We start from the raw sequence: 115,343 nt of genomic DNA, 5'->3' as shown, positions 1-115,343 counted from the left end.
TTGTTTTTTGTTCAAATTCAAACACTACCCAAAGTACTTGTAAATTTGATGCAAATTATGATTTTATGTACAAGCTGAACATTGATAATTTTCAAAATATAAAAGTTTATAAAAAAAACAAAAAGAAAAACAGCTGGATAAAAATTGATGGATAAATCAAACAGAGGTATTTCAATAATAGAATCTATGGTTTGTATGGTGGTAATTGGGATTGGGTTTATTGCCATAATGCAGCTTTCAGCCTTTTCAATTAATTCTATGGATCGAGCAACTGAAAAAAATAAACTTAATTATTTATCTGAAATGGTGATGGAGGATATGATCGGTGATCCTGATAATGTTACTAGTTATGGAGGTTTTATAAAGACGTGTTCTCATAGTCTTAATAATGGTTCAAACCTTTATCAAAAAATGCAAGACAAATGGAGAAATAGACTTGAAGAAAAAAATCAAATTAGAATAAATAATAAAGATAAAAAGATGCCATGTGATAATTTGGATACCAAAAAGATATTTGTTGATCCTGGAGCCAATACATCAGGAAAAGTTAATTTTTTTACTAGAAAAGGTAAACAAAAAAAATATTTAGGAGTTGTAGTTAAATGAGAAGTAAAAACTCTGGATTTACTTTAGCGGAACTTTTGGTGTCAATTGTAATTGGTGCTATCAGTATTGCTGCAGCATTTGCATCTTATAATTATTTTAATAAATCATATAAATCAGTTTCTCAAAAAGCTGCAATTAATAGTGCAGCAAGAGATGCCCTTACAGTTATAGCAAGAGATTTGAGAAATGCAGGTTACATAGACATAAATTTTACAAGAGATTCACGTCCTGAAACAAAATTGATTAATCTTAAACAAAAATCTTTAGATAATTTAGATGAATTAGCAGTTTGGTATACAACAGCACCAAATGATCGAATGAGTGTTTATTATACTCCAATGAAATATCAAAATAGCAATAAAATGTATCTTGCAAGAGAAGTTGTAATGAACCCAGTGACAGTTGGAACAGTTATATATGATAACATAGAGTTTGTTCCTAATATCGTAGATTTTCAAGTTGTCTTCAAAGATAAGGAAGGAAATGAACTTTATCCCGTCTGTGATGATTGTGGCCCAATAGAAAATTCACAAGGTTCAAATCAAACGGTTGGTGCTTATACCAAAGGACAAGCTAATATGAAAAAGGTTCATAAAGCTGAAATATATTTAACAATTGAATCGGCTAAAGAAGTTTTTAATACCAAACAAGAAACGATAATTAGAAATCATGAAATGCCTTATGGAAACGACTTAACATTTAATGATAAATATTATCGTGAAACTTTTTTTGTAAGCGTGCATACAAGAAATTTAGCAAAACACATTGCTATATCAGAACAAACAGGAACTAGTATTGGAGTATCATCAACTTATAACTAATGAGAAATAGATTTAAACATAGTGAAAAAGGATTTGCTCTTCCATTAGCATTGTTATTATTGGTTGTTATGACAATAATGGGAGCTACCTTAGTTACAATTTCATCTAATGAGCATAATGCTAATAACGATAAAGATAGCAACCAACAGGCATTTTATGCTGCTGAAAGTGGAATTTCTGTTGCTAAGAATTGGATGGTAGGAAATGTTAATAAATTCTCTTCTACACCACCAAACAATTTAGATAGTAAACTTAGGTTTTGTAAAGCATCTTTTTTTCCTAATTTAATAAGTTCGAATAATGGATTTCACACCGAAAGAAAATCATTGAATGAACCCGATGTAATCACCGCGTCAGGTGATGAAGCAACAAGATTAAGCAAATATAGTTTTGAATATTTTATAGCTTATACTCCTGGTGGTAATGGGAACAATTCAGCATTTATAAAAAAAACAGGTACAAATAACACTCTGTACACGATTTATTCATGTGGCTGTAATGAATCTAAAGATAAATGTAACGCCCAAAGTAATATTATAATTCCCTTAGAGGCCGTGGTAACCTTAGTTAATTAATGAATAAATTTATAGTTTATATATTTGGATTTTTTTTCTTAGCGCAAGCAAATGCATTAGCTTGTAATTTTAAAATAACAAATTTTGGAAGTCCTAAAGAAAGTATAAAAATTGAAGAACTTGTACCTGTAGTAATGCCTGATCGTTTTGGAGGAGAACAATTAATTATTCCAATGCAGGAGCTTTGTAAGAACGATAAAAGTTTATATGGAACAAGTGTTATTCATTTATATATAGAAAACAAACTTAATAGAATTCAACTTTATAGGCCTAACATGGATGATAGTAAGTTGATGGATTATGCTATGGGTAAATATGGTAGTTTCAATCTTCCTGAAGGGGTTCCAAAATCAAGATGGCGAGGCAGTTATGTTTGGGAGTCTGGAAATGATAGTATTGAATACATTAAAACAGATATTCATGATGGTCATGCAGAAATTATAAATATAGTAAGTAAACTTTACTCTGTTGGTATGGCAGATTATGATTCAAAGGTGGGGGAATGGCTAGACTCTCAACAGTAATCATCTTTTTATTCTTATTTTTATTTAGCTTTCAAGCACAAGCTAAGAGCCCTCCGCCAGGGACTGGAACCACAGATATTCCAGCAAACATTTTAATTATGTTGGATAAGTCTGGAAGTATGAGGGATGCATTAGCCAGTAACACAGTAACACAATATCCGATAGACGTTGCAGCAGATAGTTCAGGAAATGTTTATGTTTTGGAGTATGCAAATAATAGAATTAAGGTTTTTGATAGCGCAGGAACATTTCTTAGAAGTTTTGGAGGTTATGGATCTGGTTGTAATCAATGGAAATATGCAAGGCAATTTACAATTTTTAATGATCAAGTTTATTTAGCAGACCTGCAAGGCAATAGAGTTTTAAAGCTTAGTTTAACTGGTCAATGTATTGGTAGTGGTTTCACTTATTTCACTAGACCATTTGGAATTGCTGTTAATAGTAATTATGTTTTTGTCGGAAATTATGGCAATACAATTGAAACACTTGCGACAGGTAACTTAGCTCGAACTGGCTATCAAAATGTTGCTGGTGGTGTCAATTTATCCATCGGTATGTCTTTAAATAGTGCTGGAAATAAACTGATAGTAGCATCTTTTTTTAACCATAAAGTTTTTGAATTTACAGTATCTGGAAATAATCTTACCTATGTTAACGCAGCTGGCACTTCACAATCTTCAGCGAATGGATCTTTCAATAGACCCGTAGACGCAGCTTATGATAGTAGTGGAAATATATATGTTGTAGAACGAGATAATGACAGAATACAAAAATTTAATTCGTCTTTAGTTTACCAAGCAAAACAAGGATCATTTTCTAGAACGTCGGCATTTTATAATCCTTATGGAATGTTTATAGATAGTAGTGATAATATCTATGTTGCAGATTTTACTAATCAGACTACTAGAAAATTTAACACTAGTTTAAGTCAAACAGCAACATTTGGAGGAAAATCAGGAACAAAATTGTCTAGTGCTAAGAAAGTAATCAAGCAAATAGTTTCTGATACCAATCTAACAGCTGGAGCAAATTTTGGTTTAATGGAATGGAGTTCTAGTGCCAATATAAGAGTTGGAATTACAAATAATGGAGCTCGATTCATTTATTCAAATGTAGATGGTATTAGTGCAAATGGTGGAACCAACCTTGCTAGAGCTATGAGGACTGCAAGAGATTATTTTAGAAGTGGCGTGGTTGATAATTGGGATTTAACCTGTTCTTTAAATTTTCTAATAGTAATAAGTGATGGATATTGGCAATCAAACAACGAAGTAGTTACTGTTGCTAATCAAATCAGAAATGTAGATAACATTCAAACTTTTGCTGTAGGTTATGCTTTAGGTGGATCTAATAGTAATTATTCTGCATTAGCAACTGCTGGAGGAACTACAAACCCTCTTTATGCAGAAAATGAAACAGAACTGCTTGCAAAAATAACAGATGCAATTAAACAAGCTATCTCAGGTCGACTAACCTTTACTACTCCTGCAGTAATGTCCGATGTAAGTAGGAATAATTTTATCTATCAATCGACATTTGAATATGCATCAGACAAACAATGGGAAGGAAGTTTGAAAAAGTATCAATTAAATACTGATGGTACTTTTGGTTCAGCTTTGTGGGATGCAGCAGATAAATTAAATTCTAAAACCTCATCTACAAGAAATATATGGACTCCAGTAATTGGTACTGGCTTAAATAATTTTACAACAGCTAACAGAGATCTTTTAAAATCAAAAATGTTTCCTAATATAACACCAACAGATACCGAAGTTGATAATTTAATAAACTTTATTAGAGGTATAGATACTTATGATCAAGATGCAGATAATAATAAAACAGAGTCTATACATAAGCTTGCAGATATTTATCATTCTGATTTAATTGTAGTTGCAAATCCAGAAGCATCAGCAGTTGAAGATAATACTGCTAATTTTCAGAAAAAAGACTCATATTATAGATTACAGAATAATTATAATAATTTTAAAAGTGGAGCAACTTGTGGCGGGCCATGCGCTAATAGAGCAGAAATTGTTTATGCTGGAGCCAATAATGGTATCCTTCATGCATTTAAAGCATCAGATGGCGAAGAGTTGTGGGGATATATTCCACCAAATGTTTTAGGTGTCCTCGAAAAGATCCCATCTAGCAAGGCTAATTCGACAAATGCTATTTATGGTATAGATGGTTCTCCAGTCGCTAAAGATATTTATTTTGATGATACTCCAAATGATGGCAAAGATAATCCAAGATGGCGAACAATTCTTTTAAGTGGGCTTGGTGCAGGTGGAAAAGGTATGTTTGCACTTGATGTTACAGATCCAAATAGTCCTACTCATTTATTTGCTTTTAACAATGATGAAACTAATAAATTTGTTCAACATTGGGATGCTAATGCGACTAAATTTGAATTTGCTTATGTAGGTGGAAATATTTCTCCAGAATATGATTATAGTAAGTTAGGAGAAACCTGGTCAACTCCACGAATTATTAGAATTAAAGTTGATGGTAAGGATAGATGGGTTGCAGTGTTTGGTGGAGGATACAATGGTGGTGTCAATCCTAATATTGGTTCTGCTGTATTTGTAATAGATTTAGAAAATGAAGGAAAAGTATTAAAAGTAATTGATATAGAGGATAAAGCTGCACAAGCATATAGCTGGTCAAATCCTAGCGTTTTTAAAAGAACTAGTCGTTTAACTGATAATAATACTAAGTGGAAAGAATACGGTTATAATGGTGGTTATGGAGTATGTTTTGACCCTTCAAAAGGTGAAACTATGACACTTGAGCTTACACCTTCAGTTGGTTACACAATAACTTACTCTAACAACAACACTGGATCAACAGCTATCACAAATGGTGTAGGAACAGATAATGACTGTGTAGAATATATAACTTTTGACGAGCCTTGGCCAAATACTAGAGATGGAGGTCCTCCTAAACCTGATTATGGATCACTCTTATTTAAAAGACATTTAAACGATGTAGTTAATTCATTGCCTGCAGATTTAAGTGTCATTACCGCAGATGGTACTAATAAAGCAAATTATAATGGAGCATTAATTTATGCAACAGACTTAGAGGGTAAAATAACCAAAATTGATTTAACAGAGAACTTTGTTATGGATACTGATCAAAATAGCTCTACCTATAATTCAATTATACGTTCAGATGTATCAGATAAAGAAATACATCAAACTACTTTGTTTACAGCTGAAGCCACTTCTGCAAATGGAAGGAATATTTTTACAAGACCAGAGGTTACAATTAACAGTGATAACAATTTATGGTTATATTTTGGAACTGGAAACACTCAAAAGCTTCAAGCACAATCAAGTCAGATACAAAATAGAATTTATGGCATAAAAGATGTGAACTTTCCAAATTTTGTGGAAGTTAATCCAACCGGTAATGTTTCAATGTGCAAAACAGCACCTACATGTCCATCTGGTACTGATTTAGGCTGGTATGTTAACCTTGATAATGCAAAAAAATTAACTGCTGAACCAACAGTTGATAGAGATAGGGTATATTTCCCGTTATACGAGCCAAGCTCTATAAATAACAAGTGTAGTATAGGCAGCGCTTATTTTACAGCATATGACACAAATTGTGGCAATTCATTACTTAATGTTAATATGGGTAAAGGAGTACTCTCAAAAGTTGTAAAACAGGGTGACAACCTATATATTGGTCTATCCGGGGAAGCTAAAAATAATATTGATGGATTTACAGCAAAAGACAACCTAATTACTGGTAAATCTAAAGCACAAGAAATTTCAGGCGCAGTTCAGCTTGAAAGCTGGAAAGAAAATTATTAAAATCAAAAAAGTCTAACACAAATACTATTTACTCTAACACAAATTATGTAAATTACTAAAAGTGTTGATTTATAAAGTATTTTTTATATTTTTTAAATATATTATAAAATAAGCTAACTCTAACACAATTTTAATATTTATTTTGTGTTAGAATAAATAAAATTTACTAAAATAATTTAAAGAAATTACTTTTTATTTATTTTATATAAAAAACATTGATTCTATTGATTATTTTTACTCTTTTTTAATAAATAGCCTACTTTGAGCACTAAATTTTGATTAAGTTGTATACAATATTCTAGTTTGTGTTAGAGATGTATAAGATATGTGTTAGAGATTCTTTTTTTTGTGATAGAGAAATAATATAATTTTTAAAATTATGATAGATGAAAAAGATAATAATAATTTAGACAGTCAGTTGCAAGAAAATATTGAAAAGGAAAGCACTATTGAAGAAAATCAACTTCAAGGTGAAAATAGTCCTGGTAATGCACAAATAAATGACAATAAAGAGGAAATACAATCTAAAATTGATAAAAAGAGTGAGCATGAGGTAATTCACAAGAAAGATGGCCGTTTACATATATATATAAGACAAGACAAGTATAAGGGTGAGTTAAAATCAAAAAATTGGGTCGGAAGACTATATATTGAGGGCAAACAAAAGATCTCTTCATCAGGAACCCCTAATCTTGAAGAAGCAATTCCAATATTGGAGAAGTGGTTTGATGACCTCCAACTTGAGAAAAGTGAGAATATTTTAGCCAAAGAGCAAGTTATTGAACAAATTCAAGAAAAAAATCTTAAAATTGATGAAGTTACTCCTACCCCAACAATTACTAAAGAAAATAACGAAGTTGTTAGCCCAGTTGCTGGGTCAGGGGTGTCCAATGAGACTATGCAGGAACCTGCAAAAGGCGTAACAATAAGTATGTTGGATAAATTAAAAAATTTTAAATTCTCCAAAGCCAAAAGTAATAACTCAACCAGTGAAGGGGCAGCTGGAGATAACAAAAATCTAAAAACTAAAGCAAATAATATAAAAAAAGTTTTTCAAAACTTCTTTCAATCTAAAGTTAGTAAATTAAGTGTTGCAGGTGAAGAAATAGCAGGTTTGGATATGACAAGAGAAGCTATTAGAGTTGCTCAAGTCTCTCAAGACAAAGATGAAAAGTGGATATTAGATAAATTTTCTTATCGTATATTGGATCAAGAAAAAGTTAGTGAAAATATTTTAGAACACAAAGATTATTTAGCTGAAGAAATTGAATTAGCTATGGCTAATGCAAAAATTACTTCAAAGAATATTGCATTATCCATTCCGGTTACAAGTGCAATTATTAGAGTAGTTACCAGCCCACTAATGACAGATGAAGAATTCCAAAAAGCAATTGAAACAGATTCACTTTGGGAAAACCTTGTTCAGCTTACAGATAACTTAAATGATTATTCAATTTTTCATCAAATTATAAATAGAAATTCTAAAACTAATACAATGGAAATTTTATTTGTTGCTTCAAAACTGGCCGACGTAAATGCTTATTCATCTATTGCTAAAAAAGCTGGACTTAATCCAGTTATTATGGATGTTCGTTGTTTTACCTTAAAGAATGCACATGATAATACAAAATTTAAATCTATTACAGATAAAGGAAATTCAGCTATTTTAGAATTAGGAATTGATGAAAATTATATAATGATTATTCATAATAATATTCCTGTAATTACTGATATATTTTTAAGACCTCAAGAAAAAGAACATATTAAAGATATAAAAAGTGAACAACTTTCAACTGAGGCAGACGCAGTTATTAGAAGATATGCGATGCAAGTTAAACAAGCGATAACTGACTATGAAAGTAAATATGAAAATAAAATTACATCTATTCAAGTAGTCTCCAGCTTAAAAAATATTTCATTTATACTTCCAGCATTTAAAAAGAATTTACCAACAACAGGCTTTATTAATTTTGATCCCCTGCAAAGTATAAGCATACCCTCATATAATAGTGAAAAAATAGCTGGTGATAACAATTCACCATTATCTTCAGTACTTGGTTTAGCTTACAGAAAATTGGATGTATTTGGTTATTACAAATTTGTAACTGCTGTTAAGAATATTAACTTATTACCTAATAGAGATGCTGTCCGTCAGCAAAATAAACTAAAATTCTTATCAGGTTTTGCTTTTAAGGGTGCCGTAGGTGCAATTGCAGGTATTTACTTGATATTAACGGTCTTTTCATTCTTTCAAATTAGTAACAATAAAGACAAATTATTAGAATTTGATCAAGTGCAATTAGAATTTGATAAAAATAATATTCAATTTTCAAAATTAGCAAAAAAAAGAAAAGAAATGCAGCGAGCATTAGATCTTGGAAAATTAGTTAATTCAAATCAGGCAAGATCTTACAGATCATTAGCACAAGTTACGAGAAGTGTTCCTCAAAGAGTACAATTTACGAAAATGACTTTCGATGGAAAAGATAGTTTGATTATAGAAGGGGTTGCTTTTTCAGATCAAGATATTTTGAATTTTATTTCAAATTTAAATGCAAAATCATTAATTGAACAGGCATCTTTAGCTGCAATGAAAAATAAAACTGGGGACCAAGCATCAGGAAATAATAATAAAAAGGGATTTACAATTAATTGTAAATTGAAATTGATATAATGGATTTAGCAAGTTTAAAAGATTTAGATCTAAATGATATAATTACAAAGCTTAAAAGTGGTGCTTTGGCTGATAAAAAAACACTAATTAAATTTGGTGTTAGTTTTGTTGCTATATTAATTTTCTTAATAGGTTATTATGCTTTTGTGTCTCCAATAGTAAATCAACAAAAAGAGCAGATTAGCTTGATGAACGAAAATAAAATTAAGATTGAAGAATTTAAAAATAATATTGGTACTTTAACAGCAGCTGTTAAAGCATTAGAGCCTGACTATGCTAAAAATAGTAAACTTTTTCACAGCAAAAAAGAAGTTGAAGACCTTTACCAAAACATAAGTAAATTTGCATTGATTAATGGTTTATCAATAACTAATCTTAAAAAAGGGAACCCCAAGGGTGTTGCTGGAGTACAGGGTCAAAGCACAGAACAAACAACAGAAAATCAAGATGGCCAAAATGTAATGTATTATACAATTCCTGTTGAGTACGAAATTCAAGGAAATTTTTTAAGTTATCTTAAGTTTAGAAGGGCATTATCAAAATCTCAAAAAGTTATTAATTTTGATAAGGAGGAAATTACAACGATAGCTGAAATTCAAGGACAAATTTTATCAAAAGGCACTATTTCAATTGTGGGGTTACCAAATGAATATAAATAATAAAAAAATATTAATCTTTTTAATGACAATTATGCTTTGTCAATTTCAAATGATAAGTTTAAAAGCAGATGAACATTCTTCTATAGATGATGAGGAGTTGCCAGCAATTGATCCTTTTGCAGGAGGAGTTGGCTCCACAAACCAGGTAAGTGAAACAGATACTCAGTTAAGCTCAAATAATGGGCTTTTAAATAATATGAGATTGGTCGGAACAATTATTGGTGCAAACAATAAAATAGCAGTTTTTTCAGCTGCTGATGGAGGGGCTTATAAGTATGAGGAAAATCAAGCCATCACAGATACCACAACAATTAGAGATATTTATACAGACGTAGTAATTGTTGAAGATGGAGAAAACAATTTTTTTGAAGTTTATATGGACAATATAATTAAACCGAGTGAAGGGTAACAAGTGAATAGATATTTTAAAATTTTAATAACACTATCATTTATTGTTTTGTTACAGTCCTGTGCAACAACAGGCAAAAATCCTAAATCAGTTCACGGTGATAAACCCTTAATCGATACAGCTAAAATTATTGTTGAAGGTCGTGAGGACATGGACAAAAAAATTATTGATGGTCCTAAGCCTTATGACACAAGCATACCAAGAGAAGATAAACGTAAAACAATAACAACTGAAAATGTTAAAAATTACGTTTATATTTCAGATGAATACACCAATCTTAAACAAATGATTGATATCAATTTTCAAGGGCTAGATTTTAAATATGTGATGTCATTGATGGCGGATATAGCGGATATAAATATTTTAGTAGGAGATGAAGTAAGTGGTACAGTAAATGCTAAAATTGATAATGTGGGTTGGGATGTTGCATTTCAAACTTTGTTAGATATGAAAACATTAGTAGCTGATGTTGATACTAACAATGGAATTATAAGAGTTCATACTCCTGAAAAATTAACCGCACAAGAAACTGCAAAATCTGCAAGGGCGGAAGTGTTAAAGAAAAAAATTCAATTAGAAGAGTCTGTTGAGCCGATCTTAGCTGAAATATTTAGATTGTATTATATTAGTCCCACACAGGCTAAAACCACGTTGGAGGCTTTATTTGCAACACAAGGTGCAGAGGGCACTAACACTATGTCTAATCTTTCAATTACAGTAGAGAATACTACTAGATCAATAATTGTTAGAGGCCACGAACCAGACCTTGATACTATCGATGCAGTAATAAGAGAGATAGATGTAAAAACTAAACAAGTTTTAATTGAAGCATTTATAATTGATGCAACTTCTACTTTTGCAAAGGCATTAGGAGCTAGAGTTGGAGCGATGAGTGTAAGTGAAAGAGGTGTTAAGGGAACAACTACTATTTCAGGAATGACATCTGGAGGAAATGCAGCAACAACCGCAGGAGATATAGCTTTAGGGTCTGCGGCAGGAACCATTTCAAATCAAGGAATTTCTGGGACAAGTGGAATAGGAATACTTAAACAAATTGGAGCGCGTGCTCTTAAGGTTGAAATTGAAGCTTTAGAATCTTTAGGTTTAAGTAAAACACTATCTCAACCAAGTGTGTTTACGTTAAATAATCAGGAAGCAACAATTACCCAAGGAACACAGATTGCTTACCAAACAACAGCAGATGGAACAACAACTACTGAATTCAAAGAAGCTGCATTATCATTAACAGTTACTCCTAGTATTATAGGGGATGGAAATGTATTATTAGATATTCAAGTAAATAATGATTCTCCGGTAACAGTTGCTGGATCTGACGAACCAGGAATTAAAACTAATTCAATTGTCACAAAACTTTTAGTTAGTGATGGTGATATAGTTGTAATTGGGGGCATTAAAAAAAACACCACAAATAATACGAATAGCAAAACTCCCGGGGTAAGCAAAGTACCTGTTATTGGCAATCTGTTTAAAAGTAAAAATAATAGTGATGAATTAGTGGAGTTATTAATTTTTATTGCACCTAGAGTGATTGAGTAAGATGAGCAAAACTAAATTAGATGCCACTAGTGAACAAAACATTTTAAATATGTTAATGGAGAGCTCATCCATTTCAACTGAGCAAATGTCTAAGATTAATGCCACCAGCCAAGAAATAGGTAAAACAAAATTAGAAACTGCTTTTGAATTAAATTTTACTGATGAAGACAAGATAGTAAAAATTTTATCAACAAGTTATTCTATGGATATTATAGATTTAAAAAAAACTGTAATTGATCCAAAAATTAAAAAAATTATTGATATGAGATATATTCAAGATAATTCACTTGTTCCATTTCAAATGGGTGGTGGAGTTTTAAAAATTGCAATAGCAGATGCATCAAAATTAAGTTTGATGAAAAATTTAAAAACAATGACAAAGATGGAGCCAGAATTATATGCTGCATCCATAAGTAATTTAAATTCTTTTATTGAAAGATTTACGAAAAGTGAAACACAAAAAATATCTGATGCAAATGTAAAAGTTGAAAAGCTTGAAAAAACTGATGATGAATTAGTTGAGGTTGGTTCAGAAGTAATTGTTTTTGGAAATAAACTAATTACTGAAGCGATCAATTTGGGAGCAAGTGATATTCATATAGAATCTTTTAGAGATAGTGCACAAACAAGATTTAGAGTAGATGGCATTTTAAAAGTGATGGATAAATATTCAAAGTTTTTACATGAAAACTATGATGCGGTTATTGCAAGAATTAAAATAATTAGTAAATTAGATATAGCAGAACGAAGAGTTCCTCAAGATGGTGCCTCAACATTTAAATCCGATACAAAAGAAATTGATTTAAGGGTTTCGGTTTTACCAACAAAAAATAAAGAACGTGTTGTAATGCGTATATTAAATAAAGATGCAGGAGACAAAGCTTTAGCTGACCTTGGATTTGAAGCTAAAGATTTAGAAAAATTAACTAAAGCTATTTCATCACCTCAAGGGATGGTATTAGTGACCGGTCCAACAGGTAGTGGTAAAACAACAACTCTTTATAGTGTTTTAAAACATATTAATAAGCCAGGTATGAACATTTTAACAGCAGAGGATCCTGTTGAATATGAAATGGAAGGAATTGGCCAGGTACAAGTTAAGGAGGCAATTGGTTACACTTTTGAAGAAGCCTTAAGATCTTTCTTGCGTCAAGACCCAGAGGTGATTTTGGTTGGAGAGATCAGGGACAAAGCTACAGTAGATATTGCATTGAAAGCTGCTTTAACTGGCCACTTAGTATTTAGCACACTTCACACTAATGATGCTCCAAGTTCTATAACTCGTTTATTAAATATGGGAACTCCAAACTATTTAATATCTGCAGCTTTAACGCTTATTATGGCACAACGTTTAGCCCGAAAAACCTGCTTAGATTGCCGTATAATTGACGAAAATATTACTCCAAAACTATTAAATTCAATTGGATTTTTACCCGAACAATCTGCAAGAGCTAAAATTTATAAAGGTGGTGGCTGTGCTGAATGTAGTGGCTCAGGGTACAAGGGAAGAATGGGAATTTATGAAATTCTTGAAATTGAAAATGAATTAAAAGCAGGGATTTTATCAAACCTTCAACAAAATGAATTAAATGCGATAGCCAAAAAAAATGGCTTTAGGACCATGCAAGATATGGGGCAAGAAATGTTATTAAGTGGTGATCTTTCATTTGCAGAATATGAAAGAGTATTACAATCTAACTAATGTTAAATTTTGAATATAAAGGAATAGCTCTCGGCAAATATGTAGAGGGAGAAATTGAAGCCCTAAATAATGCAGAGGCTGCTCATAAACTTAAAGACAAAAAAGTTATTATCACAAAATTAAAAGAAACTAAAAAGAAAAAAGAAGTTAGCAAAAAAGAAAAAACATCTTTTAGTTTTGGCACTGGAATAAAACCACAAGAGATTTTAATTTTTTGTAAGCAGTTTGCAACTATGCTTAGAGCTGGACTGCCTGTTTTAAATACTCTTGAAATGCTAGAAGGTCAAACATCAAGACCTCCTATGAAAAAAGTTATTGCAACTATTAAAAAAGATTTAGAATCTGGAAATGCACTTTCAAAATGTTTCGAAAAACATACAAAAATTTTCGATACTGTTGTTGTTAATTTGATTAAAGCAGGGGAGGCCAGTGGTAAGCTTGATACATTTTTACAAAAAATTGTAATTAATTTAGAGAAAAGAGAGAAGATTAAATCACAAATAAAAAGTGCTTTATTTTATCCAGGTGTTTTATTTTCAGTTGCAATATTAGTTACAGTTTTTATGCTAATGAATGTTGTACCAACTTTTGTAAATATGTATGAAGGCATGGGTATGGCAGATGACCTACCAACACCTACAGCGGTGATCATGTCTATGAGTGAATTTGTTCGTTCATCAGGTGGATTTTTTTTACTTATTTTTATTCTATCTTTTGTATTTGGTTTTAAATTTTTAATTAAAAAAAATTATGAAGTGAGAAAAAATTGGCATCGTATTATGATGAAGCTTCCAATTTTCGGAAATTTAATTCAAAAATCTATTTTAGCAAAAGTATCTTTAGTTTTAGGAAACCTTAACCAAGCAGGGGTTGATTTAATTGAAAGTATAGATATTGCAAAATCAGTAACTGATAATGTAATTGTTGTTGAAGCTTTAGAAAGAATTAAGAAGGGAGTTTTTTCAGGAGAAAGTTTAACGGACTTGTTTAATAAAGAAAAAATATTTCCTCCAACTTTTAGTCAATTAATATCAGTTGGTGAACAAACAGGTAGTTTGGATGAAATGTTTGGTTCAGTTGCGCTTTATTATGAAGAAGAGTTTGATGTAGCAGTTGCTAACCTTGCAAGCTTAATTGAGCCCATAATGATCGTATTTATGGGAATTACTATTGGGGGTTTAATGTTGGCTATGTATGCGCCTATATTCAATGTTGGAGCAATAATTGGGTGATTATTAGTAATCTGACAAGGATAAAATCAATTGACCTTTTTAAATATAACCTTCATAATAAATCTAAATATTAAACACTAAAGAGGATTTAATGAAAAAAATTAAAAATAAAGGTTTTACACTAATTGAATTATTAGTGGTTGTAGCAATTATAGGAATTTTAGCAGCAGTAGGTGTTGTTGCTTATAACGGTTACACAGGAGCTGCAAAAGTTGCTTCGACAAAAACAATTCACGCACAAACAGTTAAATATATGGCAGCAGAGTCTCAAAAATGTAGCTTAGGTGAAACGGCATATGCTGGTACTCAGACGTGTCCTGTAACAGCAGCTAAAATTGTAGCTGGAGCGATTGCAGTGCTAACGGATAAAAATCCACATAATACTACAGTAGAATCGGTTAAAGGTGGAACTACCTTTGAGTTAGGTTATGTTAATATTGCTGCTACAACTACAAAAACTGTTACAGTAAAAACTTGTATAAAAGATACTTGTACAACTACCGCCAATCAAATGACAACAGTTGTAGCAACTGAATAAATAATATTTTAAAATTAGGTACTACAGCCAAGGGTTTACTTTAAAAAAACTCTTGGTTGTGGTTGCTAGTTAATGCCCACTATGAGCGTATTATCATAATAATTAAAAGTAGTTTATAGTATAATAATTCAATTATGGAAATCGTTACTGCTTTACTATTATTTTTAAACGGAAGTATGATCGAGCATGTTTATAAGGCTGATCTAAAATCGTGTAATGAGTCAAAAATAATGGCAGAAAGTGTAGTTAACTCTAACAGTGTTGTTTTTGTATGTAAAAAAGTTAAAGCAAAAGTGACTATTGACGAAGGAACTAATACGAAAAAAATCGTTAAAGTTTTAGATGATAAAATTTTTACTGGATCAGGTACGGCTTTTTTTATATCTGATAAAGGTCATATGATTACTAACCATCATGTGGTTAATTATTGTAACATTACCAAAGTCAGTTATTTTGGTAAGACAGGAACTGCTAAAATATTAGCTTACGATAGAGTAAATGATCTTGCACTTCTTGAAACAGATATAATACCAAAAGACAAATTTGATATTTCAAACAGAGATCCAAAATTATTAGATGATATTTATGTTGCAGGCTATCCTTTTGGCAAAGCAGTAAGCTCTTCTGTTAAGGTTACCAAAGGAGTTGTTAGTGCACTTGCTGGTTCACAAGATAATTATGCATTAGTTCAAATTGATGCAGCAATTCAGCCAGGTAATAGTGGAGGCCCAATTGTTAACACTAGTGGTGATGTAGTTGGAGTTGCAGTAGCCAAACTAGATTTTAAAGATGCAATGGAGTCTTATGGAGTTATTCCAGAAAATACAAATTTTGGGATAAAATCATCTATTCTTAAAAATTTTACTTCAGCTAATAGTATAAAAAATTCTGAAGAAGAGCCAAAGGAAATTTCGACAGAGGTACTTGGAGAAAAAATACAAAATGCAACTGCTTATGTGGGTTGCTGGACAGCTGAAACAAAAATAGCAGCTATGAAAACAGTAAAAACTGTTTTTGGTCAACCCCGTTTAGCATTCGATTTCGCGTGTTATAATAGTTGTAAAGAACGAAACCCAGATGGTATCTGTCAACAGCAATGTGCATTAAATTAATCAAAACTCAAATACTTTTTAGTAACAAAAAAAATTCAAAAGGTTTTACACTAATTGAGCTCCTAGTAGTTGTGGCTATTATTGGAATTCTTTCTGCAGTAGGAGTTGTGTCCTATAGTGGATACAAAACTTCAGCAGAAAAAAAACAAGCTGAAATTACACTAAACTCTATTTATTTAGCCGAGCAAGAATATAAATCTAATAACGGAGAATATTATATTAGTACATCGCAATCAAATATAGTTACGAACTTATTTGATGGTGTAGATGATTTAGATGGACAAGCATACACCTTTAAAACAACAGCTACAGACACGCTTACTATTATTGCAACTAAAATTAGTGACACAAGCTGTACAATAAAAATAACTCAAACAAAAAAAAAACCAGTTGCCAGTAGTAGTTGCTAGTTATCGACTATAAAAGTAATTTAAATTTATTTGAATTCTGATTATATTTTGACTTGTTTGAAGTCAATTTAGTGACATTAAAAAAATATTATTTTTGATTAAAATTATTTTTTCTTAAAATAAAAACAAAAATTAAAGAAGTTGTCATCATAATTAAAGCATAAGCTGCGGATGGCACCATATAAACAACATTATCAAATAATTGAGTTCCAACAAAAACTGCCAAGGTTCCATTTTGCAAACCACACTCTAGAGAGATAGCTCTTTGCTGAGCTTCACCTGATGCAAAAAATTTAGCAACATAAAATCCTATAACCATCATAATTACATTTAATATTAAGGCTATTAAACCTGCTCGTGCTAAAAAGCTCACGATATTGTCCCATTCTTCAATATATATTGCAGCAAAAACAGTTAAAAATAATATTATGGAAATTCTTTGAAGTATTTTTAAATTTCTTATTACTAAATCTCCAGTAAAATGTCTGATAATCATTCCAATTATTACTGGAACCGTAACCACAAAAAACATTTTTAAAGATATTCCTACCATTGATATTTCTTTAGCAACGTAAGAGATTTCAAATAAGCTGATAGTAGTGAAAATTATAAATGGAACAGAAATTATACTTAATAAACTCATAAATGCTGTTAGTGATATTGATAATGCTACATCACCATTTGCAAATTTTGTAAGGACATTTGAGGTTACACCTCCAGGAGCTGCTGCAATTAACATCACTCCTAAAGCCATTTCAGTTGGAACTTTTAAAATAATAATAAGTAGATAAGCAACAATTGGTAAAACAAATAACTGACAAACAAAACCTGTAAAAAAATCTTTAGGATTTTTGATTATTCTTGAAAAATCACTTAATGTTAAAGAGGCTCCTAAGCATAGCATAATAATAGCTAAAGCAATTGGGGCTATTGATGTTACAATTCCCATATTAATTTATTTTTTTGATTAGCTTTAATTTGATTAGAGACTCTGTATAATAAATTACTTAAAGAAAGCATATTTTTATCTTGTAAGTTAGAAATCACTTTGTATTGCTTACTTTGTGGACTTAAACCAAAAGTATAAAGCTTTTTTTCATCAATCATCAAAAAATTATTTTTAACTAAAAATTTTAATTTTCTAACAACCGTTGCTCTTGGAATTCCTGATATATCAGCAATAGAAAATGCATTAATACCCATATGGTCAGATTTTTTTAATTCCTTAAGATATTTTTCTCTATTTAAATTTTTATTTTTAAAAGTTTTATTTTGAACAGTATTAATTAGTACAATAAATGCTACACATACTGTTTCTAAGTCTTTAGTTTTGGTATATGCTTTCCAACTATTAGTAAAAGTGAATAAAAACTTATAAAATTGATACCAACAAAAAGAAAAGCTTTCTTTAATTGATTTTGAAATTTCACCTACACCAAAAGTTTCATCAGTTTTATTTTTATTGTTTAATATTTCACTAAAATTAAAAATTAAAATACTAAGATTTTTTAGAGTTTTATCAGCTTTAGCTGTTATAAATGCTGATCTATCTACAAAGATTTTTTTTCCATTTTTTTTTATTACACCCTGTTTTTTTAATAATTCTATCTTTCTTCTTACACTTTCTCTAGGAATTCGAAGATCTTTTGAAATATCAATGATGTTAATATTTGGAATTTCTAATGATTTATCTTTATAAAATGTATCATAATCAACCGTTAGTCCATTTTTTCTATAGAAAATAAAGTCTTTATTAATTAGATAAATTAAAATTATAAACTTATCGATTCCGTTATAAACTTTGTAAGCATCAATAAGCCAAGTAGTAATTAGCGTATAATATGCCGGTGCTAATGCACTAAAATTTTTATTAATAATTTCAAAAAGTTTTTCTTTATCTAGTTGATTGGAAACACTCGGAATTTTTTTTATAGTTTGAAGCATAAATAATGAATAAAGCTTATTTTCACCCATTTTGGACAGTTGTCAACGTGACAAGCTTAAATGCTTTAAATTGCAAGTTATAGCTAACAAATTTAATGCAATTTGAGCACCAATACGGTTGAATTTATCTCTTATTCATTAGTCTGCAGAGGTGAAAAAAATTCTCAAGACATCATTTTTTGTATTTAGCTTTTTAGCTTTATTTTATTCTAATGCTTTTGCTATTATAGAATTTAAGCAATCAAAAGTAATTACCGCAGATACTAATGGTGTTAGAGGAATAAACTTTAATCCAGATGGAAGCATAATGTATATAACTAGACGTATTGCTAATGAAAATGCTTTCATAACTCAGTACTCACTCAGTACACCGTTTGATATAAGCACAGCAACAAAATCATCTTCAACTCAATTAGTAGGTGATGGTGGTTCTGTTCCACGAATGAGATTACCTCATGCAATTGAATTTAAATCTGATGGAACAAAAATTTTTGTAACCACTAACAAAGATCCAACTTCTGTCTACCAATACAAATTAACTACTCCTTGGGATACATCTACATTAGAATATGAAATAAGATTTCAGGTGGATTTAGATGGCTCAGGTAATGAAGATCAAGTAAGAGCTCTAACATTTAAACCTGATGGAACACGTATGTTTATAGGTGGAAGAGATCTACATAAAATAAGAGAGTATATATTGTCAACTCCTTTTGATCTTACATCTGGAGTTTCAGTAGGCTCTTTATCAGCCTCATTAGAAGACGCTGATAATAACATGAGAAATATTCAATTCAATTCAGATGGGACCATTCTGTATATTGGTGGTAATGAAAATAACAATATGAACAAATATAGTCTAAGCACACCTTGGGATATCACAACTCTTTCTTCTACTCCTACTCTTTACGGTTTAGGCAGTAGATTTTCAAACATGAGAGGTTTTATATTTGCAGCAAACTTTACAAAGTTATTTGTTACTAATGATAATGATACTACGGGGGTAAATACAATTTTTGAATATAGTCCAGCTTGTGCAGGTACAATAACTTGTAGTGATGCATCAAAAAATGCTGATGTTAAAGCAATCATTGAAGCAAATGTAGAACTATCAAAACGTATAATTAAAAATAATACTCTTCCAATCTTTCATCGAATTGAATGGTTAAGAAGACATAAGAATAAAGATAATTTATCAAATCTTAATGCTGAAATTAATTTTAATACCACTACTCGACTTGATAACCCATTGTTAAATTACTGGATTACAAAACTTCCAGATAAAATAGTTTCAATTAATGAAGAAGTGAAAAATGGTCAGTATATAACTGTAGGTCAAGAAGATATAAATAATAACAACTTAAATAATTTTACGACTGTAATTAAATCAGATAACCCACTCTTAATTTCTTGGTTGAGCAAAGTTCAAAAAAAAATAACTACACTTCAAGCATCCGTTGAACAAAAGACAGAAGATGGAAGTTATGATAGTGATGATTGGTTTAAGTGGAGTGAGGGTAGAGTTAGTTTAGGTAAAAATAAATCTTCAGCTTCATCATCAAGAGATTTTCACAGTTATGGTATTTCAATTGGTGCAGATAGAATTAAAGAAAATGATAGAGACACTATGTATGGATACGTTTTTCAGTATGGCAATGATAATGTTGATATTGGATATAAAGGAACAAAATTAGACACAGATGCCTATAGTTTTGCATTATATGGCACCAAACTTAGAGATGATCACGTTTTTACGGATGCATTAATTGGAGTTAGTTTACTAGATATAGACCAAAAAAGAGTTACTTATGGCAACACTTTAGAGGGAAACCGAGAAGGCCAACAGATCTATGGATCATTTAATGTTGGAAAAAGAATAGTTGATGAAGATCTAAATCTTAATCCAGGTATTAAATTAGATTTAGGGTACACAAATCTAAAAGCATTTAGAGAAAAGTCAAATATAGCAAATAGTTTGACTGATGCATTACTTTATAAAGAGCAAAATATTAAATCATCATTAGTAACACTCGGTGTCCTTTTAGATAAAACAGATACTGATAGGCAAGAGGATAAAATTGTTAATCACCATGGTCGACTAGAGTATATTGCCGATCTAAGTCCTTCATCAGATGCAGAATTTTATTATTTAAATAGTCAAAGTACAGTTTACAATTATAATGTAGAAAATAAATCAAAGCATAATTTTAGAATTGGTTATGGTTTTGATGTCACTTCAATATCAGGTTGGTCATTAGTTGGAAATTTTGAGAGATTTCAATCTAACGGCAAAGGCTACAGTAATGATATCTATCTATCGGTAGGGTATGTGCCAATCGATGAAATGAAATTTGTATTTGATGTGAATAATTTTGAGAATACTAGTTTATCTTTAACCAACAACTTAAATGGATTTGATTTAAAAATGAGTTCTAACTATAATCTTTTAAGTGATGTGCCTGACTATGGTGCAAATCTAGAAATTTCAAATAAATTTTAATGAGTAAAGTAAAAATATTTTTCTATTTAGTCTTAGCTTTTATTTTTTATAAAGGCTTTGTTGCATTTCAAAATTTTGAAATTGGTGTTGATGACAGAGTAGCAGAAATAGAAGAAAAAGCAGATTTTGAAAAAGAAGGTGAAGTAATTGGTCTCATGATGTATTTGGGTGACCCACCAAAATTATATGAGCATTTATTAACTAAGAATAAATCTAGGTGTTTGGAAATGAAACAAACAGCTGAAGAGAGCTCCTTTGCATACTATGAATGTGCAAGAGTGAATGCTGTCCTTAAGGGTAGAAAAATTGTAAGCATCATAAATAAAATTGAAGTTATAGAATAATTATTAAATTAAAATAAATTTTTTTATAAATTTCATAAGATTAAAATGTTCATAAATTCAATACCTGCACCACAGTCTTAAAATTGTTTATTTGCAGTAAATTGTATGGTTCTATCTATAAGGCCCTCTTGATCCTCATATCTTAAATCTAACTCAAAGTTTAAATTTTGGGTTTTTTTTCCAATAGAAAGACCGGCATGATAACCAGACCATTCTTGATTTCCTTCATTGCTTACATCTGAATTAAAACCTCTAGCACTAACTTCAATTTTATCATTATAGTTTTTAAAAGCACTCCCACCTACATAAAGTTTTGAAAGAAAATTTTCTTCAGGTATTTTAGTGGTATGTGAAATCTCAAGAGTATTAGATAATAATTTATCTACACTCTCTTTTATCTTCAAAGTTCCATCAGTAAATTGAGAGCTATATTCAGGATACCTTTGGGCGCTAAAAGAACTTTCAAGGCTGATTAAGATAGATCTGTTATTGTCTCTTTCAAAAGTATTTAAAATTTTACCATTTAACCCTGCAAATTCACTTAAGAAATTTTTTGTTCTAAGCTCTGTTTTATCAGTATCATAATCAGTCTGTTTTTGCAGACTAATACCAATAAGAGGTGTTAATGAAGCTTCAAATCCAGAGTTCTGATACGAGCTTTTTAATCCTAAAGTGAAATTATCATTATATGAACCCGATTGATCATCGAAATTATTATTTTGTTGAGAGTATCCAAAAAAAGCATTGCTTACTAAATTATCAGTAAGAATCATCGGCGAATACATACCCACGCCTCCATAATTATAAGCTTTATAAACATTCTCTCTTCTTTGAGAACTATTAAATATTTTTACGAATCCTGTGTTACAATCCTTAAACTCTTCTTCATTCCTATTTTCTTCTAATGTTGTGCATCTTTGCTCATTGAATCCCATTCCATCAACAGCATTATAAAAATTTCTAAATTTACTTAAAGTATTCTGAGCCCGGTATTTAAGACTATTTAGATTTACTTCTAACCTTTCACCTTTAATAATTAAAATTCCATCTATACCTGCGTTATAATACTCTGCTGCTTCCAATAAAGCTTCATCTCCTTTTCCTGCGTGGTTCTTCGTTCTAACCCCTGCATTTTCAGCCTTTCTTGAAGGTGTTATGTTTCCCCAAACGTTATTGTCACCATTTGAGAAAGTTAAAACCTTTTCAGTCAGAGTAACTTCGTGTCCAGAGTTATTTGTAATCGTTAAATTATCAGCATGTTCTTGGATATAATCAAATATTCTTATTTCGAGATCTCTATTAATTTCGGCTCCAATAACAATTTCACCTTTGGTTCCATTAAAATCTATACCGTTTCTAAATTGTGCACCTTTTTCAATATTTATTGTCGTTTTACCACTTCCTGAAGCTCCACATGAGTCGAAATGAGCTGTGTCATCACATTTAATAACCATGATATCCATACCAATTCTTCTTGAACTGCCAGACAATCCTACATTAAATGCTTCCTCTGGTCCTCCAAAGATTGTTCCTGAAGTAGTTATTGTATTGTTTACTTTGTTATTAAATCTAAGTGCAAATACTCCCCTACGTTCCTGCTCCATTCTTCCTGTATTTATAACTGTATAGCTTCCAGTACCCTCAGCATCTTCATCACAATGTTCCTCGTGACTATCAGATGAGCAGTGTCCAAGATTAATTAATCCAAGCCAAGAAGGATTGTGAGTTGTCTGACCAGAGTTTATTCCTTGTGCCGTGATAAGCCCACTATTATTTAAAGTAATATTTCCAGATACCACACTTTCATAACTACTAATCGCAGCGTGTTGTTCTGAGGAAATTGTACCAGTATTTGTTATACTAAAATCTCCTCTGGTACCATTAATTATAATAACTTGAGTTAATCCATTAATCGTTCCATTATTTTCAATTGTAGAGTTAGCTGTATCTGCAAAATAAAGCATATTATGAGTGGTACTATCTATTGTTCCATTGTTAATTAATGTAAAACCGTCATCATCCTCTACATCAATCATTCTTTCAACTGTGCCGTTCCAACTTATACCTTCATTAACCGTCATAGTTTGGTCATCTGCACAATCTAATGAACCTTGCGTAGTATCCTCAGAAATAGTTACGTTACAATTCGCCTCAGCATTGTTATTAAAAAGAATAAACATAATTCCAATTAAGAAAAAATATCTAATTATAGTTTGTATTTTTAATTGAGTGAACATTGCTACTGACAAATACTATCACTATTTCTTTGCTTACAATCATTGTAACAAACAAAATCGAATGCTAGTTTAGTCTTAAGTATATTTTTTATAATTAATTTTTTAGTTTTGTTTATAATATTAAGCATCATTTTAATGAGGATTTTCTAGCTCTCAATAAAAATGGCTTTTATATCAGGGATTGTGCCCGTTTTGAGCACTTATAACAACTAAAAAGCCATTAAATTCGATTTTATATAGTATTTTTTTTTATGGTATTTTTCTTAAGAAAATTAGCTATTGGTTTACTTGTGTCATTATCTTTTATTTTGATGCAAGCACAAGCTGGAATAGTTGAACTGGTAAATAAACAATTTAAAGACTTGAGTATTAAATCGTTAGCAACATTTTAATTTTATGAAATTTATAAAAAACTTTATTTTAATTTTATTATTTATATTGCCAATCTCTAATTCATTTGGAGCTATGGTAACTCACAATCAAACAGAAACAGTTAATCAGTCAAGTGGTAGTCTAGTAGCTGGTATCGAGTTTAACAATGATGGAACTAAAATGTTTACATCTTATGGTCAAATGAATGGGTCAGCTTTTTATATACAAGAATATAATTTATCTACACCTTATGATATTTCCACAAGAGTTGATGCAGGAAATAGTGAACGATGTGAATTAACTGGCACTGTGGCAGAAAATGCTAATACAATTTATGACTTAGAATTCAGTAGTGATGGAATGAAGTTTTTTACAGTACAAAGAAAGAATGATACAAATTCTATAGATGACAGTGTTTATGGATTTGATTTAACCTCACCTTATGATGTTTCAACTTGTGCATTAGCTACAAAAAAACTAGATCTAGATACTACAGCTTTGACGACTGGAAGTCAGGCTGGAGATTTTGATCACGCCGGAGGTCAAAATAACAAACATAAGGTTCAAGGTATAGAAATTAATGATGATGGTACAAAGTTATTTTTAAATTTTATGGACAACGCTAATTCTGATAATGTAGGAGCTAGATTGTATGAATATAACCTTTCAACTCCTTATGATGTATCAACATTATCAATAGTAACTACTGCAGGTATTGAAATACCTACGTCAACATCAAATGGTGTAGAAAACCCGAATGGAATGAGATTTAGTGCAAATGGAAAAAGAATCTTTATAATTAGTCATGCAGAGAATGCTGGTACGAGATCAAGTATAACTCAAATTTCACTTAGTAAGGCTTATGACACATCATCTTTTACCCTTGATGGTAGACTAAATATTAGGGACCTAAGTCCCTCTAATAATGAGCCTCGAGGAGTTGCATTTAGTGCAAATGGTTTAAAACTTTATATAGGAAGTGATGCAAATCAAGGCGGCAAAGATGAAATAATGGAGTATGATTTGGTGTGTCCTTTCAATATTATTGCAGGAAAATGTCCTTCGATTACAGAAAATAATGAAAGAACAGGAATAGCCATTGCACAAATAGAAGTTGCAACAAGAACTATAGAACACTCAACGGACACTGCTTTAAATAGATTAAAGTGGATTAGAAGAAATAAAGATAATCAAAACCTTACTAATCTTAATTTAGATCTTAATTTTACCAATCCAATGCTTGCCTCTCTTACTAAAGTTGTAAAAACCTCAGCTACTACAAAGAAAAAAGAGGAAAAAAAACAAGACGTATTTTATTGGAGCGAAGGAAGTATTGCTGTTGGTAGAGTTGGAGAGACAAATGTTTCTTCATTTAAAAAGATTAAAACTAATGCAATTACAGTTGGAGCAGATAAATTTACTAAAAATAATGGCATAAGGGGGCTTGCTTTTAGATTTGGTAAAAATGATGTTAAAGTTGGCTCAGCTGGAAGCAATTTAGATACGAATACTTATAATTTAACCCATTATTCCTCATCTCCAATTGAAGATGATACAAAATTTATAGATACAGTTATTGGAGCGGGTATCCTCAGCTCTGATATTTTGTCAGTACTTGATGGTCAACGTGTAACTGCTGATAGAAAAGGTAGACAAATATATGGAACAATTAAATTAAAAGATGAGATTAAGAAAAATAATTTAATTCTAATTCCCTCTGGACAAATAGATCTTGGTTATACCCGATTAGATGGTTATCAAGAAAGTGGTAACACTGCTATGAAATTTAAAAAGCAAAATGTTCAATCAAGAAATGCAAGGCTTTCAATTGCTGCAGTTGATGAATTAGAAAATAATAAATATAAAATTCGAAAGCATGGAAAATTAGAATACAAAGCAAATTTAAATCGTTCTTCTAAAATTAAGTATTCTTACGTCTCTGATGCTTCAAGTGGTGTATTTGATACTAAACTAAACTCAGGTGCTTTACATAATTTAAATGGTGAATTGGGTATAGATATAATTTTACCTGATAGTTTTAGCATCTTCTTAATCTATGAGAGAAATCAAGCTTTAGGAACGGGTCATACTGATAAAATACATTTAGCAATAGGATATTTACCTAATAGAAAAACTAATTATGCTTTTAAATTAGAAGGCTCAGAACATTTAGGATCTGTTTATAAGATAAGTAAAAATATCAATGATTTTGAAATTGATTTTAACTTAAATAATCAAGATGTATTGAAACCAAATATTATTGATGAAGCAACGATTAATTTAAAGAAAATCTTTTAATAATCCTGAGATATTTTATTTTAGTCATATTTGGTAATAGTGTTATACTTTTGCGATGAAACAAAAAGGTTTCACCCTAATAGAACTCTTAGTCGTTGTAGCAATCATCGGTATTCTAGCAGCTGTTGGAGTGGTTGCTTATAATGGGTATACGGGTGCAGCTAAAATCAATGCAGTAAAAACTAATTTTAAGATGGCAGAAAAAAAATTAACAGAAGCTTTTACGATGTGTAAATCTGGTTTGGATTTTTTTTGGTCCGATGGGCGAAATTGCCAAAATGGACCTATCAATGGAGATACCTTGGCTTGGGGAGTATATGGTGATTTTTCAAAAAGCATTAAAGTCAATCCTTATGACTCAAACACTAAAGCAATTGAGTGGAGCCAACTAAGTGATGGCTTTGCAAATTGCCCACCAAAAAAACCTGCAAAAGGTCAAATCAAATTTAGTTATGCAAATAGTAAAAATAATTTTTGTAGCATGGGTGGTGGCAACACATCTTGTGTTTATGCTAATGTAGGAAAAAAAGATGGTTCCGATGATTATTTATATGCAGAATTTAATCTCTGTGAATTTTAAATATGATTAACAAAAAAGGTTTCACCCTAATAGAACTCTTAGTCGTTGTAGCCATCATTGGTATTCTCGCTGCAGTAGGAGTAGTTGCTTATAATGGGTATACTCAGAGTGCAAAAAGAAATGCCACACTTCAACAACATGCACAAGCAGTTAAGTTTATAAATAATACTCTCAAATTATGTGACGTTCAGGGTTCAGCGACAATTAATATAAGCAGTTCTAGGACAATAAATTGTAATATAACAAATAATGCAAGTGGTATAAATTCTCTTAATGCAGTTTTTATAGGATATCTTTTAGATCAAGGCTATAAAAATCCTTATGGAGGAACTGACCCGGTTGTATATATTGGTAGAAATAGTTCGCAAGATAGTGATGGAAGAATGAGATTTGACGAAACTGAATGTGCAAGTGGATCATCAAAAAAAAAAATTTCTTTATGGGTTAAAACTCATAAGGAGTATACCAATAAAACTATTGCAAAAGATGGTTGGTGTAATTAATCAAAAAAATTGAGATATTAAATTGATAATAACTGTAGAAAATAAGAATGTTTATGCTTCTGATTCTGGACAAGGCATTGAAAGTTCTAAGGACACAATAGTATTTTTACATGGAAGTGGTTTATCGCACATTGTTTGGTCTCTAACCGAACAATTTTTTTCAAATAAAAATTTTAATGTTTTATCAATTGATTTACCAGGGCATGGGAATTCTGACGGTCCATCTATTGATACTATTGAAAAACTTGCTGAGTGGCTGGAAAAAGTATTTATAGAATTAAAATTGGATAATATAATTCTTGTTGGTCATTCTCAAGGTTGTCTAGAAGCTTTAGAATATTCATTTAAATACAAAGATAGATTAAAAAAGATAGTTTTTGTTGGGGGCTCTTATCGAATGCCTGTTCATAAAGATCTCATTGATCTAGCAACAAACGGAGACTCTAATGCTGTAAAATTAATGATGAAGTGGGGATATGAAGGTTCAAAAAAATTTATTGGTGGAAATCCAGTTGAAAGAATAATCCAATCACCCAGAGATATCAGAGAAATTTTAGCAGTTGATCTTATTGCCTGTAATAATTATCAAAATGGCTCTGATGCTGCTAAAGCTATAAATTGTCCAGCTATGTTTATATTGGGAGAACTAGACAAGATGGCTAATTTAGAAAGTGGAAAAAAATTTGCAAATTTAGTCAAAAATTCAACTACCCATATAATTAAAGGATCAGGACATATGATTATGATTGAAAAAGCTTTTGAAATGCGAGAAAAGATTTTGGAATTTTTAAATAAATGAAAAATTATTCAATAGCAAAATCTAGAAGATTAAGAAGCACCCCTTATACCTCAAGAATAGAAAAACAAGGTGTAACAGCTTATACAGTCTATAATCACATGTTGTTACCGGCGGCCTTTGGTTCAATTGAAGATGGATATCACCATTTAAAAAAATATGTTCAAGTATGGGATGTTGCTGCCGAAAGACAGGTTGAAATATCTGGAAAAGATTCAGCAAAATTAGTTCAGTTAATGACATGTAGAGATTTATCAAAATCAAAAATAGGAAGATGTTATTACTGCCCGATAGTAGATGATTTAGGAAACTTAGTTAATGATCCTGTAATTTTAAAAATAGCAGACGATAAATGGTGGATATCAATTGCAGATTCTGACGTATTATTTTATGCAAAAGGATTAGCATCTGGATATAAATTTGAAGTTAACATCATAGAGCCAACTGTAGATATAATTGCAATACAAGGGCCAAAATCTTTTGCGCTAATGGAAGAAATTTTTGGAAAAAAAATTACTGAACTAAAGTTTTTTGGTTTTGATTATTTTGACTATGAAGGTGAACAACATTTAATAGCAAGATCTGGCTGGTCAAAACAAGGGGGATTTGAAGCTTACATTCAGAATCCTGAGATAGGAAAAAAGCTATATGATAAATTATTTGAAGTTGGAAATCAGTATAATGTAAAGCCTGGGTGTCCAAATTTAATAGAAAGAATTGAAAGCGCACTACTATCTTATGGGAACGATTTTGACAATAATGACAATCCTTTTGAATGTGGTTTTGACCAATATGTTTCTTTAGATAGTGAGGTTGAATTTCTAGGTAAAGAAAATTTAAAAAAGATAAAATCTGAAGGAGCTCTAAAAAAGTTAAAAGGGGTAAAGATTGATTTACAAGAAATAAGTCTTACATCTTCAAAAAATATTTATGATGTTAACAATGTTATTATTGGTGAATTAAGGTCAGCAACTTATTCTCCTCTATTTAAGCAAGTAATTGGAATAGCCATGATTAAAAAACCTTTTTGGAAAAACACTCAGGCTTTTAAAATTGATATAAATGGTAAAACTTTTGATGGAAAAGTTTGCGATTTACCCTTCATCTAGTATAAAATCTTGTAGTATCATGAATATAGCAATTGTAGGTGCCACAGGCAATGTAGGAAGAAAAATTCTCGAAGTATTAGAGAGGAAAAAATTAAAAATAAATGAATTATTTTTGGTAGCCTCATCTAAAAGTGCTGGTCAAAAAATAGTTTTTAATGGTAAGGATCATGAAGTTTTTAATCTTGAAACTTTTGATTTTTCAAAAACTAAAATTACCTTTTTTGCTGCTGGAGGAAAAATTTCTGAGAAGTATGCACCATTAGCAGCAAAACATTCAGTTGTTATTGATAACTCTAGTTTTTATAGAATGGATCAAGATGTGCCTTTAATTGTTCCTCAGGTGAACGCAGATGCTATTAAAAATATGAAAAAAAATATTATAGCCAATCCAAATTGTTCTACTGCACAATTAGTCATTGTATTAAAACCTTTACATGATTTATTTAAGATTCAAAGAATAGTTGTTTCAACTTATCAGTCTGTTTCAGGAGGTGGCAAAGGTCCAATGGATGAATTAATTGAACAAACTAAACTATCGTTAAACAATAAAAAAATTATATCTAAAAATTTTACTAAACAAATAGCCTTTAATGCAATTCCTCATATCGATCTTTTTTCAGATGATGGCTACACTAAAGAAGAGATAAAAATGACAAATGAAACAAAAAAAATACTTGATGAGCAAATTGAACTAACAGCAACTTGTGTAAGGATTCCAGTTATGGTTTCACATTCAGAGTCAGTGAATATTCAATTTGAAAAACCATTTTCTTTAGGAGAAGTTCAAGATGCCTTAACTAAAGCTAAGGGATGTAAAGTACATGATTTAAGAGAAGATGGGGGCTACATTACTCCTTTAGAAGCTGAAGGTAGTGATGAAACTTATATATCTAGAATAAGAGAAGATAAAACAAATAAAAACTCCCTAAACTTATGGATTGTTTCTGATAATTTACTTAGAGGAGCTGCATTAAATGCAGTTGAAATTGCTGAAACTTTAATTAAAAAAAATATTGATGGAAAATAACAATCCTTTATCCCCTCATATACAAGTTTATAGATGGCATATTTCATCTTTAGTTTCGATTTCTCATAGAATTACTGGAATAATAAATATAGTTGCAATCACAGTTATATGTGTTTGGGTTGCCTCTTTATTATTAGGAGAGACTAGTTATGAATTTACAAAAGTTTTTTTACAATCCATGTTTGGAAAATTTATAATTTTAGGATTAACATGGTCATTTAGTTTTCAAATCCTCAGCGAAATAAGACATTTAATAATGGATATGGGATACGGTTTTGAATTAAAAACTACTAAAATTACAGGTTTAGTTGTGATTATCGGCTCATTTTTATTAACAATTTTAATTTATCTTTTAGGAAAATAATTTTTATGAATAATGTAACTAAAAAATGGGTACTTTTAAAAGTAAGCTCAGCTATTTTAGTTCCTTTAATGTGCTGGTTTATAATAAATTTTGTAGGTATTTTTGATAAAGATTATACCGATGTGCTAGGTTTTTTTTCTACAAAATCATCAAAAATATTATTTTCATTATTTTTGATACTTGCATTTTTTTTCTCTAATTTAAGTATTAGTGAGGTATTTGAAGATTATATTAATGATGAAAAAAACAAAAATGCCGCAAACAAAGCATTACAAATTTTTGCTATAGTAGTTCCACTAATTACGATTATTATAGTATTTAATTTAAATATATGAGTGCTTACAAAATTATAGATCACGAATATGATGTTATTGTGCTTGGCGCTGGTGGCTCAGGTTTAAGAGCAGCAGTTGGTTTGAGTGAAGCAGGATTAAAAACCGCTTGTATATCAAAAGTATTTCCAACAAGAAGTCATACATCTGCTGCACAAGGTGGAATCTCTGCTGCCCTTGGAAACATGGGAGAAGATGATTGGAGATGGCACATGTATGATACGGTTAAAGGTGCAGATTGGTTGGGTGATCAGGATAGTATTGAGTATCTTTGTAAGGAAGCACCAAAGGCAGTAATAGAATTAGAAAAGTATGGAGTTCCATTTAGTAGAACAGATGATGGAAAAATTTATCAAAGACCATTTGGTGGAATGACTAAAAATTATGGTAATGGTATTGTTCAAAGAACATGCGCGGCTGCCGATAGAACAGGGCACGCAATACTTCATACCCTTTATGGACAAGCATTAAAGCACAACACTGAATTTTTTATTGAATACTTTGCGTTGGATTTAATAATGAAAGATGGTGAATGCAAAGGTCTTATAGCTTGGAATTTAAATGACGGAACTATCCATAGATTTAGAGCCCATATAACAATAATAGCAACGGGTGGTTATGGTAAAGTTTATTATTCTGCAACATCAGCTCACACATGTACAGGTGATGGTAATGCAATGGTACTTAGAGCAGGTCTTCCTTTACAAGATATGGAATTTGTTCAATTTCATCCAACAGGAATTTATGGTCATGGAACTTTAATTTCAGAGGGTGTTAGAGGAGAAGGTGGATATTTGGTTAACTCAAAGGGCGAGCGGTTTATGGAGAGATACGCGCCAAATGCAAAGGATTTAGCATCTAGAGATGTAGTGAGTAGATCAATGTCAATTGAGATCAATGAAGGAAGAGGTGTTGGTAAAGAAAAAGACCATGTCCATTTACACTTAAGTCATTTAGATAAAAATATTATAGAAAGTAGACTTCCAGGAATTACGGAGGCAGCAAGATTATTTGCTAACGTTGATGTAACAAAAGAACCAATACCTGTTGTGCCTACTGTGCATTATAATATGGGAGGTATTCCTACTAATTATAAAGCAGAAGTTTTAACCGTTAATGGTTCTGAAAAAACGGTTCCAGGTCTTATGGCAATCGGAGAGGCTGCATGTGTTTCTGTTCATGGAGCAAATAGATTGGGTTCAAATTCATTGATTGATTTAGTTGTGTTTGGAAGGGCTGCAGCAATGAGAGCTGCAGAATTAGTAAAGCCTGGCACACCTCATGAAGAAGTAAGTGAAACTGAGACTGAAAAATGTTTAGCGAGATTTGATAAACTTAGAAATGCTAATGGAGAAACTAGTACCGCAGAACTTAGACTTTCAATGCAAAAGATCATGCAATCAAAATGTGCAGTTTTTAGAACAGATAAGACTTTAAAAGAAGGAGTTGATGAAATAAGAAAAGTTTATGATGGGATGGATTCAATCTCAGTCAAAGATAAATCTTTAGTTTTTAATACAGATTTAGTTGAAACATTGGAATTTGATAATTTGATTAGACAAGCAATTACCACAGTTGATTCCGCTTATAATAGAAAAGAGAGTAGAGGTGCTCATGCTAGAGAAGATTTTCCTAAGAGAGATGATGAAAAATTTATGCAACATACTATTGCTTGGTGTAACGGAAAAGATACTAAAATTGACTATAGACCAGTTCATAAAACAACATTAACAAACGAGGTCCAATATTTTCCACCACAAGAGAGAGTTTATTAATGGTTCAAATTAATTTACCTGAAAATTCTAAAGTTCAAAAAGGTAAATATTACAAAGATACAACTGGATCGAAAAATATCAGAAAAGTTAATATTTATAGATGGGATCCATCAACTGGAGAAAATCCAAGAGTAGACACATATGAGGTTGATATGGATAACTGTCCTTCAAAAGTTCTAGATTTATTAAATAAAATTAAAAGTGAAATAGACCCATCACTAGCGTATCGAAGATCTTGCGCTCATGGTGTTTGTGGTTCTTGTGCTATGAATATGGATGGTAAGAATGGTCTTGCATGTACAACACCTCACTCTGAAATTGAAGGTGATATAAATATTTATCCTCTTCCACATTTAAAAGTTAAAAGAGATTTGATTGGGGATTTAAATGGACTTTATAAACAGTACCAGTCAATAGAGCCCTGGTTAAAAACTAATACTAAAGTTGAAACAACTGAAATTATTCAATCTAAAAAAGATAGAGAAAAATTAGATGGAGCGTACGAGTGCATTATGTGTGCATGCTGCTCAACATCCTGCCCAAGTTATTGGTGGAATGGTGACAAATATTTAGGGCCTGCTGTATTACTACAAGCGTACAGATGGATAGTTGATAGTAGAGATGACGAAAGAAAAGAGAGATTAAAAAAAGTAGCTGATGAGCTTAAGCTTTATAGGTGTCATACTATTATGAATTGTACTAATGCCTGCCCAAAGGGATTAAATCCAGCAAAAGCTATAGCAGAACTAAAAAAAATGTTAGTTACAGCTAATCTTTAAACAAAGCACTCTTCAAATTATTTGCTGCAGAAAGCATTGAAGGTAAGATTTTTTTTAAACCATCGATGTTTTTTCTACTCTTTGCTGTGTGAGTAGAAAGACAAAAACACAGTTCATTTTTATAATTTGTAATTGGCAAAGAAACACCTACCATTCCATTAAACCATTCTTCATCATCAAATGCATAACCTTGCTTATTAATTTTATTTAACTCTTTTTTAAACTGAGAAATATCAGTAATTGTATTTTTTGCTGATTTTGGTGTTTTAATATTATTAAAGATTTTTAATGCGTCCTCTTTTTTTATTGAAGAAAGATAAAGTTTTCCAGATGCAGAAGCATGCAATGGCAAATGATCACCAGCTTCCAGATTTAACTGCATTGGCCAATGAAATTCAATTCTGTCAAAATACACTAGTTTTGTTCCAATAGGTACTGACAAACTAACTGTTTCTTTAATTTCAGTTGTAAGTTTTCTCAAATAAGATCTCCTAAGAGTAAAGTTTGGTTCATAAGGCAAACTATGTAAGATTATATTTCTAATCTTTGGTCCTGGAATATATTTCTTATTACTGCTAGCAATTAAAAATTTCTCATCACACAAAGTTTCTATGTGTCGGTAAACAGTGGGTAATGGAATCTCTAATTTGTGAGATATTTTTTTTGCAGTAAAATTGTCTGGATCTAATAGAACTTCTTCAAGGATGTTTAAAATTCTTTTGGGTGAAGTTCTACTATTTGTATCACTCATAACTTTTAAGTTTTTTAACTAAAAAAATTAAGAAAGAACTGGAATTGTAAACTCTGGACCACTATTATCTTCCGACCATGTTACTGTTGCAGTTTTCAATTTAGTATAGAATCTTACTCCTTCAGGACCATGCATAGAATGATCCCCAAATAATGATCTCTTCCAACCACCAAAGCTATGGTACGCAACAGGTACAGGAATGGGAACATTTACTCCTATCATCCCAATTTTTGCATTTTCAGTAAAATGTTTTGCTATCATACCACTTTTTGTAAATACAGCAGCTCCATTTCCTAATTCATGATCATTGACTAATTTTAAAGCTTCTTCATAAGTATCTGTTGTCATCATGCTGAGCACTGGACCAAAAATTTCTTCTTTATAAATTTTCATATCAGGTTTTACATCTTCAAAAATGGTAGGACCTACAAAATATCCATTCTCATACCCTTGTAGTTTCATATTTCTTCCATCTGCAAGAAGCTTAGCTCCTTCTTTTTCACCCGTATCTATGTATCCCAAAACTTTTTCATAGTGAGCTTTGTTATTAAGTGGGCCAAAATCACTTTTTTCGTCTGTGTATGGTCCAACATTTAGTTTTAGTGTTTCTTCTAATAATTTAGTTTTTAAATTTTCAGCAGTCTTTTTTCCTACACAAACAGCAACAGAAATAGCCATACATCTCTCACCAGCAGACCCAAAAGCAGAACCTATAATAGCGTCTGTTGTTTTATTAACATCTGCGTCAGGCATTACAACCATATGGTTTTTAGCTCCACCAAGAGCTTGAACTCTTTTATTGTTTTTTGTTCCTGTGTGATAAACATATTCCGCAATTGGAGTCGAACCTACAAAACTAATCGCTTGAACATCTTTACTCTCTAGTAGAGTATCAACAGATTCTTTATCACCGTTTACAACATTTAAAACACCCGGTGGCATACCAGCTTCAATAGCTAATTCTCCAAGTCTAATTGGACAACTCGGATCTTTTTCTGATGGTTTAAGTACAAAAGTATTTCCACATGCAATAGCAACTGGGTACATCCACATAGGTACCATTGCTGGAAAATTAAATGGAGTAATTCCAGCACAAACACCCAAGGGCTGTCTCATTGAATAAGAGTCAACATTAGTTCCCACACTTGCAGAGTGATCTCCTTTTAAAGAATCGGTGATACCAGTTGCATACTCAACAACTTCAATTCCTCTTTGAATAGAACCTTTTGCATCTGGAATAGTTTTTCCATGTTGTTCGGAAACCATTACAGCCATATCTTCCATATTTTTTATTAATAAATCTTTATATTTTGCTAAAATTCTTGCTCTGTTTATAGGTGTGGTTTTAGACCATTTTAAAAAAGCTTTCTTAGAGCTCTCTATAGCCATTTCAACAGTAGCTTTACTTGCTAATTCAACTTCTGCTATTTGTTCTCCAATAGCGGGGTTAAAAATTGGACCGGTTCTAGAATCTTTTACAGTAAAAACTTTTCCATCAATGAAATGACTAACTTTTTTCATACTTCTCCTTTTATATATAATTTAAAGTTATACTAGCTCAATTTTCTTTGCAATATATTATTCCTTAAATGAGAAAAATATTATCAATTAAAAGCTTTCAGTTGTTGACTCCTAAAATTACTTAAGTTTAGATTAAGCATTAACAAATTAGATGAAAAGAGAGAGAGGACCGTTTGATTAAAAGAGAAAATGTTCGTATTTGTGTTCCTAGATACTTGCAAATTGGCAAGGGTAGCTTGAATGAACTCCCTGATATAATAAAAATTTTAGGATCTATAAAATCATTACTAATTGTAACTGATAAACAAATGGTATCATTTGGTTATGTAAAAAAACTACAAGATGTTTTAACTAAAGCAGGGTTAAATTCTGATGTTTTTGATGACACTGTTCCTGATCCAACGGATTCAGTAGTTTTAAATGGAATTAAATTTTTAGAAAAATGTAAAAATGATGCTGTAATTGGTTTTGGTGGAGGAAGTCCAATAGATACTGCAAAGGCAATAGCCGCAATGGCTAAATTTAGTAAAAATATTCAAGATTATAAGCCACCATCAATGTTTGATAAAAAAGGTTTTCCAATAATTGCAATCCCTACTACAGCCGGTACAGGCTCGGAAGTAACACATCACGCAGTAGTTATAGACTCAAATAATAATGAAAAAATTTCTTGTAGAGGAGAAGGATTTGTCCCTATAGTTGCAATTGTTGATTATGATTTAACTTTATCGAAACCCAGAAGATTAACTATTGATAGCGCAATTGACACTCTAACTCATGGAATAGAAGCATACGTAAGCAAAAAAGCCACACTCTTTTCTGATCGAATGGCTTTAGACACAATAAGACTTGTTACCCAAAATATATATGCAGTTGATAAAAATCCAAAAGATTTAAAAGCAAGAGAAGGCTTAATGTTAGCCGCTACATTAGGAGGCTTAGCATTTTCCAATGCTTCAATATGTTTGGTGCATGGAATGAGTAGGCCGCTAGGTAGTAATTTCAAAGTTCCTCATGGACTTAGTAATGCAATGTTACTACCAACTATAACTAAATTTTCGATAGATCATGCAAAAAGTAGATATGCAGATTGTAGTCGTGCTGGAGATTTTGCACTACCTGGTGACAATGATGATGTGGCCTGTGATAAATTGATTAAAGGTCTGTACAAAATTAATAATGATTTTGAAGTTCCATCAATGCAAAATTTTGGAATTAATCAAAAAAATTTTGAGGAAGAGTTAAAAAATATGGCAACTGATGCAGAAAATTCAGGGGCGCCAAACCTCAATCCAAGAGTGCCTTCTGTAAATGAGATGGTAGAACTTTACAGACAAGCATGGAGAGCATTTTAAAATGAGTTGGAAATGCACTTCTTTTAGACGAACAACTCGAAACAAAAGAGAGGGGAAAAATATGATAGATAAATCAAAATCACTAATGAAATTGTTCGTTAGTATTTTTGCTGTATTTGCTTTAATGATAACTTTTTCATTTCAGCAGGTAAATGCAGCTGAAAAAATCAGATGGAAAGTACAATCTACTTTCAATACTGGTTGGCCAGCGCTGGGTGACCCAGTTGCTCGTTTAGCAGACACTTTAGATAAAGCTACAGATGGAAGAATAAAATTAAAGGTTTATGAGCCTGGAAAAATTCTTCCTCCATTAGAGATCTCACCATCAATTAGTAAAGGTGATTTGCCTGCAGCTTATAACTATATGGCTTATGACCAAGGTAGAATTCCAGCGGCCGTTTTATTTGCGGCAGTACCGTTCGGAATGGAACCATGGGAGTATGCTGCATGGTGGTTTGAAGGAGAAGGTTCAAAGTTAGCAAATGAAATTTACAACAAGCAAAATATTAAAGTTTTGTTATGTAGTACAATTGGACCTGAAACTGCTGGTTGGTATAGAAATCCAATTACAAGTTTAGATGATCTTAAAGGTTTAAAAATTCGTTTCTCAGGATTAGGAGGAATGGTTTTAAATGAAATAGGAGCATCTGCAACTTTAATGGCCGGTGGTGAAATTTTTGCTGCTTTAGAAAAAGGAACTCTAGATGCAACAGAATATTCGATGCCAGCAATTGATGAAGTTCTTGGTTTTCACAAAATTACTAAGTTCAACTTGTTTCCAGGTTGGCACCAAGTATCAACATCTACTCACTTCATGGTCAACTTAGACTTATGGAAAAAAATGGGTGCAGCTGACCAAGCTTTATTCGAAATGGCTTGTACAGCAGCAGCTATGAGAGCAATTACAACTGGTGAATTTTTACAAGGAAAACAAATTGCAAGTTTCCCTTCTAAAGGTGTAACAGCTGCTAGATTGCCTGATAGTGTATTGAGAGAACTTCAAAAAGTTAGTGCAAAAGTTATGGCAGAACAGTCTGCTAAAGATGCTGACTTTAAAAAAGTTTGGAATTCTCAACAAGCATTCATGAAAGAATATGATGTTTGGCAAAAATGGGGTTATTTACCTAGAAACTTTTAGTATTTAATACTTTTAAAGTTTATAATAAAGTTAAAAAGCAGTCGGTTTTGCCGGCTGCTTTTGTTTTTAAAAGAAATTTTTTTATGGCGAATGATTTTACAAAATTAGAAAATAGTTTAGATAAAAAACTACAGCTCAAACACTTGCCAATCACAAAAAAAATAGATGGGTTTGTGACTAGTGTTGGTGAAGTATTTAATTGGATATGGGTTGTTTTAGTTGCTGTAATTATTCTTAATGTCATTCTTAGATATGTATTTAAGAGTGGTATGATTGAATTGGAAGAATTACAATGGCATCTATATGCTGTAGGGTGGTTAGTTGGCTTGTCATCTACTTACGTAGTAGATCAACACGTTAGGGTAGATGTTTTGACTGACAGCATGGCTTACAGAAGAAGACTGTGGTTTGAGTTTTTTGGAATTCTTTTATTGTTTTTACCATTCATTATTTTAGTACTTATTTACTCAGTTCCATTTTTTGAACTATCATGGGAAACAAGTGAAAGATCTACTTCTGCAAATGGACTTCCTGCACGATGGCTTGTAAAAGGCTTTCTAGTATTTAGTTTCTTTTTATTATTATTAGCTGGCTTATCAAGATTAATTAGGGTTCTAACAACTATTCGACTAGGGTTTGAAAAAATAAAATAGATGGAATTAATTTCAGAATACTACATGTCAATATTGCTCTTTTTGAGCTTTATAACTTTAATTTTTATTGGTTTCCCTGTTGCGTGGACAATGGGAGGTTTAGCGGTATTATTTACTCTCATTACAATGTTGTCTGATAGCTATTTAGACACTTTCTTTGGAGTTGATTGGAAATTTTCTTCGATGGTAGTTTATAGGCTGTATGGAGTTATGGCAAACTGGGTCCTTGTTGCTCTTCCAATGTTTATTTTTATGGGAATAATGATGGATAAATCTGGAATTGCAGAAGATTTAATGACAGATCTTTCAAAATTGTTTGGTCGTATGAGAGGAGGTTTGGCAATAGCAGTTGTCTTTATTGGGGTGCTATTAGCAGCCTCAACAGGCATCATAGGGGCGTCTGTTGTTTTATTAACAATTCTGGGTGTTCCTTTAATGTTAAAAAATAATTACAGTCCAGACCTTGCATGTGGAGTTGTTTGTGCAACTGGCACACTTGGAATTTTAATACCTCCTAGTATTATGCTTGTAATTATGGGTGACCAAGTAAGAATTTCGGTAGGTGACCTATTTATGGGGGCAGTATTTCCTGGCTTGATGCTTGGTTTATTATATACAATTTTTATTATTACTTATGCTTACTTAAAGCCAAAAGTTGCACCAGCTCCTAAAAGTGCAGAGCCTGTTTCTTTAGATATAATTTTAAGAGTATTTAAATCAATTATACCACCAGCTTTATTAATAATAGCAGTCTTAGGAAGTATTTTTATGGGTATAGCAACTCCTACAGAGGCATCAGGAGTAGGTGCGCTAGGGGCATCTATTTTAGCTCTTATAAGAGGAAGGCTTTCTTTCAAGGATTTAAAAAGTGTAATTAGAAAAACTACACATACAACAGCGTATATATTTGCACTGTTTGTAGGAGCAACGATGTTTGCTTTAGTTTTAAGAGGATTAGGTGGAGACGAATTAATTGAAGGTGCACTCAAAGGATTATCTTTTGGACCCAATGGAGTTGTTATAGTTGTTCTGTGTATTGCTTTTATATTAGGTTTCTTTTTAGATTGGATAGAAATTACATTAATTTTATTGCCTTTTTTAGCACCAGTGATGGTTGATCTTGGTGTTGATATGGTATGGTTTATAGTTATGTTTGCAGTTGTTCTACAAACTTCTTTTATAACTCCACCAGTTGGTTTCGCCTTATTTTATATGAAAGGTGTAGCCCCTCAAGGAATAACAATACAAAATATTTATAGAGGAATAATTCCTTTTGTAATTTTACAAGCAATAGCAGTTGCAATTGTTTTTAATTTTCCAAAAATTGTTACATGGCTACCAAAAGTAGCTTATGGTCCATAAAAACTTACAATACATTTAATGAAAAAAATTATTTTTTTATTTATATCTTTATTCATTATAAGTTTTGCTAAAGCAGATACCAATACTTCTTTAAAAGATTATTTAGAAAAGAAAGATATTGAAGATGGCAAAACACAAATCTATTTATTAAATAGATGTAGTGCAGTTTATGCTTATGCATCAGGCATAATTTTAAAAACAGATGCTGTAAGTTCTAAAAATTTTATTGAGATTTCAAATAATCTTTTATTTAAGTCTGTAGAATTAATGGTAATTGAAGAAGAAAAAAAATTAGAAGAAGCTCAAAAAAAAGCTGAAGAAAATAGAAAACAGCTATTCAATAATTACATAACTGATGGTAAAAAAAATTGGGAGGAGAACAAGTCACATTTTAAAGGATCATACATTTCTGGAGATATGGCAATCTGCTCAAAACTTATTGAAGATAAGTAGATAAAATCTAAAATTCAGTTGAATTATTGTCAATTATCAATAAAAGATAAGCTCATTCATGAAAAAAAAAATTTCTTTAATAGGAGCAGGACAGATTGGTGGTACTTTAGCACACTTAATTGGAACTAAAGAAGTAGCCAATGAGGTTGTCCTTTTTGATGTTGCCAGCGGTATAGCTAAAGGAAAAGCCTTAGATATTGCCCAATCATCATCTGTTGATGGTTTTAATGTAAAATTTTCAGGTACAGATAATTATGAAGATATTAAAGACTCAGATGTAATTATAATAACTGCAGGAGTTCCAAGAAAACCAGGAATGAGTAGAGATGATTTATTAGGGATTAATTTAAAGATTATTAAACAAGTAGCAGAAGGAATAAAAAAAAATGCACCTAATGCTTTTGTTATATGCATCACAAATCCACTTGATGTAATGGTAATGGCATTTCAAAAATTTTCTAGTATGCCAGCTAATAAAGTAGTTGGAATGGCAGGAATTTTAGATAGCTCAAGATTTAAATTATTTCTATCAGAAGAGCTTAATGTTCCTGTAAAAGAAATAGACGCAATGGTAATGGGAGGTCATGGAGACACAATGGTACCATTACCAAGATTTACAAAAGTTTCAGGAAAACCTTTATTAGACTTGGTTAAAGAAGGCAAAATAACTCAAGAAAGATTAGAAGAAATAAATCAAAGAACAAGGGATGGTGGTGCTGAGATTGTAAAATATTTAGAAAAAGGATCAGCATTTTACGCACCCGCAGCATCAGGAGTTCAGATGGCAGAAGCATACTTAAAAGATGAAAAGAAGTTATTACCGTGTGCCATTCAATTAAATGGAGAGTATGGGGTAAGCAATGTTTATGCTGGCGTACCTGTAATCATTGGAAAAAATGGTGTAGAAAAAATAGAACAGATAGATCTAGATGAAAAAGAAAAAAAAGAATTTATGCATTCTATTGATGCTGTTAAAGCACTTTGGGAAGCCGCATCTAAAATAGATCCAGATCTTTCTAAATAATGAATATTCACGAACACCAGGCCAAACAAATTCTAAAAAAATATGGAGCGGTAGTTCCTGAAGGAGTTTTTGCGTTTACAGTTGAAGACTTAATTAAAAAAGTAAAATCTTTAAAAACAGAAAAATTTGTTTTAAAAGCGCAAATTCATGCTGGTGGACGAGGCAAAGCTGGAGGTGTAAAAATTTTAAACACAATTGATGAATTAAGTGCTGCTGCAAAAGAATTGCTTGGAAAAACACTCGTAACACATCAAACTGGCCCAGCAGGAAGAGAAGTAAAAAGATTATATGTAGAAGAGTCCTCTAATATTGATAAAGAATTCTATTTATCTTGTTTAGTAGATAGAGCAAGTTCAAAAATAGTATTCATATCCAGCGATCAAGGTGGAATGGACATTGAAGAAGTTGCAGAAAAAACTCCAGAAAAAATTATAACAACTAAAATAGATATTACTGATGAAATTTCTGATGCTGACTGTGAAAAAATAATTGCAATTTATGCTTTAGCAGATGATGCAAAAAAACAAGCAATAGCACTGATAAAATCAGTATATAAAATGTTTTTAGGCACAGACGCCAATATGGTTGAAGTTAACCCACTAATATTAACTAAAGAAAAAAAAATAATTTGTTTAGATGCAAAAGTTAATTTTGACTCTAATGCTTTATTTAGACATCCTGAAATAATCGAGCTTAGAGATTTAAATGAAGAAGATCCCGCAGAAATAGATGCGAGTAAACACGATCTTGCTTACATAAAACTAGATGGAAGCATTGGCTGCATGGTCAATGGAGCAGGTCTTGCAATGGCAACAATGGATATAATTAAATTATATGGTGAAGAGCCAGCAAACTTTTTAGATGTTGGCGGAGGAGCTTCAAAAGAAAAAGTTTCAGCCGCTCTTAAGATTATTCTTTCGGACAAAAATGTAAAAGGAATCCTAATAAATATATTTGGGGGAATTATGAGATGTGATGTCCTTGCACAAGGTGTTGTGGATGCTGCTAAAGAAATAAATATAAGTGTTCCATTAGTTGTAAGACTTGCTGGCACTAACTTTAAAGAAGGAAAAGAAATTTTAGATAATTCTGGGCTAAAATTGATTTCAGCTGAAAACCTAGATGACGCAGCTCAAAAAATTGTAAAGGCAATAAAATAATATGTCAGTTTTAATAAATAAAAATACAAAAGTTATATGCCAGGGTTTTACAGGTGCTCATGGAACTTTTCATTCAGAGCAAGCCATAAAATATGGAACAAATCTCGTTGGTGGAGTTACTCCAAAAAAAGGAGGACAAAAACATCTTGATCGTCCAGTATTTAATACAGTAGCTGATGCGAAACAAGAAGTTGGAGCAGATGCCACAATGATTTATGTGCCAGCAAAATTTGCTGCAGCAGCAATAATAGAAGCTATTGATGCATCTATTGAACTTATAGTTTGTATTACTGAAGGTATACCAATTCAAGATATGCTTCGAGTTAAACAAAAGCTAAATAGTTCAAAAAGTCGATTGATAGGACCTAACTGTCCAGGAATAATTACTCCTGATGAATGTAAAATTGGGATTATGCCTGGAAATATTCACAAAAAAGGCTCGGTGGGAATTGTTTCAAGATCTGGAACTTTAACTTATGAAGCAGTTGCACAAACAACTGAAAATGGATTAGGACAATCTACTTGTATAGGAATTGGTGGAGATCCAATAAATGGAACAAACTTTATTGATTGTTTGGATTTATTTTTAAATGATGATGAGACGGAATCTATTCTTATGATAGGAGAAATTGGTGGCTCTGCAGAAGAAGAAGCAGCTGAATTTATTAAAAACCACAAAATAAAAAAACCTATGGTTGGGTTTGTTGCTGGAATAACAGCACCCCCAGGAAGAACTATGGGGCACGCCGGAGCTATTATCTCTGGTGGTAAGGGCGGGGCAGAGGATAAGATTAAAAAAATGGAAGAATGTGGGATTACAATTGCAAAATCACCATCTGAACTAGGAAAAACATTATTTAAAAAATTATCTAATTGAAAATTATTTATCTGATATTATATCAATAAAATAGATGTCATCATCAAAAAATCTCGAATTCAAAAAAACCTCATTTCTTAGTAAATCAAATAGTGCATTTATAGAACAAATGTATTTAAAATTTATCAATAAAGATAAAGATCTCCCAGAAAGTTGGCAGCATTACTTTGAAGATATAGGCGAAGACTTAAGTATGATTGCGAAGGAAATTAATGGACCATCTTGGGGCTTAAAAAATAAAATTGATATAGATGAACTTCAAAAAAAAATTGAACAAGAAGAAGAAAATCCATCAGGCAATACTCAGCAAGCTAATGTGGGTCAAATAAATTTATCTAAATCAAATGAAGATTCAATTAAAGCGGTCTCTATGATTAGATCATATAGACAAAGAGGACACCTCATAGCTAAATTAGATCCATTGCAATTATTGCAGTCAGATTATCTAGATGAACTGCATCCAGAGTCTTTTGATTTTAAAAAAAGTGACTATGAAAAAAATATTTATTTAGGTGGTGTTATAAATAAAGATCAATCGAATATAAAAGAAATATTAGTATTTTTGAAGAAAACTTACTGTGGGCCAATTGGATATGAATATATGCACATATCAAATCCAACTGAAAGAAAATGGTTTAGAGATCGGATTGAAAAGTCAGAAGACAACTTAAATTTTACAAAAAATGGTAAAGAAGCAATTTTAAATAAATTAATACAAGCGGAAGGTTTTGAAAAATTTTTACATAAAAAATATGTAGGAACAAAAAGATTTGGACTAGATGGTGCAGAAAGTTTAATTCCTGCTTTGGAACAAATAATTAAGATTAGTGGCCAGTCTGCAGTCAAAGAGGTTAAGATTGGAATGTCACATAGAGGTAGACTGAATGTATTAGCGAATGTTTTGCAGAAATCATATAAAAGAATATTTAATGAATTTGCTGGAGAAATTAATGCATCATCAGAAGAAGGAGCTGGAGATGTTAAGTATCATTTAGGCGCATCTTCAAATAGAGAGTTTGATGGAAACTCTGTGCATGTTAGTTTAACAGATAACCCATCTCACTTAGAGGCAGTTAATCCAGTAGTGCTTGGGCAAACAAGAGCAAAACAATTTTTTCATAAAGATAAAGAGAGAAATAAAGTAATACCCATATTGATACATGGTGATGCTGCATTTGCAGGCCAAGGTGTGGTAGCCGAATGTTTTGCAATGTCTGGATTACCAGGTCATAACACTGGTGGAACAATTCATATTATTGTTAATAACCAAATAGGTTTTACAACAAGTCCAAGATTTGCACGATCTTCACCTTATCCATCTGATGTAGCAAAAATGGTTGATGCTCCAATTATTCATGCTAATGGAGATGACCCAGAAGCTGTCGTTTATGCGGCAAGAATAGCTACAGAGTTTAGATTAAAATTTAATAGAGACGTGGTTATAGACTTGATTTGCTATAGAAGATTTGGTCATAATGAAGGAGATGAGCCTTCATTTACTCAGCCATTGATGTATGAAAAAATTAGATCACATCCCTCTGTAGTAAATGTTTATGGGAATAAATTGATATCTGAGAATACAATTACTAATGATATTTTAGAAAACTCAATAAAAGAATTTAAAAATTTACTTGATGATCAATTTAAAAATGCAAAAAATTACAAACCTCAAATAGAATGGTTTGAAGGCACATGGTCAGCATATAAACCTGAAAAAGGAAAAGATAAAAGAGGAGTAACAGGTGCAGATACTAAAAAACTTTTAGAGATTTCAGAAAAAATAAATTCTTATTCTGAAAAATTAAATTTACATAAAACAATAACCAAAATACTAGACTCAAGAAAAAAAGCAGTCGAAAATGGATCGAACATAGACTGGTCAACTGCAGAAGCGTTGGCATTTGGATCTTTATTAGAAGAAGGATATCCAGTCAGGCTAGTTGGTCAAGATTCTGGTAGAGGAACTTTTAGTCAGAGACATTCTGTTTTAAGAAATCAAAAAGATAATAGTCGTTATGTCCCTTTAAATAATATTTCAAAAAATCAAAAGCAATTTGAAGTAGTCGACAGCTTTTTATCAGAATTAGCAGTTCTAGGTTTTGAGTATGGTTACAGTCTTGTTGAACCTAACACACTTACAATATGGGAAGCTCAGTTTGGAGATTTTGCTAATGGAGCACAAGTAGTAATAGATCAATTTATTGCATCAGGAGAAAGAAAATGGACAAGAGCATCAGGTTTAGTAATGCTTTTACCACATGGATATGAAGGTCAAGGCCCAGAACATTCATCAGCTCGTTTAGAAAGATTTTTACAACTATGTTCTAATGACAACATGCAAGTAATGAATTGCACTACTCCTGCAAATTATTTTCATGCACTAAGAAGACAAATGCATAGAGATTTTAGAAAACCATTAATTATGATGACACCAAAATCTTTATTAAGAAACAAGTATTGTGTTTCAAATTTAGAAGATTTTAATAAAGAAAATTCATTTCATAGAATATTATGGGACCATGCTGTGGACCCAAAAACTAATGGTTTTATAAAATTAAGAAAAGCTTCAGAGATTAAAAAAGTAATAATGTGCTCAGGTAAAGTTTACTTTGATTTATTAGATGCTAGAGAAAAACTTAAAATAGATGATGTAATATTGTTCAGAATTGAACAACTATATCCATTTCCTGCAAAAACTCTTGTAAAGGAACTTAAACCTTACGCTAAAAATGCTAAGTTTTATTGGTGCCAGGAAGAACCAAAAAATATGGGCGGATGGTTCTCAGTAAGAGACTATATACAATGGACATTAGAAACTATTAACGCTAATAATAGTAAAATTTCTTATATAGGAAGAAGTCCAGATGCATCTCCAGCAACAGGATATGCAAAAAGACACATTTCACAACAACAAGAGATTATTAACAAGGTTTTTGAATAAAAATGAGTGAAAAAATTTTAGTACCAGTTTTGGGTGAGAGCATAACAGAGGCAACAGTTGCTAAATGGCTTAAAAATGAAGGTGACACAGTTGAAGCCGATGAAGCAATTGTAGAGTTAGAAACTGACAAAGTTAATTTAGAAGTTCCATCTCCAATAGATGGAGTTTTATCTGAAATAAATTCAAAAGATGGTGAAACCGTAGAAGTGGGAGCTCTTCTTGGTATGATAAGTCAAAATGGAACTCAACCATCTGAAAAAAAAGTAATTACAAAAATTGAACCTAAAAAAACTGAAAATAATGTAGTTAATTTAGAAATTAAAAAAGAAATTCCTAAAGTTTTTGAAGAACCTGAAGAGAAAGAACCTTTAATATTAACCAATGAAGTTAAAGAAGAAAAAACAGATTCTTCAAATAAAAATAGTGAAGTACTTTCACCAGCTGTAAGAAAAATGGTAGTTGAAAATAAAATTGATTTAAAAAAAATTAGTGGCTCTGGTAAAGAAGGTAGAATTCTTAAAGGTGATCTGATTAGCATGATGGGAGAAAACCCTCAGCCATCAGAAAGAAAAATTAAATATGGTCAAGAAGAGAGAATTAAAATGTCTAGGCTTAGACAGACAATTGCAAAAAGATTAAAACAAGCACAAGAAAATGCAGCATTATTAACAACATTTAATGAAGTTGATATGACTGGTATAATGGAAATGAGAAAAGAGAACCAGGAAGATTTCCAAAGTAGGTATGGAATTAAATTAGGGTTTATGTCATTTTTTGTAAAAGCATGTGTTGCTGCACTAAAAATGTATCCATCAGTTAATGCTGAAATTGATGGAGATGAAATTATTTATAAAAATTATTACAATATGAGCTTTGCAGTAGGAACTGAAAAGGGATTAGTGGTACCAGTATTAAGAGATGCTGATCAGTTATCATTTGCAGATATTGAAAAAAATATTAAAACTATTTCTGAAAAAGCAAAAGATGGAAAAATAACCATAGAGGACCTTCAGGGTGGAACCTTTACAATTAGTAATGGTGGAGTTTATGGTTCAATGTTATCTACTCCAATATTAAATTTACCTCAATCTGGTGTGTTAGGTATGCATAATATAGTTGAAAGACCAATGGTAGTTGATGGTGAGATTAAAATTAGACCCATTATGTATCTTGCCTTGTCTTATGATCACAGAATTATAGATGGAAAAGAGTCAGTATCGTTCTTAAAAATGGTTAAAGAAAATTTAGAGGATCCAAGAAGGTTGTTTTTAAATATTTAAATGTCAGGTAAATTTCAAGCAGTTGTAATAGGTGGTGGTCCGGGAGGTTATGTGTGTGCAATAAGATTAGCGCAATTGGGAATTAAAACTGCATGTATAGAATCAAGAGGCTCATTAGGTGGAACTTGTTTAAATGTTGGGTGTATACCTTCTAAAAATTTACTAAATATTTCTGAAAATTATCATAAGGCGCAAAATTTCTCTAAACTTGGCATTGAGGTGAGTGGGGTAAAACTTAATCTTCAAAAAATGATGCAAAATAAGGATAAAGCGGTGACAATTTTGACTAAGGGCGTAGAGTTTTTATTTAAAAAAAATAAAGTCACTTATTTTAAAGGCACTGGAAGCTTTAAATCAGCAAATAAAATCTCGATATTAGATGATCAAAAAAAAGAAACCATAATTGAAACAGACAAAACAGTAATTAGCACAGGGTCAGTGCCAGTTGCATTACCAGGTATTAAATTTGATGAAAAAATAATTGTATCTTCAACAGGAGCATTAACTTTAGAAACTGTGCCAAAAAAAATGGTTGTAGTTGGTGGTGGTTATATAGGATTAGAGATGGGGTCTGTTTGGTCTAGATTGGGTGCAGAAGTACATGTAGTTGAATTTTTAGAGCATATTACTCCTGGTATGGATAGAGAAATATCCACAGAGTTTATGAAAATATTAAAGAAACAAGGAATTAATTTTCATATGCAGACGAAAGTAGAAGGAATTAAAAAAAATGCTAATGGTGCTAAAGTTTCAACATCTGATAAAGATGGAAAAAAAGCAGATTTTGATTGTGATGTGGTTCTTATATCTGTTGGTAGAAAACCTAATACAACTAACTTAAATTTAGAAGCAATTGGTGTTGAATTAGATGAAAAGAAAAGAATTAAAACTGACAAAGCATTTCAAACAAATATTAAGAATGTATATGCTATTGGAGATGTAATTGATGGACCAATGCTTGCTCACAAAGCTGAAGACGAAGGTATTGCAGTTGCAGAAAATATTGCAGGACAATCAGGACATGTTAATTATGATATTATTCCTGGAGTTGTTTATACAACACCAGAGGTTGCTTCAATTGGGAAAACAGAAGAACAATTAAAAGAAGCAAATATTAAATATAAAATTGGTAAATTTTCATTTATGGCAAATTCAAGAGCCAAAGCAATTGATGAAGCAGAAGGTTTTGTTAAAATCCTAGCTGACGAAAAAACAGATAGAGTTTTAGGAGCACATATTATTGGACCTCATGCAGGTGAATTAATTGGGGAAATTGGAGTTGCAATGGAGTTTGGTGCTAGCGCTGAAGATATTGCAAGAACATGTCATGCACACCCAACATTTTCAGAAGCAGTAAAAGAAGCAGCTTTATCAGTAGATAAAAGAGCAATACACTCTTAAAATATTTTCATATTATAAAGATATGAAAGTACCGATTCTTATACCAAATATTTTTAATCATCCTTTTACCTACAATTCTGATTTAACTTTAAAAGTTGGAGACTATGTGCTGGTACCTTTTGGAAAGTCAGAGGTGACTGGAGTTGTGTGGGATGACTTTGAAAAAAAAACAAATAAAAATTTTGCAATTAAAAAAGTTTTAAGGAAATTAGATGTTCCACCCTTAAAGAAAAATATAATTAAATTCCTAAACTGGTTTTCAGAATACAATATGACGCCTAAAGGTATGGCATTAAAATTATTATTATTAAGTAGTGGCGCCATAGAAAAGTTTCCAATTGAAGCATATGAAACATTCAAAATAGATATCAAAGAAAATAAAATAAAACTTTCCAAAGAACAAAAAAATTCATTAAAAAAAATGAATGTATTAAATCAAAAATTTAGAGTTCATGTTTTACAAGGCACTACAGGCTCAGGTAAAACAATGGTCTATTTTGAGGCTTTAAAAGAGATAATTAATAAGGGTTTTCAAGGATTAATTCTATTACCAGAAATCGGATTAACAGGACAGTTTCAAAATAAATTTATAGAATTTTTTGGTTTCAAGCCGGCTGTATGGCACTCAGGCATTACCAAAAAAAATAAAGAAATTATTTGGAGCGGAATAGCAAATGATAAAATTAAAGTTGTAATTGGGGCTCGATCTTCATTATTTTTACCTTTTAAAAAACTAGGATTAATTATTGTTGATGAAGAGCATGATCAATCTTACAAACAAGATGAGGGAGTAACTTACAATGCTAGAGACATGGCAATTTCAAGAGCATCTTTTGAAAATATTCCAATTAATTTAATAACCGCAGTTCCATCTATTGAAACTTATGACAATATTAAAAAAGGCAAATATAGTTTATCAAAACTTGATCAAAGGTATTTAAATGCATCTTTGCCAAAATATGAAATAATTAATCTAAATAATTCTAAACTTGAATCTCAATCCTGGATATCTAAAGAAACAATTGAAAAAGTAAATTTACATCTTGAAAAAAAAGACCAAGTTTTATTTTTTTTAAATAGAAGAGGATTTTCCCCACATGTTTTATGTAAAAAATGCTTTAGTAGCTATTCATGTCCAAATTGCTCAATAAATTTGGTATATCATAAAAACAAACAAAATTTGTTATGTCATTACTGTGGCTATAAAGCTTTACTAAATAGAGATTGCTCTAAAGAGGGCAAATGTGATTTTATTTTTAGTGGTCCTGGTGTTGAAAGAATATCGGAAGAGGTTAAAAAAAATTTTCCTACTCAAAAGACAACTATATTTTCCAGTGACACAATGAATAAAAAAAGTTCTTTGGATGTTATAGAAAAAATTATAAATAATGAAATCCAAATTTTAATTGGGACTCAATTAATTTCTAAAGGGTTTCATTTTCCAAGCTTAAATTGTATAGTAGTAGTTGATATTGATTTATCATCACAAGGTCATGACCTAAGAGGTGCTGAAAAAAACTTACAGTTATATCATCAACTTTCAGGAAGAGCAGGTAGAACAGGCAAACCAGCAACTGTTTATTTTCAAACTTACAATCTAAATACCAAAATGATTACTGATATTACCAATAAAGATCCTGATATATTTTTAGATAAAGAACTTGAAATTAGAAGAGAAAATAATCTTCCACCGTTTCAAAGATTTATTGCCTTAATAATTACTGGTAACAATGAAAGAGAACTTGAAAAAGAAGCTTATAAGTTTAAAAGTTTTATAGAAAATGCTGTTGATGGTAGAGTGCTTGGACCTGTAAACGCTCCTATATTTAGATTAAAAAAAAGATTTAGAGTAAGGCTTTTGATTAGGGGTAGAAAATCTTTAAAAGTTCAAAATTCTCTTTCAAAAGTCATTGAAAAATTCAAATTTCCCGCTGGAATGAAACTAACGGTTGATGTTGACCCAATAAACTTCAATTAATACAGAAAAAACAAGACTTTTAGACAATGTGTGACTTGAAGAGGTAGGAGTCATATGTTAATTAAAACAAAATTTTAATAAATCTTCTAATATTTATAAGGAACAATAAATTGAGCAAAAATAAAGTTTTTTCTGAAACATCGGCGGATAGATATTCTCTTGCACTTTATGAATTAGCAACAGAAGCTAATAATTTAAGTGAGATTGAGGTTCATTCTACTTCAATTATTAATTTAATTGCTTCAAGTGAAGATTTTAAATCTTTAATAAAGGATCCAACAAATAGCAAAGAAGATCAATTGAATGCTCTAAGTAAAATTTCAGAACAATATAAAATAAATGAATTATTAACAAAATTTTTAAACTTTCTAATATCTAAAAGAAGATTCTTTTATGTGGATAAAATTCTAAAAAGCTTTGTTGAAACATGTTCAGTCAAAAGAGGTGAATTAAAAGCAGAATTAACTTCTGCAAAAGATCTTACTGAAAAGGAAATTAATAACATAAAAGAAGAATTGACTAAAAACTTTAGTTCAAAAATAAAATTAAACTATAAACATGATGCAAGTTTAATTGGGGGTTTGATTGTGCAAGTCGAAAGCACAATGGTGGACACTTCCATTAAAAATAAATTACAACAAATCGAAAATAGGATGATAGAGGCATAAATGGATATAAACCCATCAGAAGTAACAAAAATATTAAAAGAGCAAATTAAAAAATTTGGGGATAAAGCAGAAGTGACTGAAGTTGGTCAAGTTTTGTCAGTAGGAGATGGTATTGCCAGAGTGTACGGATTAGACAATGTTCAAGCTGGAGAAATGGTAGAATTTTCTGATGGATCAAAAGGTATGGCTCTAAACTTAGAAAGCGAAAACGTTGGAGTTGTAATTTTCGGAGATGATAGAAAAATTAAAGAAGGTGACGTTGTTAAAAGAACAGGAAGTATTGTTGATACACCCGTTGGAAAAGAATTATTAGGAAGAGTTGTTGATGGATTAGGAAATCCAATCGACGGCAAAGGTGCTTTAGATAAAGCAACTAAAAGAAGTAGAGTTGAAGTAAAAGCTCCTGGAATTATTCCAAGACAATCTGTTAGTGAACCCATGCAAACAGGCTTAAAATCAATTGACAGTTTAGTTCCAGTTGGAAGAGGACAGCGTGAATTAATTATTGGGGATAGACAAACTGGAAAAACTGCAGTTGCTATCGATGCGATCATTAACCAAAAAAAAATAAATGAATCTGGCGATGAGAAGCAAAAACTTTACTGTATCTATGTCGCTATAGGTCAAAAAAGATCTACTGTTAGACAAATTCAAAAAACTTTAGAAGAAGCTGGTGCAATGGAATATACAACAATTGTTGCTGCTACTGCTTCAGATGCAGCACCACTTCAGTTTTTAGCACCATATACAGGCTGCACTATGGGTGAATACTATAGAGATAATGGTATGCATGCATTAATCATTTATGACGATTTATCTAAACAGGCTGTAGCTTATAGACAAATGTCACTTTTATTAAGAAGACCTCCAGGAAGAGAAGCTTATCCAGGGGATGTATTTTATTTACACAGCAGATTGCTTGAGAGAGCAGCCAAACTTAGTGATGAGCATGGTGGAGGTTCATTAACCGCTCTTCCAATAATTGAAACCCAAGGTGGAGACGTATCTGCTTTTATTCCAACTAACGTTATATCAATTACAGATGGTCAAATATTTCTTGAAACAGAATTATTTAACCAAGGAATTAGACCAGCGATTAACGTAGGTCTATCAGTTTCTAGAGTTGGATCTGCAGCACAAACAAAAGCAATGAAAAAAGTTTCTGGTTCAATGAAATTAGAGCTTGCTCAATATAGAGAAATGGCTGCCTTTGCACAATTTGGATCAGATTTAGATGCATCAACACAAAAACTTTTAAATAGAGGTTCAAAACTAACTGAACTTTTAAAACAAAAACAATATTCTCCTATGACAGTTGCTGAGCAAGTAATTTCAGTTTTCTGTGGAGTAAAAGGTTATTTGGATGATGTTGAACTTAAAGATATTGCTGAGTTTGAGTCTAAGATTATTGAAAAATGTAAATCTGAAAAACCAGAAATTTTAGAATCTGTTTTAAGTTCAGGTAAACTTGAAGAAGATACTGAAAAATTATTAGTTGAAACTATCATGGAACTTAAGAAGAACTTTAATTCTTAAAATATGGCAACACTAGACGACTTAAAAAAAAGAATAGCGAGTGTAAAGTCTACACAAAAAATTACTAAAGCCATGAAAATGGTTGCAGCCGCTAAACTTAGAAGAGCACAAGAAAATGCTGAAAAGGGAAGACCTTATTCTGAAAAAATGAATAACATTATTCTTAATTTATCTAGTGGCATTTCTGATAAAGAAAATGCCCCTAAGCTTCTTTCTGGAACAGGTGAAGATAAAGTGCATTTATGTATTGTGTTAACATCTGATCGTGGTCTATGTGGTGGTTTTAATACAAATATTATTAAAAAAGCCAAAGCATATTTTCAAAAAATATCTGATGAGGGAAAAACTTTAAAGATTATAACAGTTGGCTCTAAAGGGTATGATCAATTAAAAAGAGTTTATAAAAATGATATTGTAGAGAGAATATCTTTTAAAGATTCAAAAACTATTAATTATCTAGATGCTGAAAAAGTGGGGAAAATGATAATTGATAACTTTGAAAAAAAAGAATTTGATGTGTGTACAATTTTTTATAATAAATTTAAAAATGTAATTACTCAAATACCTCAAGAACAACAAATAATTCCTTTAAAAACATCTGAAGCAGAAGAAAATTCTTCTGAGGATAATTATGAATTTGAACCAGATGAAGATGAAATTTTAAGCAATTTATTGCCTAAAAACATATCTACTCAGATTTTTAAAGCGATGTTAGAAAATTCAGCTAGCGAACAGGGCTCAAGAATGAGTGCAATGGATAATGCAACCCGTAACGCAGGTGAAATGGTTGACAAGCTAACTATTGAGTATAATAGAAGTCGTCAAGCAGCTATTACAAAAGAACTAATTGAAATTATATCAGGAGCGGAAAGTTTATAATTATGAGCAAAGGAAAAATCACACAGATCATTGGAGCAGTAGTAGACGTAAAATTTAATGGAGAATTGCCAGAAATTTTATCAGCATTAGAATGTAAAAATGGAGACAACAGATTAGTTTTAGAAGTTGCTCAGCACCTTGGTGAGTCAAGTGTAAGAACTATTGCAATGGATGCTACCGAAGGATTAAAAAGAGGAGACGAAGTAATCGCAACAGGTGCTCCTATCCAAGTTCCAGTTGGTCCAGAGACCTTAGGAAGAATTATAAATGTAATAGGTGAACCTATTGATGAAAAAGGTGAAGTTAAAACAAAAGAGAAATGGCCAATCCATAGAGCTGCACCTGAATTTAGTGATCAGTCAACAGAGACAGAAATTCTAGTTACAGGAATTAAAGTAGTTGATCTATTAGCACCATACGCCAAAGGAGGAAAAATTGGTTTATTTGGAGGTGCGGGTGTTGGTAAAACAGTACTTATTATGGAATTAATTAACAACGTAGCAAAAGCCCATGGTGGATTTTCTGTGTTTGCCGGTGTTGGTGAAAGAACTAGAGAAGGAAATGATCTTTATCACGAAATGATAGACTCAGGCGTTATTAAGCCAGAAGGCCCAGGATCAAAAGCTGCACTAGTGTATGGTCAAATGAATGAACCCCCAGGAGCTAGAGCAAGAGTTGCCTTAACAGGTCTAACTGTAGCTGAATATTTTAGAGACCAAGAAGGACAAGACGTATTATTCTTCGTTGATAATATCTTTAGATTTACTCAAGCAGGTTCAGAAGTTTCTGCACTATTAGGAAGAATTCCTTCAGCAGTTGGATATCAGCCTACACTTGCAACAGACATGGGTAACCTTCAAGAAAGAATTACAACTACTAACAAGGGTTCTATTACATCTGTACAAGCAATTTATGTACCAGCAGATGACTTGACTGACCCCGCACCTGCAACATCTTTTGCTCATTTAGATGCAACAACTGTATTATCGAGACAGATAGCTGAAATTGGAATTTATCCAGCAGTTGATCCACTAGATTCTACTTCTAGAATTTTAGATCCTAGAATAGTTGGTGATGAGCATTACAGAGTTGCTAGAGAAGTGCAAAAAGTTCTTCAAACTTACAAATCACTACAAGATATTATTGCAATTTTAGGAATGGATGAATTATCGGAAGAAGATAAATTAACAGTAGCTAGAGCACGTAAAATACAAAGATTTTTATCACAACCTTTCTTTGTTGCAGAAGTCTTTACTGGTTCTCCAGGGAAATTAGTAGATTTAGAATCTACAATTAAAGGTTTTGCAGCAATATGTAATGGTGAGTATGATCATTTACCAGAAGCTGCATTTTATATGGTGGGTACAATTGAAGAAGCTGTAGAAAAAGCAGAAAAAATGGCAAAAGACGCTGCTGCATGATGAGTGAAGAGTTCAAAATAGAAATTGTAAACCCAGAAAAATCTTTTCTTACAAAAGAAGATGTAACAGAAGTTGTTGTACCTGCTTTTGAGGGAGAAATGGGGATTTTAAAGGACCATATCTCAATTATTTCATTTTTAAAGCCAGGGATTATTAAAATCTTTTCTAAATCAGGAGAGGATAACTACTATGTTGAGGATGGAATTGTTGAATTTAAGAATAATAATTTATCAGTTCTAACAAGTTCAATTTTTAATATCAAAGATATTGATAAAGATAAAATTAGTGAACTACTTACTCAAGCAGAAGAAAATTTAAAAAATAGTGACATTACGGATCAAAATAAATACCTAGTTGATCAAAAAATTGAAGTTTTAAAAACTATAAATTAATAATTTTTCTTACTTGGTCTTGGATATTTTTGTAAACATGCATTTTAAAATCCACAACTAAGTCAGTTATTTTTTCAAGCTCAATCCATTTCCACTCTGAAAATTCAGGTTGTGCAGTTTTAATATTTATTTGATTATCTTGTCCTAAAAATCTCATTACGAACCATTTTTGTTCTTGGCCTCTATATTTTCCTTTCCAGATAATTCCAAGTAAGTTTTTTGGCAATTCATAAGAGATTAGACCATCAAGTTCTTTAATTAGCTCTACACTATTTATACTGGTTTCTTCTTCTAGTTCTCTATAAGCAGCATCCAAATAATCTTCACCTTTGTTAACTCCACCCTGAGGCATTTGCCAAAAATTTTTTTGATTATCTATTCTTTTTGCAACAAAAACTTTATTTTCTTTGTTTAATACAACAATGCCAACTCCACTTCGTAAAGGGAGGTCTAAATTAGCGCTTGTCATTTATCCGTTAAGTAATTTTATAGCAAAATTTAACTGGTTATCAGTTTCTGAATTGATCTTAAAATCATCAGAACCTTCTACAACTTCTATATCAGGAGTTACTCCAACTTCTGAAATAGATTTTCCAGATGGAAGATAATATTTTGCAATTGTTAATCTTATGGCACCTCTATTCTTAAGAGGTATTATTGATTGCACCGATCCTTTCCCGTAACTATTTTCACCAACAATAATTGCTCTTTTATGATCTTTTAATGCACCAGCTACTATTTCAGCCGCAGAAGCTGATCCATAATTAATGAGAACTAATACAGTTTTTCCATTAGTTAAATCACCTTTTTTTGCAAACCATTTTCGATTTTCAGAGGGCTGTCTACTTTTCGTTGATACAATTTCACCATTATCTAAAAAAAAATCAGATATTTTAATTGCCTGAGAAAGTAATCCACCTGGGTTATTTCTTAGATCTAAAATATACCCCTTAAGCTTTTTATTATTATTTAGTTTTTTAATTTTTTCTTTGACTTGTGAGCTACTATTTTCATTGAAAGAAGTTAATCTTATATAACCTATGTTATTTTCTAAAAGTTCAAATTTTACAGATTGAACTTCAATTATTTCTCTTGTGATATTAAAAATTAATGCTTTTTTTTCACCTCTTCTTCTAACTGTTATTTCTATACTTGAACCAACAGGTCCACGCATCAACTCAACAGCTTGTGTTAAAGACTTTCCTTGAACTTGAGTATCGTTAATTTTAACAATATAGTCACCAGCTTTTAAGCCAGCTTTTGAAGCAGGAGTATTATCTATTGGCGATATTACTTTAACAACACCTGCCTCCATACCTACTTCAATACCTAAACCACCGAATTCTCCGCTTGTTTCAGTTTGCATACTCTTAAAGTTTTCAGGCGTCATATATGCGGAGTAAGGGTCTAAAGATTGTAATAAACCGTTTATGGCAGCATCCATACTTTGTGACTGATCAATTTCATCAACGTATTCATCATTTATTTTTTCAAGAACTTCACCAAATAAATCAATCTTTTTATAAATTTCAGAGTTATCAGAAAAACTTTTTTGATAAATAAATAAGAAAACTAAAACAAAAAAAGAAATCTTTTTGATTAGGCTCATATCATCACTTTTTCTTTAGGAATTACTTCAGACCAAATTTTTTCAAGTTCATAAAATTTTCTTTTATCAGGATGGAATATATGGACAATTAAATCAATACCATCAACCAATTTCCAATCTCCACTTTCTTTTCCTTCAATTTTAGAATTTTTAACTCCATTAGATCTTAATTTTTCCAGTACCATTTCTGATAAAGCTTGAATGTGTCTTGATGAGGTACCACTTGCTATGATTAAGTAGTCGGCCATTGAACTTTTATTTTTAAGATCTATTGAAACAATATCTAAGGCTTTATTGGAATCTAGTGTTTCTAAAATTAAGTTTTTTAAATCTGAGTTTTTTTCCATTAATATATTTAACCTTATCAAACTTTTCTTAATTGAGAAGATGAAATATTAACCTTTTTAAATTTAATAAATGATAATCTTTTTTTATTCACACCATTATAGGTGACTGACTTTAAAGATTTAGCCTTGTATCCTTGTCGATCAAACACTAGGAGATTGCATTTTTTAACAATAGATTTCCACTTGTGCCATTTATGAAAGTTAATAAGGTTGTCAGCACCCATAATAAAATATAGCTCATATTTTTTATTTTTTTTCAGATAGTTGATAAGGTCAATAGTTCTATTAGAGGATATCTTTTCTTCATAAAATCTTATTTTTATAAAATCATTTTTTGCAATTAGTTTTTTTGCAAATTGGATTCTATTTTTTAAATTTGATTTACTAATATCTTTGAATGGATTTTGTTTAGTAATCGCCCAGATGACATTTTTTAGATTAAGTAATTTTTTTGCCTGTTTTGAAATTTCTAAGTGCCCCTTGTGAGCAGGATCAAATGTACCTCCTAATATTCCAACTTTTATTTTTTTGTTATTTTCTAATTTTACCATTACTGACTATTTCGTATTTATATGAAACAAGCTGCCCAAGCCCAACAGGACCTCTTGGAGGTAATGTGTTTGTAGAAATACCAACCTCACCACCAAAACCAAACTCACCACCGTCAGCGAATTGTGTAGAAGTATTATGCATAGCTATAGAACTTTTAATATTTTTTAAAAATCGATTGGCTGTTTTTTTATTTTTTGTAACAATAGAGTCAGTGTGCATAGTTCCATATTTATTAATATGCTTTATTGCTTCTTTATAATTTTTGACAGTTTTTACAGAAACAATTGCTGATAAATACTCTGTAGACCAATCCTTATCTTTTGCGGGATATATTTTTCCTTTGTAATTATTTCTTATAACGTGATCTCCAAAAATTTTGCAGTTGTTTTCTTCTAATTTTTTTAAAATTGGGTTACAAAATTTTTTAATTATTTTTTGGTGCATCAAAATTGTTTCCGTAGCACCACAAATGCTAGTATTCCTTAACTTTGCATTGTAAACAATGTCTATTGCCATCTTAAGATCAGCATCTTTATCTATGTATGTATGACAAAGACCCTCTAAATGTCCAATGATAGGTACGGTTGAGGACTCTTGTACTCTTTTAACCAAACTTTTTCCTCCACGTGGAATAATCACATTTATATAATTTTTCATTTTTGAAAGCATGTAATCAACTATTTTCCTATCTTTGGAGTTTATAAATTGGATAAAATTTTGATCTACTTTATTTTCTTTAAGTGATTTTCGAAATAAGTTTGCTAAAATTTTGTTAGTATTTATAGCTTCTGATCCACCTTTTAATATTACTGCATTCCCAGATTTAAAACATAAACTTGCAACATCAGATGTAACATTAGGTCTGCTTTCATAAATTATACCCAATACACCTATAGGCACAGACACTCTACTTATTGTTAAGCCGTTTGGTCTACGCCATTTTTCTAATATACAATCAACCGGATCTTTAATTTTTACAATTTTTTCAATAGATTTTTTTATACTGACTAATTTTTTATGATCAATTGTAAGCCTATCTATTAAATTATTCTTTAAGTTTTTTTTTTTAGCAAATTTGATATCTTTTTGGTTGGCACTAATTATAGAGTTTTTTTCTTTATCAAGTAATAAAGCATATCTCTTTAAAATTTTATTTTTAGTTCGTGTATCAATTTTATTTAGGATAGCCTTTCTAGCATTTTGACCAAGTGAATTCATAATTTTGTTCATTCTATATTTCCACTATATCATCTTTATGTATAACTTCTGATTTAGCAACATATCCTAATATTTTTTCTATTTCTCTTGAGTGATAACCTTTAATTCGTTCTATTTCATCAGACGAGAATGAACTAAGTCCTCTAGCGCACTCATTGTTATTTTTGTCTAAGACTTTTATATGATCACCTTTTTTAAAATTACCAGTTACTTTTTTTACGCCAGCGGCCAATAAACTTTTACCATTTGTGAGTGCTTGTCTTGCACCATCATCAATAATAAGAGCTCCTTTTGGTGAGACAGAACTAATGATCCATTTTTTTCTAGCATCTAATTTTGAAACTTTAGGTAGAAACCACGTACAATTATTTTCCTCAATTATTTTTTTTATAGGTCTATTTAACAAACCATTTGCGATTACCATTTTACAACCTGACAATTGACAAATTTTAGCAGCATCAATTTTTGTTTTCATTCCACCCGTACCAAGATCACCAATACTTTTAGTGGCTATTCTTTCAACATTCCTATCAATATTTTTTATTTCTTTAATAAGTTCAGCATTTTTAAAAATTTTTGGATTTTGAGTGTAAAGACCATTAACATCTGAAAGCAATATAAGTGTGTCTGCTCTAGATATTTGAGCAACCCTTGATGCCAACCTATCATTATCACCATATTTTATTTCAGTTGTTGCTGTTGTATCATTTTCATTTACAATTGGTATAAAGCCTAACTCAAATAAATTATCAAAAGTTCTTTTTGCGTTTAAAGCCCTTCTTCTTTGTTCAGTATCCTCTAGTGTTAAAAGAATCTGAGAAATATTAATTTTTAACTTTGAGAAACTTCCTGAAAATAAATTCATCAACTCTATTTGACCAATTGATGCAACAGCCTGACTTTTATCAATTTTAAGACTTTTTTTATTTATATTGAGTTTTTTGCAACCCATGGCAATTGCACCAGAGCTTACAATGATTACTTTTCTATTTTTTTTTATGAGTTCTTTAATATCTTTGGCAAATTCAGATAACCATTTATTTCTTATTTTTTTATTATCATCTATCAGTAAAGATGAGCCTATCTTAACCACAATAATTTTTGAATTTTCAAGATACATATGAAAGTAATTTAGCTTTTATTTGAGATATTGACTCTTTATCGAGTGTTGAAAGTATAACAACTTCTGAGTTTTTATTTTTAGAAAATTCTTTTAAAATTTGACTTACTTCTTCTTTTTCTAATAAGTCAGCTTTATTTAATACAATTAATTCCTTTTTATTTAGTAAATCTTTACTATAGCTACCAAGTTCAGTTCGAACTTGTTTGTAGGTATTTTCAAGATCCTGGTTAGTAATATCTAACAAGTGCATTAAAGTTTTACACCTTTCTATATGCTTTAAAAATTGAATACCTAATCCCACTCCTTCATGTGCACCCTCAACTAAACCTGGAATATCGGCTAATGTAATTTCCTTATCATCATAACTCGCAACTCCTAAATTTGGGTTTAATGTTGTAAATTTATAGTTAGCTATTTTTGGCATTGCATTTGTAATGGCAGCTAATAAACTTGATTTACCTGCATTAGGCAATCCCACTATCCCAACATCTGCAATAGTTTTTAATTGTAACCAAATTATATATTCTTCTCCTATTGTACCCTTAGTGAATTTTTTTGGTGCTCTATTAGTAGAACTTTTAAATCTTGTATTTCCAAGCCCACCCTTGCCACCATTAGCAACAACAAATTCTTCACCTTCTTTTTTAAAGTCAAAAATTAAAGTTTTATTATCTTCCTCAAAAACTTGTGTTCCTATTGGTACTTTTAAAAATAAATCATCACCGCCACGACCTGTACGGTTTTGTCCTGATCCATTTTCTCCACGTTCAGCTTTATGATGTTGTTGGAATCTGTAATCAATAAGTGTGTTTAAATTTCTTTCAGATCTTAAAATTATGGAGCCACCTTTGCCACCATCACCACCATCAGGTCCGCCGTATTCAATAAATTTTTCACGTCGAAAACTTGGAGAGCCATGTCCTCCATTGCCTGCTTTTACATAAATTTTAACTTGATCAAGAAACTTCATAATACAACTCTCAATTTTTAGTTGTACTACTAATTGGGTTTTACTGAAACGAATGTTCTGTCTGATTTACCTTTTTTAAAAACAACTTTACCTTCAACAACAGAAAAAATAGAGTGATCTTTACCCATACCTACATTTTCGCCAGGAAAAATTTTTGTTCCTCTTTGTCTTACTATTATGTTTCCAGGAATTACTACTTCACCACCATATTTTTTAACGCCCAGTCTTCTACCAGCACTGTCTCGTCCGTTTCTTGATGATCCACCTGCTTTTTTTGTTGCCATAATTTACCTAATTTATTTACTTGCTACTTCTGCTTCTACTTTTTCAACTTTTTTAGTTGGTTTTATCATTTTTGATGCTTCAGATAAAACTTTACCATCTTTTGAAAAAATTTTGCTAATTCTAATTAATGAAAACTGTTGTCTATGTCCATTTTTTCTTCTTGAATTTTGTCTTCTTCTTTTTTTAAAGATTAAAACAGTTCTATTTTTACCATTTTCAACAAGGTCAGCCTCAACTTTTGCTCCTTCTACTACAGGAGATCCAACTTCAATAGTTTTATCATCACCGTAAGCTAAGATTTCTTTAAATTCAATTTTAGTCTCCGGCTTTGAGTCCTCTAATCTTTCGATTTTAAGTATCTCACCAGCTTTAACTTTGTACTGTTTTCCACCTGTTTGTATTATAGCGTATGACATTGTTTTATCTTTTTTTTATAATGAGCAATATAGTCTCGCGCAAATCATAGTCAAGCGTGAATAAGTTAGAAATTGTCCTTTAAATCTCTCAATTTTGAGAACGTTTCAACTTTATTAGATCTAAGAAAAATATTACAATCTAGCTCTTCTCTAATTGTAGATGGAATAGTGGGTAAATTATTTTCTAATTTTTTATCTATAATTTTTATTTTATTTTTAAGATTTTCATTATTTTTGTCATGAGTTATACAAAATTTAGCATTTTGTTTAGTATATTCATGTCCACAGTAAATTTTAGTTTTTAATGGAAGTGCTTTAATTTTCATTAAAGAATTAAACATTTGTTCATAACTTCCTTCAAAAATTTTTCCACACCCTAAAGAAAAAAGAGTGTCTCCAGTAAAAGCAGCTTCCTCATTGAAAAAATAAAAACATATATGTCCAAGAGTATGACCTGGTATATGAATTATTTTGGCCTCAAAACTTTCCTGCTTCCATATTTCTTGATCATCAACAAGAGTATCTATTTCTGGAATTCTATCTTTATCTCCCTTGTATCCAATAACACGAGCATTATATTTTTTTTTTAATTCTTGATTACCACCCACATGATCATAATGATGGTGAGTATTGAGTATATATTTTAAATTAATATTTTTTTTTTCTAAGTATTTAATTATAGGTTTTGCTTCACTGGGATCAATTGCACAAGCTATGTTATTTTTTTCATCAATAACAAGATAAGAATAATTATCATGTAAACAGGGTATTATTTGAATTTTCATTTATCTTTCAATTAAAAAAATACCCAATTCTGCTGATAAGTTTTTTATATTTAGATTTAATTTATTTATAGTTGATATTTTTTCATTTTTTAAAGCTATTGATTGATCTAGTTTTATATTTCGATTTTCACAAAAATTATAAAAATCTTTCAATGTGCACATATGTAAATTAGGAGTATTATACCATTCGTCAGGTAGGTTTTTTGTTATTGGCATTGTTCCTTTAATCAATAAGTGAAGTCTGACTTTCCAAAAACCAAAATTAGGTATAGTAACAACAGCTTTTTTTCCAACACGTAATAATTCTTTTATAACAATTTCAGGAGTGAGAAATGCTTGTAATGTTTGACTTAAAATAACAAAATCAAAAGAACTATCTGGAAATTGCAAGAGATCTTTCTCTGCATCTCCCTCTATAACTGTTAATCCTTTTGATAAGCATTTTTGAACATTATTTTTTGAAATTTCTATTCCTCTAATATCTATTTTCCTACTGTCTTTCAGATACTCCATTAGTGTACCATCGCCACATCCCACATCCAGAACTCTAGTATTCTTATCAATTAGATTAGATATTATTTTAAACTCTTGTTTCATATTTAACTCTTAGAATAAGCTGTTTTAATATAATCACCTAAGGTATTTAAAAATTCAGGGACTTTTAATAAAAATGAATCGTGACCTTTATCAGACTCAATCTCAACAAATCCAACATCAGCACCTATGGCATTCAATGCAATAACAATTTCTTTATTTTCGGAAGTGGGATAAAGCCAATCGGAAGTAAAGGATATAACAAGAAATTTTGTTTTAGTATTTTCAAATGCTTTAGATAAATTTCCATTATGTTCTTTGATAAGATCAAAATAGTCCATTGCTCTTGTTATATATAGATAGCTATTTGCATCAAATCTATCAACGAATACAGATCCTTGGTATCTTAAATAACTTTCAATTTGAAAATCAGCATCAAAACCAAATTTTAAATCATCTCTTTCTTGAAGCTTTCTTCCAAATTTTTCCTGAAGCCCATTTTTTGATAGATATGTAATATGTGCAGCCATTCGAGCTACTGACAATCCTTTATCAGGACTTTTATCTTTATTAGAATAGTCTCCATTGTCCCAGTTAGAGTCCGCCATAATTGACTGTCTACCAAGTTCATTGAAAGCTATGTTTTGTGCTGAATGACTTGCAGTACAAGCAATTGGTATTGCTACTTTTGCTTTTTCAGGGAAATTACTAACGAACTGTAGTGCCTGCATTCCCCCCATAGATCCACCAATAACAGCAAATAATTTTTCAATATTAAAGAAATTTAACAAATTAAATTGTGCATTAACCATGTCGTTAATAGTTATAACGGGAAAGCTAGTTCCATATTTTTTATTTGTTTCGGAATTAATTTCATTAGGACCAATTGAGCCCATACAGCCACCAATAACATTTGCACAAATCACAAAAAATTGATCTGTATTAATAGCTTTACCAGGGCCAACAGCATACGACCACCAACCTTCTTTTTTTGTGATTGGATTTATTCCAGTTACAAATTGATCACCTGTCAATGCGTGAAACACAAGTATAGCATTATCCTTTTTTTCATTTAAGGAACCATAGGTTTCATAGGCCAAAGAATAATTATTTATAGTTTGACCACAGTCCAATTTTAATGGTTTATCAATTATAAGTTTTTTTATCTCTAAATCTTTAATCATAAATATTAGCCAAATTTGAATTGGGAGATAAAAAAAACTTATTTAGCGGTTTTTTTAAGCGCTCGCAATTCAGTTAAATCAGCGCATATTTTTTGTACTAGATAGTATTTCTTATGTCAATTTTTTTTAAAAATGACATATTCTATATGAAAAGTTAGTATTTTATTTATAAAGTGAATAAAACTATAAAATGACAATTCCAAAATTTAAAATATTTAAAATAGAAGCTTATAAGCCTGGTAGGTCAAATATAAGTAAAATTTCAAATCCAATAAAACTATCAGCAAATGAGTCTGCACTTGGGGTGAGCCCAAGGGTAACAAAAATATTGAAAGATAAAAGCTTGTTAATTTCAAAGTACCCAGATGGTAAAGCCAGAAATTTAAGAAAGGAGATTGCGAGGAAATATAAGTGCAATTTAGATCAAATAATATGTGGTGCAGGTTCAGATGAGATTATTCAAATAATTTGTCAATTATATTTGAAACCATCAGACGAAGTGATTGTTCCACAATATAGCTTTTTAATGTATAGAATTTATGCTCAAATCATAGGAGCTAAAGTAGTTTTTTCTAAAGAAAAAAACTTTAAGGTATCGGTTGATGAAATACTTAAAAAAGTTACTAAAAAAACTAAATTAGTATTTATTGCAAACCCAAATAATCCAACCGGAACCTATTTAAGTAAAAGAGAATTAATAGAATTAAGAAAAAAATTAAATAAGAATATTTTGCTAGTTTTAGATGATGCTTATTTTGAATATATGAAAAATAAAGATTATAAACCAAGTTTAGACCTATTTAAGAATACCAACAATGTTGTTGTTATAAGAACATTTTCAAAAATTTATGGATTAGCTTCATTGAGAGTAGGTTGGGGGTATGCAAATAAAAAAATAATTAGTGCAATGAATTTAATAAAACCCCCATTTAATGTTAATCAAATTGCACAGCGTGCAGCAATAGAAGCTTTAAAAGATAATAGTTTTATTAGTCGATCTGTTAAACACAATATTTTCTATGCAAATAAAATTAAGAAATTCTTAGAAAATGGGAAAATTTTTTCCAATGAAGTTACAGCTAACTTTTTATTGCTAAGTTTTGATAAATGTAAATATTCAGCCAACTTTGTTTTTAATAAACTACAATCAAAAGGAATTATATTAAGATCGACCGAGAATGGCTATAATATAAAAAATAAATTAAGATTAACTATTGGATCAAAAGTACAAAATGAAAAATTTATAAAAGCAATTACGGATATATTTAATTAATTATGAAAAATATTTTAATCATAGGTTGTGGTTTAATTGGCTCATCTGTATTAAGAGCTATTTCTCATTATAAAGTTTCTAAAAATGTATTTGTGTATGAAAAATCAAAATCTAATTTATCAAAAATAAAAAAATTAAAATTACCCTGTACTATAATAACTGATTTCAAAAAAACTGTTCCTAATATAGATTTGATAATAGTTTGTACTCCACTTAGTGAATACAAGGGGATAATTTTAAAATTAAATAAACACTTGCTGCCCAAAACAATCATTACAGATGTTGGTTCAAGTAAGGAAAAATCTCATAATGTAATTAAAGAAAATTTAAAGAGAGGAATTTCATGGACCTCTAGTCATCCAATAGCAGGATCAGAAGTTAGTGGTCCAGTACATGGTAAAAAAGATTTATTTTTAGACAAATGGTGTATTCTTATAAGAGAAAGTAATACCAACCAAAAACATCTCTCAATATTAAGGAAATTCTGGACAAAAATTGGATCCAAGATTTCTATAATGAGCTCAAAAAAGCATGACTTAGTCTTTTCAATGACTAGTCATTTACCACATCTAATTGCTTATAATTTAGTTAAAACAGCTACCGACTTTGAAAGAAAACAAAAGTATGAGTTAATTAAGTTTAGTGCTGGCGGTTTAAGAGATTTTTCAAGAATCGCTGCTTCAAATGAAATAATGTGGAGGGATATTTTTTTTAATAATCAAAAAAATATTTCTGATGCAATCGAATTATTTATTAAAAATTTAAGAGCTTTTAAAAAAGATATTGAATCAAAAAATAATAAATTAATACTTAAGAAGTTAATTGATACAAAAAAGGTTAGAAAAAAAATAATTAAATTAAAACAAGATATAAGTGAACCTGATTTTGGAAGGAAAAATTAATTTTTTATTTTTTCAATTAGTTCACCTAGGTATGGTTTAAAGTAATCTGAAGATTTAATTGCAGATTTATAAATAGGTTTTCTAGCCTGAACCCAACTTGCAGTTTTTATAGATTTAGGATTATTTTCATGTTTTAGACAGTTTTCTTCAAATCTTAAATCACAAAAATTTAATAAATTTTTAATTTCTTCTTTTGGATTTTCAACTAACTTTTCATAAACTACGTCATAAATTTCATTAGGAAATAATTCTTTCCAAAATTTTATATAATTTTGATAAAGTGTATAAAAAGAAGCAAGATCATTTAGATTATTAGAAAAAGATAAAGTTCCAGAAAAAAAATTTTTATAGTTAGACCAACAAATATCTATAGGATCCCTATTACAATTAATAATTTTTGAATTTGGAAAAATTTTTTTAATAAAACCGATATATTTAAAATTTAAAGGAGCCTTATCAATAAACATTTTATCTGAAGAGTCTATTTTTGATATTTTAGAAACATACTGTCCTTGTATTATTTTTAATAAATTATTTAATTTATTATTATCAATGTTAGCTAAATTTTTATTATTAAAAATCCCGTCATGTAAAATATTTGATAAATAAGGCAGCTCACCTCCCCCAAAAACATTTGAATGTGAGGATATTATTTGTTCAACTAAAGATGTGCCTGACCTCGGCATACCAACTATAAAAATTAATTGGCGTAAATTTTTATCTATCTTATTATTGCTTATAAAATTAATTGTTTTTTTTATTTTTATAAATTTTTCAACATCGTGACTAATATCATACTTAATAATTTCACTTAAGTATTGATTTGCTCTATTAAAGTTTTTAAAAGAATTTTCATATTTTTTTACATCTTCAAAAGCTTTCCCAAGAGCAAAATGTAAATGCATTAATTGATTTTTGTTAAGATCTTTTTCTTCAATCTTTTTAATCATCTTTTTTAAATGTTCATTATCTTGTGAGTATTTTGTAAATGATGAAATTAATCGATCTGCCTCAGTAGCTTTTGGATTATTTTCTAATATTTTATTTAAATGAAACTCTGCATCATTAAATTTTCCTAAAGTAATATAAATTGTTGCTAAGTTAAATTGTATTTCATTTGAAACTTTGTTAATTCCTAGTGATTTTTTATAAAGAACAATAGCCTCATCAAATTGATTTAAATCTTTTTTAAGATTGGCAAGGTTATTAAGTATATTTATGTAATTAGGTGCAATCTCAAGTCCTTTTTTAAAATAATACTCTGCTTCATCAAAAATTTCTAATTTGTGCTTACTAATTCCTATGTTGTTTAAAAAATAAGGGTTTCTAGGGTTTTTTTTAAGAGCCTCTTCCATAATTTTTACTGAAAGGTCAAATTTACCCAAACTTTGGTAGGCAATAGAAATAATATTATAAATTATTTGATGCCCTCGTTTCTTTAATAAACCTTTGGCTTCAGTTATTACATCTTCAAATAAACCTGCTTTTAATTTATTAGTTAGAATATCTATTTTTATTTTTAATTGATTATCAGTTATCATTAATATTTTTAATACTAGTTACTTTTAAATTAGATTTTTTCTTAATCTCTAAAATTGTATCTTTAATGCTCATAGTCACAACTTTTTTTCTAGGCCCATAAGCATGAATTAAATTATTACTATTAAGGCAAATTGCAACATGTCCTTTCCAATAAATTAGGTTATTTTTTTTATATTTGTTTTTTATATTATTCGTTTGAAAAAATTTTACTTGGTCTTTTGTATCCCTTGGGCAGTATAGGTTATTGAATTTAAAAAAAATTTGAACCAAAGCAGAACAGTCGATGCCTTTATAACTATTGCCACCCCATTTATATTTTGTATTTTTAAAAATTTTAATATTATTAAATATTTTATTTTTATTTTTAATGGGAACAACATCCTTACATCTAATCCAATAATTATCAAAATTATAAAATTTATTTTTGTATTTCTTCACCTTGATAAATGAACAAAAACTAATTTGTTTATTTAACCTAGATTGCATATTAGGCTTAGAGTACAGAGTTGCTTTCAACACTGAGATTTTATGAGTTTGTTGTTGTGTTATAGGGAATTTTTTTCTATTTATAAAGCCAATATAATTATCATAAAAAGTTTTAATTTTTAATGTATTCTTATATTTTTTGATTATTTTAAATTTATCTCCATATAAAAGTTGAGTAGCTAAATTTTTTTTAGACTCTTTGTCTTCATAAACATTTAATATTAATCTATTATTAATCATTTATTCTCTTATGGGAGCTACTTTTGACAACCATATAATTAATATTAATACAGGCACACCAAGTAAAGCAGTAACTACAAAATAATTTGAATATCCAATGGCGTCAACCCAACTACCAGAATAACCAGCCACTAATTTTGGTATAAAAAGCATGATAGAGCTAAATAATGCATATTGTGTTGCAGTAAATTTTAAAGATGTTAAAGCAGATAAATATACAACAAATGCAGCACCAGCAAAACCACTTGCTATATTGTCAGCAGTAATTACACCTATCAAAAATTTAATACTAGGCTCAGATATGGCAAGCCAGGCAAATAACAAGTTGCTACTTGAGGCTATAAAAGCACCTAAAAATAATGATCTCATTGTACCAAATTTTAGACAAAAAAATCCTCCTAAAAATCCACCTGCTATAGTTGCAAAGACACCAAAAAATTTTGAATATGTTGCTATTTGGTTTATGTTAAATCCTTTTTCTAGATAAAAAATATTTGCCATAACCCCCATAACTACATCTGCTATTCTATAAAGAGCTATCAAAAAGAGTATAGAAAAAGCAAATTTACCATAACGATTTAAAAAATTTAAAACTGGGTCAAGGTAGATTTTTTTAACTATTGTTTTTGAAATATATTTAGTACTCATCATTGAAAAAATTATAATTCCAAAAAAAGTAAAACATAAAAAAATTCTCATAATAGAAAATAGAAATTTTTTTATTATTTCATTTTCTCCAAAAGGATTATTAATAAAATTATATAAAAAAATAAAACCAGCTAATGAGAGAATAAAAACAAACAAAAATTTTGCATGTTCATTAATTTTAAGATTTTTTTTATTATTTATTTTAGGTTCTTTTGATAATAAAGTAGTTATTACGCCAACAACCATGAATAAAGCCATGATTAAGTAAACAGTTTTCCATACATTCTTATTATATATTTCGCTACCCAAGTAAGAAGCGAGCCACAAACTACCTGCACCACCTATCAACATAGCCAATCTATATCCAGCTATATACATTGATGAAAGTGGACCTTGTAAATAAATGGGTGACGATTCAATCCTAAATGCATCAATTAGAATATCTTGTGTAGAGCTAAATATAGCTAATAGAGTTATGGATATTGTAATAAATAACAAGCTTTTAGCTGGATCTGTTAATGAAGTTAAAATTAAAGAAGCTATAATCATCAATTGTGTAAATAGCAACCAGCCTCTCCTATGACCCATTTTATCAAAAAAAGGAATTTTAAAATTATCGACAATTGGAGACCACAAATATTTAAACGCATAAGTAAACCCTACCCAGCTAAAGAGAGTAATAGTGCTTCTATCAATACCAGCCTTGAAAAGCCAAACAGATAAAGTGGAAAATATCAAAAGTATAGGCAGCCCTGATGAAAATCCAAGCAGTAACATTTTTAATGTTTCTTTTTTAAAAAATAGATAAATATTTTTATTTTTCAATTTATTGTCTCCAAAAGGAAGGTAGAAATAATACCAATATAGCAAAAAGTTCTAATCTGCCTAATATCATTCCAAGTGTTAAAATCCATTTAGAGATTTCAGGTAGGGTTGAAAAATTGCCATTTGGGCCAATTATTGAGCCTAATCCAGGACCAACATTTGATATTGATGTTGCAGCTCCTGAAATTGAGGTAATAAAATCTAAACCACTTAAAGATAGAAAAGCCGTAATTAAAAAAAATAGAACTAAATAAAGAAATATAAAAGAAATAATGGATGCCATAAATTTATCATCAACATTATTTTTGTCATATTTTATTATAAAAACACCCTTAGGATAAATAATTTTTTTTAGTTGATTAACTATGAACAAATATAAAATTTGGATTCTAAAAATTTTAACTCCACATGCTGTAGAACCAGCACATCCACCAATAAACATCAGTGTTAAAAAGAAAATTAGCGGAAAATTACCCCATCCATCAAACTCTCCAGTTACATAGCCTGTGCCACTTAAAATCGAAATTACATTAAAAAAGATTATCCTTAAATTTGTTAGAGAAAAATTATTATTTTGAAAAAGTAAGTAAATAAAAAGTATAATAATTGAAAAAATAATTATCTTTAAAAATGATCTAATTTGTACATCAGAAATAAAAATTTTTTTATCTCCATTTAAAAATTTTATATAGGCAATAAAAGGTAAGCTACCCAAAATTATAAAAATCATTGATGATATTTCGATTGATAAACTATCAAAATGTCCAATAGATTCATTGTAGTTTGAAAAGCCACCAGTTGCTATTGTTGTCATTGAATGAGTTAAGCTATCAAAAATACTCATTCCAAAAATAGAATAAGTAAAAGCACAAAGAAAAGTTAAGCTTAAATAAACATAAATTAACCTTAGAGAAATTTCTTTTGATTTTGGTAAAATTTTTTCTGATGAGTCATTGCTAGAAATTTTAAATAATTGCATTCCTCCAACATTCATTATGGGCATTAGTGTTATTGCCATTACAATAATACCAATTCCACCTAGCCATTGAAGCATGGCTCTCCACAATAGTATTGATTTAGGAGCTTCATCTAAATTAGATATAATTGTTGATCCTGTGGTTGTGATACCAGACATACTTTCAAAAAATGAGTCTGTTATAGAGAGCTCTAAAGAAGAGAAAATAAATGGCAATGAACCAAATATTGCAATACTCAACCAAGAAAGAGCAGTTAATAAAAAAGCCTGTTGTAGATTTAATTTTTTATCATGATTAAGGTTAGATAAAAAAAATAAAACACCAAATATGATTGAAATTATAGATCCTCCTATAAAGGAGGAGTCAATTTCCGAATAAATAAATTGAGCAAGAATTGGTATCATCATGGAAATTCCAAGAATAATTTGCAAAACACCCAAGGTAAAAAAAACTGTTTTATAATTAGACATTTTGAAAGAACATTATTTTATGGTAAATAAATTTCAACTCTATAAGAATTAATAAAAACACCAAATATAAGATATTTGTTATTAAACAAAGTGATTGAAAAAGAGAATTTAGATAAAACTAATGCATGGCCTGTTGTTGAGGCCAAAAAAATGTTGCGTGAAAGAAAGTCATTTATAGACAAAAAAGGTAAAATAATTTTACAAACAGGGTATGGTCCAAGTGGACTTCCTCATATTGGTACATTCGGTGAAGTTGCTAGAACATCAATGATGGTTAATGCTTTAAAACAACTTACTGATATTCCAACTGAAATTATAACGTTTTCTGACGATATGGATGGTCTTAGAAAAGTACCAGAGAATATTCCTAATAAAGAACTTTTAAATAATAATCTTCATAAACCATTAACACAAGTTCCAGATCCATTTAAAAAATTTGCAAGTTTTGGTGAACACAATAATGAAATGTTAAAAGATTTTTTGAATAAGTTTAATTTTGAATATAATTTTAAAAGCTCCTCTATACTTTACAAAAGTGGTTTTTTTAATCCAACCCTTCAAATAATTTTAGAAAACTACCAGGGTATTATGGATATAATTATTCCAACATTAGGTAAGGAAAGACAAAGATCTTATAGTCCATTTTTACCAATTTGTCCAAATACAGGTAAAGTTTTAGAAATTCCTGTTGTAGAAATTTTAAAAGATAAATCAAAAATTATTTTTGATAATAATGGTGAAAAACTTGAAATTAGTATTTTAGATGGAAATTGTAAATTACAATGGAAAGTTGACTGGGCAATGAGATGGTACGCTTTAGATATAGACTTTGAAATGTATGGAAAAGATTTGATTGAAAGTGCAATATTGTCATCAAGAATAATAAAATTAATTGGGAAAACAAACCCATCTGGTTTTGCCTACGAACTCTTTTTAGATGAAAAAGGTGAGAAAATATCCAAATCTAAGGGTAATGGAATTACAATTGATCAATGGCTAGAGTATGCCTCTCCTGAGAGTCTTTCTTTATACATGTACCAAAATCCTAAAAGAGCCAAAAAATTATATAAAGAAATAGTTCCCAAAACAGTTGATGAATATTTAGAACTTATAGAAAAAGCAAAAAAACAAAATGAACTTCAATTATTAATGAATCCAGTTTGGCATGTTCATAATGGAAAAATTCCGAAAGAAGATACGATAATGAGTTTTTCAATGCTTTTAAACTTAGTGGAGACTAGCAATGCAGACTCTAAAGAATTACTTTGGAAATTTGTAAAAAAATATAAAAAAGATATTTCTGAAAAAGATCATCCTATTTTTGATAACTTAATTGGTTATGCTATTAAGTATTTTAATGATGTAATCAAAATTCAAAAAAAATATAAAAAGCCTGATGAAAGTGAAAAAAAAGCTTTGAAAGCACTTATTAAGACTTTAGATGAGTGTAATGATAAAATGTTACCTGAAGATATTCAGACGTTAATTTATTCAACTGGAAAAGATAATGGATATTCAGAAAACTTACGTGATTGGTTTAAATTAATTTACGAAGTTGTTTTTGGAGATGAAAATGGTCCAAGGATGGGTTTTTTTATAAGCTTTTTTGGAGTGAACGAAACTAAAGAATTAATAAAAGAAAAAATAAAATAATGTTTTCAAAATTTAGATCACTAATCTTTAAGTTTGATCCTGAAACAGCTCATAATTTAGCAATTAAGTCTTTAAAATTAAATTTGGTACCAAATTTATCTAATCAAGACAAAGATGACTCATTATTTAAGACTAAATTATTTGGAAAAGAAATTAATAATCCTATAGGAATGGCAGCTGGTTTTGATAAAAATGCCGAAGTTTATAATTCTCTTTTCAAACTTGGCTTCGGTTTTGTGGAAGTAGGAACCGTTACACCACTTGAGCAATATGGAAATCCAAAACCAAGAGTTTTTAGACTAGTAGATGATCAGGCTCTAATAAATAGATTGGGATTTAATAATTTAGGCTCAGAAAATATTAGCAAAAGAATTAGGTCAAATCCAAATGAAGGTTTATTGGGTGTTAATATTGGTCCAAATAAAGATAGTGAAGATCGACTAAATGATTATTTAATTGGACTTAGGGTTTTTCATAATATTGCCGATTACATTACTATCAATATATCTTCACCTAATACAGAAAACTTAAGAAATTTTCATGATAAGACTAAATTTGACGAATTAATGGACTCAATAGAAAATGAAAAAATTAAACTGAAATCCAAAATACCAATTATGGTAAAAATTTCCCCAGATATTTTAGAAGAACAAATTGAAATAATTTGTAAAACTTTAATTCAATATAAAGTTAGTGCAATAATTGTTTCTAATACAAGTGCTAAAAATAGAGATAAATTAAAAGATATTCTAAAACATCAAAAAGGTGGCCTATCAGGAAAACCTCTGGAAGAAGAAGCGAATAAATTAATAAGTAAATTCTATAAAATATTAAATGGAAAAATTGAGATTATAGGAGTTGGAGGTGTAGACTCAGGAGAGAGTGCCTATAAAAAATTTCAGTCAGGAGCAAGTTATGTACAACTATATACTGGAATGGTTTTTCAGGGACCAAACATAGTAGGAAAGATTAAAAAAGAGCTTAAAGAAATATTAATTGCTGGTGGTGTTAAGAATTTTAAAGAAATAGTGGGAAAGAAGCTAGCTAATTGAGCCTAATAAACTTGACGAGTTCTTTAACACGTCCTATATAGTCACTAAATATTATGTCTAAAAAATGTGAATTAACTGGTAAAATTCCAATGAAAGGTCACAATGTTAGTCACGCTAACAATAAGACTAAAAGAAGATTTTTACCAAATTTAAAAAAAGCTAAATTTACAAGTGAACTTTTAAAGAGAAGTTTAACTTTAACAGTAAGTAATGCTGGAGTTAGATCCGTAGATAAAAAAGGTACATTTGATCAATTTTTAAAAAGTGCAAAAAATAAAAATATTTCACCTAGACTAAAAAAACTAAAAAAGAGTATTCTAATTAAATCTCCATTTATTAAAAAAGCACCAAAAGCATCTCCCAGTAAATCAGCTTAATGAACAAATACTTTTTACTACTTTCATTAATAATGGGAGTTGTAGTACTAGCATCCAATTATCTTGTTCAATTTCCAATAAATTATTATGGACTAGGTGAAATACTTACTTATGGAGCCTTTAGTTATCCAATTGCTTTTTTAATTACTGATTTAGCCAATAGGTCTTACGGTAAGCTTATTGCTAGAAAAATTGTTTATATAGGTTTTGTTATTGGAATAATTTTTACCTTATTTTTTTCAACAAACTTTGAAGATTTAATTTCAATTAGAATAGCCATTGGCTCTGGAGTAGCATTTTTAGTTGCACAGTTAATTGATGTCCAAATCTTTGATCAATTAAGAAAAAAAAAATGGTTTATTGCACCACTTACCTCATCATTAATTGGCTCAACAATTGATACTTTTTTATTTTTTTCAATATCCTTTTATGCATCAGGAATTCCTTGGATTACTTTATCATTAGGGGACTTATCTGTAAAAATACTTGTGGCACTTATAATGCTAATTCCATTTAGGTTATTATTAGGAACTGTTAAAGAATCTAAAGCTTAATACAAAAATTTATAAGATAAAATTTTATAAGCTAATTTAGCTACTAGAAAATTATAGGAATTAAACCCTTTAATAGGTGACAATTCATTTATATCCGCACCCACAATATTTGAGTTTTTAGCTGCTATTCTTATAATATTTAAAGTTTCATCCCACAGTAAGCCACCTGGTTCTGGTGTGCCAGTTGCAGGCATTATACTGGAATCTAATCCATCAACATCAAAAGTTAAATATACAGTTTTATTTTTTATTAATTTTTTGAATTTTTTTAAGTCCCACTTAGCCTTATCTTTTGCCCAAAAGATATCTATTCTAGATGAATTTTTTTTTAAAAAAGGTATTTCACTCTCTGAGATATTTCTAATTCCAAATGAGATTAGTGATACATTTTTATAATCCAAACATCTTCTGATAGCTGATGCATGAGAAAATTTTTCACCATTATAGCTTTCTCTCAAATCTGCATGTGCATCAAAATGTAATAAGCAAATATCTTTATGTTTTTTCACAAATGGAGCAATACAGCCAGGTGTAATAGAATGTTCACCCCCAAATGTTATTGGAAAAAGTTTTTTATCTAATATTTCTTGATTTATATTAGACATCTTTTTTAGGGCTTTCTTTATATCTTTATCAATCTTAAATGGCTTTAGAGTTTTAATTCCAATTTTTTTGTAAGGTTCACAGTGTAATTCTTCATCGTATAATTCAACCTGATGAGAAGCTTTAATAATTTCTTTTGGTCCATTTCTAGTGCCTCCACCATAACTTACAGTTTTTTCTAAACCAAATGGAATAACAACAACCTTTTCTTTAAAATTGGTATTGTTATCAATCCCAAGAAATCCGTTTTTATTAGATAGATATTTCAATTTTATTTAAATATTTTTGAGAAATTTTTTCTCGTTCTGTTTTTCCAATCACCCTTATGATAAGCATCGCTAACAATTAAAGGTAAAACACTGGTAGCTTCCGCAAAGACCATTTGTTCTTTTGTAATATCTACTTTACCCCAAGAGCTTGCTTCTTTTAATGTTGAGCTGCTACAAGCTCCATCTCTAGAGTCTGCTACTGTAATTTGAACTGCATATTTATGCATTCCCACTTCTTTGCCAAGCAGTTCAGCACATATTACTGTATCTTGGATAAAGTTTTTAGGAACTCCTCCACCAATCATAAATAAACCAGATCCTTTTGATTGAATCTTAATTTCTGTTAATTCACGAAACTCTCTTATTGAGTCTATGGTTATATGATTTTTTGGATTATTTTCTTGATGAATAACCAATCCAAATCCAGCACTTGAATCTGTAAAAGCTGGACAAAATATTGGAACGTTATTGTCATAAGCTGTTTCAATTAAAGAATCTTTTTTTACTGAGTATTTTTTTAGGTATTTTCCCATTGCATAAATAAACTCTCTAGAAGTATAACTTCTTGGTTCTAATCCATCTGCAATTTCACATATTCTTTTGTCGCATTCTTGTAATTCATCTTCATCAATATAAGTGTCATATATTCTATCTATGTAGTTTTTTCTCAATTCCGTATCATCTTGAAATTGTGAGCCTTGATAATGCTTAAAACCTAAAGCTTCAAAAAAATCCATATCAACAATTGAGGCACCAGTCGCAATGATTGCATCAACCATATTGTATTTGACTAAATCCTTATAAATATTCATACAGCCAGCGGCAGATGTTGAACCAGCTAGTGTTAAAAAAATAGTGCAATCTTTGTCTTGTATCATTTCATTAAAAATACCAGCTGCATTTGCTGTTTCTCTAGAAACGAAAGACATTTTTTCCATTGATGAGATAATTTTTCTTGCATCAAAAGATGTAATATCAATATGTTCTACAGGGTTTTTTAGAAAATCTTTTTTACTATTATGATTTAAGTTTTTGTTTTCTGACATTAGGCAACTAATATAGCCCTATTATTCTCTTTACCATACATTGTCATTATTGGTTCATCTTCTACTTCATAAATTTCGTTAGAATAAAAACCATTAAATTGAGTTCTAAAAGTAAGACCATAAGCACCAAGTTGACCCAATTCTATATAATCGTTTTCTTTAATATTATTTGGTAATAGAAATGGTCCTTTCATATAATCCATGCTGTCACAAGTAGGACCATAAAAATCAAAAGCAGTTAATTTTTTTGAAATTATTTTTCCTGATTTAATTATACGAGAAGGGTAAACTATATTTGGTGTACCAGCATCGAAAAGAGTTCCATATGTGCCATCATTTATATAAAGCTTTTGTTTTTTTCTAAGATTTATTCTTACAATTGTAGAGCCACTTTCAGCAACTATTGCTCTACCAGGCTCACATATTAATTCTGGAAGTTTTTCTAATTTTAAATTTTCTAATCCTCTTTTTATTTCTTCAAAATAATTATCTAAAGATTGAGGAACAAGATCAGGGTAGATTGCAGGAAACCCACCACCAATATTAATATAGTCAGGAATAATTTTTGTTTTTTTTATTATATTTCCAACTTCTGAAATTCCTTTAACATAAGAAATAGGATGCATACATTGAGAACCAACATGAAAACTTAAGCCAATTTTTTTTGCATATTGTTTTGTTAATCTTAACAAACCAAAAGTCTCAGAGGTTAAAGCACCAAATTTTTTAGATAAATCTATTTCTGCATGTTCGTTTGAAACTGCAATTCTAATAAATAATTCAAGATCTGAAGCATGATTTGTTGACTCAATTATTTTAATTAACTCATCTTTTGTATCTAAAGAAAAAGTTTTAATATTATGATTAAAATAAGCATCTCTAATACTTTCTCTACTTTTTACAGTATGCATGTATGAGCATTTAGCATTAGGATCTATTGCTCTTATATCTTTAATTTCTTGAATTGATGCAACATCAAAGTTTTCAATACCACTCTCAACTATTGTTTTTAAGACTTCCGGATGTGGATTGGTTTTAACAGCGTATAAAATTTTACCAGGAAATTTATTTCTAAAATATGTAGAGGCTAACTGTATAGATTTTTTCCTAATACAATAAATCGGTTTTTCGGGTTTTAGTTGACTTACAAGCTCATCAACACTTTTAAATTTTTGCACTTTATATGCCTCCAAAAAAAATTTAATAAAAAAAAGTTTTTTAAAAAACTAAAAAACTTTCATATAAATCATGCAATTAAGGTAATAGTTAATTAATGTAAAGCAAATAATAGGTGTTGAAATTTTTAAAATAAACACCATATCTAAGGTATGCCTGAACAAATCAATCTTAAAAAACTAAGTGATTTTGACAATAAATCACTATTAATTGTTGATGATGACAACCCTTTTAGAGATAGACTGGCAAGAGCCATGGAAAAAAAGGGCTTTACAGTTTTACAAGCTGAGAGTGTGCAAAAAGGTATTCAAACTGTTAAAACAAATAAACCAGGATTCGCTGTTGTTGATTTAAGGTTAGCTGATGGAAATGGATTGGAAGTTGTTAAAGAAATACAAGTTTCAAATCCCAAAAGTAGAATTATTATGTTAACCGGTTATGGAAATATACCTACGGCGGTAGCAGCCATTAAAGAAGGAGCCATTGATTATTTGGCAAAACCTGCAGATGCTGATGATGTTGAAAAAGCATTATTGGCAGATCCAGAAAAGAAAGCTGAACCACCAGAAAATCCGATGTCAGCAGATAGAGTTAAGTGGGAACATATTCATAGAGTTTTTGAATTATGTAACCGAAATGTATCAGAAACTGCTAGAAGACTTAAGATGCACAGAAGAACTCTACAAAGAATATTATCTAAAAGATCTCCTAGATAAATTTTCTTAATTTAATTATTTTTTTTGCTAATAAAGTTAAAAGACAAATCTTGAATAATTCAGCTAGTAAAAAAGGTGTTACACCTAAACCAAGTATTGGTTTATCCCATCCAATCAAAGTCCCAAGCCAGATTGCTCCAAATATATAAATTATTGAAACTGAAAATATTAATTTAGTAAAAATTAAAAAAATATTATTTTTCATATTGAGATATCCTGCAAAAAAAACTGCAAATAAAAAACCTATTAAGTACCCCATTGTTGGACCGGTAAAATAAACTAAACCAATACCTTTTTCTGGGGAATTAGAAAAAACAGGCATTCCAATAATACCTTCAAATAAATATACACCTACTGTTGTAAGACCAATTTTATACCCAAACGCTAAGCCTATGAAAAGTACAACAAAAGTTTGCATCGTCATTGGCACTGGATAAAATGGTATTTTTAATTTAGCAGAAATGGTTAGAGCAATAGTTCCTAAAAAAATCAATATAAATGTTTTTGTAACTTTTTGAATTGAGTTTGTTTTTAATAGATCCATAAATAAAATTTACTATTTATTATTATAATAATCTAGTTTTTTATTAGTCTTAAAAATACATCTTCTAAATCACCATCATCAGTTGATATATCAACAATTTTGACGTTATTTTTCTTTATTAAGTTTATTAATTTTTCCATATTAACTTTGCTCTTTTCGTAAGAGACACAAACTTCATTGCCTATCTTTGATATTATTTCAAGAGATTCAAGGTCATTTTTTTGAATATTAATTTCTTTATCTGTTTTAAAAGTAACTTTTTTTGTTTGAATTCTATTTAAGAGATTTTTAGTACTATCTAGGGCTACTACATTTCCTTTGTTGAGAATAGCTATTCGATCACACATTTCTTCTGCCTCCTCAAGATAATGTGTTGTCAAAATAATAGTAACACCAAGTTTGTTAAGCATTCTTACATTTTTCCATAAATTTTGTCTCAATTCGACATCAACTCCAGCAGTAGGCTCATCAAGAAAAACGAGAGGAGGCTGATGAACTAACGCTTTAGCCATTAATAATCTTCTTTTCATTCCACCAGATAAACTTCTGGCATAACTATTGGCCTCTTTTTCTAAAGATACTAGATTTAAAATTGTATCAGTAATTCTATCTTTTTCTTTTACACCATATAAGCCTGCCTGAAGTTCTAGTAGTTTTCTTGGACTAAAAAATGGGTCTAAATTTACCTCCTGAGGAACTACTCCAACTGAAGCTCTAACCTGTCTGGGATTTTCATCTAGATCAAATCCACATACATTAACTTCACCCCCAGTCTTAATGACTGTCCCAGCTAAAATATTTATAAAAGTTGTCTTACCTGCTCCATTTGGACCCAGAAGGCCAAATATTTCTCCTTCTTTCACGTCTAAGTTTAAATCATTTAAAGCATAAGTTTTTCCATTATGTTGCTTAGAATAAATTTTTTTTAGATTTTTAACCGAAAGTATATTTTTTTTGTTCATGTGCGTTAATACATTTATAATATTTAAAATAATTAAGATAACATTAACTTAATGGATAAAATTAAAAAAACAGATCACTTTTATTTAATTGATGGTTCAGGTTATATCTTTAGAGCTTACTACGCTCTTCCACCCTTAACCAGAAAAAGTGATGGACTGCCGGTTGGAGCAGTAAGCGGATTTTGTAGTATGTTATTTAAATTATTAGAGGATTCAAAATCAAATGAAAATTTACAAAAACCAACTCATTTTGCAGTAATTTTTGATTCAGCTAGAAAAACTTTTAGAAATGAAATTTATTCAGATTATAAAGCAAATAGATCAGAAGCACCCGATGACTTAGCACCGCAATTTGAATATATAAGAAAATCAGTCCTAGCATTTAATTTACCATCAGTTGATCTCCCAAATTATGAAGCTGATGACTTGATAGCAACTTATACAGAACAGATATTGGCAAAAGGAGCTAAGGTTACGATAGTTTCTTCAGATAAAGATCTAATGCAACTATATAGAAAAGATGTTCGTTTATTTGATCCCATGAAGAATAAATTTATTACCCCAGAAGACATAATGAATAAATTTGGTGTGGAGCCAAAAAAAGTAATTGATGTTCAGTCATTAGCTGGAGATAGTAGTGATAATATTCCTGGAGTTCCAGGCATAGGTGTAAAAACTGCTGCAGAACTCATTAATCAATACGGAACTCTTGAAAAATTATTAGATAATGCTCATGAAATAAAACAAAATAAAAGAAGAGAAACTCTTATAGAAAATAAAGATAAGGCAATTATTAGTAAAAAACTAGTAACCCTTATGAAGGATGCTCCAGCTCAAAGAAAGATAGAGGAATTTCAATTAAAAGAAATAGATAAGGAGAAACTATATAAATTTTTAAGAGAAATGGAATTTAATAGACTTCTTAGCTCAGTCATTTCTGCGTATGGTGAACCTAAATTAGTAACCACTAAAACAGAAAGCTCAGTAAAAGAAAAACAACAAAATATAAGTAAGAAAAATTACCATCTTATTAGTAACGAAGAAGAGATAGAAGAATGGATTAATGAAGCTGAGGAGGCTGGTGAATTAGCAATAGATACTGAAACAAGTTCACTGGATGCACATCAAGCAGATCTTGTTGGAATATCGCTAAGCACAAAAATTGGAAAAGCTTGTTACATTCCAATAGCACATAAATTTGACGGATGCTTAGATAAAAATATTGTAATTAAAAAATTAAAGCCACTTTTGGAGGACAAGAGTGTAAAAAAAATAGGCCAAAATATTAAATTTGATTTTATTGTTTTGTACAAGCAGGGAATAAAAATGAATTCAATGGAAGATACAATGCTGATGTCATATGTGCTTGATGCGGGAAAAAACAGACATAATATGGATACATTATCTGAGATCCACTTACAGCATAAAACAATTTCATTTAAGGAAATAGTGGGTACCGGAAAAAAAGAAATTAATTTCAGCGATGTCGAACTTGATAAGGCAATGGAGTACGCTGCTGAAGATGCGGATATTACTTATAGATTATATAAAATTTTTAATAAAAATCTTAAATTAGAAAAATTAACTAATATTTATGAAATTTTTGAAAAACCTTTAATTGAGATACTAGCCTTTATGGAAATTGAAGGGATAAAAGTTGATAATAAATTTTTGAAAGTACTATCCGAAAAATTCGAGAAAAAAATTAATAAAATAGAAAAAGAAGTTTTTAAAATTTCAAAAAAAGAATTTAATATTGCCTCACCAAAGCAATTAGGTGAAATAATTTATAATGAATTAAAAATAGCTGCCCTTAAGAAAACAAAAAAAGGAAGTTTTGCAACAAATGCAGGTGTACTTGAAGATTTGGCATTTAAAGGACATAAATTCCCACAATTAGTTTTAGATTGGAGACAGGTATCTAAACTTAAAAATACATATTCTGATGCATTACCAGAACATATAAATCCTTCCACAAAAAGAGTACATACTTCATTTTTATTAGCTGCAACAACAACTGGAAGATTAGCTTCAAGTGATCCAAATTTACAAAATATTCCTATTAAATCAGAAGATGGTAAAGATATAAGAAAAGCCTTTATATCCGAAAAAGGGTTTACATTGATCTCAGCAGATTATAATCAAATTGAAATGAGAATTTTAGCTGATTTAGCTGATGTTAAGGAGTTAAAAAAAGCTTTTAAAAATAATGAGGACATTCACACACTTACAGCTAGCCAAGTTTTTAATATTGATATTAAAAAAGTAGACCAAGATATGAGACGAAAAGCAAAAGCAATAAATTTTGGTATTATTTATGGAATTTCACAATATGGTCTTGCAAAACAAATTAATGTTTCAAATCATGAGGCTAATGAATTTTTAGAAGCATACTTTGCTAAATTTCCAGAAATAAAAGTTTATATGGATGACACTATTAAATTTTGTAGAAAGAGTGGATATGTAAACAATGTTTTTGGAAGACGATCACACTTTAATGGAATTAATGATAAGAATTTTAATGTTAGAAATTTTCAAGAGAGAGCTGCAATTAATGCGCCAATTCAAGGTTCGGCATCTGAAATTATGAGACTTGCAATGATTAGAATTGATCAAAAGTTTAAAGAAATAAAAAATAATAAGTCAAAGATACTGCTACAAATTCACGATGAGTTAATTTTTGAAGTTCCAAAAAAAGAGGCAAAGAATATAACTAAGATCATCAAAGAAGAGATGACCAGTGTTACGAATAGTGATTTGCATGCTTTTTCAATCCCATTAACAGTGGATATAAATACGGGTGATAATTGGGGAGTACTTCATTAATTAATGAACATTGCCTAAATTAGAACAATTTAGTATTTTTAAAGTAGATTATGCAAACACAAACAATCGCTTTAATAGATGACGATCGAAATATACTTACAAGTATAAGTATTGCGCTTGAAAAAGAAGGTTTCAAGGTTCAAACTTATATTGATGGCGAAAGTGCATTAATTGGACTAAGTAGAACACCACCAGATTTAGCAGTAATTGATATTAAAATGCCAAAAATGGATGGTGAAGAACTTTTAAAAAAATTAAGAAAAAAAACTTCTCTGCCAGTAATTTTTTTAACATCGAAAGAAGATGAAATAGATGAACTGTTAGGGTTAAAATTAGGAGCAGATGATTTTATAAAAAAATCTGGTGGATTTTCCATAAAAGTTTTAATTGAAAGAATAAGAGTTCAGCTAAGAAAAAAGGATATCAATGTTAACCTTGAAGAGACCAAGAGTATAATTTCTCATGGAAGACTTAAACTTGATCCTTCACAACTGGAATGTGAATGGAATGGGAAGCAGTTACCAGATAAACTTACAACAACAGAATTTTTAATAGTTAAAGAGTTAGCCAAAAGACCAGGCATAATCAAGGAACGTGCACAGTTAATGGACATAGCCTATAGAGAAGATACTGACATTGAAGATAGAACTATAGATAGCCATGTCAAAAGAATTAGAAAAAAATTTAAAAAAGTTGATCCTGATTTTACTGCAATTGAAACAAGATATGGTAGTGGATACAGATGGAACGTTAGTTGATGTTCACAAATTTCATAAAAAGCTTATCAATTTTAAAAAAATTTTTATTTATAAATTTAATAATTTTTTTAGTAATTGGTAGTCTAGCATTTTTGTATATTAGCAATGTTAAACCAATCTTAATTAAAAATAAAACTACCAAACATATTAAAATAATCAATAATACCATTGAACACATACTTCGACTAAATATAAAATTTGAAGAAGAAGATATTAGAAGATTTTTATTTTCAACAAGATTTTTATTTCAAAATTTAGATAGAGTTATTCTATTTGATAATCAATTTAATCTAGTGGGAGATACTGATACTCTAGATTTAGACCCAAGATCATTTTCAAATAGACTAGACATTGTTCAATTAGAAACTTTAAATGAAGAAAAAAGCAATAAAATAGTTGAAACGAAAAATATAAATAAGGAAAAAACTATTTCTTTAAAAGATATTTTAACAAATTATTCATGGTCTAAGGATTATGGAAAACCTTATACTTTTGTACAAGAAGGGTATGACCAGTTCCTACTGACAACAATAAACAATGTAATATTGGATGGTAAAAATATTGGCTATTTAGTAATTACAGAAAATGCCAACGATGTAAAGTTAGCTATTGATGAGAGAAAAACTTTTATTTTAAGAACAGTAATTTTTATTGTTATTGTTATTTTTATCTTTTCTTTTGTATTAAATAGATATTTTTTAAAACCAATAAAAAGTTTAGTAACCTATACAAAAATAATTAAAGAAAAGAGCAGGAAGAAAACAAATATAAACGAACTGAAAAATCGAAATGATGAATTGGGAACTTTATCAAATTCTTTAGATGATATGACAAGTGAGCTTCAAAAAAGAATCTCCCATGCAGAAAACTTTTCAACGGATCTTGTTCATGAAATAAGAAACCCCTTAACATCATTAAAAAGTGCATCTGAAATTCTAAACGAAACTGTTGATCAATCTCAAAGAAGTAAATTAATTAACATTCTTAATCATGATGTTCAAAGAATTGAGAGATTAATTACTGATTATTCTCAAATGTTGAAGGACGAGGTCGCTTTAAGTAAAGAAAAGATGAAACGAATTAATCTTAAAACAATAGCACAATCTGTTGTTGATGATTTCAACAATATTTATGAGGCTAAAAGGGGCATAAAAATAATACTAAATGATCTAAATAATTATGACGAATATTGTATAAATGGAATAGAAAATAGAATTGAACAAATTATTGCAAATTTGCTTGATAATTCAATTTCATTTAGTGAGGACAATAAAAGAATTTTAGTTGAAATTTTTAAAGATGATAAAAATGGTATCATTTTAAAGGTTATAGATGAAGGTAAAGGATTTAAAGAAACTAATACAAAAAAAATATTTGATAGATTTTATAGTAATAGACCAGATAATTTTGGTCAACATTCAGGTTTAGGTTTAAACATAGTGAAAAATTTAGTTGAACTACACGGTGCTTCAGTCAGTGCTGCTAACAATACAGCACGAAAGGGTGCAAATATTGAAATTATATTCCCCAAAGCCTAAACATAAGTTGATAAATCAATTTTTTACTGCTAGAAAACCGTTCAATGGATGATTTTAAAGTAAAAGATATATCACAAGCAGAATTTGGTAGAAAAGAAATTTCTATTGCAGAAAGTGAAATGCCAGGACTAATGGCTTTAAGAGAGGAGTATCAAGGAAAAACTCCTTTAAAGGGTGCAAAAATTCTTGGTTGTCTTCATATGACAATTCAAACAGCTGTTTTAATTGAGACACTTGTTGAGCTTGGAGCTGAAGTGAGATGGTCTTCATGTAATATTTTTTCAACTCAAGATCATGCAGCGGCAGCCATAGCAAAAGCAGGCATACCAGTTTTTGCCTGGAAAGGCGAGACAGAAGAGGAATATCTTTGGTGTATAAAACAAACCATTGAAGGAAAAAAAGATTGGAAAGCTAATATGTTATTGGATGATGGTGGTGATTTAACTGCAATTATGCACAACGAATACAAGGATTTATTAAAAGAAATAAAAGGTCTTTCAGAAGAAACTACTACAGGAATTAAAGCACTTAATAAAATGGAAAAAGAGGGCTCTTTAATGATCCCTGCAATTAATGTTAACGACTCAGTTACAAAATCAAAATTTGATAATTTATATGGTTGCAGAGAAAGTTTGGTTGACGGTATTAGAAGAGCTACAGATGTTATGATGTCAGGAAAGGTTGCAATTGTTGCAGGCTTTGGTGATGTTGGTAAAGGTAGTGCTGCATCATTAAGAAATAGCGGTGCTAGAGTAATGGTCACTGAAGCAGATCCAATTTGTGCACTTCAAGCAGCAATGGAGGGATATGAAGTTGTGTTAATGGATGATGCTATCGATAAAGCTGATATCATTGTAACAGCAACTGGGAATAAAGATATTGTTACAGCTGATCACATGAGAAAAATGAAGGATAGAGCAATACTTTGCAATATTGGACATTTTGATAATGAAATTCAAGTTGATGCTTTAAAAAACTATAAATGGTCTGAAATTAAACCAGAAGTAGATGAGATTGAGTTAGTTGACGGTAAGAGAATTATTTTATTAGCCAAAGGTAGACTAGTGAATTTAGGTTGTGCAACGGGACATCCTAGTTTTGTAATGAGCGCATCATTTACAAATCAGGTAATGGCTCAGATAGAATTATGGAATAACCATAAAAATTATGAAAATAAAGTTTATGTATTACCAAAAAATTTAGATGAAAAAGTTGCAATGCTTCACCTAAAAAAAGTGGGTGCAAAACTGACCAAACTATCTAAAGAACAAGCAGATTATATAAGCGTTGAGACAGAAGGACCATTTAAACCAGATGCTTATCGCTACTAATAGCGAAAAACTAGATATCTCATTAGAAGATAGAACCTCAGAATTAGCTAAAAAAATTTCAATATCATTGAATAAAGCTGATGTTGTATTATTTCATGGTGAAATAGGCGTTGGTAAAACAACTTTTATAAAACATCTAATTAATAATTTACAAAAATTAAATAATATAAATCAAACAGAAATTACAAGCCCTACATTTAATTTAGTAAATGAGTATGATGTTGGAAAATTTACCGTTCAACATTATGATCTTTATAGACTAAAAAATATTGATGAGATAAAAAATATTGGTCTATTAGAAAATAGAAAGGAAGTTTTAACCTTAATTGAATGGCCAGAAAAAATAGAAAAAAATATTGAAGATAAGATAGAATTATTTTTTGAATATAATGATGATTTAAGTAAGAGATTTTTAACTATCAAAAATTTAAAAAACTAAATGCTGCCTTATAATTATAAATTAAAAAAATTAAAAGGTGACGCATCATTTAGAACCTTTTATAGACAGATTAAAGAAACAAAAAAATCTGTTATAGTTCATGCATCTAAAGAAAAAGAAAAAAATTTATTAATTTATGATGCAATTAATAAATTGTTAATTCAAAATAAAATTTTAGCCCCTAAACTTTATAGTGAAAATTATAAACAAAATTTTATAGAAATTGAAGATTTTGGTGATCAAACAGTTTTTAATCTATTAAAAAAAAATAATAATCAACAATTAAACTTATTTAAAAAATCAGTTCAGCTTCTTCAAAAAATTCAAACAATTAAAAAAAATAAAGTTATAAATTTTAAAAATAAAATTTATAAGATACCCCGTTATAGCAATAGTATATTGCACGAAGAAGCCAATTTATTTACCAAATGGTATGCTAAAAAATTTGTAAAAAAAAATAAATTTTTAAAGTTTAAAAGAGAAATTAATGAACAAATAATAATTTTATCAAGAAATTTAAGATGTAAACATAATGTTTTTGTTCATCGAGATTTTCATGTATCTAATTTAATGAAATTTAATGGAAAATTAGGAGTTATAGATACACAAGATGCATTGATAGGAAATAGAGCTTATGATTTAGCATCTTTAATTGATGATGTTAGATTTAAAACCAGTCAAAAGTTAAAAGGAGATATATTTAGATATTATATAAAATTGAATAAAAAAAATATTGATGAGTATAATTTAATTAATGATTTCGAAATTTTATCAATTCTTAGAAATATGAAAATAATTGGAATTTTCACAAGATTGGCTATTAGAGATAAGAAGTTAAAATATTTAAAATTAATACCTTATGCTTGGAGATTAATAGAACTAAGAATTAAAAAAAAACCAGTTTTTAATGATTTAAAGAAAATATTAGATAATAATTTTTCAAATAAAATGAGAAAAATTTAATGAAAATTAAAACTGCATTAATTTTGTGTGCTGGTTATGGAAAGAGGTTAAACCCATTAACACTAACAACACCAAAACCACTCTTAAAAATTAATCAAATTACATTATTAGAGAATTGTATTAACTTAATAGTATCATTAGGCATAAAAAAAATTCTAGTAAATACTTTTTATTTAGAAGAAAAAATCAAAAACTTTATAGAAGAAAAAAAATTTAAAATTGAAATTAAAATAATTAAAGATGGAAATAATATTTTAAACACAGGAGGAGGAGTTTTAAATATGGTAAATTCTTCAGAAGACATGGATTTCTTAGTTTTTAATCCAGATACGGTATGGGGTGAAAATTATAAAAACGATATAGAGGGTATGGAAAAACTATACTTCTTAAATAAAATCAAGAATATACTTTTATTAGTAAATAAGAATATTAGCTTTGATAAAAATTTGCCAGGTGATTTTAGCCTTAATAATAATATGATTAAAAAAGATAAATTAAATAATTTAATTTATACAGGATGCCAAATTATAAATAAGGATTTATTTAAATCTTATTCAGTTCATAATTTTTCAATATCAGAGATTTGGAATAATTTAATTGAAAGTAATAGTCTTTATGGTTTTGAAAGTTTAGAAAATTTTTATCACTTAACTAATCTCGAAGTTTACGAGAATCTATTAAAAAACTAGTAAATTTTTAGCTCTTTCTTTATCTAAATAAAAACACTCCTTAATATTAAGTGAAATATCTAAATCGATTAAAAGTGGATTGCCCGTAGGTATTTCTAATAATGATATTTTGTCTTTATCTAATTTAAATAAGTATTTACATAAAGCTCTAATAGAATTTCCATGTGCTGAAATTAAAATATTTTTATTATCCAAAAGTTTATTTTGTATTTCATTTTTGTAAAATTGAATGACTCTTTCATAAGTATCTTTAAGAGACTCTGTGTCAGGAATATTTTCTTTTGGAATATCCTTATACACTTCAATATTTAAAGGATGATAAGGGTTTTTTCTGTCTAAAGGATCAGGTCTAATATCCCAAGATCGTCTGAATTCATGAATTTTTTTTTCACCAAGTTTTTCTTTCATCTCATCTTTATTTAATCCAGTTAATGAGCCATAATGTCTTTCATTTAATTGCCAGGCTCGAATGAATTGTTTGTCATCTCCCAGTGTATTTCGAATAAATTTTAGTGTGTTAATGGCTCTTAATTGAAATGATGAAAAAAAATAATCGATATTGAGTTTAATTTTTTTAATACTTTCTCCCGCTTTAAGCGCTTCTTGCTTTCCTTGTTCTGTGAGATCAACATCCACCCAGCCTGTAAATCTTTTTTTTAGATTCCATTCACTTTGTCCATGTCTAACTAAAATTAAATGAGGCATTTGATATATTTTAATAACTTATATAACCTATAAAATGAATATAATTATTATGAATAATTTAATAAAATTTTCAAAACTCATATTCTATTTTTTAAACATAATATTAATTATACTCTATTTGTTTCCAGGCAGTATTTTTGGGTATTTTCTTTATAATGACTTAAATATTCAACCTCAAATAACTAGAGATTTTATTATATCTAGTAATCATTTTTATGCTTTTGCTTTACTTTCTATTTTTGGTTTTTTTGCTTATCATAAGACTAAAAATATAAATTTTTTATCTTTATATTTAATATTTCTATCAATTATTCTAGAATTTTTTCATCTTATTATTCCTTACAGAGGATTTGAATTTAGTGATTTATTTGGAAACTTAGCAGGTGTTATATTTGTAGTTATTATTTATAAAGTGATAAGTAGGTATGCTTAAAATTAAAAATTTTATTTTTTTTTCAATATTTACTTTAATTTTAGGCTGTTCTTCAATTCCACAAAATACATCAAATAGCTGTTCAATTTTTAATGAGAGATATCTTTGGTATAAACATGCTAAAAGTACTGAAAAAAAATGGGGCACCCCAATCTATGTTCAACTGGCAATAATAAAAATGGAGTCTGATTTTCACTGGTTAGCAAAACCAGAAAGACAAAAACTATTTAAAATTATACCCTTTAAAAGACCCTCAAGTTCTTTTGGTTATTCTCAAGCAGTCAAAGGAACATGGGAGCAATATAAAAATGAGACAGGTAATAAATTAGCAACAAGGGCAAGATTTAAGGATAGCGTTGATTTTATTGGTTGGTATACAGATAAAACAGAATCTCTCCTAAAAATTTCAAAACAGGATGCATTTAGACAATATATTGCATATCACGAAGGTTGGGGTGGTTATAAAAATTATAAAAATAATCAAAAAGTTATAGGATTAGCAAAAAGAGTTAAAAATCAATCTGATAAATATAAATCTCAACTTAAAGAATGTCAGAAAAGATTAAATAAAAATAAATATATTATTTTTTAACGAAGCTGTTTTTTTAATTCAATGTCAACAGCATCTATTCGTTTAGTATTTTTTGCTAATACCAAATACATAGTTGGTGTCACATAAAGAGTAAATAATGTTGAGATGATCATTCCTCCCAAGATAGTTGCTCCTATTGCTAATCGCGAAGCTTCTCCAGCTCCAGGGCCAATGTTTCCGATAACAAGTGGTAACATTGCTATCATCGTGCTCATTGATGTCATCATTATTGGTCTAAATCTTAATTGGCAAGCTTCTTTAACTGATGTTTCAATATTTTTACCAACTGTTCGGAGTTGGTTTGCATAATCCACTATAAGTATACTGTTCTTGGTAGATATTCCAATTAATATAACCAGAGCAATTTGTGAAAAAATATTTATAGAACTGTTTAAGAATAAAATAAAAACTAATCCACCAAAAAGAGCCAGCGGTACAGTTAACATAATTATGAAAGGGTGAATGAATGAATTAAAAGTTGCAGCCATTACCAAATATGCTGTTAAGAAAGCTAAAGCAAAAATAATAAATAATTCATTACTAGTTTCTTTTAATTCTTCTGATTTACCTTTCCAGGTAATTTGATTTTCTACTCCAAGATTTGAGATTGTTTGTTCCAAATAAGATATAGCTTCACTTAATGTATAATTTTCTGAAATATTTGCAGATATAGTTACTGCACTTTGTCTATTATATCTTGCTAGTTTTTTAGCAGAACCTTCTTCTTTAAACTCTACTAAATTTGCAAGAGAAATTAATTTTCCAGTTGTATCAGATCTTACAAATATTTTTGCTAAGCTCTCTTTGGATCTTCTATCCTCCAAGTACTGCTGTAAAATAATTGGGTATTCTTTACCGCGTTGATCAAATTTTGTAACAGTTTTACCCCCATAAAGTGTCTCTAACGTCTTACCAATTGAGTCAGTTGATATTCCTAAGTCTTTAGCCTTATTTTTATTGATAATAAGTTTAATCTCAGGCTTATCTCTAGAATAATCAGACTCTATTCTTGAAAGTTGTTTATTTTTTCTAAGCTCTGATATTATCATATTTTGAATTACTTCTAATTCTTCGTAAGTTGAGCCCAATATAACCATTTGAACTGGTTTATTAAAATTAGAAACACGAATTGATTGAGGTGATATTGGAAAAGCTACAGTTTCAGGAACAGTAACAATTTTTCCAATAGCTTCTCTCATCACAGTTTGGGAACTTTTTTTTCTATCAGCCCAATCATCTAGTAGAGCAATAATTATGAAACTATTAAATGAATTTCTATTACTTCCAAAACCCGGAACTCTCATAATAAATCTTTTATACGGACTATCTTTTGCCTGAAGAAGAGGTATTAATCTTTCTTCAACATCTTGAGCTCTTTTTTCCGTGTATTCAAATGAACTTCCTTCATCAGTGAAACCAAGAACAAGATATACACCTCTGTCCTCTAAAGGTAACAATTCTTTTTTTGTAAATGTATACAAAATACCAGAAGCCAAGATAGTTAAAATAATAAATGAAATTATAATTTTCTGTTTATTAAGCCAATAATTTAAAGTTTCTTCGTAAAATTTTGATAATGATTTAAAAAAAGTATCAAATTTAATCACTACTTTATTTTGTTTCGGTTGTTTAATTAAAAATTTGCTTGCTAACATAGGAGATAGTGTAAGAGCAACGAATGACGATACGACTATAGAAAAAGACAGCGCTATTGCGGTCTCTCTAAATAATGTTCCAGCAATTCCATCAATAAATATTAATGGTAGAAAAACAGCCACCAGGATTAATGTTGTAGCAATAATTGCAAAACTTATTTGTTTTGATCCCTTATAAGAAGCTACTAGTGGATTTTCTCCTTTTTCAATTCTAGAATAAATTGCATCAGTCATTATTACAGAGTCATCAGTAATAATTCCAATAGCTAAAATAAAACTTAATAAGACAAAAATATTTATTGAAAGTCCAAATAGATAAAGCCCTAAAAAAGAAGCAATTAAACTCACAGGTAGAGCAATTGCAGGAACAATTACCGCTTTTATATTTCCAAGAAATAAATAAATAATTATTACAACTAAAATAAAAGCTACCAGAAGGGTTTTGTAAACTTCATTAATAGCTGAAGAAACATAGTCAGCTCTATTAAAAGCAACTTCAATGTTAACTCCTTCAGGTAATGTTTTTTTAACTTCAGTTATTTTTTTTTTAATTGCTTTTGATAGTTCTACTGTTGAAGCGCCACTTTTTGCATAAATACCAATACCTACAGTTTTTAAATTTAAAGCTTCTTTTGTTTGAGCCTTAAATAATGTTTTTTCAGAAACTGGTCCAAATTCCACAACTGCGACATCAGAAAGTTTAACAATGCTATCTTTTAACATTTTAATTGGTAACTCTTTGATGGAATTAATATTATTATAAGACTTATCTAAATTTAAAGTTAAATCTATGTTGTTTGCCTCAAGTGTACCAGCAGGTAAACTTACATTTTCATTTCTTAATGCCCTCTCAACCTCTTGAATTGTTAGATTGTTTGCAGCTAGTTTTATAGGGTCTATCCAAACTCTAACACTTAATTCTCTTAATCCTCCAGTTCTAATTCTACCAACATTTTTAACGCTTGAAAACTGGTCAACCAAATATCTTTCTGTGTAATCTCCAAGCTCTAAATCACTCCAATTATTAGAAGTTACTGCTAACCACATTGTGGTAGTAAACCCAGCAGATTGTTTTAATATCTGAGGAGCATTTGCTTCACTTGGAAGATTATCAACAACTCTTGCAACTCTTTCTCTGATATCATTTGCAGCGTCGTCTAAATCTATATCAGTATTAAATTCAATATTAACAGAACTACTCCCATTTTCAGATGAAGAGTCTATATTCTTTATTCCTTCAGCTCCTCCAATAATATCTTCGATTACTTGAGTGATTTCCTGATTAATGATTGATGCAGATGCTGATTTATAATCCACTCTAACCTGTACCACCGGTGGTTGTAAGCCATCAGGATTTTCTCTAACAGGTAATTCAAAAAAAACAAAAATACCAAATACAACTAATATAAGAGACATTACCCACGCAATAACTGGTCTTCTTATACTTACTTCTGTTATATACATTATTTTTTAATTGGTTTAATTTCACCTTTAGGTCTTACTTTCTTTAGCCCTTCAGCAACAATAATTTCTCCTTCATCAAGACCTGATACGATTTCAATAAATCCATTATTTCTAATTCCAATTTCTATTTCAATTTTATTTGCAATATTATCTTCAGACACTTTATAAACAAAATACTTGCTACCCTCTACCATCATGCTTGTATCTGGAATCCCAAGAGAGTTTCTTTCATTGTAATTAACATTGATTTCTAGAAGGGACCCTGGAATTAATTCAGAATTTTCATTTTGAATTATAACTCTTGTTAATAAACTTCTTGTTTCAGCATTAATTCTACTTGAAACAGCATATATTTTTCCATCATATACTTTATTTTTCATACCTGAGAATTTTGCCTTAACAGGTAAATCTTTTTTGATAAAAGAAGCAAATGTTTCAGGGATTTTAATATCAGAATATAAAATTGAATTATCATCTAATGTTATAATAATAGAATTATCTGAGCCAAGAATATCTCCTGTAATACCTCTATATCCAAGCACACCATCAAATGGAGCAACAATGTTTCTATCTTTAAGCTGAACTATTAAATCTCCTTTTTTTACATTATCTTTTAAAGTTAATTCACCAGTTAAATCATCTTTTTTAATTCTAAAAGACTCAGTTCTTTTTGAGACTGCAGTACCATAACTTTCAATTTTTTCAGAAAAATCTTTATATGAAACTTCTTTAACGATTATTCCTGGAGGCGGTCTTTTACTAAACTTTTTCGCAAAATGGTTACCAATCATTGTTCTTCCAACAATCACAATTGTAATAATTAAAAAGAAAGAAATAATTGCTGAAGTAATTTTTGTTGATCTTTTCATATTTTAGCTTTTTCCGTATTCACTCCATGAACCATCATAGATTACTGGATTATATTTATTATCTATTAAAGAATAAGCAAGTGCCAAAACAGCAGCAGTAACGCCAGATCCGCATGTAAATACAATGTTTTTATCTAGGCTACTTTTTATTGAGCTAAACTTTTGAAAAATTTTTTTTTTATCAATAAAAGTATGATCAGCATTTATAAGTTCAGAAAATGGAAGGCAATAAGAATTATTTATAGAACCACTTTTTAAGCCTTTTCTTGGCTCAGGTACCACACCTTCAAATCTCTCTTTACTTCTTGCATCAATAACTAAAAATTCTTTTGTTAAAATATTTTCATTAATTTGGGCTTTATTTTTTACTAATTCTATTTTTTCATTGGCAGAATAATGAGAAGGTTTGATATTTACTATATCATTTGCAGTAGGTTTTTTTTCATTAACCCATTTTTTTAAACCACCGTCTAATACTTTTATCAAGTTTGGATTATGTCCAAAATAAATGAAATTATACCAACATCTACATGAGCTAATTACATCTGAGTTATCATAAACAATAATCTGATCATTATTTTTAATGCCCATATTTGAAACAATATTCTCCCAAGATTTTTTATCAATAAGCATATGGGGTAGGTCAGTATCTTTTTTTGAATTTTTATCTAAATCAAAATAAATTGCATTTTTTATATGTTGTTTTTTATACTCTTCGAAACCATTTCTTTTGGTTTGAGGCATGTGCCATGAACAATCAATAATTTTTACTTTATCAAGATTTGCCATCAACCAATCAGTACTTACTAATGACATCTTATCTTTTTTCTAAATACCGTTGATGATATTCTTCAGCTGGACAATAATTTTTCACTAAAGAAATTTTTGTAACTACTTTACCAGATAACCTTGAATTTTCTTTATCAATTATCTGTTTGGCAATTTCTTTTTGCTTATCATTGAGGTAAAAAATTTCACTTCTATATTGTGTACCAAAATCAGGCCCTTGCGAGTTTAATGTTGTTGGATCATGTATTTCAAAAAAATATTCTAAAATTCTTTCATAAGAAATAACGTTTGGATCAAAATCTAATTTAACGACTTCAGCATGATTGGTATTTCCTTTACAAACTTCTCTATAATTTGTTTCCTTTTTGTCACCACCACAATATCCAACTTCAGTTTTTATAATACCTTCGAGTTTACTAAATTTTATCTCAGGCCCCCAAAAACATCCTAATCCTAAAACAGCTATTTCCATTGATTATCCTTTAATTTGATCTACAAATTATTCCTATGTTAACTAAAAATCAATTAGGTTTATTGTACATGTTTTTGTCTGTTTGTACTTTTTCTATAATGGATTTGCTTGTAAAATGGTCAGGGAATTACCCTACTGGACAAGTTCTCTTCTTTAGAGGTTTTTTTGGTCTCCTCCCTACTTACTTTTTAATACCAAGGGATCAATTAAGAACTTTTTATAAAACCAAAAGACCCACTGAACATATTTTTAGATGTGTTATGGGTTTAATTGCATTAGTTGCGATAGTAATAGCATTGAGAGAACTACCTCTTGCTGTAGTGGTAAGTCTTTCTTATGCTGCTCCACTCTTTATTACTATTTTATCAATTTTTTTATTAAGTGAAAAAGTTGGTATTTTTAGATGGGCAGCAGTTATTGTAGGCTTTATTGGAGTGGTTGTAATTTCTGAACCAGGGTTTATTGAAATGAATTTTCTTTATTTTTTACCAATAATTTTTTGCATTGGAATGGCATTTGTAACTATCACAATTCGAAAATTATCTACAACAGAACCAATTTGGCTTATTTCTATTTTTTTTACAATTACAATATCTCTTGCAGGCTTAGCAACAATTCCATTGGGCTGGATAATGCCTAATTTTCAAGATTTTATTCTTTTAGCTTTAATTGGAGTTACTGGAGGTACTGCAAATTTATTATTAACTCAATCCTATAAACTCTCTGAAGTATCTTTGGTTGCTCCACTAAAATATTTGTCATTAGTTTTTGCTATATTTTTTGGTTATATGATGTGGAATGAGATACCAACTTTTAAAACACTAATTGGTGCATCACTAGTAATAATGTCTTCCCTTGTAATTCTTAGAAGGGAAATTTACTATAAACAAAAAATACCTTCAAACATCAGACATGACTAAAACTCCAATATATTGGAATAATGCTAAAAAATATTTATCTAAAAAGGATAAAATTATGAAAAAGTTAATAATCAAATATAAGTCTCCATCTGAAACCATACTCACTTCTAGAAAAGATATTTTTTTTTCATTATGTAAAAGTATTATTGGACAACAGATAAGTGTTATGGCGGCAAACTCAGTTTTTTTAAAATTTAAAAAAAGATGTAAAAATAAAATAACTGCAAAAACAATTTCCAAATTATCAATTGCACAGCTTAGAAGTTGTGGTTTGAGCAGACTAAAAGCCATAGGGATTAAAAGTTTAGCAAAACAAACCCTTGATAAATCATTTAATCCAAAATTAATTCCAAAAATGTCTGATGAGGAAGCTATTGTCTATTTGTCTAACTTAAGACAAATAGGAAGATGGTCAGCAGAAATGATTTTATTGTTTACTTATAATCGTTCAAATATTTGGCCAATTCAAGATATTGGACTTCTTAGAGCAATTTCAAAAAATTATAAAAAAAAATATTTTCCACCGGAATCTTATATAAGATTATTGAATAAAAGATTTACACCTTATTGTTCTGTTGCTACCTGGTATCTATGGAGAAGTATTGATCCAGAGCCTATTCAATATTAACGCCCTCTATAATTTGTAAATTTCTTTCAGTGGTATCTTTTGCTAAAGCCCATCCAGCTTGATATTCTTTTGAGTCATGACATTTGATAGCTTGCTCATAGCTTGGAAATTCCCAAATGACAGTCCTTGGATAATCCTCACCTTCCAGGGTTTGAAATTTTCCACCTCTAACTAGCGGTTTTCCACCATAATTTTTTAAAATTTCTGTAACTTTTGTTCCATAATTTTTAATATTTTCTTGGCTTCTTATTTTTTTGTATAAAGCTATCCAGTATACTCTCATATTAGTCCATCCATTTTTTAAGTTTATTTTGATTTTCTTGAATAAATTGAGGCAATTTATTTAAATCATATTTTTCTAGTTTTTTTCTTTTTTCATCACCATACTTCTTTGACCTTTTATCACCAAACATATCATAAATTGTTTTGTTACTTTCTATCAATTCTTTTATTTTATTACTACCAAGCTCTTCAACCTCATAGTCTCTATGATGTAAATATGATTTTAATTTTAATTCAATATCTTCAGCATCTTTAATATTTGAAAAATGCCAACCTCCATTTTTTATATAAATTTTATTGATATATTTATTTTTAGAAAAAAATGTATCTATACGCCAGAAAGGATATTTTTTATTCTTAATATTTCTTAACCACTGAGGACTTTGCAGATCTTTTTTTCTACAAGCTTTTGTTCCAAACCATTTAAAATTTATAAGGTACCTGTTAAATTTATAGTAAAATATTTCTTGTTCAAACATAATAATTTGATTTTTTATTTTTGATAAATTTATTGAATTAAAGTTTGGTATTTCATCCACATCAGAAATCAATATTAGGTCATCATTTTTTGCTTTTTTTAATCCTTTTAATATATGGTTTCTTTGGTCATTTTCTCTCAAATGAGCATTATGTATTAATTTGTAGGATTTTATACTTTCATTATCTGTTTCATCTAATTTAGAAATTTGATCAGGTTCATTTTTATGCTGTATATAAATAATCTTATCTTTAAATTTATTAAATTTTTTAATGTCAAATTTTAACTGTCTTTTAACACCATTATGATAAAATTGACTTTCAACTATTACAAAGAAATCAACGTATTTATCTAGAATATTTAATCTTATATCAAGTAAAAGCTCCTCATCATAAAACATAAAACAATCAAATATTTTCATAATTTTTTTTTACTTCTTTTTAAATTCTTTTAATATGATAATAAAATTTATGGCTGACAAATTAATTATCAATTTTGACCAGTATACAAAAATTGTTGAAAAATTAGCAATAGAAATTCATAAAAGCTATAAACCAACGGTATTAGTTGGAATTATGAGAGGTGCAGCACCTATATTGGATATTCTTTCTAGAATTTTAAAATTACCAATCGCTTATATTGTTATCCAGAGCTATTCGGGAAAAGGAATGGAGGATAAACAAGGCCAATTAATGTTTGCTAGAGAGATCAGTTCTTTAGCAGAAAATAAAGATTTTGATAAAGTGTTATTAGTTGATGATCTTTCAGATACTGGTCTAACTCTAAATAAAAGTATTGAATGGTTGAAAAAATATGAACCAACAAAAAATTATATTAATGAAGTTAAAACCGCCTGCTTGTGGAAGAAAAAATCTTCTACATTTGAGCCTGATTTTTGTCCAGTAAAATTAGATTCTGATCCATGGATTGTTCAGCCAACTGAACATTATGAAGAATTATCTATGGAAGAAATAATTAAGAGAAATAAATAGGGCTGGAATTAATCCAGCCCTAAAAATTATATTTTAAGCAACTACAAAGCTAATAAAACTTAGTATTGCAATAACCCATATTGCTGGAGAAGTTGAAGAAAACTTACCAGTAAATAATCTGATTAACGCATAAGATACAAAAGCTAAAGCAATACCATTACTAATACTGTATGTTAGTGGCATAGCTATCATTGCAAGAATAGCAGGGGCTGCCTCACCAATATCATCCCATTCAATATCAGTTATGTTTCTAACAAAAAGAACAGAAACAAATAATAAGGCTGCACCATCAATTTGCTTAGGCAAACTTGTTGCTAAAGGAGCAAAGAATATGCAGGCTAAAAATAATAGACCAATTACTAAAGAGGTCATTCCTGTTTTTCCACCAGCTTTTACACCAGCTCCAGATTCAACATAACTTGTAACAGTTGTTGTTCCCATCATTGCACCAGCAACGGTTCCAACACTGTCGGCCATCATTGCTTTTTCTATGTCTTGAACTTTTCCATTTTTATCAACCTTACCAGCAACGTTAGCTACAGAAGTCAATGTTCCAGCGGTATCAAAAAAATCAACAAACAATAAAGTAAATACAACAGTTGTCATACCTGCTGTTAATGCAGCTGATAAATCAAAATCAAATAGGTAGGTCATTGGAGGTGGTGAGCTTGCAATCCCATTAAATTTAGCAAGTCCAGTAGCCCATGCAATTATACTGAATAATAAAATTCCAATTATAATGTTTCCTTTAACTTTCATTTTTTCAAGAACAACCATTAAGATAAAGGCAGCACAACCTAATAGAACAAGTGGATCACCTAAGTCACCTAGCTGAACTAATGTGACTGGATTATCAACAACAACTTCCATTATTTGAAGACCAATTATAGCAAGAAATAATCCTATACCAGCACCAATTCCTAATTTTAAACTTCTTGGAATTGAGTTAATTAACCAAGCTCTGATAGGTGTTAACGAAATGATTAAGAATAAAACTCCAGCAACTAAAACAGCGCCCAAAGCTTCTTGAGGCGTATAGCCCATTCCAGCACAAACACCAAATGCAACAAACGCATTAATTCCCATGCCCGGAGCTAAACCTATTGGCCATGTTTTTCCATAAAATGCCATTATGAAACAAGCAAGTGCTGTAGCAACAATTGTTGCCGTATAAACTGCGCCAAATTCAAAGAAACCTTTTTCTGGTCCAGCAAATTCGCCTGATAATATAAATGGATTTAAAAACATAATGTAGGCCATTGTCAAAAATGTTGTTACACCAGCTATTACCTCTGTTTTAAAATCTGTCTTGTGTTTTTTGTAGTTAAAATATTTATCTAACATTTATCCTCCTAAGATTAGACTTGAGTTTTATTAGAATTTTTTTGTAAATTCTCTTAAAAACCTATGTTTATTAACATAATTCAACTTATAAGTTATATTTAAGCTATATTTTTGGTGCTATCATTGTTTCATGCAAAAATTAAAATACATTTTTATAAGTTTATTTTTTTTTAGTCTAGTGAGCGGTTGTCAAACAATTAAAGATAGAACTGATGAGATTGTTGAAAAAGAAAATTCAAAATTAAGTCAATTTATTGGAAAGAGCTCAAATAGTTTGCAAATGGAACTAGGTAAGCCTGATGAAGATTTTAAAAATGATAAAGGAAATTTAGAGCTTGTTTATAATTCCAAAAAATATGGAATACTTTGTGAAAGAAGATTTGAAGTAGACTCGAGCTCTATTGTAATTGGTTTTGTGTCAAATGGTTGTTTTTAAATATTTAATACCTGCGGGGAAGTGCTCCCCACAAGTAAGGTTAATACTTATCTAATTTCAATAAGCTTTTTCTTTTTATATTCAGGTACAATTCTTTCACAGGCGATTGTCAAAAGACCATCTTTTAATTGAGCACCATTCACTCTCACATCCTCCGCAATTGTAAATGATCTGGCAAATTGTCTTTGTGAAATACCTTTATGAATAATTTCACCATCATCAGATTTGTTTTCTGATTTATCAACTTGTTTAGTTCTAACAGTTAATAAATTATCCTCAAACTCAACCTCAACATCATTTTTATTAAATCCAGCCAGAGCAACTTCAATAGCGTAATTGTCTTTACCAGTTTTTCTAATGTTGTAAGGTGGGTAATTGGACTGCATGGTTAACCCTCCATTTCCTAGCATATTTTCAAATTGGTCAAACATATCGTCAAAACCAATTGAAAAAGGTCTTAGAGTGTTAAATATAGATAGATCCCTACTTGTCATAGTTTCCTCCTTTGTTAGCAAGGTTAATTTAGTAAGCCCCATTAGGCGACGTACAGTTGATATTTAGGAACTAGTCTGAAAATTTCAAGATGGGATAATTAAATTTTTTTACAAATTTTTAAAGCAAATGCATAATCTAATGCAATTTCTTCAATAGCACCATCACGCCCAGATTTACCACCATGGCCCGCATTCATTTCAGTTTTTAAAAGTAATAAATTATTATCGGTTTTATATTCTCTAAGTTTAGCTGTAAATTTTGCTGGCTCATCAAATAAAACTCTATTGTCACTTAAACTAGTTGTTATGAGCATATGAGGATAGTCCATCTTTTTAATATTATTATAAGGTGCGTAAGAATATATATAATCAAAATGATCTTTTTTATCTTTTGCATTACCAAACTCGTCAAACTCTCCAACAGTTAAAGGTAAGGAGTGATCAAGGTTTGTAGTTAAAGAGTCTACAAATGGTACAGCCATTATAATTCCTAAAAAAAGTTCTGGCGCTAGGTTAACTACAGCACCCATAAGAAGCCCCCCAGCAGAACCACCCATCCCAATTATTTTATTTTTTGAAGTATATTTATTTTCAATTAAAAATCTTGCGGAAGCAATATAGTCCTCAAATGTATTTTTTTTGTTAAGTAGTTTTCCATCTTTCCACCATTTCATCCCTCTTTCCATGCCACCTCTTATATGAGCGGTAACCCAAATTATATCTCGATTGATTAAACTTAATTTAGTTGAAGAAAACCCTGGACTCATTGAACTGCCATAAGAGCCATAACCATAGAGTAATAAATGTGCAGATCCATCTAATTTAGTATTTTTATGTCTTGTTATTGTAAGAGGAACCAATTTTCCATCATGAGATTTGCAATCAATTCTTTCAACTATGTAATCATCAGGATTATGACCAGAAGGAATCTCTTGTTCTTTAACTAATCTTTTTTCTTTTGTAGTTAGATTATAAGAATAAACTCTAGACTGTGTTTTTGGTGAAGAATAACTTAAGTATATCTCATCAGTATTTTTATCTCTTTGTTTTAAAGATATACCAGGCACATACACAGTTTCGTCAGAAAAAATTAATTCTTCTTCTATTCCTGTATTAATATTTTTTACAAATAATTTATCTAAAGCATCAGATGTTTCAGATCTAATGATCCAGTTTTTTAAAAAAGTTAATCCACCAATTAAAACTTCAGCCTTTGCAGATATAAAAGTTTTCCAATTGGGTTTATCTAAACTATTACTAATATCTACCTTAAAATCTTCAGCACTTTCATTGGTATGATTATAAAATTTTCCATCCCAAGAGTTGACAGAATATAAAACTTCTCTTTGTCTTTTTTTTATTAATTTAGGCTTAGGATTTATTTCATTTACTTCAAAGTAATACTGTTCGGAGGTATTATGGTCTGAAGAGCTAATAAAAAAGTATTTATCATCAGAACTCAAACTTATACTAACAGTAAAAGCTTCACTTTTTTCTTCAAATATTAACTGATCTTCTTTAACAGAGGTTCCTAATTTGTGTCGATAAATTTTTCTTGGTCTATGGTTTTCATCAAGCTTTGAATAAAATATATATTTATCATCTAAGCTAAAAGTTATACCACCAGATGTCTCTTCTATTTTTTCAGTAATTAATTTTTTTGTGTTTATATCTCTAATATATATTGTGTAGTACTCTGAACCCTTTGTATCTAAAGAGTATCCTAAATATTTATCATTAAAACTAACTTCTAAATCGCCAACACCAAAATATTCAACGTTAAGCTTTTCTTTTTCTTCATCACCATTCCAAATTTCCTCAATATTATTAGTTCCAATTTTTTTTCTTAATTTTATAGAATAATTTCCTTTTGAGGTGGTCTTTGACCAGTATTCATAATCAAAGTCTTTAAATGGAAGAGACTCATCATCTAATTTTATTCTACCTTTAATTTCATCAAATAATTTTTTTTGTATTGCTTTGGTGTCAGACAAGTGAAAATCAGTATATAAATTTTCTTCTTCAAGATATTTTCTAACCTCTGGATTAAGTTTTGTATTATCTTTTAAAACTTCTAGAATGTCTGCCTGATGAATCCAGCTATAGTTATCTTCCCAACTGACATTGTGACACGTTTTTATTTCTGATTTTTTTTTGAGTTGTGGTATTTTCATGAAGACAAATTAAATATATGAATATTATTATATATATACTAGTTTTTTTAGGAATTATTTATCTTTTATTAAAATTTTTAGCTAATGCTTCTTCTAAAAAAATATCAAAACATTTAAGAAAATTAATTTTTATTGGATCAATTATCTTGGCTATAATTCTATTCATAGGTGGGAAATTTTTACTAAGTGTGCCCTTGACCCTTTTGAGTTTGGCTGTAGTTAAATTAAAAGGTCTTTCAATATTTCAATTAATTGGATTATTTAGACTTATTCAAACTCTTAGAAGATCAGGAAGATTTTCGTTTAATCAAAATCAAAATATTAAGAATCATTCAACATTGTCACTAGAAGAGGCTTACAAAATATTAAATCTAGATATTCATAAAAGAGTAACAAAAGATGATGTTCAAAAAGCTCATATCAAGATTCAAAAAAAAATTCATCCTGATATTTCCCCAGAAACAGCCAGACTATCTTCAATTGTAAATGAAGCGAAGGATCTAGTCTTAAAAAATATTTCTTAATTTAAAATCTGTTTTAATTGACTAAAAATTTTTATTGGATTGATTTTATCTTTACCTAAAGTGTTATGCGTTACAAAGCTTTCTCCATCTGGCAGAATTGGATACATCAAGGTATTATAACTTCCATATACTAATGGCGTGTCTGCCATTAAAACAATTGTTTTAATACCAAGACCCGAAGAAAGATGACTGAAACTTGAGTCATTACAAATAGAAACGTCACAATTTTTAATTATTCCTAAAATTTCATAAATGTCTAGATCATCTAAAGGAATACATTTATCCTTAAACTCTGAATTCAATATTTCTTTTAGAATTTCTTGTTCATCTTGATTTTTCCCAGTGGCTAAAAAAAATTTACAACGAAGAGTATTAGATGTTAGTCGAATAAGCTCTATAAATGTTTTAGCAGGAATTCTTTTTGTTGGACCAGATCCTCCAATACCAAGTAAAATATTTTTTTCATCATTTTTAATTCTAAATTTTAGTTTTGCTCCAAAAATAGATTTTTCATTAAGTAAAATTTTTGGATTTTCTTGTATATCTATATTTAATTTTTTTTTTAAAAGTTTTTTCGGGGCATCAATAATATTTTGTTCTTTTTTGTCAAACAAAGGGTATTGATAAACATTCTTGATTCCAGCAAATTTTGCAATCAAATTAAACCTTAATGATGAATTAAAAATAAAAATTTTATCAAATTTGTATTTCTTTAGCTCCCTTACTAATTTAAAAAAACCTTTAAAGCCTTGATGCTCAGCATTTTTTTGTTTATTACCCTGTTTTAGAATTATGATTTTATCTATTGACTTATCATCTTTTAAAATTTTTTCAGCTTTTGAACTTTCTTTAACAAGGATGTTAACAGGTGTATTAAATTTTTTAGATATAGCATTTATAAATGGCAAATAGATTACCATATCTCCAATCCCCATTTTATTTTGTACTATTAAAATTTTCATATTAGGCTTTTATACCTTTACTAAACTTTTTTTTTATATAAATTTTAGTTATGGGTAAAATTAAGGGTATTTATGCAGCTTCAATGTCAGTTCTTAACGATGATTTAAGTCTAAATATTGAAAAAACTATTGCCCATGCTGAAAAAATCATAGATCAGGGATGCCATGGAGTTGCAATTTTTGGAAGCACTGGTCAAGCACAACTTATTCCAATTAGTGAAAAAATTAGTTTATTAAATAAATTATCAAAAAGTGTTTATAAAGATAAATACTTAATTGGAACTGGTCTTAATTCTTTAAATGAAACTATAAATTTAATGAAGATTGCTAATTCTTTAAAATTTAATGAATTTTTAATAATGCCTCCTGCTTATTATAAGTATGGTGATAGAGAAGTAGTTGAATTTTACTCAAGATTAATAGATGCCGTGCCAGATAGTAGGATTGTTTTATATAATTTTGAAAAATTGTGTGGATATAAATTTAGCATCAGTTGTGTTGAAAAACTTGTTGAAAAATTTCCAAAACAAATAATTGGAGTAAAAGATAGCTCATATAACCTTTATGAAAATTTGAAAATTGATAATTTTTCTGTCATGCCAGGATCAGAATTGAAACTTTTAAGAGGACTTGAGAATGGATGTGATGGTATAATTACTGCAACTTGCAATGTCACAGCTAATTTAGCTAGAAAAGTTTATGATGATTTCAGTAAAAAAGAAAAGCAAACAGTCAATGAAACTCTATGTAAAGTTAGAGGTGTATTTGACCAATATAATTTAATTTCTGGATTACATTCATTGATGTCTGATCAAGACGATAATTATAAAAATGTTATACCCCCTATGAGTCTTTTAAATGAAAAAGAAAAAAAACAACTTGTTGATGATCTTAATAAGCTCAATTTTAAATTAGAAGCATTAGAGGCAGCTTAAATGCAATTAGCAAGATTTTTAAATAATATTTTTAAAAAGGATGGCTTTGTATTAATTGATGCTTTTTCTAATAAATATATAATAGGTACACCATTTAACAAGGACCCTATAGTTGTTAGACTACTAAATAAAAAACTACACTATAAACTATTATTTTATCCAGATTTATATTTTGGTGAGGCTTATGCTGAAGGAGATATTGAGATTGAAAATGGATCTTTGACTGATTTTTTAAATATCGCATTAATGAATATTGGCAGAACAGATATAAATATATTTAATAAAATTTTAAATAAATTAAGAGGATCTTATAGATATTTAACTAATTTTAATTTTATAAAAAAATCTAAAATGAATGTTGCTCATCATTATGATATTTCTGATGAGTTATATGACCTATTTCTTGATCCAAAAAAACAATACTCATGTGCTTATTTTAAGAATGAAGATGATACTTTAGAAACTGCGCAAAATAACAAAATTAATCATATCATAAAAAAATTAAATATTAAGTCTGGTCAAAGGATACTCGATATAGGAAGTGGCTGGGGTTCTCTCGCTATCGATATTGCTAAAAGCATAGATTGTGATGTTACAGGAATTACGCTTTCAAAAAATCAATATAATTTTAGTTTAAAAAAGATTAAGGATTTAGGTTTAGAAAAAAAAGTTCGTTTCAAATTATTAGATTACCGACAAATTAATGATAAATTTGATAGAGTGGTAAGTGTAGGTATGTTTGAGCATGTTGGCCGTAAATATTATAAAAAATTTTTTGATCAGATGTTTAATTTACTAGACGAAAATGGAGTAGCAATAGTTCATACTATAGGCTCAGTTGATCCCCCAAGAGACCCTCAGCCATGGATTAATAAGTATATATTCCCTGGAGGGTACACACCAAGCATGAGTGAGATGACAAAACCAATAGAAAAATCAGGCTTAATTGTATCTGATGTTGAGGTTTTAAAGCTTCATTACTCATTAACTTTAAGACATTGGAAAGAAAGGTTTTTAAGCAATAAGGATAAAGTAATATCGATGTTTGATGAAAAATTTTTTAGAATGTGGGAGTTCTACTTAACATCTTGTGAGATTGCTTTTAAATATGGTGATCAGGTAGTTTACCAGTTTCAACTAGCTAAAAATTATACTTCAACACCTACTACAAGAGACTATATTTATCAGTAATTAATTGATAAATCTAATCTTTTTAAAGTATGAAAAAAATAAAAAAAAAAATATCAAAAACAAACCTTCAAAAAAAAATAAGGTAAAAAAAGGTATTAAGAAAAAATATAAAAATTTAAAAAAAAAGATAAAAATTAATAACAAAAAAAAAATAAAAAATATTTCAAAAAAATTAATTAAAAAACAAAAATTTAGTTATAAAAAAAAAATAAGCCTTGTTTCACAAATAGTTAGGTTTCAACAATCTTTAAAGCCAGAATTTGATTTTAAAATTAATTTTAGTTTAGAAAAATATATACAAGCCTTTTTTGATGGCATAGCTAATAGAATAGTTGAATATAAGATTTTAAAAGCTGAAGAAAAAAAAAGAAAAAAAATAGAAGAAATTGAAAAAAAAGAAAAAGAAAAACTATTAATTCAAAAACAAAAAATCAAAGAAGAGGAAGAACAAACCAAACTTAAGGAGAAAGCTTTAAAGGAAGAGGCTAGACTTGAGAAAGAAAGAGCAAGAGATATAAAGTTATTTTTACGAAAGGAACAAGTATTAATAAGAATTGAACATGCTGAAAGACAAAAACAATTTTTAAAACAGTTACAGCTAGATAAACAAATTGAAAAATTCAGAATAAGAGAAATTAAAGAATTAGAAAAACTTGAAAAAATTTCATTAAAGGAAAAAAGAGATGATTATACAGGCCTTCAGGCAAGAATAGAAAAATTAAAAGATAAATATAGAATTATACGAGATCAAAAAATTAGAGAAAGAGTAGAAGCTTTAGGTGTTGAAATTCAAGGTAATGAAGATAGAGAAACTCTACTTCAAAAAGAAAGAGACTATAAAATTGCTAGACAAAAAATTGAACTATCTCTTGAGAGTTTCTATAGAAGTGCAAGTAGTTTGGTTTTTCAACTTAACAAAAGACATATTACAAGACATATGTCTATTTTTAGATGTATTGACCAAAGATTTGAAACGGGAGAAATATTTATCAAATGGGATGAAGCTCCAGATGAAGAATGGTTGTTATTAATTTATATAAAGAATAATTCTCCAGAAGAAGGAATTGTTATTGAAGATAAATCAAATCCAGAAAAAAATATTTCTCATGAATTTAAGGCCAATGAAATATTTAAAGCATCAGACTTAATGGTGGATTCATTAACTCAATTAATTTCGAGAATAAGAGCTAAAAAAGATTAAATTAAACACTTTCTTCGTTAATAAGCCTTTGAATTTCAGGTATTAGTTTTTGATTTTTAAATGTAGGATGAAATTTTAATGCTTCTTCAATACTTTTAATCGCTTTTTCATACTTTTTTAAATTTATATAAATTCTTGCTTGTCCAGATAAAGCTCCAAAATGCCTAGGCTCTATACTTAAAACTTTATCAATATCACTTAAAGACTCTGTAAACTGACTCATTAAAAAATATACAGTTGCTCTTTTATTCCATGCTTCAGACCACTCAGGATCACTATCTATGACATTATTAAAAACTTTCAGTGCATAATTATAATCTCCATATTGCATAAGTTCTATTCCTAATTCTAATTTTTGAGTTAATTCCATATTATTTGGATGTTCGTTCCAAATATCCCAGATCTTTCTTTCCAGTAACTCAGCAGTTTTTGGATTAGTAACATCTCTAAGTTGATTGAATAGACTATTTAGAATTTTTTTTTCTGCAAAACTACTAGAATAAGAAAGGTTTAAAAATAATATAACTAATATTAAAACTCTCATTTGCAAAAGATATTTTATTCAATATTTATTCTCAAGAATAAAAAAACCTAATTTCTACTTTAAAAGCTGGTTTTTATTTTTTAGGAATAAAAAAAATGCAACAATTTCATAAAAAAATGAAAATAAATTAAAGATTATAGGTTTTTTTAAAACTTTGTAGAGAAATCTATATTTAGGAATATTTTTCCAGATTAATAAGAAAGCTTCTGCACCCTCAATAATATTTTCACCATCTTTAATATGAAGTCTTCTTAAAAGACTTTTTGCATCTTTCTGAGTTTCTATTTCTGCTGTTTTATTGTCTGTGATATCAACCCATTCAATATTTTTTATGTTTTGTTTTTTATACAGATTGATCTCTGTTCGGCAAATTTTACAGGAATTATTAAAATACACTTTCACGAATTATTTATTTTCTTTCCAAGCCTTAATCCCACCTGTCATATTTTTTACATTCTTTATTCCCATTTCTTGCATCGTTTTTGTTGCAAGAGTACTTTGGCCACCAAGACTACAAAAAACTATATATTCTTTATCAGGGTTGTTTTTAAAATTTTCATTTTCTAAAGGACTACCTTCTGCTAAATAAAATTCAAGCAAGCCTCTTTCAAGATTAATTGCATTTCCTATAGTCTCTGAATCAAAACTACTTTTGTCCCTAACATCAATAAATTGAACATTTGGGTCCTTTAACTTTTCTCTTGCTTCATCTACAGAGATATTAGTTATTTCATTGGAAACGCTCATTAATTCATCAAATTTTTTCATTTTATCCTTATTTTTGTTAAAAAATAAAATTACACATAATCAATCATTTTGTATATGCGTGAAATACGCAGATTGAAAATATAAATATACCTATTATCTATTACCTGTGAGTGATTTTTTTACTAAAACAGATTTATCTAGAAAAGATGCAGAAAATATTATTTCTGAGACTTTAAATAATTGTGATGATGGTGAGCTGTATTTAGAAAATTCAAAGAGCGAGTCAATTGTACTGGATGATGATAAAATTAAAAGCTCAAGTTATAGTTCTGATTTAGGATATGGTTTAAGAGCAGTTACAGGTGAGGTAGTTGCTTATTCTCATTCTAATGAGATTTCAAGAAATTCGTTAAAGCAGTCTGCTAACAATTTAAGTTCAACTCTTAAATCACAAAAAGGTATTTATAATCATGAAATTCCCAAGACCAATGAAAAACTTTATAAAGATATTAATCCGATAGATGAAAAATCACTTGAATCTAAATTAGAGCTTTTAAAAAAAGTTAATAGTTATACTAGAGCCAAAGGTGGAATAGTTCAACAGGTCACTGCTAGTTTTGCAGGAGAATATAAATCTATAGAAATCATAAGGTCAGGTGGAGAGGTATTAACTGATGTTAGACCATTAATTCGTTTTAATGTTTCGGTAATGCTTGAAAAAAATGGAAAGAAAGAAACTGGTGTTTATGGAATTGGAGGAAGACAATCCTATGATGAGTATTTAAAAGATGACAATTGGAAAAATGTATGTGATGAAGCCTTTAGAATTGCATCAGTAAACCTTGATAGCAAACCAGCTCCCGCAGGAGAGATGAAAGTTGTTTTAGGATCAGGTTGGCCCGCAATATTGATACATGAAGCAATAGGACACGGATTAGAAGGTGACTTTAATAGAAAAAAAACATCTGCATTTCATAACTTAATGGGCCAAAGAGTGGCTAGTGAAGGTGTAACAATTATTGATGACGGAACACTTCATAACAGAAGAGGTAGTCTAACAATTGATGATGAGGGCACACCAACTGAAAAAACAGTCTTAATTGAAAATGGAATATTAAAAAATTTTATGCAAGATCGATTAAATGCAAGATTAATGAATACAAGATCTACAGGTAGTGGTAGAAGAGAAAGTTACAAGCATGTTGTCCTTCCAAGAATGAGAAATACCATGATGATGAATGGAAAATATTCTCAAGAGGAAATGATTAAGTCAGTTGATAAGGGAATATTTGCTGTAAGTTTTGGTGGAGGACAAGTTGATATTACTTCAGGAAAATTTGTATTCAATTGCACTGAAGCTTACGAAATTATAAATGGAAAAATAGGTTCTCCCATTAAGGGTGCAACTTTAATTGGTGATGGACCATCTATTTTAAAAGAAGTTTCATTGGTTGGAAATAATATGATGCTTGATCCAGGTATTGGAACATGTGGTAAAGCGGGTCAAGGTGTTCCTGTTGGTGTTGCGCAACCCTCAATCTTAATTGACAAAATGACTGTTGGTGGAACTCAATTATAAAATAAATGGTAAAAGATCAGGAATATTTAAAGAAAAAAGCTTCATTTTGTATTGATTTAGCTCAAAAGTTAGGTGCTACAGAAAGCAGTGCTGCTGTTATGCACTCTATATCAGAGACAGTTAATTACAGAAATAAAAAGTTAGACGAATCTGATAGGTCAGACAGCTTAGCCATAAGTTTAACAACTTATATTGGAAAAAAAAAATCTAGCATTACTTCATCAAATCTTAATGATGATAATATAGAAACTTTAATTGAGCGATGCATTGAGACAACAAAAATTACACCAGAGGATGAGTATAATTCTTTACCAGACAAAGAATTGCTGGCTGATAAAATTAATGACTTAAACTTATATGATGATGATCATATCGAAAATGATGAAAAAATTGAATATTTAAAAGAAGCTGAAGAAGCAGCACTTCAAAAAAAAGAAATTATTAATACTGAAACAGGTTTTACTGAATCTAAGTCTAATTTTATATTGGCAAACAGTGATGGATTTATAAATGGTTATAAATCTTCATCTTTTTCAGCATCATGTGTTGCTGTTGCCAAAGATGCAAATGACAAAATGGAAAGAGATTATGAATTTACAAGCACTTGTCATTTACAGGATATGATTAGACCTCAACAAATTGGATCAGTTGCTGCAAAAAAAACAATACAGAAATTAAATCCAAAAAAAATAGAAAGTGAAAAGATTAGCATTATCTTTGATAGAAGAATTTCAAAAGGGATATTAGGTGTTTTAGCAAATGCTATATCAGCATCATCTATTGCAAGAGGCACATCTTTCTTAAAAGGTAAAATTGATGAAGAAATATTTTCATCTTCAATCAACATTTATGATAAACCTGACATTGTTAAAGGATTGGGCTCAAGATATTTTGATTCTGAGGGTGTTAAAACTGAAGAATTAAAGTTAGTTGATTGTGGTGTTTTAAAACATTATTTAGTGGACACCTATAATGGAAAAAAATTAAACCTAAAATCAAATGGTAGATCTGGTGGAACAAGTAATTTATTTTTTGAAAAAGGCTCAGTTTCATATAGAGAGCTTTTAAAACTTAATAAAAGAGCATTGTATATTACTGAAACAATTGGTCATGGGAGCAACTTAGTTACAGGAGATTATTCAGTGGGTGCAAATGGTTTTATGATTGAAGATGGAATATTTAAATATCCCGTTAGTGAAATTACTATTGCAGGAAATTTTAAGGATATATTCAAAAATATTACTTTAGCAGATGATCTAGAGTTTAAATATTCAACAAATGCACCAACAATATTAATTGAAGGCATGGTAGTTGCCGGTAAATGAAAGATTTTTGTGTTATTGGTTCAGGCATATCAGGTGCAACAATAGCAAATCATCTAAGTAAAAAATATATTGTAGATGTATATGATAAAGCTAGAGGTGCTGGTGGAAGAGCATCAAATAAAAAATTTAATCTTAAAGAAAGCTTTGATCATGGGGCTCAATATATTTCTCCAAAAAACATCAAATTTAAAAGGTTTGTAGATAATTTAATTTCAAAAAAAATTTTAAAAAAATGGCCTGGTAAACATCTTTTTTTAAAAGAAAATATTAAAGAAAATAAAAAACATATCAAAATAATTGGTAAGAATGGCAACAATGCTATCAGCAAATACCTCTTAAAAGATATTAATTGTTTTTTTAGTAGCGAGGTTACCAATATTTTACACAAAAATAATATTTGGCAGCTTACTTTAAATGATGGTTCTAAGAAATTTTATAAATCAATAATTTTAACATGTCCATTTCCTCAACTAAAAAAATTATCAAAAAAATATATTAAACATTCCTTTATCAATCAGAAAATTAAAATGGAAGCCAATATAACAATTATGATGGTTGTTAAAAATTTAGGATCAAAAATTAGTAGTTATTTTTTCCCAGACTCAGTTCTAGGGTGGGCTGCTAATGAAAATAGTAAAAAAAGATTCAAGAGTAATCATGATTTATGGACTCTTCAAAGTACTCCTAAGTGGGCAAACAAAGTCATTAATAATAATAGAATTAATAAATTACAAAATTCTAAAATATTAATAGATAAATTTTTTAAACTTACAGGTTTTAAAAAAAGTAAAATTTTACATTTAAAAAATCATGGATGGAAGTATGCGTTCAATTCAAACCCACTTAAAATAAAAAGTTACTGGAATAGTTCTCTAAGATTGGGTGTATGTGCAGACTGGTTTGTTGGATCAAGACTTGAGTCAGGATGGCTAAGTGCAAAAGATTTATCTCTAAAAATTAAATGATAAATTTTATTTGTAACTCTTTAATCTATACTCCCAGTTTCCAAGTCTTGAATAAGCAACTTTTACAATCATTGCTTTTTCTCTATCGTACCAAACATCGAAATCTAGTCTTTTATCTTTAGGAATAGTCATATCTTTTGATGTTAATTTAAAATGATCTGCTTCAATTATATTTCCGTATAATTCTATTTTTTCTTTACCTAAAAAATTAACAACCTGCTCCTTTATACTACCTGATATAGGACTAATTTGTGACTCTGCTTGTAATATCTGATGGTTCCACCAATTTCCTATTATATTTTTAGTATCTGCAAGACCAACATAAGATGATCCATTAATTTTGAATTTATCTGACTTAGAATCATAAATGAGATTTACAAATTTCTCTTTATCATTTTGTAAAGTCT

General features: G+C 29.7%; 112 protein-coding genes and 1 pseudogene (2 of these 113 cut by a window edge). 72 read left to right on the top strand and 41 right to left on the bottom strand.

Features of this window, described 5'->3' with window-relative positions; all coding sequences use genetic code 11:
• From AC5SL8_RS05930 to AC5SL8_RS05860, 15 genes and pseudogenes are all read left to right on the top strand, one after another.
• Positions 1 to 155 carry the final stretch of a pilus assembly FimT family protein gene (locus tag AC5SL8_RS05930; RefSeq protein WP_494579659.1) on the top strand. Its footprint begins 526 nt before the window's first position, so 155 of the gene's 681 nt are visible here — the last part of the coding sequence; the start codon falls outside the window, past its left edge; it ends in the stop codon at positions 153 to 155.
• Positions 148 to 606, top strand: a complete 459-nt coding sequence (locus AC5SL8_RS05925; protein ID WP_494579657.1) for a type IV pilus modification PilV family protein — start codon at positions 148 to 150, stop codon at positions 604 to 606. Before AC5SL8_RS05930 ends, AC5SL8_RS05925 begins: the two co-directional genes overlap by 8 nt.
• Positions 603 to 1,427: a PilW family protein gene (locus AC5SL8_RS05920; RefSeq protein WP_494579655.1), complete on the top strand. Its 825-nt coding sequence runs from the start codon at positions 603 to 605 to the stop codon at positions 1,425 to 1,427. The genes AC5SL8_RS05925 and AC5SL8_RS05920 overlap by 4 nt, the downstream gene beginning before the upstream one ends.
• Positions 1,427 to 2,002 carry a pilus assembly PilX family protein gene (locus AC5SL8_RS05915; protein WP_494579653.1) on the top strand — a complete coding sequence of 192 codons (576 nt, stop codon included), beginning with the start codon at positions 1,427 to 1,429 and terminating at the stop codon, positions 2,000 to 2,002. Before AC5SL8_RS05920 ends, AC5SL8_RS05915 begins: the two co-directional genes overlap by 1 nt.
• The gene (locus tag AC5SL8_RS05910) at positions 2,002 to 2,526 is read left to right on the top strand and encodes a hypothetical protein (protein ID WP_494579652.1); all 525 of its coding nucleotides are present in this window, start codon (positions 2,002 to 2,004) and stop codon (positions 2,524 to 2,526) included. The genes AC5SL8_RS05915 and AC5SL8_RS05910 overlap by 1 nt, the downstream gene beginning before the upstream one ends.
• The gene (locus AC5SL8_RS05905; RefSeq protein WP_494579651.1) at positions 2,505 to 6,350 is read left to right on the top strand and encodes a PilC/PilY family type IV pilus protein; all 3,846 of its coding nucleotides are present in this window, start codon (positions 2,505 to 2,507) and stop codon (positions 6,348 to 6,350) included. Before AC5SL8_RS05910 ends, AC5SL8_RS05905 begins: the two co-directional genes overlap by 22 nt.
• A 379-nt stretch (positions 6,351 to 6,729) precedes the next feature.
• Positions 6,730 to 9,024 (top strand): pilus assembly protein PilM, encoded by a 2,295-nt coding sequence (gene pilM, locus AC5SL8_RS05900; protein WP_494579649.1) that lies wholly within the window; start codon positions 6,730 to 6,732, stop codon positions 9,022 to 9,024.
• Positions 9,024 to 9,683 carry a pilus assembly protein PilO gene (locus AC5SL8_RS05895; protein ID WP_494579648.1) on the top strand — a complete coding sequence of 220 codons (660 nt, stop codon included), beginning with the start codon at positions 9,024 to 9,026 and terminating at the stop codon, positions 9,681 to 9,683. Before pilM ends, AC5SL8_RS05895 begins: the two co-directional genes overlap by 1 nt.
• Positions 9,670 to 10,092 carry a hypothetical protein gene (locus tag AC5SL8_RS05890; protein WP_297682545.1) on the top strand — a complete coding sequence of 141 codons (423 nt, stop codon included), beginning with the start codon at positions 9,670 to 9,672 and terminating at the stop codon, positions 10,090 to 10,092. Before AC5SL8_RS05895 ends, AC5SL8_RS05890 begins: the two co-directional genes overlap by 14 nt.
• 3 nt (positions 10,093 to 10,095) lie before the next feature.
• Positions 10,096 to 11,649, top strand: coding sequence for a type IV pilus secretin PilQ (gene pilQ, locus AC5SL8_RS05885; RefSeq protein ID WP_494579646.1), 1,554 nt, complete (start codon positions 10,096 to 10,098; stop codon positions 11,647 to 11,649).
• Position 11,650: 1 nt separating this feature from the next.
• The gene (locus AC5SL8_RS05880) at positions 11,651 to 13,351 is read left to right on the top strand and encodes a GspE/PulE family protein (protein WP_494579644.1); all 1,701 of its coding nucleotides are present in this window, start codon (positions 11,651 to 11,653) and stop codon (positions 13,349 to 13,351) included.
• Entirely contained in the window at positions 13,351 to 14,583 is a 1,233-nt protein-coding gene (locus tag AC5SL8_RS05875; protein ID WP_494579643.1) for a type II secretion system F family protein, read from the top strand. The genes AC5SL8_RS05880 and AC5SL8_RS05875 overlap by 1 nt, the downstream gene beginning before the upstream one ends.
• Before the next feature lie 91 nt (positions 14,584 to 14,674).
• Positions 14,675 to 14,795, top strand: a pseudogene (locus tag AC5SL8_RS05870) (type IV pilin protein); the annotation flags it as partial.
• 460 nt (positions 14,796 to 15,255) lie between these two features.
• A complete protein-coding gene (locus AC5SL8_RS05865) occupies positions 15,256 to 16,233 on the top strand; it encodes a S1C family serine protease (RefSeq protein ID WP_297682535.1) in 978 nt (325 codons plus the stop codon).
• Entirely contained in the window at positions 16,218 to 16,643 is a 426-nt protein-coding gene (locus AC5SL8_RS05860; RefSeq protein WP_494579641.1) for a type IV pilin protein, read from the top strand. The genes AC5SL8_RS05865 and AC5SL8_RS05860 overlap by 16 nt, the downstream gene beginning before the upstream one ends.
• Before the next feature lie 88 nt (positions 16,644 to 16,731).
• Here the strand turns inward: AC5SL8_RS05860 and AC5SL8_RS05855 are convergent, their stop codons facing one another.
• Positions 16,732 to 17,592 carry a bile acid:sodium symporter family protein gene (locus tag AC5SL8_RS05855; RefSeq protein WP_494579639.1) on the bottom strand — a complete coding sequence of 287 codons (861 nt, stop codon included), beginning with the start codon at positions 17,590 to 17,592 and terminating at the stop codon, positions 16,732 to 16,734.
• A complete protein-coding gene (locus AC5SL8_RS05850) occupies positions 17,580 to 18,617 on the bottom strand; it encodes a MarR family transcriptional regulator (protein ID WP_494579638.1) in 1,038 nt (345 codons plus the stop codon). Before AC5SL8_RS05850 ends, AC5SL8_RS05855 begins: the two co-directional genes overlap by 13 nt.
• 121 nt (positions 18,618 to 18,738) lie before the next feature.
• On the opposite strand from AC5SL8_RS05850, the gene AC5SL8_RS05845 reads away from it, so the two are divergent.
• Positions 18,739 to 21,087, top strand: coding sequence for an autotransporter domain-containing protein (locus AC5SL8_RS05845; RefSeq protein WP_494579636.1), 2,349 nt, complete (start codon positions 18,739 to 18,741; stop codon positions 21,085 to 21,087).
• Positions 21,087 to 21,431, top strand: a complete 345-nt coding sequence (locus AC5SL8_RS05840; protein ID WP_494579634.1) for a hypothetical protein — start codon at positions 21,087 to 21,089, stop codon at positions 21,429 to 21,431. Before AC5SL8_RS05845 ends, AC5SL8_RS05840 begins: the two co-directional genes overlap by 1 nt.
• A gap of 77 nt (positions 21,432 to 21,508) precedes the next feature.
• On the opposite strand, the gene AC5SL8_RS05835 is transcribed toward AC5SL8_RS05840, so the two are convergent.
• Entirely contained in the window at positions 21,509 to 23,668 is a 2,160-nt protein-coding gene (locus AC5SL8_RS05835) for a hypothetical protein (protein WP_494579633.1), read from the bottom strand.
• Positions 23,669 to 23,919: 251 nt separating this feature from the next.
• Between AC5SL8_RS05835 and AC5SL8_RS05830 the strand changes: the two genes are divergently transcribed.
• The 11 genes from AC5SL8_RS05830 to AC5SL8_RS05780 are packed head-to-tail and all read left to right on the top strand — an operon-like array spanning position 23,920 to position 33,603.
• On the top strand, positions 23,920 to 24,060 hold the full coding sequence (locus AC5SL8_RS05830; RefSeq protein WP_494579631.1) for a hypothetical protein: 141 nt from the start codon (positions 23,920 to 23,922) through the stop codon (positions 24,058 to 24,060).
• A gap of 4 nt (positions 24,061 to 24,064) precedes the next feature.
• Positions 24,065 to 26,338, top strand: coding sequence for an autotransporter domain-containing protein (locus AC5SL8_RS05825; protein ID WP_494579630.1), 2,274 nt, complete (start codon positions 24,065 to 24,067; stop codon positions 26,336 to 26,338).
• Positions 26,339 to 26,393: 55 nt separating this feature from the next.
• The gene (locus tag AC5SL8_RS05820; RefSeq protein ID WP_494579628.1) at positions 26,394 to 26,918 is read left to right on the top strand and encodes a type IV pilin protein; all 525 of its coding nucleotides are present in this window, start codon (positions 26,394 to 26,396) and stop codon (positions 26,916 to 26,918) included.
• Between the two features lie 2 nt (positions 26,919 to 26,920).
• On the top strand, positions 26,921 to 27,421 hold the full coding sequence (locus AC5SL8_RS05815) for a prepilin-type N-terminal cleavage/methylation domain-containing protein (RefSeq protein WP_494579626.1): 501 nt from the start codon (positions 26,921 to 26,923) through the stop codon (positions 27,419 to 27,421).
• 22 nt (positions 27,422 to 27,443) lie between these two features.
• Positions 27,444 to 28,220, top strand: coding sequence for an alpha/beta fold hydrolase (locus AC5SL8_RS05810; protein WP_494579625.1), 777 nt, complete (start codon positions 27,444 to 27,446; stop codon positions 28,218 to 28,220).
• Positions 28,217 to 29,326, top strand: coding sequence for a dimethylsulfoniopropionate demethylase (locus tag AC5SL8_RS05805; protein ID WP_494579624.1), 1,110 nt, complete (start codon positions 28,217 to 28,219; stop codon positions 29,324 to 29,326). The genes AC5SL8_RS05810 and AC5SL8_RS05805 overlap by 4 nt, the downstream gene beginning before the upstream one ends.
• Positions 29,327 to 29,345: 19 nt before the next feature.
• Entirely contained in the window at positions 29,346 to 30,353 is a 1,008-nt protein-coding gene (locus tag AC5SL8_RS05800; RefSeq protein ID WP_494579622.1) for an aspartate-semialdehyde dehydrogenase, read from the top strand.
• A complete protein-coding gene (sdhC, locus tag AC5SL8_RS05795) occupies positions 30,343 to 30,717 on the top strand; it encodes a succinate dehydrogenase, cytochrome b556 subunit (RefSeq protein WP_494579620.1) in 375 nt (124 codons plus the stop codon). The genes AC5SL8_RS05800 and sdhC overlap by 11 nt, the downstream gene beginning before the upstream one ends.
• Positions 30,718 to 30,722: 5 nt before the next feature.
• Positions 30,723 to 31,052 carry a succinate dehydrogenase, hydrophobic membrane anchor protein gene (sdhD, locus tag AC5SL8_RS05790; protein ID WP_494573037.1) on the top strand — a complete coding sequence of 110 codons (330 nt, stop codon included), beginning with the start codon at positions 30,723 to 30,725 and terminating at the stop codon, positions 31,050 to 31,052.
• The gene (sdhA, locus tag AC5SL8_RS05785) at positions 31,049 to 32,824 is read left to right on the top strand and encodes a succinate dehydrogenase flavoprotein subunit (RefSeq protein ID WP_494579618.1); all 1,776 of its coding nucleotides are present in this window, start codon (positions 31,049 to 31,051) and stop codon (positions 32,822 to 32,824) included. The genes sdhD and sdhA overlap by 4 nt, the downstream gene beginning before the upstream one ends.
• Positions 32,824 to 33,603, top strand: a complete 780-nt coding sequence (locus AC5SL8_RS05780) for a succinate dehydrogenase iron-sulfur subunit (protein WP_494573035.1) — start codon at positions 32,824 to 32,826, stop codon at positions 33,601 to 33,603. Before sdhA ends, AC5SL8_RS05780 begins: the two co-directional genes overlap by 1 nt.
• On the opposite strand, the gene AC5SL8_RS05775 is transcribed toward AC5SL8_RS05780, so the two are convergent.
• Together AC5SL8_RS05775 and AC5SL8_RS05770 are read right to left on the bottom strand one after the other, a co-directional pair.
• Complete coding sequence (locus tag AC5SL8_RS05775) at positions 33,593 to 34,354, bottom strand: IclR family transcriptional regulator (RefSeq protein ID WP_494573034.1); 762 nt, start codon at positions 34,352 to 34,354, stop codon at positions 33,593 to 33,595. The genes AC5SL8_RS05780 and AC5SL8_RS05775 overlap by 11 nt on opposite strands.
• Before the next feature lie 27 nt (positions 34,355 to 34,381).
• Positions 34,382 to 35,875, bottom strand: a complete 1,494-nt coding sequence (locus tag AC5SL8_RS05770) for a CoA-acylating methylmalonate-semialdehyde dehydrogenase (RefSeq protein WP_494579616.1) — start codon at positions 35,873 to 35,875, stop codon at positions 34,382 to 34,384.
• A 173-nt stretch (positions 35,876 to 36,048) separates the two neighbouring features.
• Here AC5SL8_RS05770 and AC5SL8_RS05765 point away from each other — a divergent pair, with 173 nt between their 5' ends.
• The 17 genes from AC5SL8_RS05765 to atpC all read left to right on the top strand — a co-directional run bounded on the left by AC5SL8_RS05765 (position 36,049) and on the right by atpC (position 56,393).
• Positions 36,049 to 37,230, top strand: a complete 1,182-nt coding sequence (locus tag AC5SL8_RS05765; protein ID WP_494579615.1) for an iron-containing alcohol dehydrogenase — start codon at positions 36,049 to 36,051, stop codon at positions 37,228 to 37,230.
• Between the two features lie 61 nt (positions 37,231 to 37,291).
• Positions 37,292 to 38,368 (top strand): TRAP transporter substrate-binding protein, encoded by a 1,077-nt coding sequence (locus AC5SL8_RS05760; protein ID WP_494579613.1) that lies wholly within the window; start codon positions 37,292 to 37,294, stop codon positions 38,366 to 38,368.
• A gap of 83 nt (positions 38,369 to 38,451) precedes the next feature.
• Positions 38,452 to 39,021 (top strand): TRAP transporter small permease subunit, encoded by a 570-nt coding sequence (locus tag AC5SL8_RS05755; RefSeq protein ID WP_494579611.1) that lies wholly within the window; start codon positions 38,452 to 38,454, stop codon positions 39,019 to 39,021.
• A complete protein-coding gene (locus AC5SL8_RS05750; RefSeq protein ID WP_494573029.1) occupies positions 39,022 to 40,383 on the top strand; it encodes a TRAP transporter large permease in 1,362 nt (453 codons plus the stop codon).
• Positions 40,384 to 40,401: 18 nt separating this feature from the next.
• Positions 40,402 to 40,836 (top strand): hypothetical protein, encoded by a 435-nt coding sequence (locus tag AC5SL8_RS05745; protein ID WP_494579610.1) that lies wholly within the window; start codon positions 40,402 to 40,404, stop codon positions 40,834 to 40,836.
• Between the two features lie 58 nt (positions 40,837 to 40,894).
• Complete coding sequence (mdh, locus tag AC5SL8_RS05740; RefSeq protein WP_494579608.1) at positions 40,895 to 41,860, top strand: malate dehydrogenase; 966 nt, start codon at positions 40,895 to 40,897, stop codon at positions 41,858 to 41,860.
• Complete coding sequence (sucC, locus tag AC5SL8_RS05735) at positions 41,860 to 43,020, top strand: ADP-forming succinate--CoA ligase subunit beta (protein WP_494579606.1); 1,161 nt, start codon at positions 41,860 to 41,862, stop codon at positions 43,018 to 43,020. The genes mdh and sucC overlap by 1 nt, the downstream gene beginning before the upstream one ends.
• Position 43,021: 1 nt before the next feature.
• Positions 43,022 to 43,897 (top strand): succinate--CoA ligase subunit alpha, encoded by an 876-nt coding sequence (sucD, locus tag AC5SL8_RS05730; protein ID WP_494579604.1) that lies wholly within the window; start codon positions 43,022 to 43,024, stop codon positions 43,895 to 43,897.
• Between the two features lie 34 nt (positions 43,898 to 43,931).
• Positions 43,932 to 46,838 carry a 2-oxoglutarate dehydrogenase E1 component gene (locus AC5SL8_RS05725; protein WP_494579602.1) on the top strand — a complete coding sequence of 969 codons (2,907 nt, stop codon included), beginning with the start codon at positions 43,932 to 43,934 and terminating at the stop codon, positions 46,836 to 46,838.
• Positions 46,839 to 46,840: 2 nt separating this feature from the next.
• Positions 46,841 to 48,118 (top strand): 2-oxoglutarate dehydrogenase complex dihydrolipoyllysine-residue succinyltransferase, encoded by a 1,278-nt coding sequence (gene odhB / locus AC5SL8_RS05720; protein WP_494579601.1) that lies wholly within the window; start codon positions 46,841 to 46,843, stop codon positions 48,116 to 48,118.
• Complete coding sequence (gene lpdA / locus AC5SL8_RS05715; RefSeq protein ID WP_494579599.1) at positions 48,119 to 49,519, top strand: dihydrolipoyl dehydrogenase; 1,401 nt, start codon at positions 48,119 to 48,121, stop codon at positions 49,517 to 49,519.
• Between the two features lie 22 nt (positions 49,520 to 49,541).
• Complete coding sequence (gene priA / locus AC5SL8_RS05710; protein ID WP_494579597.1) at positions 49,542 to 51,497, top strand: replication restart helicase PriA; 1,956 nt, start codon at positions 49,542 to 49,544, stop codon at positions 51,495 to 51,497.
• A 110-nt stretch (positions 51,498 to 51,607) separates the two neighbouring features.
• The gene (gene atpH, locus AC5SL8_RS05705; RefSeq protein WP_494579595.1) at positions 51,608 to 52,165 is read left to right on the top strand and encodes an ATP synthase F1 subunit delta; all 558 of its coding nucleotides are present in this window, start codon (positions 51,608 to 51,610) and stop codon (positions 52,163 to 52,165) included.
• A complete protein-coding gene (gene atpA, locus AC5SL8_RS05700; protein WP_494579593.1) occupies positions 52,166 to 53,701 on the top strand; it encodes a F0F1 ATP synthase subunit alpha in 1,536 nt (511 codons plus the stop codon).
• 3 nt (positions 53,702 to 53,704) lie between these two features.
• Positions 53,705 to 54,580: a F0F1 ATP synthase subunit gamma gene (locus tag AC5SL8_RS05695; RefSeq protein WP_494579591.1), complete on the top strand. Its 876-nt coding sequence runs from the start codon at positions 53,705 to 53,707 to the stop codon at positions 54,578 to 54,580.
• Between the two features lie 2 nt (positions 54,581 to 54,582).
• Positions 54,583 to 56,001 (top strand): F0F1 ATP synthase subunit beta, encoded by a 1,419-nt coding sequence (gene atpD, locus AC5SL8_RS05690; RefSeq protein ID WP_494579589.1) that lies wholly within the window; start codon positions 54,583 to 54,585, stop codon positions 55,999 to 56,001.
• Complete coding sequence (gene atpC, locus AC5SL8_RS05685; RefSeq protein ID WP_494579587.1) at positions 56,001 to 56,393, top strand: ATP synthase F1 subunit epsilon; 393 nt, start codon at positions 56,001 to 56,003, stop codon at positions 56,391 to 56,393. The genes atpD and atpC overlap by 1 nt, the downstream gene beginning before the upstream one ends.
• On the opposite strand, the gene AC5SL8_RS05680 is transcribed toward atpC, so the two are convergent.
• The 12 genes from AC5SL8_RS05680 to metX form a co-directional block, all read right to left on the bottom strand.
• A complete protein-coding gene (locus AC5SL8_RS05680) occupies positions 56,383 to 56,862 on the bottom strand; it encodes an RNA pyrophosphohydrolase (protein ID WP_494579585.1) in 480 nt (159 codons plus the stop codon). The two genes, atpC and AC5SL8_RS05680, sit on opposite strands and share 11 nt — an antisense overlap.
• Entirely contained in the window at positions 56,863 to 58,002 is a 1,140-nt protein-coding gene (locus tag AC5SL8_RS05675) for a S41 family peptidase (RefSeq protein ID WP_494579583.1), read from the bottom strand.
• Positions 57,999 to 58,349, bottom strand: coding sequence for a ribosome silencing factor (gene rsfS, locus AC5SL8_RS05670; protein WP_494573015.1), 351 nt, complete (start codon positions 58,347 to 58,349; stop codon positions 57,999 to 58,001). The genes AC5SL8_RS05675 and rsfS overlap by 4 nt, the downstream gene beginning before the upstream one ends.
• Positions 58,350 to 58,366: 17 nt before the next feature.
• Entirely contained in the window at positions 58,367 to 58,900 is a 534-nt protein-coding gene (gene nadD / locus AC5SL8_RS05665) for a nicotinate (nicotinamide) nucleotide adenylyltransferase (protein WP_494579581.1), read from the bottom strand.
• Positions 58,881 to 60,131 carry a glutamate-5-semialdehyde dehydrogenase gene (locus AC5SL8_RS05660; RefSeq protein ID WP_494579580.1) on the bottom strand — a complete coding sequence of 417 codons (1,251 nt, stop codon included), beginning with the start codon at positions 60,129 to 60,131 and terminating at the stop codon, positions 58,881 to 58,883. The genes nadD and AC5SL8_RS05660 overlap by 20 nt, the downstream gene beginning before the upstream one ends.
• A gap of 1 nt (position 60,132) precedes the next feature.
• On the bottom strand, positions 60,133 to 61,239 hold the full coding sequence (gene proB, locus AC5SL8_RS05655) for a glutamate 5-kinase (protein ID WP_494579579.1): 1,107 nt from the start codon (positions 61,237 to 61,239) through the stop codon (positions 60,133 to 60,135).
• Complete coding sequence (gene cgtA, locus AC5SL8_RS05650; RefSeq protein ID WP_494579577.1) at positions 61,229 to 62,212, bottom strand: Obg family GTPase CgtA; 984 nt, start codon at positions 62,210 to 62,212, stop codon at positions 61,229 to 61,231. Before cgtA ends, proB begins: the two co-directional genes overlap by 11 nt.
• 29 nt (positions 62,213 to 62,241) lie before the next feature.
• On the bottom strand, positions 62,242 to 62,496 hold the full coding sequence (gene rpmA, locus AC5SL8_RS05645) for a 50S ribosomal protein L27 (RefSeq protein ID WP_006997689.1): 255 nt from the start codon (positions 62,494 to 62,496) through the stop codon (positions 62,242 to 62,244).
• Positions 62,497 to 62,508: 12 nt separating this feature from the next.
• Entirely contained in the window at positions 62,509 to 62,913 is a 405-nt protein-coding gene (gene rplU, locus AC5SL8_RS05640; RefSeq protein WP_494579576.1) for a 50S ribosomal protein L21, read from the bottom strand.
• 65 nt (positions 62,914 to 62,978) lie between these two features.
• On the bottom strand, positions 62,979 to 63,698 hold the full coding sequence (gene gloB / locus AC5SL8_RS05635) for a hydroxyacylglutathione hydrolase (protein WP_494579574.1): 720 nt from the start codon (positions 63,696 to 63,698) through the stop codon (positions 62,979 to 62,981).
• Positions 63,699 to 64,295, bottom strand: a complete 597-nt coding sequence (gene metW / locus AC5SL8_RS05630) for a methionine biosynthesis protein MetW (RefSeq protein WP_494579572.1) — start codon at positions 64,293 to 64,295, stop codon at positions 63,699 to 63,701. It lies immediately after the preceding gene.
• Positions 64,296 to 64,297: 2 nt separating this feature from the next.
• Positions 64,298 to 65,416: a homoserine O-acetyltransferase MetX gene (metX, locus tag AC5SL8_RS05625; protein ID WP_494579571.1), complete on the bottom strand. Its 1,119-nt coding sequence runs from the start codon at positions 65,414 to 65,416 to the stop codon at positions 64,298 to 64,300.
• 190 nt (positions 65,417 to 65,606) lie between these two features.
• Between metX and hisC the strand changes: the two genes are divergently transcribed.
• Both hisC and AC5SL8_RS05615 read left to right on the top strand, forming a co-directional pair.
• Positions 65,607 to 66,689 carry a histidinol-phosphate transaminase gene (hisC, locus tag AC5SL8_RS05620; RefSeq protein ID WP_494579569.1) on the top strand — a complete coding sequence of 361 codons (1,083 nt, stop codon included), beginning with the start codon at positions 65,607 to 65,609 and terminating at the stop codon, positions 66,687 to 66,689.
• A 2-nt stretch (positions 66,690 to 66,691) separates the two neighbouring features.
• Positions 66,692 to 67,591 carry a prephenate dehydrogenase gene (locus AC5SL8_RS05615; RefSeq protein WP_494579567.1) on the top strand — a complete coding sequence of 300 codons (900 nt, stop codon included), beginning with the start codon at positions 66,692 to 66,694 and terminating at the stop codon, positions 67,589 to 67,591.
• Here the strand turns inward: AC5SL8_RS05615 and AC5SL8_RS05610 are convergent.
• Genes AC5SL8_RS05610 through AC5SL8_RS05595 form a run of 4 tightly spaced genes read right to left on the bottom strand, consistent with a single transcriptional unit; the run spans position 67,588 to position 72,779 of the window.
• A complete protein-coding gene (locus tag AC5SL8_RS05610; RefSeq protein ID WP_494579566.1) occupies positions 67,588 to 69,132 on the bottom strand; it encodes a tetratricopeptide repeat-containing sulfotransferase family protein in 1,545 nt (514 codons plus the stop codon). The genes AC5SL8_RS05615 and AC5SL8_RS05610 overlap by 4 nt on opposite strands.
• A complete protein-coding gene (locus AC5SL8_RS05605) occupies positions 69,122 to 69,859 on the bottom strand; it encodes a C40 family peptidase (protein ID WP_494579565.1) in 738 nt (245 codons plus the stop codon). Before AC5SL8_RS05605 ends, AC5SL8_RS05610 begins: the two co-directional genes overlap by 11 nt.
• Positions 69,860 to 71,332 (bottom strand): AmpG family muropeptide MFS transporter, encoded by a 1,473-nt coding sequence (locus AC5SL8_RS05600; protein WP_494579564.1) that lies wholly within the window; start codon positions 71,330 to 71,332, stop codon positions 69,860 to 69,862. It abuts the gene before it with no gap.
• A 1-nt stretch (position 71,333) separates the two neighbouring features.
• Positions 71,334 to 72,779: a TrkH family potassium uptake protein gene (locus AC5SL8_RS05595; RefSeq protein ID WP_494579563.1), complete on the bottom strand. Its 1,446-nt coding sequence runs from the start codon at positions 72,777 to 72,779 to the stop codon at positions 71,334 to 71,336.
• 90 nt (positions 72,780 to 72,869) lie between these two features.
• Here AC5SL8_RS05595 and AC5SL8_RS05590 point away from each other — a divergent pair, with 90 nt between their 5' ends.
• Genes AC5SL8_RS05590 through AC5SL8_RS05575 form a run of 4 tightly spaced genes read left to right on the top strand, consistent with a single transcriptional unit; the run spans position 72,870 to position 76,415 of the window.
• Positions 72,870 to 74,432: a lysine--tRNA ligase gene (locus AC5SL8_RS05590; RefSeq protein ID WP_494579561.1), complete on the top strand. Its 1,563-nt coding sequence runs from the start codon at positions 72,870 to 72,872 to the stop codon at positions 74,430 to 74,432.
• On the top strand, positions 74,432 to 75,484 hold the full coding sequence (locus tag AC5SL8_RS05585; RefSeq protein WP_494579559.1) for a quinone-dependent dihydroorotate dehydrogenase: 1,053 nt from the start codon (positions 74,432 to 74,434) through the stop codon (positions 75,482 to 75,484). The genes AC5SL8_RS05590 and AC5SL8_RS05585 overlap by 1 nt, the downstream gene beginning before the upstream one ends.
• Before the next feature lie 53 nt (positions 75,485 to 75,537).
• Positions 75,538 to 75,861, top strand: a complete 324-nt coding sequence (rpmB, locus tag AC5SL8_RS05580; RefSeq protein ID WP_494579557.1) for a 50S ribosomal protein L28 — start codon at positions 75,538 to 75,540, stop codon at positions 75,859 to 75,861.
• Positions 75,861 to 76,415 (top strand): queuosine precursor transporter, encoded by a 555-nt coding sequence (locus AC5SL8_RS05575; RefSeq protein WP_494579555.1) that lies wholly within the window; start codon positions 75,861 to 75,863, stop codon positions 76,413 to 76,415. The genes rpmB and AC5SL8_RS05575 overlap by 1 nt, the downstream gene beginning before the upstream one ends.
• Here the strand turns inward: AC5SL8_RS05575 and speB are convergent.
• The 3 genes from speB to AC5SL8_RS05560 are packed head-to-tail and all read right to left on the bottom strand — an operon-like array spanning position 76,412 to position 79,511.
• Complete coding sequence (speB, locus tag AC5SL8_RS05570) at positions 76,412 to 77,287, bottom strand: agmatinase (RefSeq protein ID WP_494572998.1); 876 nt, start codon at positions 77,285 to 77,287, stop codon at positions 76,412 to 76,414. The genes AC5SL8_RS05575 and speB overlap by 4 nt on opposite strands.
• 2 nt (positions 77,288 to 77,289) lie before the next feature.
• Positions 77,290 to 78,333, bottom strand: a complete 1,044-nt coding sequence (locus tag AC5SL8_RS05565) for a 1,9-bis(guanidino)-5-aza-nonane synthase (RefSeq protein ID WP_494579553.1) — start codon at positions 78,331 to 78,333, stop codon at positions 77,290 to 77,292.
• Complete coding sequence (locus tag AC5SL8_RS05560; protein WP_494579551.1) at positions 78,333 to 79,511, bottom strand: type III PLP-dependent enzyme; 1,179 nt, start codon at positions 79,509 to 79,511, stop codon at positions 78,333 to 78,335. The genes AC5SL8_RS05565 and AC5SL8_RS05560 overlap by 1 nt, the downstream gene beginning before the upstream one ends.
• Before the next feature lie 150 nt (positions 79,512 to 79,661).
• Here AC5SL8_RS05560 and AC5SL8_RS05555 point away from each other — a divergent pair, with 150 nt between their 5' ends.
• On the top strand, positions 79,662 to 80,225 hold the full coding sequence (locus AC5SL8_RS05555) for an ActR/PrrA/RegA family redox response regulator transcription factor (RefSeq protein WP_494579550.1): 564 nt from the start codon (positions 79,662 to 79,664) through the stop codon (positions 80,223 to 80,225).
• Here the strand turns inward: AC5SL8_RS05555 and AC5SL8_RS05550 are convergent.
• Together AC5SL8_RS05550 and AC5SL8_RS05545 are read right to left on the bottom strand one after the other, a co-directional pair.
• Positions 80,218 to 80,769 (bottom strand): biotin transporter BioY, encoded by a 552-nt coding sequence (locus AC5SL8_RS05550; protein ID WP_494579548.1) that lies wholly within the window; start codon positions 80,767 to 80,769, stop codon positions 80,218 to 80,220. The genes AC5SL8_RS05555 and AC5SL8_RS05550 overlap by 8 nt on opposite strands.
• A gap of 32 nt (positions 80,770 to 80,801) precedes the next feature.
• The gene (locus AC5SL8_RS05545; RefSeq protein ID WP_494579547.1) at positions 80,802 to 81,731 is read right to left on the bottom strand and encodes an ABC transporter ATP-binding protein; all 930 of its coding nucleotides are present in this window, start codon (positions 81,729 to 81,731) and stop codon (positions 80,802 to 80,804) included.
• Positions 81,732 to 81,782: 51 nt separating this feature from the next.
• Between AC5SL8_RS05545 and polA the strand changes: the two genes are divergently transcribed.
• Genes polA through AC5SL8_RS05510 form a run of 7 tightly spaced genes read left to right on the top strand, consistent with a single transcriptional unit; the run spans position 81,783 to position 90,275 of the window.
• On the top strand, positions 81,783 to 84,557 hold the full coding sequence (gene polA, locus AC5SL8_RS05540; RefSeq protein ID WP_494579546.1) for a DNA polymerase I: 2,775 nt from the start codon (positions 81,783 to 81,785) through the stop codon (positions 84,555 to 84,557).
• A 50-nt stretch (positions 84,558 to 84,607) separates the two neighbouring features.
• Positions 84,608 to 85,315 (top strand): response regulator transcription factor, encoded by a 708-nt coding sequence (locus AC5SL8_RS05535; RefSeq protein WP_494579544.1) that lies wholly within the window; start codon positions 84,608 to 84,610, stop codon positions 85,313 to 85,315.
• On the top strand, positions 85,315 to 86,853 hold the full coding sequence (locus AC5SL8_RS05530) for a sensor histidine kinase (protein ID WP_494579543.1): 1,539 nt from the start codon (positions 85,315 to 85,317) through the stop codon (positions 86,851 to 86,853). The genes AC5SL8_RS05535 and AC5SL8_RS05530 overlap by 1 nt, the downstream gene beginning before the upstream one ends.
• 44 nt (positions 86,854 to 86,897) lie before the next feature.
• A complete protein-coding gene (gene ahcY, locus AC5SL8_RS05525; protein ID WP_494579542.1) occupies positions 86,898 to 88,184 on the top strand; it encodes an adenosylhomocysteinase in 1,287 nt (428 codons plus the stop codon).
• Positions 88,168 to 88,623 carry a tRNA (adenosine(37)-N6)-threonylcarbamoyltransferase complex ATPase subunit type 1 TsaE gene (gene tsaE / locus AC5SL8_RS05520; RefSeq protein ID WP_494579540.1) on the top strand — a complete coding sequence of 152 codons (456 nt, stop codon included), beginning with the start codon at positions 88,168 to 88,170 and terminating at the stop codon, positions 88,621 to 88,623. The genes ahcY and tsaE overlap by 17 nt, the downstream gene beginning before the upstream one ends.
• Complete coding sequence (locus AC5SL8_RS05515; RefSeq protein ID WP_494579538.1) at positions 88,624 to 89,586, top strand: aminoglycoside phosphotransferase family protein; 963 nt, start codon at positions 88,624 to 88,626, stop codon at positions 89,584 to 89,586.
• Entirely contained in the window at positions 89,586 to 90,275 is a 690-nt protein-coding gene (locus AC5SL8_RS05510) for a sugar phosphate nucleotidyltransferase (RefSeq protein ID WP_494579536.1), read from the top strand. Before AC5SL8_RS05515 ends, AC5SL8_RS05510 begins: the two co-directional genes overlap by 1 nt.
• Here AC5SL8_RS05510 and AC5SL8_RS05505 read toward each other — a convergent pair.
• A complete protein-coding gene (locus tag AC5SL8_RS05505; RefSeq protein ID WP_494579534.1) occupies positions 90,264 to 90,980 on the bottom strand; it encodes a 2,3-bisphosphoglycerate-dependent phosphoglycerate mutase in 717 nt (238 codons plus the stop codon). The genes AC5SL8_RS05510 and AC5SL8_RS05505 overlap by 12 nt on opposite strands.
• Before the next feature lie 34 nt (positions 90,981 to 91,014).
• On the opposite strand from AC5SL8_RS05505, the gene AC5SL8_RS05500 reads away from it, so the two are divergent.
• Together AC5SL8_RS05500 and AC5SL8_RS05495 are read left to right on the top strand one after the other, a co-directional pair.
• Positions 91,015 to 91,413, top strand: a complete 399-nt coding sequence (locus tag AC5SL8_RS05500; protein ID WP_494579532.1) for a VanZ family protein — start codon at positions 91,015 to 91,017, stop codon at positions 91,411 to 91,413.
• Positions 91,406 to 92,005 (top strand): transglycosylase SLT domain-containing protein, encoded by a 600-nt coding sequence (locus AC5SL8_RS05495; RefSeq protein ID WP_494579530.1) that lies wholly within the window; start codon positions 91,406 to 91,408, stop codon positions 92,003 to 92,005. Before AC5SL8_RS05500 ends, AC5SL8_RS05495 begins: the two co-directional genes overlap by 8 nt.
• Here AC5SL8_RS05495 and AC5SL8_RS05490 read toward each other — a convergent pair.
• Genes AC5SL8_RS05490 through msrA form a run of 4 tightly spaced genes read right to left on the bottom strand, consistent with a single transcriptional unit; the run spans position 92,002 to position 97,254 of the window.
• Positions 92,002 to 95,124, bottom strand: a complete 3,123-nt coding sequence (locus tag AC5SL8_RS05490; RefSeq protein WP_494579529.1) for an efflux RND transporter permease subunit — start codon at positions 95,122 to 95,124, stop codon at positions 92,002 to 92,004. The two genes, AC5SL8_RS05495 and AC5SL8_RS05490, sit on opposite strands and share 4 nt — an antisense overlap.
• The gene (locus AC5SL8_RS05485; RefSeq protein WP_494579527.1) at positions 95,124 to 95,993 is read right to left on the bottom strand and encodes an efflux RND transporter periplasmic adaptor subunit; all 870 of its coding nucleotides are present in this window, start codon (positions 95,991 to 95,993) and stop codon (positions 95,124 to 95,126) included. The genes AC5SL8_RS05490 and AC5SL8_RS05485 overlap by 1 nt, the downstream gene beginning before the upstream one ends.
• A gap of 3 nt (positions 95,994 to 95,996) precedes the next feature.
• Positions 95,997 to 96,809: a rhodanese-like domain-containing protein gene (locus AC5SL8_RS05480; protein WP_494579526.1), complete on the bottom strand. Its 813-nt coding sequence runs from the start codon at positions 96,807 to 96,809 to the stop codon at positions 95,997 to 95,999.
• A gap of 1 nt (position 96,810) precedes the next feature.
• Positions 96,811 to 97,254 (bottom strand): peptide-methionine (S)-S-oxide reductase MsrA, encoded by a 444-nt coding sequence (gene msrA, locus AC5SL8_RS05475; protein WP_494579524.1) that lies wholly within the window; start codon positions 97,252 to 97,254, stop codon positions 96,811 to 96,813.
• 35 nt (positions 97,255 to 97,289) lie between these two features.
• On the opposite strand from msrA, the gene AC5SL8_RS05470 reads away from it, so the two are divergent.
• Positions 97,290 to 98,174: a DMT family transporter gene (locus AC5SL8_RS05470; protein WP_494579522.1), complete on the top strand. Its 885-nt coding sequence runs from the start codon at positions 97,290 to 97,292 to the stop codon at positions 98,172 to 98,174.
• Positions 98,167 to 98,802, top strand: coding sequence for a DNA-3-methyladenine glycosylase family protein (locus AC5SL8_RS05465; protein WP_494579520.1), 636 nt, complete (start codon positions 98,167 to 98,169; stop codon positions 98,800 to 98,802). The genes AC5SL8_RS05470 and AC5SL8_RS05465 overlap by 8 nt, the downstream gene beginning before the upstream one ends.
• On the opposite strand, the gene AC5SL8_RS05460 is transcribed toward AC5SL8_RS05465, so the two are convergent.
• Positions 98,789 to 99,085 carry a DUF1330 domain-containing protein gene (locus AC5SL8_RS05460; RefSeq protein ID WP_494579518.1) on the bottom strand — a complete coding sequence of 99 codons (297 nt, stop codon included), beginning with the start codon at positions 99,083 to 99,085 and terminating at the stop codon, positions 98,789 to 98,791. The genes AC5SL8_RS05465 and AC5SL8_RS05460 overlap by 14 nt on opposite strands.
• Position 99,086: 1 nt before the next feature.
• Positions 99,087 to 99,983, bottom strand: a complete 897-nt coding sequence (locus tag AC5SL8_RS05455; RefSeq protein ID WP_494579517.1) for a glycosyltransferase family 17 protein — start codon at positions 99,981 to 99,983, stop codon at positions 99,087 to 99,089.
• A gap of 34 nt (positions 99,984 to 100,017) precedes the next feature.
• Here AC5SL8_RS05455 and AC5SL8_RS05450 point away from each other — a divergent pair, with 34 nt between their 5' ends.
• Positions 100,018 to 100,554 (top strand): phosphoribosyltransferase, encoded by a 537-nt coding sequence (locus AC5SL8_RS05450; protein WP_494579516.1) that lies wholly within the window; start codon positions 100,018 to 100,020, stop codon positions 100,552 to 100,554.
• Positions 100,555 to 100,587: 33 nt separating this feature from the next.
• Here AC5SL8_RS05450 and AC5SL8_RS05445 read toward each other — a convergent pair whose 3' ends face one another.
• On the bottom strand, positions 100,588 to 101,898 hold the full coding sequence (locus tag AC5SL8_RS05445) for an NCS2 family permease (RefSeq protein ID WP_494572973.1): 1,311 nt from the start codon (positions 101,896 to 101,898) through the stop codon (positions 100,588 to 100,590).
• A gap of 178 nt (positions 101,899 to 102,076) precedes the next feature.
• Here AC5SL8_RS05445 and AC5SL8_RS05440 point away from each other — a divergent pair, with 178 nt between their 5' ends.
• Complete coding sequence (locus tag AC5SL8_RS05440) at positions 102,077 to 102,334, top strand: hypothetical protein (protein WP_494579514.1); 258 nt, start codon at positions 102,077 to 102,079, stop codon at positions 102,332 to 102,334.
• A 47-nt stretch (positions 102,335 to 102,381) separates the two neighbouring features.
• Here the strand turns inward: AC5SL8_RS05440 and AC5SL8_RS05435 are convergent, their stop codons facing one another.
• Together AC5SL8_RS05435 and AC5SL8_RS05430 are read right to left on the bottom strand one after the other, a co-directional pair.
• On the bottom strand, positions 102,382 to 102,828 hold the full coding sequence (locus AC5SL8_RS05435) for an Hsp20 family protein (RefSeq protein ID WP_494580803.1): 447 nt from the start codon (positions 102,826 to 102,828) through the stop codon (positions 102,382 to 102,384).
• A gap of 98 nt (positions 102,829 to 102,926) precedes the next feature.
• Positions 102,927 to 105,002 (bottom strand): S9 family peptidase, encoded by a 2,076-nt coding sequence (locus AC5SL8_RS05430; protein ID WP_494579513.1) that lies wholly within the window; start codon positions 105,000 to 105,002, stop codon positions 102,927 to 102,929.
• 209 nt (positions 105,003 to 105,211) lie between these two features.
• Here AC5SL8_RS05430 and AC5SL8_RS05425 point away from each other — a divergent pair, with 209 nt between their 5' ends.
• Positions 105,212 to 105,526 (top strand): J domain-containing protein, encoded by a 315-nt coding sequence (locus AC5SL8_RS05425; protein ID WP_494579512.1) that lies wholly within the window; start codon positions 105,212 to 105,214, stop codon positions 105,524 to 105,526.
• Here the strand turns inward: AC5SL8_RS05425 and AC5SL8_RS05420 are convergent.
• Entirely contained in the window at positions 105,523 to 106,488 is a 966-nt protein-coding gene (locus tag AC5SL8_RS05420; protein WP_494579510.1) for a glycosyltransferase family 9 protein, read from the bottom strand. The two genes, AC5SL8_RS05425 and AC5SL8_RS05420, sit on opposite strands and share 4 nt — an antisense overlap.
• A gap of 50 nt (positions 106,489 to 106,538) precedes the next feature.
• Between AC5SL8_RS05420 and AC5SL8_RS05415 the strand changes: the two genes are divergently transcribed.
• Genes AC5SL8_RS05415 through AC5SL8_RS05405 form a run of 3 tightly spaced genes read left to right on the top strand, consistent with a single transcriptional unit; the run spans position 106,539 to position 109,815 of the window.
• On the top strand, positions 106,539 to 107,423 hold the full coding sequence (locus AC5SL8_RS05415; RefSeq protein ID WP_494579508.1) for a dihydrodipicolinate synthase family protein: 885 nt from the start codon (positions 106,539 to 106,541) through the stop codon (positions 107,421 to 107,423).
• Positions 107,424 to 108,614, top strand: a complete 1,191-nt coding sequence (locus AC5SL8_RS05410; protein ID WP_494579506.1) for a class I SAM-dependent methyltransferase — start codon at positions 107,424 to 107,426, stop codon at positions 108,612 to 108,614.
• A gap of 4 nt (positions 108,615 to 108,618) precedes the next feature.
• Complete coding sequence (locus tag AC5SL8_RS05405) at positions 108,619 to 109,815, top strand: hypothetical protein (protein WP_494579504.1); 1,197 nt, start codon at positions 108,619 to 108,621, stop codon at positions 109,813 to 109,815.
• Between the two features lies 1 nt (position 109,816).
• On the opposite strand, the gene AC5SL8_RS05400 is transcribed toward AC5SL8_RS05405, so the two are convergent.
• Genes AC5SL8_RS05400 through AC5SL8_RS05390 form a run of 3 tightly spaced genes read right to left on the bottom strand, consistent with a single transcriptional unit; the run spans position 109,817 to position 111,127 of the window.
• Positions 109,817 to 110,359 (bottom strand): tetratricopeptide repeat protein, encoded by a 543-nt coding sequence (locus AC5SL8_RS05400; protein ID WP_494579502.1) that lies wholly within the window; start codon positions 110,357 to 110,359, stop codon positions 109,817 to 109,819.
• 54 nt (positions 110,360 to 110,413) lie between these two features.
• On the bottom strand, positions 110,414 to 110,761 hold the full coding sequence (locus tag AC5SL8_RS05395) for a thiol-disulfide oxidoreductase DCC family protein (RefSeq protein ID WP_494579500.1): 348 nt from the start codon (positions 110,759 to 110,761) through the stop codon (positions 110,414 to 110,416).
• 3 nt (positions 110,762 to 110,764) lie between these two features.
• Entirely contained in the window at positions 110,765 to 111,127 is a 363-nt protein-coding gene (locus AC5SL8_RS05390) for a rhodanese-like domain-containing protein (RefSeq protein ID WP_494579499.1), read from the bottom strand.
• A 106-nt stretch (positions 111,128 to 111,233) separates the two neighbouring features.
• Here AC5SL8_RS05390 and tldD point away from each other — a divergent pair, with 106 nt between their 5' ends.
• The 3 genes from tldD to AC5SL8_RS05375 are packed head-to-tail and all read left to right on the top strand — an operon-like array spanning position 111,234 to position 114,936.
• On the top strand, positions 111,234 to 112,646 hold the full coding sequence (gene tldD, locus AC5SL8_RS05385) for a metalloprotease TldD (protein ID WP_271516261.1): 1,413 nt from the start codon (positions 111,234 to 111,236) through the stop codon (positions 112,644 to 112,646).
• 5 nt (positions 112,647 to 112,651) lie between these two features.
• Complete coding sequence (locus tag AC5SL8_RS05380) at positions 112,652 to 113,971, top strand: TldD/PmbA family protein (RefSeq protein WP_494579497.1); 1,320 nt, start codon at positions 112,652 to 112,654, stop codon at positions 113,969 to 113,971.
• Positions 113,968 to 114,936: an NAD(P)/FAD-dependent oxidoreductase gene (locus tag AC5SL8_RS05375; RefSeq protein WP_494579495.1), complete on the top strand. Its 969-nt coding sequence runs from the start codon at positions 113,968 to 113,970 to the stop codon at positions 114,934 to 114,936. Before AC5SL8_RS05380 ends, AC5SL8_RS05375 begins: the two co-directional genes overlap by 4 nt.
• 6 nt (positions 114,937 to 114,942) lie before the next feature.
• Here the strand turns inward: AC5SL8_RS05375 and AC5SL8_RS05370 are convergent, their stop codons facing one another.
• Positions 114,943 to 115,343: the 3' portion of a DUF6134 family protein gene (locus AC5SL8_RS05370; RefSeq protein ID WP_494579494.1), read on the bottom strand. It continues 289 nt past the right edge of the window; only the last 401 of its 690 coding nucleotides appear in the window; the start codon falls outside the window, past its right edge; its stop codon occupies positions 114,943 to 114,945.

Source organism: Candidatus Pelagibacter sp. PS_41 (assembly GCF_059417725.1).
Note: the sequence above shows the minus strand (reverse complement) of the source record. Positions and strands in the feature narration are given on the sequence as shown.

What these genes read in the sequence shown, in the direction of transcription:
- sucD (WP_494579604.1), top strand. Translation starts at nt 43,022, where the DNA reads ATGTCAGTTTTAATAAATAAAAATACAAAAGTTATATGCCAGGGTTTT.
- AC5SL8_RS05465 (WP_494579520.1), top strand. Translation starts at nt 98,167, where the DNA reads ATGACTAAAACTCCAATATATTGGAATAATGCTAAAAAATATTTATCT.
- AC5SL8_RS05660 (WP_494579580.1), bottom strand. Translation starts at nt 60,131, where the DNA reads ATGAACAAAATTATGAATTCACTTGGTCAAAATGCTAGAAAGGCTATC.
- AC5SL8_RS05380 (WP_494579497.1), top strand. Translation starts at nt 112,652, where the DNA reads ATGGTAAAAGATCAGGAATATTTAAAGAAAAAAGCTTCATTTTGTATT.
- sdhC (WP_494579620.1), top strand. Translation starts at nt 30,343, where the DNA reads ATGGAAAATAACAATCCTTTATCCCCTCATATACAAGTTTATAGATGG.
- AC5SL8_RS05390 (WP_494579499.1), bottom strand. Translation starts at nt 111,127, where the DNA reads ATGAAAAAATTTGATGAATTAATGAGCGTTTCCAATGAAATAACTAAT.
- AC5SL8_RS05860 (WP_494579641.1), top strand. Translation starts at nt 16,218, where the DNA reads ATGTGCATTAAATTAATCAAAACTCAAATACTTTTTAGTAACAAAAAA.
- AC5SL8_RS05455 (WP_494579517.1), bottom strand. Translation starts at nt 99,983, where the DNA reads ATGAAAATATTTGATTGTTTTATGTTTTATGATGAGGAGCTTTTACTT.
- AC5SL8_RS05775 (WP_494573034.1), bottom strand. Translation starts at nt 34,354, where the DNA reads ATGAGTGATACAAATAGTAGAACTTCACCCAAAAGAATTTTAAACATC.
- AC5SL8_RS05890 (WP_297682545.1), top strand. Translation starts at nt 9,670, where the DNA reads ATGAATATAAATAATAAAAAAATATTAATCTTTTTAATGACAATTATG.
- gloB (WP_494579574.1), bottom strand. Translation starts at nt 63,698, where the DNA reads ATGAAAATTCAAATAATACCCTGTTTACATGATAATTATTCTTATCTT.
- AC5SL8_RS05515 (WP_494579538.1), top strand. Translation starts at nt 88,624, where the DNA reads ATGCTGCCTTATAATTATAAATTAAAAAAATTAAAAGGTGACGCATCA.
- AC5SL8_RS05780 (WP_494573035.1), top strand. Translation starts at nt 32,824, where the DNA reads ATGGTTCAAATTAATTTACCTGAAAATTCTAAAGTTCAAAAAGGTAAA.
- AC5SL8_RS05820 (WP_494579628.1), top strand. Translation starts at nt 26,394, where the DNA reads ATGAAACAAAAAGGTTTCACCCTAATAGAACTCTTAGTCGTTGTAGCA.
- AC5SL8_RS05825 (WP_494579630.1), top strand. Translation starts at nt 24,065, where the DNA reads ATGAAATTTATAAAAAACTTTATTTTAATTTTATTATTTATATTGCCA.
- AC5SL8_RS05545 (WP_494579547.1), bottom strand. Translation starts at nt 81,731, where the DNA reads ATGAACAAAAAAAATATACTTTCGGTTAAAAATCTAAAAAAAATTTAT.
- AC5SL8_RS05830 (WP_494579631.1), top strand. Translation starts at nt 23,920, where the DNA reads ATGGTATTTTTCTTAAGAAAATTAGCTATTGGTTTACTTGTGTCATTA.
- rsfS (WP_494573015.1), bottom strand. Translation starts at nt 58,349, where the DNA reads ATGGAAAAAAACTCAGATTTAAAAAACTTAATTTTAGAAACACTAGAT.
- AC5SL8_RS05815 (WP_494579626.1), top strand. Translation starts at nt 26,921, where the DNA reads ATGATTAACAAAAAAGGTTTCACCCTAATAGAACTCTTAGTCGTTGTA.
- AC5SL8_RS05470 (WP_494579522.1), top strand. Translation starts at nt 97,290, where the DNA reads ATGTTAACTAAAAATCAATTAGGTTTATTGTACATGTTTTTGTCTGTT.
- sucC (WP_494579606.1), top strand. Translation starts at nt 41,860, where the DNA reads ATGAATATTCACGAACACCAGGCCAAACAAATTCTAAAAAAATATGGA.
- atpD (WP_494579589.1), top strand. Translation starts at nt 54,583, where the DNA reads ATGAGCAAAGGAAAAATCACACAGATCATTGGAGCAGTAGTAGACGTA.
- rpmA (WP_006997689.1), bottom strand. Translation starts at nt 62,496, where the DNA reads ATGGCAACAAAAAAAGCAGGTGGATCATCAAGAAACGGACGAGACAGT.
- tsaE (WP_494579540.1), top strand. Translation starts at nt 88,168, where the DNA reads ATGCTTATCGCTACTAATAGCGAAAAACTAGATATCTCATTAGAAGAT.
- AC5SL8_RS05555 (WP_494579550.1), top strand. Translation starts at nt 79,662, where the DNA reads ATGCCTGAACAAATCAATCTTAAAAAACTAAGTGATTTTGACAATAAA.
- AC5SL8_RS05435 (WP_494580803.1), bottom strand. Translation starts at nt 102,828, where the DNA reads ATGACAAGTAGGGATCTATCTATATTTAACACTCTAAGACCTTTTTCA.
- AC5SL8_RS05535 (WP_494579544.1), top strand. Translation starts at nt 84,608, where the DNA reads ATGCAAACACAAACAATCGCTTTAATAGATGACGATCGAAATATACTT.
- AC5SL8_RS05450 (WP_494579516.1), top strand. Translation starts at nt 100,018, where the DNA reads ATGATAATAAAATTTATGGCTGACAAATTAATTATCAATTTTGACCAG.
- AC5SL8_RS05375 (WP_494579495.1), top strand. Translation starts at nt 113,968, where the DNA reads ATGAAAGATTTTTGTGTTATTGGTTCAGGCATATCAGGTGCAACAATA.
- AC5SL8_RS05445 (WP_494572973.1), bottom strand. Translation starts at nt 101,898, where the DNA reads ATGTTAGATAAATATTTTAACTACAAAAAACACAAGACAGATTTTAAA.
- AC5SL8_RS05800 (WP_494579622.1), top strand. Translation starts at nt 29,346, where the DNA reads ATGAATATAGCAATTGTAGGTGCCACAGGCAATGTAGGAAGAAAAATT.
- AC5SL8_RS05585 (WP_494579559.1), top strand. Translation starts at nt 74,432, where the DNA reads ATGTTTTCAAAATTTAGATCACTAATCTTTAAGTTTGATCCTGAAACA.
- metX (WP_494579571.1), bottom strand. Translation starts at nt 65,416, where the DNA reads ATGATTAAAGATTTAGAGATAAAAAAACTTATAATTGATAAACCATTA.
- cgtA (WP_494579577.1), bottom strand. Translation starts at nt 62,212, where the DNA reads ATGAAGTTTCTTGATCAAGTTAAAATTTATGTAAAAGCAGGCAATGGA.
- ahcY (WP_494579542.1), top strand. Translation starts at nt 86,898, where the DNA reads ATGGATGATTTTAAAGTAAAAGATATATCACAAGCAGAATTTGGTAGA.
- AC5SL8_RS05575 (WP_494579555.1), top strand. Translation starts at nt 75,861, where the DNA reads ATGAACAAATACTTTTTACTACTTTCATTAATAATGGGAGTTGTAGTA.
- AC5SL8_RS05505 (WP_494579534.1), bottom strand. Translation starts at nt 90,980, where the DNA reads ATGCCTCATTTAATTTTAGTTAGACATGGACAAAGTGAATGGAATCTA.
- AC5SL8_RS05400 (WP_494579502.1), bottom strand. Translation starts at nt 110,359, where the DNA reads ATGAGAGTTTTAATATTAGTTATATTATTTTTAAACCTTTCTTATTCT.
- AC5SL8_RS05680 (WP_494579585.1), bottom strand. Translation starts at nt 56,862, where the DNA reads ATGACAAGCGCTAATTTAGACCTCCCTTTACGAAGTGGAGTTGGCATT.
- sdhD (WP_494573037.1), top strand. Translation starts at nt 30,723, where the DNA reads ATGAATAATGTAACTAAAAAATGGGTACTTTTAAAAGTAAGCTCAGCT.
- AC5SL8_RS05610 (WP_494579566.1), bottom strand. Translation starts at nt 69,132, where the DNA reads ATGATAACTGATAATCAATTAAAAATAAAAATAGATATTCTAACTAAT.
- AC5SL8_RS05480 (WP_494579526.1), bottom strand. Translation starts at nt 96,809, where the DNA reads ATGTCATTAGTAAGTACTGATTGGTTGATGGCAAATCTTGATAAAGTA.
- AC5SL8_RS05855 (WP_494579639.1), bottom strand. Translation starts at nt 17,592, where the DNA reads ATGGGAATTGTAACATCAATAGCCCCAATTGCTTTAGCTATTATTATG.
- rpmB (WP_494579557.1), top strand. Translation starts at nt 75,538, where the DNA reads ATGTCTAAAAAATGTGAATTAACTGGTAAAATTCCAATGAAAGGTCAC.
- nadD (WP_494579581.1), bottom strand. Translation starts at nt 58,900, where the DNA reads ATGGTAAAATTAGAAAATAACAAAAAAATAAAAGTTGGAATATTAGGA.
- AC5SL8_RS05875 (WP_494579643.1), top strand. Translation starts at nt 13,351, where the DNA reads ATGTTAAATTTTGAATATAAAGGAATAGCTCTCGGCAAATATGTAGAG.
- AC5SL8_RS05865 (WP_297682535.1), top strand. Translation starts at nt 15,256, where the DNA reads ATGGAAATCGTTACTGCTTTACTATTATTTTTAAACGGAAGTATGATC.
- AC5SL8_RS05550 (WP_494579548.1), bottom strand. Translation starts at nt 80,769, where the DNA reads ATGGATCTATTAAAAACAAACTCAATTCAAAAAGTTACAAAAACATTT.
- AC5SL8_RS05695 (WP_494579591.1), top strand. Translation starts at nt 53,705, where the DNA reads ATGGCAACACTAGACGACTTAAAAAAAAGAATAGCGAGTGTAAAGTCT.
- AC5SL8_RS05420 (WP_494579510.1), bottom strand. Translation starts at nt 106,488, where the DNA reads ATGAAAATTTTAATAGTACAAAATAAAATGGGGATTGGAGATATGGTA.
- mdh (WP_494579608.1), top strand. Translation starts at nt 40,895, where the DNA reads ATGAAAAAAAAAATTTCTTTAATAGGAGCAGGACAGATTGGTGGTACT.
- AC5SL8_RS05920 (WP_494579655.1), top strand. Translation starts at nt 603, where the DNA reads ATGAGAAGTAAAAACTCTGGATTTACTTTAGCGGAACTTTTGGTGTCA.
- AC5SL8_RS05755 (WP_494579611.1), top strand. Translation starts at nt 38,452, where the DNA reads ATGGCGAATGATTTTACAAAATTAGAAAATAGTTTAGATAAAAAACTA.
- AC5SL8_RS05615 (WP_494579567.1), top strand. Translation starts at nt 66,692, where the DNA reads ATGAAAAATATTTTAATCATAGGTTGTGGTTTAATTGGCTCATCTGTA.
- AC5SL8_RS05895 (WP_494579648.1), top strand. Translation starts at nt 9,024, where the DNA reads ATGGATTTAGCAAGTTTAAAAGATTTAGATCTAAATGATATAATTACA.
- AC5SL8_RS05415 (WP_494579508.1), top strand. Translation starts at nt 106,539, where the DNA reads ATGGGTAAAATTAAGGGTATTTATGCAGCTTCAATGTCAGTTCTTAAC.
- AC5SL8_RS05595 (WP_494579563.1), bottom strand. Translation starts at nt 72,779, where the DNA reads ATGTCTAATTATAAAACAGTTTTTTTTACCTTGGGTGTTTTGCAAATT.
- AC5SL8_RS05915 (WP_494579653.1), top strand. Translation starts at nt 1,427, where the DNA reads ATGAGAAATAGATTTAAACATAGTGAAAAAGGATTTGCTCTTCCATTA.
- atpA (WP_494579593.1), top strand. Translation starts at nt 52,166, where the DNA reads ATGGATATAAACCCATCAGAAGTAACAAAAATATTAAAAGAGCAAATT.
- rplU (WP_494579576.1), bottom strand. Translation starts at nt 62,913, where the DNA reads ATGTCATACGCTATAATACAAACAGGTGGAAAACAGTACAAAGTTAAA.
- AC5SL8_RS05510 (WP_494579536.1), top strand. Translation starts at nt 89,586, where the DNA reads ATGAAAATTAAAACTGCATTAATTTTGTGTGCTGGTTATGGAAAGAGG.
- AC5SL8_RS05460 (WP_494579518.1), bottom strand. Translation starts at nt 99,085, where the DNA reads ATGAGAGTATACTGGATAGCTTTATACAAAAAAATAAGAAGCCAAGAA.
- AC5SL8_RS05750 (WP_494573029.1), top strand. Translation starts at nt 39,022, where the DNA reads ATGGAATTAATTTCAGAATACTACATGTCAATATTGCTCTTTTTGAGC.
- AC5SL8_RS05905 (WP_494579651.1), top strand. Translation starts at nt 2,505, where the DNA reads ATGGCTAGACTCTCAACAGTAATCATCTTTTTATTCTTATTTTTATTT.
- AC5SL8_RS05880 (WP_494579644.1), top strand. Translation starts at nt 11,651, where the DNA reads ATGAGCAAAACTAAATTAGATGCCACTAGTGAACAAAACATTTTAAAT.
- AC5SL8_RS05760 (WP_494579613.1), top strand. Translation starts at nt 37,292, where the DNA reads ATGATAGATAAATCAAAATCACTAATGAAATTGTTCGTTAGTATTTTT.
- AC5SL8_RS05770 (WP_494579616.1), bottom strand. Translation starts at nt 35,875, where the DNA reads ATGAAAAAAGTTAGTCATTTCATTGATGGAAAAGTTTTTACTGTAAAA.
- priA (WP_494579597.1), top strand. Translation starts at nt 49,542, where the DNA reads ATGAAAGTACCGATTCTTATACCAAATATTTTTAATCATCCTTTTACC.
- AC5SL8_RS05745 (WP_494579610.1), top strand. Translation starts at nt 40,402, where the DNA reads ATGAAAAAAATTATTTTTTTATTTATATCTTTATTCATTATAAGTTTT.
- metW (WP_494579572.1), bottom strand. Translation starts at nt 64,295, where the DNA reads ATGAAACAAGAGTTTAAAATAATATCTAATCTAATTGATAAGAATACT.
- lpdA (WP_494579599.1), top strand. Translation starts at nt 48,119, where the DNA reads ATGTCAGGTAAATTTCAAGCAGTTGTAATAGGTGGTGGTCCGGGAGGT.
- AC5SL8_RS05910 (WP_494579652.1), top strand. Translation starts at nt 2,002, where the DNA reads ATGAATAAATTTATAGTTTATATATTTGGATTTTTTTTCTTAGCGCAA.
- AC5SL8_RS05840 (WP_494579634.1), top strand. Translation starts at nt 21,087, where the DNA reads ATGAGTAAAGTAAAAATATTTTTCTATTTAGTCTTAGCTTTTATTTTT.
- sdhA (WP_494579618.1), top strand. Translation starts at nt 31,049, where the DNA reads ATGAGTGCTTACAAAATTATAGATCACGAATATGATGTTATTGTGCTT.
- odhB (WP_494579601.1), top strand. Translation starts at nt 46,841, where the DNA reads ATGAGTGAAAAAATTTTAGTACCAGTTTTGGGTGAGAGCATAACAGAG.
- AC5SL8_RS05565 (WP_494579553.1), bottom strand. Translation starts at nt 78,333, where the DNA reads ATGTCAGAAAACAAAAACTTAAATCATAATAGTAAAAAAGATTTTCTA.
- AC5SL8_RS05430 (WP_494579513.1), bottom strand. Translation starts at nt 105,002, where the DNA reads ATGAAAATACCACAACTCAAAAAAAAATCAGAAATAAAAACGTGTCAC.
- AC5SL8_RS05850 (WP_494579638.1), bottom strand. Translation starts at nt 18,617, where the DNA reads ATGGGTGAAAATAAGCTTTATTCATTATTTATGCTTCAAACTATAAAA.
- AC5SL8_RS05835 (WP_494579633.1), bottom strand. Translation starts at nt 23,668, where the DNA reads ATGTTCACTCAATTAAAAATACAAACTATAATTAGATATTTTTTCTTA.
- atpC (WP_494579587.1), top strand. Translation starts at nt 56,001, where the DNA reads ATGAGTGAAGAGTTCAAAATAGAAATTGTAAACCCAGAAAAATCTTTT.
- msrA (WP_494579524.1), bottom strand. Translation starts at nt 97,254, where the DNA reads ATGGAAATAGCTGTTTTAGGATTAGGATGTTTTTGGGGGCCTGAGATA.
- AC5SL8_RS05490 (WP_494579529.1), bottom strand. Translation starts at nt 95,124, where the DNA reads ATGTATATAACAGAAGTAAGTATAAGAAGACCAGTTATTGCGTGGGTA.
- AC5SL8_RS05805 (WP_494579624.1), top strand. Translation starts at nt 28,217, where the DNA reads ATGAAAAATTATTCAATAGCAAAATCTAGAAGATTAAGAAGCACCCCT.
- AC5SL8_RS05925 (WP_494579657.1), top strand. Translation starts at nt 148, where the DNA reads ATGGATAAATCAAACAGAGGTATTTCAATAATAGAATCTATGGTTTGT.
- AC5SL8_RS05725 (WP_494579602.1), top strand. Translation starts at nt 43,932, where the DNA reads ATGTCATCATCAAAAAATCTCGAATTCAAAAAAACCTCATTTCTTAGT.
- hisC (WP_494579569.1), top strand. Translation starts at nt 65,607, where the DNA reads ATGACAATTCCAAAATTTAAAATATTTAAAATAGAAGCTTATAAGCCT.
- AC5SL8_RS05605 (WP_494579565.1), bottom strand. Translation starts at nt 69,859, where the DNA reads ATGATTAATAATAGATTAATATTAAATGTTTATGAAGACAAAGAGTCT.
- AC5SL8_RS05485 (WP_494579527.1), bottom strand. Translation starts at nt 95,993, where the DNA reads ATGAAAAGATCAACAAAAATTACTTCAGCAATTATTTCTTTCTTTTTA.
- AC5SL8_RS05410 (WP_494579506.1), top strand. Translation starts at nt 107,424, where the DNA reads ATGCAATTAGCAAGATTTTTAAATAATATTTTTAAAAAGGATGGCTTT.
- polA (WP_494579546.1), top strand. Translation starts at nt 81,783, where the DNA reads ATGGATAAAATTAAAAAAACAGATCACTTTTATTTAATTGATGGTTCA.
- AC5SL8_RS05500 (WP_494579532.1), top strand. Translation starts at nt 91,015, where the DNA reads ATGAATATAATTATTATGAATAATTTAATAAAATTTTCAAAACTCATA.
- AC5SL8_RS05675 (WP_494579583.1), bottom strand. Translation starts at nt 58,002, where the DNA reads ATGAGCCTAATCAAAAAGATTTCTTTTTTTGTTTTAGTTTTCTTATTT.
- proB (WP_494579579.1), bottom strand. Translation starts at nt 61,239, where the DNA reads ATGTATCTTGAAAATTCAAAAATTATTGTGGTTAAGATAGGCTCATCT.
- pilM (WP_494579649.1), top strand. Translation starts at nt 6,730, where the DNA reads ATGATAGATGAAAAAGATAATAATAATTTAGACAGTCAGTTGCAAGAA.
- AC5SL8_RS05530 (WP_494579543.1), top strand. Translation starts at nt 85,315, where the DNA reads ATGTTCACAAATTTCATAAAAAGCTTATCAATTTTAAAAAAATTTTTA.
- AC5SL8_RS05495 (WP_494579530.1), top strand. Translation starts at nt 91,406, where the DNA reads ATGCTTAAAATTAAAAATTTTATTTTTTTTTCAATATTTACTTTAATT.